Source organism: Pseudomonas sp. LBUM1659, from assembly GCF_059716045.1.
The window spans coordinates 4,793,996-4,907,034 of record NZ_CP166797.1; the positions used below are offsets into that span (position 1 = coordinate 4,793,996).

Consider the following 113,039-nt stretch of genomic DNA (forward strand, 5'->3'; position numbering starts at 1 on the left):
CACCCACGCCCCCGCCGTAGATCATGTTGAACACACCCGCCGGCATTTCGGTGCGCTGGGCGGCGCGGATGATCGCGTCCGCCACCCACTCGGCCGTCGCCATGTGTCCGCTGTGAGCCTTGAACACCACCGGGCAACCGGCGGCCAATGCCGACGCGGTATCGCCACCGGCGGTGGAGAACGCGAGCGGAAAGTTACTCGCGCCGAACACCGCAACTGGCCCTAAAGCGATGCGGTACTGACGCAGATCCGGACGTGGCAATGGCTGGCGATCCGGGAGCGCCCGATCAATCCGTGCACCGTAGAAATCACCGCGCCGCAGGACCTTGGCGAACAAGCGCATCTGCCCACTGGTGCGTGCGCACTCGCCCTGAATTCGCCCGGCCGGCAGCGCGGTTTCGCGGCACACCGTGGCGACGAAATCATCGCCGAGGGCATCAATTTCATCGGCGATGGCATCGAGGAACCGTGCGCGTTTTTCCGCGCTCAGGTTGCGGTAGACCGGGCAAGCGGCAGCCGCCGCTTTGGCGGCGGCATCCACTTCGGCTTCAGACGCCTGAAAGAACGTGCCCGGCAGCGGTTCGCCTGTGGTTGCGTCGAGGCTTTGCAGTTGCAGCGTGCCGTTGGCGCTGCGACGACCGCCGATATAGTTGTGTCCAAGTAACGTGGTCATGAGTGATTCCTTGACCGGCCAACAACGCCGGGAATTGAAGACTTAAAGCGCACGCACCTGGCCGATCGCCAACGGTGGTGTGCTTTCGCCGATACCGTTGACCAATGGCGCACCAAACTCATCGAGGCTGATTTGGAAGCGATCGCCCGGCTGGGTTTTCACGCCGTCGGCAAACGACAGCGTGGCGGTGCCGAAGTAGTGCACATGGACATCGCCGGGGCGCAAAAACTGCGTGTATTTGAAGTGGTGGAATTCGAGGTTGGCGAAGCTGTGGCACATGTTGTCTTCGCCGCTGAGAAATTCCTTTTCCCAGATCGTTTCGCCGTTGCGTTTGATCCGACTGGTGCCGACCAGATGCCTGGGCAATTCACCGACGCGCAACTCTGGACCATACGAGCAATAGCGCAGTTTCGAATGCGCCAGGTACAAGTAATTGCGCCGCTCCATCACATGGTCGGAGAACTCGTTGCCCAAGGCATAACCGACGCGATACGGCAGGCCGTCGTCACCAATGACGTAGAGGCCGGTCAACTCCGGTTCTTCACCGGCGTCTTCGGCAAACGGTGGCACCGGAAAATCCGCGCCGGGGCGCACGACGATGCTGCCGTCGCCTTTGTAGAACCATTCCGGTTGCGCGCCGACCTGACTGGCCGCAGGTTTTCCGCCCTCCAGGCCCCACTTGAAAATGCGCATGGTGTCGGTCATGCCAGCTTCGACTGCGCCGTCATGCTGGTGCATTTTGTCCCGCGCCGCCGCGCTGCCCAGATGGGTCAGGCCGGTACCGCTGATCAGGCAATGGGCCGGGTCTTCGTGATCCAACGGCGGCAGGACTTTGCCCTGCTGCAACAGTTGCGCGTAATCCGGGCCTGCCTCGGTGCCGCGTTGTGCGACTTCTTCTTGCAGGCTACGTTGGGCGCGAATCGCCGCGAGGGCCAGTTCACGGGTGCTGCGGGTGCCTTTGAGCACCTGCACCTGTGCCCCTTCGACGAGGCCGACCTGGCGCTCACCGGCAGTGTTTTCAAATTGAATCAGACGCATGACGGCCTCCAGAAAGTCGGGGATGGCGCCACCCGAAAGCGACGCCTCAAGGTCACTCGATGATGTTGAAGTCGCTCAAATACTCATCGGAGATTTCCAGGCCCAGGCCTGGCGTGTTGTCGTCGAGCTGGATGTAGCCGTTGACTGGCTGCGGCTCGCCCTTGAACACGTAATAGAAGAGTTCGTTGCCGACCTCGACGTCGAACACCGGGAAGAACTCGGCCATCGGCGAGGCGGTGGTGGACATGGTCAGGTGGTAGTTGTGCATCTGCCCGGCGTGAGGGATCACCGGCACCGACCAGGCTTCGGCCATGGCGTTGATCTTGCGGGCGGCGGTGATGCCGCCCACGCGGTTGGTGTCGTACTGGATCACGTCGACGGCGCGGCGTTCCAGCAGGTCTTTGAAGCCGTAGGAGGTGAACTCATGCTCGCCGCCGGAGATCGGCATGATCCCCATTTTTTTCAGTTCGATGTAACCCTCGATGTCATCGGCGATCACCGGTTCTTCCAGCCAGCGCGGCTCGAACTCGGCGAGTTTGGGCAACATGCGCCGCGCATATTCCAGGGTCCAGCCCATGTAGCATTCGAGCATGATGTCGATGTCGGGGCCGGCCAGATTACGCAGCGCGCGCACTTGTTCGATGTTCTTGCGCATACCCGCCGGGCCGTCTTTCGGGCCGTAGCCGAAACGCATTTTCAGCGCGGTGAAACCCTGGTTCAGGTAACCCTGGGCTTCTTCGAGGAACAGATCGAGGTTGTCATTGGCGTAGAGTTTAGAGGCGTAGGTCCAGATCTTTTCCTTGGTCCGCCCGCCGAGCAGTTTGAACACCGGCTTGTTCACCGCTTTGCCCATGATGTCCCAGATGGCGATGTCGATGGCCGAGATCGCCGCCATGCCGATGCCTTTACGGCCCCAGGCGTGACTCTGGCGGTACATCTTCTGCCAGATGTATTCGTTGTCGAACGGGTCTTCGCCTATCGCAATCGGTGCCAGGTAGGTGTCGATGATTTCCTTGGCCACACGCGGCGCCAGAGCGCAGTTACCGATGCCGACCAGACCGGTGTCGGTCTCGACTTCCACCACCAGCCAGCCGTGAAAACGGAACGAGCCCATGGCGTCGCCGCGCTCGAACAGGATGTCGCTGGCGTTGGTGCAGAAGTGTGCTTGAGGCGGAACGACTTTGCCTTTCCACTCAAAAACGCGGGTACGGATTGCTTTGATTTTCATGAATACAGTTCCTTGCGCTGCCGGCTTCTTGTAGTTGTTAAGTCGCTGCGCAGAGCCGCTCGGGCGGCGGGTTCCGGGCATTCGATGGAGCGACTTTAGCCAGCGCTTGGGGGGGGCGGATAATCACTTATGCGTATCCGGCGATAACCTGAGGTGATCGCATCAATGGATTTTTGCCTGGATGGGGTTATCAGGCGCAACACAAACCAAATGTGCGAGCCTGCTCGCGATAAGGCCAATACAGACAACCAGGATGTCAGGATCCGAGACAAATCCCGGATCGAGTAGGAGGCGGATTCACATCCGCCGTCCTCTCACACCACCGTACATACGGTTCCGTATACGGCGGTTCAGGCTATGCGGTTAAGCCGGTTTATCGTATCCAGTATCGAGACCAGCCCGAGTCGATCCCACAGCTTCTTCGGTAGCGCCTGATTCATATGTGGCGCTCCCGAGTTCCACCATGGGCCTCGGCCATTGACTGCCGATTTCCACGCCCGTGCCTCACCGAGTCCCAAACGTATCAAGTTGCGCGCCCTCGTAGAGGGCCGCTTCCATTGACGCCATACGACACAGCGAAGCTTGTGACGCACCCAACCGTCAATTTCCTCAAGCGGCCGCTTGCTCTGACTGAGTTTGAAGTATCCTGCCCAGCCACGCAGTACGGGGTTTATCCGCTCGATGACAGTCGCCATTTTGCAGCCCCGAGCATGACGTAACAGCATTCTCAATCGGTCGCGCAAGCGACCTAGACTCATCGTCGCCACTCTTAGTCTCGGCTGTTGATGCCAGCTCATCCCATAGCCTAAGTAATCACAGGCCCAAGGCCGTGCCACACGGCTCTTTTCCCGGTTCAACGTCAGTTTCAGGCGCTGGCTCAGGAAACGCTCGACGCCGGCCATCACTCGTTCGCCGGCACGGCGACTGCGCACATAAATGTTCGCGTCATCGGCATAACGCACGAAGCGATGGCCCCGTCGTTCCAGCTCACGGTCGAGTTCGTTGAGCAGGATGTTCGACAGCAACGGCGAGAGCGGGCCGCCTTGCGGCGTCCCTTCCTGCCGTCGACTGACGAGTCCACCTGACATCGTTCCCGCTTCGAGGTAACGACGGATCAGCGTGAGTACACGCCTGTCTTCGATTTGACGCGCCACGTAGGCCATCAGGACATCGTGGTTGACCCGATCAAAGAACTTCTCCAGATCAAGTTCCACGCACCAACGGTGACCCGCCGCCACATGGGCGCGGGCTGTTTCGATGGCTTGGTGAGCGCTTCTGCCCGGACGAAAACCGTAGCTGTGGTTCGAGAACAGCGGGTCGAAGATCGGCGTGAGCTGTTGCAGCAGAGCTTGTTGGATCAGGCGATCCACGACACCGGGAATGCCCAACTGCCTTGTGCCACCTTTGGGTTTGGGGATGTCGACGGCGCGCACACCTTGCGGGTGATACTCGCCGGCCAGCAACCGAGCCTTAAGGATCGGCCAATACTGTTTCACGTAACCTGACAAATGCTCGACCGTCATGCCATCGGCACCCGGCGCGCCCTTGTTGCTGACTACGCGTTGATACGCACGCTTGAGGTTGGCGGGTGCAAGCACCCGCGCCATCAGCGTGTCCGGCTCCGCTTTCGTCCACGTCACAGACGCCGTCGATACCTGTGCGCTGTCAGCCGTCATCCTCGGATTCTGTCCGGGACTCGGAGTAACAGTCTTCTCTGGGAGAAATTTCTGCATTTCGGTATTCAACGAGACTTCGACGCCTACTGGCGGCATAACCTGTTCGGCCCTTGGTGGCGTGGTCATTCGCCACTTACTACGGCTTCAGCTGACTTCTGCACGTTCATCCCGTCGCCTCTCGACGCTCGGTAGCACACTGGCAAACGTGCAGATCTCCCAGGGTAATTCGCGCGACCTTCCTGCTTATGCCTGTCGGATCTACGTCACAGCGTTCCGTGCAAGTATTGGGCTTTAACGGTTTGGGCCGTCTTACCCCGCTGCGCCGCCTCTATCCGCTTCCTGTTCGTCAGGCCAGCACTTTGCCTCGGGCTTCCTTCAGATTCGCAGTCACCCACGACACCCTTGCCTCTGGCTAACACTTCCCCTTGCCGGGTGTGTAGAGGACTTTCACCTCCAAGTCACCAGCGTGGCCACCACAGCCAAGCTGATTGCGCTTGCGCGCAACGCGCCATGCCTGGCGCACCCATAAAAAAACCCCTCTTTCGAGGGGCCTTTTAAGGAGCGCTATCAGGCATCAAGCCATCTGAATGATGGTCTGCATGATGGTGCTCTGGGTGGAGATAGTCTTGGCGTTCGCCTGGTAGTTGCTCTGCGCCTTGATCAAATCAACCAGTTCGTTGGTCAGGTTGACGTTGGACTCTTCCAGCGAGTTGGACACAACCGAACCCAGCGTACCGGTTTTCGGTGCATCGACGCCGGCCACGCCCGAGGAGAAGGTTTCTTTCCAGCGTGTACCCCCGATTGGCTGCAAGCCTTGTTCGTTGGCGAAGCTGGCCACGGCTACCTGGCCGATGGCCTTGGTCTGCCCGTTGCTGAAGTTGGCGGTCATGACACCGCTTTCATCGATGGTCAGGCTGGAAATCTGGCCAGTGGCATAGCCGTCCTGGTACTGCGCAGTACGTGCGGTTGGCGAAGCGTACGAAGTGGTTTTACCCATTTCGAACGCAACACCGCCAGCAGCGGCGTCCGAGCCGTTCAGGGCCCAGGTTGGCGGGTTGGTATCAGCGTCAACCAACACACCCGGCTTCCAGTCTGTCATGGTCAGCGTGGTACCGTTCAGCGTCCATCCCGTGGCTGGAGGTGGAGGGGTCGTCAGCGTATTGATGCTGCCATCCGGATTGAAGGTGATGTCAGCTATCATCGGCTCCGGTGGGTTTTCCGTCGGGTCGCTTGGGCTACGGCCGTCCATGTAGGTGTAAACAGTCCAGGAGTTGGCCCCAGGATTTTTTACGTAGTACTGGTCCATCGAGTGCTTGTTACCCTGCGTGTCGAACACAGGGGTGGAAATGGTTTTGTTGTAGCTGTTGGTGTCTTTGACGTTGAACGGCGTCACGGTTGGCAGTGCGTCCGAGGAGTTCAGGTTCATCGTCTGATCGACACGAGTGGTCGCATGCGGTGTCAGGTTCGACGTATCGATTTTCAAGTCGGTCAGCACGCCGTTGATGATCTTGCCGTTGGCGTCTACGCCATAACCCTGCAAACGGTTGCCGTTGTTATCGACCACATAATTTTCGGCGTCAGTGTTGAACGCGCCGGCACGGGTGTAGCTCAGCGAACCGTTGTCGCTGAGGATGAAGAAACCGTTGCCCTGGATACCCATGTCCAACACCTGGCCGGTGTTGGTCACGTCGCCCTGGCCAAACTGCTGGGAAACGTTGGCCAGGCGCACGCCGTTGCCGACGGTCTTGCTGCCGGTGCCCAGGCGGGTGGCCGAGTACACGTCTTCGAACTCTGCACGGGAGGATTTGAAACCGGTGGTCGCGACGTTGGCGATGTTGTTGCCGGTTACGTCCAGTTGTTTGTTGGCAGCATAGAGACCGCTAAGGCCGATATTGAAAGACATATTCCACTCCTTTGTGCCGTGTTAGTCGGCTCTATATACCGATGGTTTGTACTTTGGACAGGGCAATACTGCCCAGGCCGGCCAGGTTCAGCATCAACTCACCGCCGGTCTGGCTGATGGTCACGCTGTTGACGGTTGCCGGCAGGTAAGTCACCAGCGAAGTCGCCTGGCTGTCGTAAGTCGCGGTGGCGGCGAACTTGTACGTTCCGGCCGCGGCCACTTCGCCCGCATCGTTCTTGCCGTCCCAGATGAAACTGGCGTTGCCGGCTGGCTGGCTGCCCAGGTCGATGGTGCGAACGACTTTGCCATCGGCATCGGTGATCTTGACCGTCACCGGGTCCGTCGATGCCGGCACGACCGCCGTACCGTTGAAACTCTTGGAGGTATCAACCACTGCGGTGTCGGTCTGGGCGATAACCGAGCGGCCGACCAGCGAAGAGGCTTGCAACGCTTGCGACGAGTTGTAATTGCCGGCAATGCCGCTGACCGTATCGTTCAGCGTGGTGATGCCTTCCAGACTGCTGAACTGCGCCAACTGAGCCACGAACGCGCCGTTGTCCTGCGGTTCAAGCGGGTTCTGGTTCTTCAGCTGGGTCACCAGCAATTGCAGGAACGCGTCTTTGCCCAACTCTTTTTTACCAGCCACACTGCCGGTCGCTGAAGCCAGACCATCATTGCTGGTCGTGTTGGTCTTGACCGAAGAGTTGGCCAAAACATCCTTGATGCTCACGCCACTGGTGGTATCGGTAACACTCATCTGAGTCGCCCCTTATCACTGACCGAGGGTCAGGACCTTCTGCATCATGGTTTTGGCGGTGTTCATCATTTCGGCGTTGGTCTGGAACGAACGGCTCGCGGAAATCATGTCGGCCATTTCTTCGACGACGTTGACGTTCGGGTAGTAGACGTAACCCTTGGCATCGGCAGCCGGATGGTTCGGCTCGTAGCGCGCTTCAAGGTTGCTCTGGTCTTCGACCACGCCCAGTACTTGCACGCCTTGACCGGCAGCGTCCTGGCTCTGAAACAGCGAATCACTGCCGCCGTTCTGGCCGCCCTGGAACATGGTGGCGAACACCGGGTGACGGGCGCGATAGGTCTGGTCGATGCTCGACGAAACGGTTTCGGCGTTGGCGATGTTCGAGGCCACGGTGTTCAAGCGAGTGGTTTGGGCGCTCATGCCGCTACCGGCAATGTTGAAAACACTGGACAGGGACATGACTTACTCTCCGCGCAGGGCTGATACCAGCCCTTTGAATTTGCTGTTAAGCAGGGTGAAGCTGGCCTGGAAGCCGACGGCGTTTTCCGCGTAATTCGACTGTTCCAGTTGGGCGTCCACGGTGTTCTGGTCGATCGACGGTTGCATCGGCGTGCGATACAGCAGCGACTCGTCGCCATTACCCAGGCCTTCAGCTTCGATATGACGGCTGTTGGTCATGTTCAAGGCAAAAGTACCGCTCTTGGTTTTCTCGTTCTGTGCAGCGAGCACTTTCGAGAAGTCCAGATCCCGAGCCTTGTAGTTCGGGGTGTCGGCGTTGGCGATGTTGTTGGCCAGGACTTCGGCACGCTGAGCGCGGAAGCCCAGAGCTTGTTCGTGGATACCGAGCGCTTTATCGAAGCTGATGCTCATGTCGGGAAACCTTCGGGTGACCTGATTTTTCGTAACAGAGACATAGCAAGCGGCGTGCCAAATAAAAAAAGGCCATAAACCGGGGCTTTGCAGGCTGTGACAAGGGCGGCAATGCCAGAAAAGCGGCAAACGGTTTCCGCTGGATGCCGCTTTTCTGCCGCTTTCCCACAGGCAACACATTGGATAGATGTGATGCCGGAAATATTGCAGGCAAAAAAACGGGAATCCCTGAGGACTCCCGTTTTTTGGTGACGCCAACAAATCACTTCGCCTGGTAAATAATCCCCGGGCTGCACTGGACCATCTGGTAATGATCCGGCAAACCGTTCAGCGCTTCGGACGCGCCGAGGAACAAATAGCCACCTGGCTTGAGCGTGCTGTGAATGCGCAACAGGATGTCTTTTTTCACCTCGGCGGAGAAGTAGATCAGCACGTTGCGGCAGAACACGATGTCGAATTTGCCCAGAGCGGCGTAGCTGTCCAGCAGGTTGAACGAGCGAAACTCCACCCGGCTCTTGATCGGCGCCTTGATCGCCCAGCGCCCCGGCCCTTTCGGGTCGAAGTAACGCTGAAGGCGCTCAGGCGACAGACCACGGCCAATCGCCAGGCTGTCGTACTCGCCGGTCTTGCAGTTGGTCAGCATGGTGCCGGACAGATCGGTGGCCACAATCTGCACGCCCATCTTCAATTGGCCCAGGTTGACGCGTTCGAACTCATCGATGGACATCGACAGCGAATACGGTTCCTGACCCGACGAACAGGCCGCCGACCAGATCCGCAAGCGCTGACCGGGTGCGGCCTTGATGGCTTCCGGCAACACCTTGTTCTTCAACACTTCGAAGGGATAGGTGTCACGAAACCACAACGTTTCGTTGGTGGTCATGGCATCCACCACCATCTCGCGCAAACCGCTGCGTGGCTGGGTCTGAATACGCTGGACCAGCTCACCCAGCGACTTGATGCCCTGCTGTTCCATCAGTTTGTTGAGACGGCTCGAGACCAGGTACTGCTTGTTTTCACCGAGCAAAATGCCACAGGCTTTTTCCAGGAAGACCCGGAACTGTTCGAAATCCAAATTACCCGTAGACAAAGATGCCGCCTCTTAAATCGTGTGAACCACCAGGGGCAGAAGGCCCCTAGCTGATGTCTGCTGCTTTGATCCGGTCGACTACCCGGGATGCCAGGTCATCAGGACGGAACTTGGCAAGGAAGTCATCGGCACCGACTTTCTTGACCATCGCCTGATTGAAAACCCCCGACAACGAAGTATGCAGGATGATATGAAGCTTTTGCATGCGTGGGTCGTTGCGGATCTCGGCCGTCAGCGTGTACCCGTCCATCTCCGGCATCTCGATGTCGGAAATCATCATGAGGAACTCTTCTTCCGGCTTTTTCCCTTCGTCGACCAGCTTGCGCAGGTAATCCAGCGCTTGCTTGCCGTCGTTCAACGCCACCACTTCAACGCCGACAGTTTGCAGGCAACGAGACACTTGCTTGCGCGCCACCGACGAGTCATCGACCGTCAAGACCTTCAAGGACAAGGCCTTGTGCTGGGTTTCGACATCGACCACACCGACCGAAATCGCTTCCGGTGTCGGCGCTACTTCCGCCAGCACTTTTTCGACGTCGATGATTTCGACCAGCTGATTGTCGACCCGCGTCACAGCCGTCAGGTAATGATCGCGCCCCGTGCCCTTGGGTGGCGGATGAATCTCCTCCCAGTTCATGTTGACGATGCGCTCCACCGAGCGCACCAGGAACCCCTGGGTCTTGGTGTTGTACTCCGTGATGATCACGAACGGATTGCTTTGATCTTTCAACGCGCCGGAGCCGGTCGCCATCGCCAGATCAAGAATCGGAATGGTCGCCCCCCGGATACTTGCCACACCGCACACGACAGGACTGGATTTGGGCATCAGCGTGAGTTTGGGGCATTGCAGCACTTCCCGAACCTTGAACACGTTGATCCCATAAAGCTGCTGGCCGTCGAGACGGAACAACAACAGCTCAAGGCGATTCTGCCCTACCAGTTGCGTGCGCTGGTTTACCGCATCCATTACACCAGCCATGCACCGACTCCTACACAACGCTTGAGTGTGTTGCGACGCGCTGTCATCACAAAACGGCACGGCGCTTGCTTTTTAACGCTTATGAACACAGAACCGACATTTTTTCGACGCCTGACATCAATCGCTCGCCAATGGCTTTGCGCGATATCGGCCGTCTGCCTGTTCAACGCTGGCAGCCCTGCCCTTGCTGACGCAGTTACCTTGCCTGACATGCTTATCGGCGTCACTCAGGGCTTTCTTGAGTTCACAGTCGAAGACTATTTGGCGACCAGCCAAACCGAAGGTCGCTATGAGATTCAGGTCAATCAGCTCGATCCGCGTCTGCGCATGCCCTTGTGCGACAAGGAATTGACAGCCACTTTAGAGAGTCCGGCGACCCCGATTGGGCGGGTCACGGTCAAGGTCCGTTGCGACAGCACCGCGCCCTGGACTGTCTTCGTACCCGCTCAAGTCCGCCTGTTTCGCGACGTCGTCACCACCACTCGGCCGCTCAAGCGAGCCGGCTTTATCGAGCCGGGTGACGTGGTGCTGCGCGAACGAGACATCAGCCTGATCAGCCAGGGTTATTTCACCTCCACGGATCAGGCGATCGGACAGAAACTGACCCGACCAACGGTCACCGATCAGGTCCTGACACAGGTCCATCTCGAACAGGCCGAAGTCATCACCAAGGGCGACCAGGTGGTGATTACCGCCCGCAGTGGTACGCTCAGCGTGCGCATGCCGGGCGAAGCCCTGTCGAATGGCGGCTTGCGTGAACAGATTCGGGTGAAAAACCTCAACTCCCAACGGGTCATCAAGGCGCAGGTCATCGCGCCGGGCCAGGTGGAAGTGGCCATGTAGGGATCTCTGCGGGTGAAATATGGCGCTGACCGTGCCTGTTCTCTAAACTGTGCCGCACGCAGGAAATGCGCTGGCTCATGCACGCTCATTGATAAATGGGCCTAAAGTTTTTGCAGGGAGAGCCGAAAACATGGCAAGCGTCCAAATTCCCAGAGGTTTTTTAACATGGTCATCGATTTCAGCCGTTTGAACAGTTCCTCGTCACTGACCGGCAATACGCGTACCAGCGCCAACAAGGACACTGCCGAAGCCGGCAAATCCGCGCCGCTGAATACCCCGGCCGAACAGACCAGTACCGCCAAAAGCGGGGAATCGGTACACCTCAGCAATGAGGCTCAGCAGTTGCAGAAGGTCACTGACAAGCTGCGCGATCAGCCTGCCGTCGACAACGCCCGCGTGGCCGAGTTGAAAGCAGCGATTGCCGATGGCAGCTATAAAGTCGACAGCAACCGTGTAGCCAGCAAACTGCTCAACTTCGAAGCCCAGCGCTAGGCCACGGCCTGCGCCAGGCTTTTGGACGCTTAAAACCCAAGGCCAGCCATGCACGACACTAATTTACTGCAACTGATCATCGACGACTTTGCTCCAGCGCAACACTTGCTGGAATTGCTGCAAACCGAGTCCCTCGCCTTGCATGGTCGCGACATGCCACTGCTCGAAGACATTCTGGCGCGCAAACAGGCAATGATCATTCTGCTCGAACAGCATGGCCGCAAACGCAGCGAAATCCTCGCCAGCCTCAACCTGCCCACCAATCGCCAGGGCCTGGAGCAACTCGCCAGCCAATCAAGCGTCGGTGAGCCGCTGCTGGAACAGAGCGACGCGCTGACAGCCCTGCTGACTCAGTGCCAGACAATCAATGTCAATAATGGTCAGTCGATCCTGATTCAGCAGGCCGCCACGGCCAATCAGCTGAAGATTCTCACCGGCGGCGAACCACCCGCGCTTTACGATGCCCGCGGATCAACCTCCAAGTTAGCAAAGCCACGCCCGCTCAGTCAGGCTTGAACCTGTCGATGAGTTCGCTCTATCTAGGCGCGCCACATGCTGGCAATATACTGGCAATGCGCAAACATATTTTGTCCGGAGAATGATGAACCGTGTCCAATGCCTTAAACGCGGAAGATGCTCCACAGCCACCCAAGGTGCTTTCCACGCCAATGGAGATCGCTGGCAACCTTCGGCAGCTACAAGAGAGTCATGACCCGCTGATCATTACGTTCCATGAGCGCAACCAGCGTTTCCAGAGCTACCTGGTAGACGTTGATCGTGACGCCGACATGATCGCCCTGGACGAAATGGTGCCCCGCGATGGCGAACGCTATCTGCTGGCGGGCGAATCGTTTCGGGTCGAAGGCTTCCATGAGGGCGTGCGCATCGCCTGGGAAAGCAACGGTCCACTGAGCATTGACGAATCCGACAACACGCGCTGCTATCGCGGCAAACTCCCCGACGAAGTGGTTTACCACCAGCGCCGCAACGCCTTCCGGGCGGCATTGAAGCTGGCGCAGTTGGTCGATGTCGAACTGGGCGGTGAAAAGCTCAAATCGCCGATCAGCGGCAAGCTGCTGGATATTTCCGCCACCGGCTGCAAGCTGCGCTTTGACGGTGACATCACTGGCAAACTGCAATTGGGTCAGGTCTACGACCGCTTCGTTGCCTCCCTGCCCTTCGGTAGCATGACCACACCAGCGGAATTGCGTTACCTGCACTTCGAAGAAAAGATCTCCACCACCTTCGCCGGTATCCGCTTTCACAACATGAGCGGGATGGTGCAGCGTCAGGTCGAGCGCTTCGTGTACCAGCTTCAGCGTGAAGCACGGCGCTTCGACAAAGACGACTTCTGATACGACGCGTCAACAAAAAAACGGGCAGTCCCTTGCGGTGACTGCCCGTTTTTTTATGCACCAAAAGTCAGGGTCTGGCTTCAGTAAAACTTTGTTCGCGTCCCGAGTCCGGATCTTCCGGTGGCGTCGGATCTGCTTCCGGATCCGGCTCTGAATCCGACTCCGGATGGGGCGGGCTGTGCATCTGCTCCTGCACGACCTGCTCATCGACACGCGGGTCAAGGCACGCCACCAGCGGCGAACTCGACATGCTGTCCGGCATGGCCACGTGATGCAGCGGCGCATCGTCGACCTGATGCAGATTGGTGACCGCTTTCGGGCGGATCCGCCACACCAGCACCAGCGCGAAGAAACTGAAAAATGCATAGAGCATGTGGCTGCCGAACAGCTTCATCAGCACCCCTGCGACCAGTGGCCCGATGCTGGCGCCGACACCGTAAGTCACCAGCAGCATCGCCGTCAGCGAGACCCGACGATCGCCTTCGACGTGGTCATTGGAGAATGCTACCGCCAACGGATACAGGCAGAACTGCACCAGCGAACACAGGAACCCGGAGATGAACAACACCTCAATCGGCACCGTCTGCAAGATCGCCAGCGGCAACGCGGCCAGCGCCAGGCTGAAGGCAAAACAGCGGATCAATAGTGCCCGGTCATAGCGGTCAGACAGCCACCCTAACGGCCACTGCACCAAAAGGCCGGCAAAAATACAGCTACCCATGAACAGGCCGACCTGTTCGTTGGACAACCCCTGCTGGGACGCATACAACGGCGCCAGACCATAGAACGAACCCACGATCAACCCTGCCCCCAACACCGTACTCAACGACTGCGGCACGCGTTTGATGAAAAAGCGCGGCTCCATTGGGGCCGGGTGCAACGCCGCCGGGTGAATTCGTCGAGTGAGTGCCACCGGCACCAGGCACAGGGCGAAGCACAAGGCGACCAGCATCAGCAGTTCCAGGCCCAGGCCGGGGTGCATGACCAGTATCAGCTGACCCAGTACCAACCCCAGATAAGACGCGATCATGTAGCCGCTAAATACCTTGCCGCGCATGTGGGCATCGGCTTGTTCGTTGAGCCAGCTCTCGATGACCATGTACTGGCACATCATGCCCAGGCCGACAATCACCCGCAGGAACAGCCAGGCCGGCAGCCAGTCAGTCAACCCATGGCCCAATACCGCCGCGCCGACGATCCCGGCACACGCGGCATACGCACGAATATGCCCGACCCTGGCAATCAGTCGGTGACCGATCTTGCCGCCCAGTACCAGGCCGAAATAGTTGGCCGCCATCAACGCACCGACCCACAAGCTGTCGACGTCATCGGCAGCCAGGCGCAGGGCCAGATACGTGCTTAACAGGCCCGAGCCGATCAACATCATCAGCGAGGCGAAATACAGCGCTCGAAAGGATTTCCAGATTTGGCGCATCGGCGTTCCGAGCGGCTCCTTGCAGTGAAGATCAGACTACCGAAACAATAGACTGAAGACGACGAAGCGTCAGGCCTGGGTTGCTAAAACACGCCGCTCCCAGGGAGTAATTTCATCAAAGAAGCTGGTCAGTTCCATGGACTTCGAAGCGACGTAGCCTTCGATGAACTCATTGCCAAACAGTTCCTTCGCCAATTGGCTACGTTTCAGACGCTCAAGAGCCGCATGCAAGGTACACGGCAACGAAAGAATATCCGGCACCTCGAACTCGCCCTGAATCGCCTCACTGGGCTCCAGCTGGTTTTCAATGCCGTACAACCCGGCGGCAAGACTGGCCGCGATGGCCAGGTACGGATTGGCGTCAGCCCCCGGCAAACGGTTCTCGACCCGACGAGCGACCGGTGAACTGGCCGGAATGCGCAACCCGGCGGCACGATTGTCGTGGGACCAGCAGGCATTATTCGGTGACGCATACGGATGGCACAAGCGCTGATAAGAGTTCACGTTCGGTGCGAACAACGCAGTGAGGTCGGCCATGCCGGACTGCTGACCGCCGATGAAGTGACGGAAGATGGCAGTCGGCTGACCGGCTTCGTCGCTGAACACGTTACGCCCGGTGGCGCTGTCGACAATGCTTTGGTGAATATGCATCGAGCTGCCCGGCGTGTGCGCCAGCGGCTTGGCCATGCAGACCACGTTCAAGCCGTGATTGAGCGCGACTTCCTTGAGCAAATGTTTGAACAACAACGTCTGGTCAGCCAACAGCAGCGGATCACCGTGCAGCAGGTTGATCTCGAACTGGCTCACCCCCATTTCGTGCATAAAGGTATCGCGCGGCAAGCCCAGCGCCGCCATGCATGCGTAGACTTCCCTGAAAAACGGCCGCAAGCCGTTATTGGAACTGACACTGAACGCCGACTGACCGACCTCACGACGACCGTCCAGGCCCAGCGGCGGCTGAAATGGTTGAGTCGGATCGGGATTGGGCGCGAACACGAAGAACTCCAGCTCGGTCGCCACCACCGGCGCCAGACCGCGGGCTGCGTAGCGCGCGATCACTGACTTGAGTTGGCCGCGGGTCGACAGACGCGAGCTTTCACCGCTCAATTCGTCCGCATCGCAAATGGCCAACGCCCGAGGCTGCTGGCTCCAGGGCAAGCGATAGAGGTGCGCAGGGTCAGGCACCAACGCCAGGTCGCCATCATCGCTGCCGTAAAAAGGCGCCGGCGGATAGCCGCCCATGATGCATTGCAGCAGCACACCCCGCGCCAACTGCAACCGACGTCCTTCAAGGAAGCCCTCGGCCGTCATGACTTTGCCCCGAGGCACGCCATTCAAGTCCGGCGTGACACATTCAATCTCATCAATGCCCGCCAATCGCTGTGCGAGTGAACGATGGTCATCGGTAGTCATGACGCAATCCTTTGTTGTGCGAGCCGCGAACGGCGACCCGTACAAAATAGGCTCCAGCTGTTCAGAATATCAAGCAGCACCACACAATAAAGAACCGTCAGGGCAGGTAAAGGCTGAACACACCACCACCCAGCGGGCCACCATTGCTGAGCCGGGTACTCCCACCGACACCATTGCGCTGATGCAGCGCGGCGATCCGCCCGGCAAAGTACAGGCCCAGGCCGGTGCTACTGCTGCTGTAATTGATGCCCTGCACATAGTCAGCCTGAAACTCGATCATCTCGGCTGGATAACCGTCGCCATCGTCGTTGATGGTCAGCACCAACTGGCCGCCCTCGTCACTGACGCTGATCAGCAGTGACTCGCGCGCGTAACGAATGGCGTTGTTGATGATGTTGGCCAGCACCGAGGCGACCAGCTCGCGGTCGAAGAAACCCAGCGGGCACAAAGGGTCGACTTCATAGGTCGCGAGAATGCCGCGACTGGCGAACACCTCTTGATGGCTCGCCAGCTGCGCTTCGAGAAAGTCATCCAGATCATGGTAGGCCGGTTGCACCGGCAGCTGATTGACGCCCAGTTTGTACAGGCCCAACAACTGCACCAGCATGCCATTGAGGTGCGCGAACTCATACTCGATGACACCCTGCTCCGGGCTGCGCTGCACCGGATCGGGCAAGCGGGCCAGCCACTGGCTGTGAGCCTGAATCAGCAAGGCCAACGAGTTCTTCATGTCGTGCACGGTGGAGGCAATCACCGTCGAAAAATCCAGTGCCCGGTTGTCTTGGCTCATCCGCCGAACGCCTTGATTTTCAATTTCTGATAGCGCGGATAACGCGCGTCGGTATCGGGCATCAATCCGACCATTTTCAGACAGACCCGACATTCTTCCATTTCGGCCGACGGCACACTGGTATCAGTACCGTGCAGCAGCGACTGCGCCATGTTCAGGGCGATACTGATATTTTTCGGCTGCATCGCCAGCGCTTTGCGGAACACCGCACGGGCTTCCACCAGGTTGCCGGTCTTGTACACCCGCACGCCCTGACGGTTAAGGTCGGCGGCCGCGCTGCTCGAACTGAGGATCGTCGGGTCGTCGGTCAGTTTGGCGATGCCCTTCATCACCACCGGATCGTCACCGTAGATTTCCGCGCAGTTTTTCAACATCGACGCACCAGCGCTCGCCTGACCAAGCATTTGCAACTGCTTGGCCACCAGCAGCGCCGCCTCGGCACTCATGAATTGCTCCATGCCGTCGAGGCGCATCATCGCCTGCTCAGTGAGTTTCTCGGCAGTTTCGGCGTCGTTAAGCAACAGGCTGGTGGCTTTCATCAGACGCGCACGAATCTGCAGGCCAGGGTCGCTCGGATTCTCCTTGGCCACCAGGCTGAGGGTCGTGTTGATTTCCAGGCGGGTGCGGGTATCCAGCCCTTTCTCGCTACCTTTGCAGATCAAGGCGTGGGCCAGCCCCAGATTGCTTTCCGCATCCTTGAAGCGCGACTGAGCGCCTTGGGACACCGCCTGGCGATAAGCCCGGGAGGCGGTGTCGAAATCTTCGTTGGCCATCGCCAGTTTGCCCAGCAGCGCTTGCCGACGCACCGCCAGCGGCGACAGGCGAATGGCCTCTTCCAATACCCTCTGTGCGCCTCGGGTGTCGCCTTCGACCACCAGCACGTCGGCCATGCCGTCATACAGCGCCGGCATCATCGGAAACACTTTCAGGGCTTTTTCGTAGATGCCCTTGGCCTGGCTGACCTGGCCACGCTTGAACAGCAACTGGCCCAACCCGGCAAACGCCCACGGCAACGGCCGATCAGCAATGATGCTGTCGTAGAGGCGCTCCAGCGCTTCGTTCTGATTCAAGTCGCGCAATGCATCCGCGCGATAGCGCAGGCACAGCGGCGAATAACGGATGTCTTTCTTGCACAGCTCGATACAGGCATTGAGCACTTCAAGCGGCTTGCCACGGTCGAGTGCTTGCAGGATCGGCTTGAGTAAATTCTTGCGCTGCTCCAGACGCTCCAGGCGTTGAGCCAGGCCAGAACGGTTGAACGGCTTGGTCAGGTAGGCATCCGGTTCGTGCTCCAGCGCACTGAGCACCATGGCCTGGCTGGTTTCGGCGGTGACCATGACGAAGACACTTTCATGGCTGATCAGCTTCTCGATCATCAAGTCTTCGAGGACCTGTTGACCGTTCTTTTTGCCGTCGCCGAGGTGGAAATCCTGCAGGATGAAATCGTAGGACTTCTGCGAACACATGCGCAGCGCCTGTTCGCCCGTGTCCGCGGTATCCACGTCCTTGACGCCCAGCTCACGCAGCATGGACCTGACGGAACTGCGGAAATCCGAGAAATCATCGACGATCAGAAAACTCTTTTGGTGATACGACAGCATCGAAGATTTCCAGGCAATGTTAAGAAGAAGAGCATGACCGTACGGGTTATCGGCCAACAGTACCGTTACCTTTAGACTGAGAGGGCTCATCTACCGGGTGATCTGGCGGGCCCGACGCCCGCCAAAGACTGTTATCTGACTCTCACTTCATTTAGCGCAGCAAATGCACGGCCAGGCCGACGACCGCACAGGCCATCAGCACCTCAATCACGCCCCGCTTGAAGCGGAACAACGCAATTGCCGCTGCAATCGCGATCAGTGCAGAGGGCCAATCGAGGCTACCGCTAAAACCCTTCGGCCAAAGCACGTGATAGCCGAAGAAACACGCCAGATTGAGAATCACACCCACGACTGCGGCCGTAATGGCAGTGAGAGGCGCGGTGAACTTGAGTTCGTTGTGGGTCGATTCCACCAACGGACCGCCCGCCAGGATGAACAGGAACGAGGGCAAGAAGGTAAACCAGGTCACCAGGGAGGCAGCGACAGCTCCTGCCAGAAAAACGTGATCGCTACCAAACACCTGTGCGACATACGCCCCGACAAAGCTGACGAACGCCACGACCATGATCAACGGCCCGGGTGTTGTTTCACCTAGCGCCAGGCCATCGATCATTTGTGTCGGTGTCAGCCAGCCATAATGGCCGACTGCACCTTGATAGACATAGGGAAGCACGGCATACGCACCGCCAAACGTCAGCAGCGCCGCCTTGGTAAAGAACCAGCCCATCTGGGTCAGGGTGCCTTCCCAGCCATACAATGCGGTCAAAACCCCCATCGGCAATGCCCACAGTGCGGCGCCAATCAGTGCGAGCGATACCAATTTCAACCAGCTGAATCGGGCATGTTCCGGGGACGGGGTGTCGTCATCGATCAAGGCCGGGCCGAAGGACTTTTTGGCGGCGCCATGACCACCGACCCTGAACTTCTCGGGCACCAGGCGGCCGCCGACATAGCCGATCAGCGCGGCGCCCAGAACGATCAACGGGAACGGAAGATTGAACGCGAAGATTGCGGTGAATGACGCGGCCGCTATCGCCCATAGCCAGTTGTTTTTCAATGCCCGAGAGCCGATTCGATGGGCCGCCTGCACGACGATGGCGGTCACGGCAGGCTTTATGCCATAGAAGAGCCCAGCCACCACAGGCACTTCGCCGAAGGCGATGTACATCCACGACAAAGCGATCAGGATGAACAATGAGGGCAGCACAAACAGCACGCCAGCAATCACCCCGCCCCAGGTTCGATGCATCAGCCAGCCGATGTAGGTTGCCAACTGCTGAGCCTCTGGCCCAGGGAGCAACATGCAGTAGTTGAGGGCATGCAGGAATCTACGCTCGGATATCCAGCGCCGCCGCTCCACCAGCTCCTGATGCATGATCGAGATCTGCCCCGCCGGCCCACCGAAACTGATGAAACCGAGCTTCAACCAGAACCAGAACGCCTCACGAAAACTGATCGCTTGCGGCCTGGACAGCTCTTCTTCATCCATGGGTGTCAAAGCCTCTGGAAACGAGTCAGCAGATAGTGTGCGATGCGGGGTACTAACAGAAAGGCATTCTGATTTTTTTGACGGAGCGCAAACCCATTCAGGTTTCAAACGCTGCGTTGCGCAAGGCGCCATGAAATAGATGGTGTCCCAGGGCAGGTTCGAACTGCCAACCTTCCCCTTAGGAGGGGGATGCTCTATCCAATTGAGCTACTGGGACACAAGTCGCCCGCACGAGATGCGGTAGACGGCGAGCATGTTAACGGGCCGCCCTGCGTTTGTCATGTCGTCCGTAGGGCTTTTTAAATGTAGGCAGACGCCCCGTATGACCGTGGCTTTGTTTACCGTGCAAATTGCTTCCCCTCAAAATGCCAGCATTGCAATTTGCAAGACAGCCCCCCTGCCAAAGATAATTTAATTCATTGTTTTTAAGGGAATTAATAGCCGCTAAACTCTTGGCACGCGGAGTGCTTCAACTGTTCTCAAGAACCACTGAGGTGAGCCTCATGAATCGCGCCCTTTTACTCTCGAATGCGATCGCCCTTGCAGTCCTGGCGGGTTTTCATTTTGCCCCCGAGAGCAGCGCGGTACAGGTCGCCCAACGCATTCCACATTACCTGCAACTGCAAAAAGCCCCGCAATTGGCGGCCATGAACGATCAGCGCGGCTTGATTCGCCAGGATGTCAGCCAGGAAGCAGGACCGAAGTCGCAGTCCTCAGAACGCTTGGTATTTTGAATAGCCCCCTATCAGGAGCACAGCATGTCCAAATCAGCCGCAGGATTTTTGATCCTTGCCTTACTGAGCGGCATTCTTCATGTGGCATTGGTGCAGGAGGCAGTTATCACCCTGCCCCTGATTGCCTGCGGCGTTTTTGGCGGGTTGTTTGTGTTGGCGCTGATTGCCGGGCGAAAAATCAAGTTTGATCCGGTTCTGCGTTAAGTTTCAGCAGATTGAGTAGATGGACAACGGTAACGGCGAGCTCGCCGGAGTTATCGAGTCGCTGGATCTGCGTATCTCCAGGAAAATCGCCCGCGGTGAATTGCCCATTGCGGCTCAGTCGCCCTTCAATCTCCGCAAGACTCTCACGGCCCCGCCGCACCAAGCGTTCACGCAACACTTCATCCTTGACGGTCAACAGTACCGGCAAAAGCGCGGGATAGCGTTGTAGGGCCTCGGCAAGATGACCGCGAGAACCGTTGATCAATACAGGTCGGCCGTCCTTGAGCCACTGATCAATCTGAATCGGAATACCATAATCCAGGCCATTGGCGTGCCAGGACAATGCGAATTCACCCTCTTCTTTTCGACGCTGGAAATCTTCGCGGGATACCCCGATGGCGTCCTCGCCCACACTTTCTGCGGAGCGCGTGATGACTCGCCGCACCACTTCCCCGTTCATCGACTGTAAAGGTTTTCGAGCCGCTTCGATGAGGCTGTCCTTACCGGATCCGGAAGGCCCCATCAAATAAATCAGCCTGCCATCCATCTTGAATCATCCCCCACTGCGCGTCCGCCCCTAGTAAATCGGCCATTTGCCACTATCCTGTATCAGACAAGGACCAAAGATCGAATCCGCATAGCATGCACCTTCGGGCGACTTGAGACATCACCTGCAGGGCAGACGGCGCGGTCAGAGATACGGCAATGGACAAACTTTTCCAACCAGTCCTCATTTCTGAATACAGGTGCTGGCATAACGCCGTTACCCGGTTCAATATTTGTCACAGAATTGACGCCAATGATCTGGCTGGTATGAGGCATGATGCGCGCCTCTATCAATTCAGGTTGAACATTTGGCCTGAGCGCTTGTCCTAAGTGACATCCTGCGGCCAATCCCGAGAACCGCTCCCCTGAACTAACCGGTTAAATATATGCGCCCATTGAAACAGGCAATTTATTCCAGCCGTACGGCTGACAAGTTCGTCGTACGTCTGCCAGACGGAATGCGTGAACGCATTGCCGAAGTGGCTCGCAATCATCATCGCAGCATGAACTCCGAAATCATTGCTCGCCTTGAGCAGAGTCTTATTCAGGAAGGCGCTCTGGGCGAAGAGTTGAGCATGCGCCTGGACAGCCCGGAGCTGTCATTGCACGAACGCGAATTGCTGCAACGTTTCCGTCAACTTTCCCACCGTCAGCAAAACGCACTTGTTTCGCTGATCGCCCACGACACTGAATTGGCCGCAGACGCTTCCTGATTCACCCCGAAAGCTCAAGCCAGCATAATCGCTGGCTTTTTTTTGCCTGAAATTCGGATCGAGTAGGAGGCGGATTCACATCCGCCGTCCTCTCACACCACCGTACATACGGTTCCGTATACGGCGGTTCAGGCTATGCGGTTAAGCCGGTTTATCGTATCCAGTATCGAGACCAGCCCGAGTCGATCCCACAGCTTCTTCGGTAGCGCCTGATTCATATGTGGCGCTCCCGAGTTCCACCATGGGCCTCGGCCATTGACTGCCGATTTCCACGCCCGTGCCTCACCGAGTCCCAAACGTATCAAGTTGCGCGCCCTCGTAGAGGGCCGCTTCCATTGACGCCATACGACACAGCGAAGCTTGTGACGCACCCAACCGTCAATTTCCTCAAGCGGCCGCTTGCTCTGACTGAGTTTGAAGTATCCTGCCCAGCCACGCAGTACGGGGTTTATCCGCTCGATGACAGTCGCCATTTTGCAGCCCCGAGCATGACGTAACAGCATTCTCAATCGGTCGCGCAAGCGACCTAGACTCATCGTCGCCACTCTTAGTCTCGGCTGTTGATGCCAGCTCATCCCATAGCCTAAGTAATCACAGGCCCAAGGCCGTGCCACACGGCTCTTTTCCCGGTTCAACGTCAGTTTCAGGCGCTGGCTCAGGAAACGCTCGACGCCGGCCATCACTCGTTCGCCGGCACGGCGACTGCGCACATAAATGTTCGCGTCATCGGCATAACGCACGAAGCGATGGCCCCGTCGTTCCAGCTCACGGTCGAGTTCGTTGAGCAGGATGTTCGACAGCAACGGCGAGAGCGGGCCGCCTTGCGGCGTCCCTTCCTGCCGTCGACTGACGAGTCCACCTGACATCGTTCCCGCTTCGAGGTAACGACGGATCAGCGTGAGTACACGCCTGTCTTCGATTTGACGCGCCACGTAGGCCATCAGGACATCGTGGTTGACCCGATCAAAGAACTTCTCCAGATCAAGTTCCACGCACCAACGGTGACCCGCCGCCACATGGGCGCGGGCTGTTTCGATGGCTTGGTGAGCGCTTCTGCCCGGACGAAAACCGTAGCTGTGGTTCGAGAACAGCGGGTCGAAGATCGGCGTGAGCTGTTGCAGCAGAGCTTGTTGGATCAGGCGATCCACGACACCGGGAATGCCCAACTGCCTTGTGCCACCTTTGGGTTTGGGGATGTCGACGGCGCGCACACCTTGCGGGTGATACTCGCCGGCCAGCAACCGAGCCTTAAGGATCGGCCAATACTGTTTCACGTAACCTGACAAATGCTCGACCGTCATGCCATCGGCACCCGGCGCGCCCTTGTTGCTGACTACGCGTTGATACGCACGCTTGAGGTTGGCGGGTGCAAGCACCCGCGCCATCAGCGTGTCCGGCTCCGCTTTCGTCCACGTCACAGACGCCGTCGATACCTGTGCGCTGTCAGCCGTCATCCTCGGATTCTGTCCGGGACTCGGAGTAACAGTCTTCTCTGGGAGAAATTTCTGCATTTCGGTATTCAACGAGACTTCGACGCCTACTGGCGGCATAACCTGTTCGGCCCTTGGTGGCGTGGTCATTCGCCACTTACTACGGCTTCAGCTGACTTCTGCACGTTCATCCCGTCGCCTCTCGACGCTCGGTAGCACACTGGCAAACGTGCAGATCTCCCAGGGTAATTCGCGCGACCTTCCTGCTTATGCCTGTCGGATCTACGTCACAGCGTTCCGTGCAAGTATTGGGCTTTAACGGTTTGGGCCGTCTTACCCCGCTGCGCCGCCTCTATCCGCTTCCTGTTCGTCAGGCCAGCACTTTGCCTCGGGCTTCCTTCAGATTCGCAGTCACCCACGACACCCTTGCCTCTGGCTAACACTTCCCCTTGCCGGGTGTGTAGAGGACTTTCACCTCCAAGTCACCAGCGTGGCCACCACAGCCAAGCTGATTGCGCTTGCGCGCAACGCGCCATGCCTGGCGCACCCCAAAAAAAACCCGCCGAATGGGCGGGTTTCTTAAAGCAGGTCAAGTCAGAGCAGGAATATCGTCGCCAGCCCGAGGAAGATGAAGAACCCGCCACTGTCGGTCATTGCGGTGATCATCACGCTCGCACCCATCGCAGGGTCGCGTCCAAGCCGCGCCAGGGTCATCGGAATCAAAACCCCCATCAACGCCGCCAGCAACAGATTGAGCGTCATGGCGGCCGTCATGACCACGCCAAGGGACCAACTGCCATAAAGCAGATAGGCCACCACCCCGATCACCCCGCCCCAGACCAGGCCATTGATCAGACCGACCGCCAACTCCTTACGCATCAGTCGCGAGGTATTACCAGTACTAACCTGATCCAGCGCCATGGCCCGAACGATCATGGTGATGGTCTGGTTACCGGAGTTGCCACCGATACCGGCCACGATCGGCATCAACGCCGCCAGTGCGACCAGTTTTTCGATGGAGCCTTCAAACAGGCCGATCACCCGGGATGCAATAAACGCGGTAATCAGGTTGACCGCCAGCCAGGCCCAACGGTTGCGCAGGGATTTCCAGACTGACGCAAAAATATCTTCTTCTTCGCGCAGACCCGCCATGTTGAGAACTTCGTTTTCGCTCTCTTCACGAATCAGGTCGACCATTTCATCGATGGTCAGACGACCGATCAGCTTGCCGTTTTTGTCGACTACGGGCGCCGAAATCAAGTCGTAACGTTCGAACGCCTGAGCAGCGTCGTAGGCGTCCTCGTCCGGGTGAAAACTCACCGGATCACTGGCCATGACCTCCGAAACCTGTTTTTCCGGATCGTTGACCAGCAGACGCTTGATCGGTAGCACGCCCTTGAGCACGCCGTCATAGTCGACCACAAACAATTTGTCGGTATGGCCCGGCAGCTCCTTGAGGCGACGCAGGTAACGCAGAACCACTTCGAGACTGACATCCTCACGGATGGTCACCATCTCGAAGTCCATCAGCGCACCGACCTGCTCCTCGTCATAGGACAACGCGGAGCGAACGCGCTCGCGCTGTTGACCATCGAGGGTTTCCATCAGCTCGTGGACGACGTCTCGCGGCAGCTCGGAAGCCAGGTCAGCCAGTTCGTCAGCATCCATGTCCTTGGCCGCAGCCAGGAGCTCGTGATCGTCCATGTCGGCGATCAGGGTTTCACGGACCGAATCGGATACTTCGAGCAAGATGTCGCCGTCGCGATCCGCCTTGACCAATTGCCAAAGCGTCAGACGATCATGCAGCGGCAGCGCTTCAAGTATGTAGGCGACGTCGGCGGAGTGCAGATCATCGAGCTTGCGTTGCAGCTCGACGAGATTTTGCCGGTGAACCAGGTTCTCGACCCGGTCGTGATGCGGACCTTCCTGGCGATGAGTCAGGTCTTCGATGACCCGCTGACGCTGCAACAGCTCAACAACTTGAGCGAGGCGGTCCTGCAGGCTTTCTTGCGTTTTTTTTACTTCAACTTCAGACATAGGCGAACTCCACTCCCAGCAGCGGGGCACGCCGGAAGGATCAATCAGTCAATTCATGATTGGTAAAACGGGGTACTGAGTAACTACTGGGTAAGTCCATGGAGGTATTCCACAAGCCCCGGCGGGGCTGACGGGCGCAATGATACACCGCCCAACGGTTTTAAACGTTAAAAAATCGTGGCTGAAACAAGCGCTTGCAAGACAAACCTGAGCACCACCTTATCTATCCAATTGCGACGACTCATTCTGAAAAGAAAACACACCGCCCTCGAAAAATGTAGCAGCTACCCTTGATATCGACCGTCATGGAGGACGTCAAATGCCACCGACTGCGTACTATTTTTTGCTGACTGCCCTGCTCTGCCTACCGCCTCGACTGCAGGCAGAGACTGTTCACCGATGTGAAGCCCCCAACGGGCAGGTGACCTTCACCACCTTGAGCTGCACGGCCGGAGAGCGTCTGTCTTTGCAGGATGTGCACACGTTCACACCCGGCAGCACGATTGCGCTCATGCCAAGCGCCGACACAGGCGAAACATCAGGTATGAAAAACCAAAGGAGAGCGCCAACCATCGTGGGTCAGGCCGAGGACAAATGCGGGAATCTGATCAACGCCAAGGAGCGACGCACAGCGATCATCAATCAACGTGTCGTCGCCGGCATGAGCCAGCAGGACGTCGAGAGCGCACTCGGCAAGCCAGACAAGATCAATATCAGGAATTCATCAACGACCTATCGTTACGACACCAAGCGAGGTCGTAGCGCGCACGTCGAGTTCGATGAGAAAGGATGCACGAAGGGAAAAGCCAAACTCCAGACGGCAAAAAGCCCGCGTTAAACGCGGGCTTTTTGTTGTTTGGTGCACTCGACAGGATTCGAACCTGTGACCGCTCGGTTCGTAGCCGAGTACTCTATCCAGCTGAGCTACGAGTGCATTTTGTGTTTTTAAACCAGACCACAACTGGCTGAAGCAAAGTCGCTCGCATTACTGCAAACAACTCTTAAATGGTGCACTCGACAGGATTCGAACCTGTGACCGCTCGGTTCGTAGCCGAGTACTCTATCCAGCTGAGCTACGAGTGCATTTGTTGCCGCGCATTATAGGCCGTCTAATCTCTATGTCAAACACTTTTTCTAGTAATTTCAACAACTTACCGAAGAAGCCAGATTACAACGTACTACGCAAATAATGGCGGAGAACGGGGGATTCGAACCCCCGACACCCTTTTGAGGTGTACTCCCTTAGCAGGGGAGCGCCTTCGGCCACTCGGCCAGCTCTCCGCAACACGGGGCGTATCTTAACCAACCTTTTCCCCGTTTGCAAACATAAAAAACGATAAAAATTAATGGCTTGGTTCTTCGTCCTTCTCTTTCTTAATACGCAGGTAAATTTCTTCACGGTGCACGGCAACCTCTTTCGGGGCGTTGACACCGATACGCACTTGATTTCCTTTGACGCCGAGCACGGTCACGGTGATTTCGCCATCACCAATAATCAGGCTTTCTGCGCACCGCCGGGTCAGAATCAGCATACCTTTCTCCTAACGCATTTCATTTCAGGGACAACAGTCTGCAAAAAAAAGGCACTTGACCCACAACCAGAATGATCGCAGCCCTACATGCCTGAGTATTGACCAGCGCGAGCAAAAGAACAGTCTTGGGTCGCGCTATTCAAAAAAAACGAAGGGCGCGGTCAGACCGCGCCCTTCGGCAAACGCATCACTCGCCCTGTCGGGCCGGCGCGTCCAGTTCGAAAGCCGTATGCAGAGCGCGCACAGCCAATTCCAGGTACTTCTCTTCGATCACGACGGAGACTTTGATTTCCGACGTCGAGATCATCTGGATGTTGATGCTTTCTTTCGCCAGGGATTCGAACATGCGGCTGGCCACGCCTGCGTGAGAGCGCATGCCTACGCCGACAATCGATACCTTGGCAATCTTGATGTCACCTACCACTTCACGGGCACCGATCTCGCGAGCGGTGTTTTCCAGCACGGTTTGTGCGGCCTGGAAGTCGTTGCGGTGCACGGTGAAGGTGAAGTCGGTGGTGTTATCGTGCGCAACGTTCTGCACGATCATGTCGACTTCGATGTTCGCGGCACTGATCGGGCCGAGAATCTTGAACGCCACGCCCGGGGTGTCTGGCACGCCACGGATGGTCAGCTTGGCTTCATCGCGGTTGAAAGCGATGCCGGAAATGATCGGCTGTTCCATGGTTTCCTCTTCATCAATAGTAATGAGGGTGCCCGGACCCTCCTTGAAGCTGTGCAGTACGCGCAGCGGAACGTTGTACTTGCCGGCGAACTCGACCGCGCGGATCTGCAACACCTTGGAACCGAGGCTGGCCATTTCCAGCATCTCTTCGAAGGTAATCTTGTCCAGGCGCTGGGCCACGGACACCACACGCGGATCAGTGGTGTAGACACCATCGACGTCGGTATAGATCTGGCATTCATCAGCCTTCAAGGCTGCGGCCAACGCCACGCCGGTGGTGTCGGAACCGCCACGACCGAGGGTGGTGATGTTGCCGTGCTCGTCGACGCCCTGGAAACCGGCGACAACCACCACGCGACCAGCTTTCAGATCACCACGAATCTTCTGGTCATCAATCTGCAAGATACGCGCTTTATTGTGCGCGCTGTCGGTCAGAATCCGTACCTGATTGCCGGTGTAGGACACCGCTGGCACGCCGCGCTTGATCAGCGCCATGGCCAACAGCGCAATCGTCACCTGTTCACCGGTGGAGACGATCACATCCAGCTCGCGAGGAACCGGCTGGTCGCCGCCACTGATTTGCTTGGCCAGATCGATCAGACGGTTGGTTTCGCCGCTCATTGCAGACAGCACAACCACCAGGTCATCGCCGGCTTCGCGGAATTTCTTAACCTTGTCGGCGACCTGCTCGATTCTCTCGACAGTGCCGACCGAGGTGCCTCCAAATTTCTGTACGATCAAAGCCATTTCAAAGCCGCCTCTGCCCATGAAGGGCGCCCAAATTATCACTCAAACAGCGTTCTGGCCCGCGACTAGACCGCGGGCCGGAAGCACTGCCTTATAAACCCTGCTCTACAAATGGAACGGTCAGGGCCAATGCTGCATCCAGAGCGCCGGCGTCTGTACCGCCGCCCTGCGCCATGTCTGGACGACCACCGCCCTTCCCGCCCACTGCCGCAGCGGCTTGTTTCATCAAATCACCGGCTTTGAGTTGGCCAGTCAGGTCTTTGGTCACGCCAGCAACCAGCACGACCTTTTCCTCATGGACACTGCCGAGCAGGATCACTGCGCGGCCGAGTTTGTTTTTCAGTTGATCGACCAGCGCCAGCAGCGCCTTGCCATCCTGACCGTCCAGACGCACGGACAGCACTTTCACGCCTTTGACGTCCAGCGCAGAGGCCGACAAATCGTCGCCCGCCGCACTGGCAGCCTTGGCTTGCAACTGCTCGAGTTGCTTCTCCAGCAGACGGTTGCGCTCCAGCACAGCCGACAGCTTGTCGATCAGGTTGTCGCGGCTGCCCTTGACCAGGTTGGCCGCTTCCTTGAGTTGTTCTTCGGCAGCGTTCAAGTAGGCCAGCGCTTGCGCACCGGTAACTGCCTCAATACGACGTACGCCCGAAGCCACACCGCCTTCGCTGATGATTTTCAGCAGGCCGATGTCGCCGGTACGGTTGGCGTGGATACCACCACACAGCTCAACCGAGAAATCGCCGCCCATGCTCAGCACACGCACGTTGTCGCCGTACTTCTCGCCGAACAGCGCCATGGCGCCTTTTTTCTTGGCGGTTTCGATGTCGGTTTCTTCGGTTTCAACGGCGGAATTCTTGCGAATCTCGGCGTTGACGATGTCTTCCAGCGCCTTCAACTGATCAGGCTTGATGGCTTCGAAGTGGCTGAAGTCAAAGCGCAGGCGCTGACTGTCGACCAACGAACCTTTCTGCTGAACGTGATCGCCCAGCACCTGACGCAATGCAGCGTGCAGCAAGTGAGTTGCCGAGTGGTTCAGCGAAGTCGCGTGGCGCACGTCGGCTTCGACGTGAGCTTCCACGGATGCGCCGATCAACAAGCTGCCCGAAGCCAGCACGCCGTGGTGCAGGAACGCGCCACCGGTCTTGGTGGTGTCACGCACGTCGAAACGCGAAGCGCCGGCCTGCAAGTAACCGCAGTCACCCACCTGACCGCCCGACTCCGCGTAGAACGGCGTCTGGTTCAGGACGATCACGCCCTCTTCACCTTCGCTCAATACATCGACCGCTTGGCCATCTTTATACAGACCGACAATTTTCGCCGAACCGCTGGTCGCCTCGTAACCGGTAAATTCGGTGGCCACATCAACCTTGACCAGGCTGTTGTAGTCCATGCCAAAGGAGCTGGCGGAACGGGCACGGACGCGCTGGGCTTCCATTTCACGTTCAAAGCCTTCTTCGTCGATGGTCAGGCTACGCTCGCGAGCGATGTCGCCGGTCAGGTCCATCGGGAAGCCGTAGGTGTCATAGAGTTTGAACACGACGTCGCCCGGCACCACGTCGCCTTTGAGGTCGGCCAGATCCTGCTCGAGGATTTTCAGGCCCTGCTCCAGGGTTTTGGCGAACTGCTCTTCTTCGGCTTTCAGAACGCGTTCGATATGCGCCTGCTGGGATTTCAGCTCCGGGAAGGCTTCGCCCATCTCGGCGACCAGGGCCGCAACGATCTGGTAGAAGAAGCTGCCCTTGGCCCCCAGCTTGTTGCCGTGACGGCAAGCGCGACGAATGATTCGGCGCAGTACATAACCGCGACCTTCGTTGGACGGCAGCACACCGTCGGCAATCAGGAAGCCGCAGGAACGGATGTGGTCAGCCACGACTTTCAGGGAAGCCTGAGCGTCGTTGGTGCAACCGATGGCCTTGGCCGAAGCGATCAGCAGGCTCTGGAACAGGTCGATTTCATAGTTCGAGTGAACGTGCTGCAGCACGGCACTGATCCGTTCCAGGCCCATGCCGGTGTCGACCGACGGTGCCGGCAGCGGGTGCAACACGCCATCGGCGGTGCGGTTGAACTGCATGAACACGTTGTTCCAGATTTCGATGTAACGGTCACCGTCTTCCTCCGGCGAACCCGGTGGGCCGCCCCAGATGTCGGCGCCGTGATCGTAGAAAATCTCGGTGCAAGGGCCGCACGGGCCAGTATCGCCCATGGTCCAGAAGTTATCGGACGCGTACGGCGCGCCTTTGTTATCGCCGATACGAACCATGCGCTCGGCCGGGACACCGATTTCCTTGGTCCAGATGTCGTACGCCTCGTCATCGCTGGCGTAGACGGTGACCCAGAGCTTTTCCTTTGGCAGGTTCAACCACTGGTCGGACGTCAGGAAGTTCCAGGCGTAGGTGATGGCGTCACGCTTGAAATAATCACCGAAGCTGAAGTTGCCCAGCATTTCGAAGAAGGTGTGGTGACGGGCGGTATAACCGACGTTTTCCAGGTCGTTGTGCTTGCCGCCGGCGCGCACGCATTTCTGGCTGCTGACCGCGCGGGTGTACGCGCGTTTTTCCTGGCCCAGGAAGCAGTCCTTGAACTGGTTCATCCCCGCGTTAGTGAACAGCAGGGTTGGGTCGTTGCCCGGAATCAAAGAGCTGGAGGCTACACGGGTGTGGCCTTGCTCTTCGAAGAAGCGAAGGAAGGCTTCACGGATTTCTGCGCTTTTCATTAGGTTCTTCCACGGAGGCTGCGGCCAAAGGCCTGTTCGAAACGTCAACAGACGAAGCGACGGCAAAGGGCCGCATTATATCGGCGTTAGTGACTAGGTACAGTGTGTTTGTACGTTACAAGCAGTCAATTGGACGGCTAACGCTATCACTTGCGTGAAAAGTCGACGAATGCCGCGACGACCTGCTCGATTTGCTCACGACTGACGTCCATGTGCGTGACCATACGCAGACGCCCTGCCGCGCTCAACCTGATCCCGCGCTCAGCAGCGAAAGTCTTGATCGCTTCAGCTTTGTCGCCCATCTGCACGTAAACCATGTTGGTCTGCACCGGTTCGACGTCGTAACCCGCTGCACGCAAGCCTTCGGCCAGGAATTGTGCATTGGCATGGTCATCGGCCAGACGCTGGACATTGTTGTTCAGGGCATACAAACCCGCCGCGGCCAGAAGCCCGGCCTGACGCATGCCGCCCCCGACCATTTTGCGCAAGCGGCGCGCCTTGCCGATCAACTCGACCGAGCCGCACAGTACCGAACCGACTGGCGCACCCAGGCCTTTGGACAGGCAGACCGAAACGGAATCGAAGTGCTGAGTGATTTCCTTGGCATCAACACCCAGTTTGACGGCTGCGTTGTAGAGTCGGGCGCCGTCCAGGTGCAGCTGCAACCCATGTTCACGGGTAAAGCTTCGGGCCCGCGCCAGATACTCAAGCGGCAGTACTTTGCCTTGCATGGTGTTTTCCAGCGCCAGCAAACGGGTGCGGGCGAAGTGGAAATCGTCCGGTTTGATCGCGGCGGCCACGTGGGCCAGGTTCAGCGAGCCGTCGGCCTGCACTTCCAGCGGCTGCGGCTGGATCGAACCAAGCACCGCCGCCCCACCGCCTTCGTACTTATAGGTGTGAGCCTGCTGGCCAACAATGTATTCATCACCGCGTTCGCAATGCGCCATCAAACCCAGCAAGTTGCTCATGGTGCCCGTCGGTACGAACAGCGCTGCGGCGAAACCCAGCCGCTGCGCAAGCTCGGCTTCAAGGCCGTTGACCGTCGGATCTTCACCATAAACGTCGTCACCGGTGGCCGCCTTAGCCATCGCGTCGAGCATCCCGACGGAGGGTTGGGTGACGGTGTCGCTGCGAAGATCGATAACGTTCATGAATCTGGCCTCGGTAAGTAGGGGAAATCCCTTCCAGGTCGGAATTACTGCGGGCATGACAACGAATAATCAACCCTTGAGCGGGAAAAGGCCTCTCAAGCCTAGCGAAAAAGTCGATCGCAATCATCGGATAGCAGCGATGCGCGGCTCTGAAATATGTGTTAAAAACGCTGCGCTGCCAGACACTCTGACGGCAAAACGTTCTCAGGGCGGGGTGCAACTCCCCACCGGCGGTAATTGCGCGCAACGCGCATAGCCCGCGAGCGCTTGGCGACAGGCACGGCAAATGGCTGTGTATGACGACAAGGTCAGCAGACCCGGTGTGATCCCGGGGCCGACGGTCATAGTCCGGATGAAGAGAGAACGGGATTGACGCCAAAGGGCCGTCCGCAGGCATTCGTGCAAGCGTGCGCACCCCGAAATCCCATTCGATTCATACGCCCTGTTTTATACATAAACAGGAGTCAGAACATGCAACCCACCGCAATCGATAGCAAAAGCAAAAACCATCAGGGCGAGCGCGTTGCGTTCATCCAGGCCTGCTGGCACAAAGAAATCGTCGATCAAAGCCGCAAAGGCTTCGTGGCCGAAATGATTGCTCAGGGTTATCAGGAATCGGAAATCGATTTCTTCGAAGTCGGCGGCGCCTTTGAAATCCCGCTGCATGCCAAGCTGCTGGCCAAGTCCGGTCGTTACGCCGGTATCGTCGCCGCAGGCCTGGTGGTCGACGGCGGGATCTACCGTCACGAATTCGTGGCGCAATCGGTGATCAGCGGCCTGATGCAGGTCCAGTTGGAAACCGAAGTGCCGGTGTTCTCGGTGGTTTTGACCCCGCACCACTTCCATGCCGGCGAAGAACATCAGAAATTCTTCTTCGAGCATTTTGTGCATAAAGGTCAGGAAGCGGCGAAAACGTGCACGGATACGCTGCACAAGATGCGCGCGTTGCGTCGTAGTGAGCCGCGTGCGGTGGCTGTTTAATCCAAAGTCGTTGGTCCGGGTGAAGTCTGCGCCTTCACCCAAACCTAATGTGGGAGCGGGCTTGCTCGCGATACCGGTTTAACATTCAACGCAGGTGTTGACTGTCAGTCCGCCTTCGCGAGCAAGTCGGATCGCCGCACCGCCGCTCCCACATTTGTTATGCGTTGATCTCAGGCCAGGTTTTCGTCGGTGGCTGGTACGACCAGGATGCCGGCGCGCAAGCCATTCTTCACCTTGGGGTTCGGGAAGATGATCCGGGCGCCCTCTTCTTCGATGATCCAACGGGTATTGGCGATGTCTTCCGCCAGCAGGTAACCCACGTCCAGCTCAGAAAAGTTCTCGATGTCCGCCGGAAGGTTCAAGCGGAAGCTATCGCTGTGCTTGATGATTTCCCGCGCCACGCTGTACAGCTGCAAGCCGTCCAGTGCCGACTCGGTCAGTTCCGGTTCGGTACCTTCGATGATCTGTTTCAGGCGGGCTTCCAGCAGGGAAACATTGACCCCGGCGTTTTGCCCGAACGGCCGTGCCTTGCCCAGTTCAAGGGTGAAGGACTCGGCGCCCAGCTTGTCGTAGGTGTAGGAACTGAAGACGATGGATGGCTTGTTCTGTAACAACACCGCCTCCATGCCGGCAGCACGCAGGCGCGCCAGTTCCTGACGCGAATGCTGGCGACCTTCCTTCCAGGGATACAAGGCGAACTGCTCGATTTTCGAGCCGCGAATCGCGGTGTGCAGGTCATAGTGCAGACGCTGGCGATCCGGCAGGCTGAAGAAAACCGCCGCCAGCCGCTCCAGCTCACAAGCGCGCAAGGCTTCTGAGCCGCTGCTCTGTTCATGACGGCCATTGAACAGCCGATTGACGTCCTGTTCGATGAAGCGCTCACCTTTACGGATCGCGTCGGGGTTACCGAACAGAAACAGAATTCGTGCGCGTGGCTTCAAGTCGCCACGAGCGATGTCATGCAACAGGCGATCAAGCAACTCGATCGGCGCTGTTTCGTTGCCGTGGATACCGGCCGACAGCAGCAGGTCCAGGCCATTGTCACTCGCTTGCGGTGGCCGGACTTCCAGCGCACCTTCGCTCAACCAGCGCATCCGCACGCCTTCGACAGTCAGTTGAGTCTTCTCCGCCGGTTCGCGGCCGGCGAGGGTCAGTTCAAGCAGTTTGCCGAGGGCGAGCATAGAGCGGTTTCCTTAGTGGTCGTGTGCGCAATCCGGGCCGTGCTCGTGGTCTTCGTCACCGACATCAGCCGGTTCCATTTCCAGTTGCAGACTTACCAGATTAGTCGCCAATGGGCGCAGCAGCAGGTTAGCGTATTCAGCATCGCCTTCTTCAACGTCCACACCGATCAGCAGTTGGCCGCGGCCATCGTGCTGGATCCACAGCTCTTTGCCTTGCCACATGACCGCGACGCGGGTGCAGGAGGTTTCCAGTTGCGTGCCGTCGGTGTCTTCAAGGATCAGCTGCAGGGTATCGCTCATGTTTTTACGCTCTCGTTTGAGACTTTCAATTGATCTGGAATGGATAAACCGCGCCCAGTTTAAGGATTTGCGTCAGTTCATCCAGTGCCGTCCGGCACTCAAGCAGCAATTGCGGGTCCGCAAGATCGTTTTCAGTCATGCGGTCGCGGTAGTGCTTGTCGACCCATTCGGTCAACGTGCCGTACAACGGTGCCGTCATGATAACTCCTGGATTGACGGCTGCCAGTTCGGTTTCATTCAGTGCGACGCGCAACCGCAGGCAAGCCGGGCCACCGCCGTTCTGCATGCTCTGCTTCAGATCGAACACTTTCACTTCGCGGATCAGGCCGCCGGAGCTGGTCAAACCTTGCAGGTATTGCCAGACACGCTCGTTGCCACGGCACTCTTCCGGCACGATCAACAGCATCGAGCCGTCAGGACGCGACAGCAGTTGGCTATTGAACAAGTAGGAACGAACGGCGTCTTCCACGGTTACTGCGGAGCGCGGTACGCAGACTGACTGAAATTTCCCACCGACTTTGGCGAGTTTGCTTTGCAGTTCGGCGAGCATCTGTTCGGTGTCGAGGAAGGCGTCCTCGTGATAGAACAACACCTCACCGTTACCCACTGCGATCACGTCGTTGTGGAATACGCCCTGATCGATTACCGACGGGTTTTGCTGCGCGTAGACCACGCCGTCTTCGCTCAGGCCGTGCAGGCGGACGACCGCCTGGGACGCTTCCAGCGTCTGGCGCGCCGGGTATTTCTGCGGTGCCGGGTAACGGGTGTCGAAGGCGCTGCGACCGAAAACGAAGAACTCGACGCCCGCTTCACCGTATTCACGGCAGAAACGGGTGTGGTTGGCGGCGCCTTCGTCACCGAACTGCGCCACGGCCGGCAAGGCGGCGTGGTGAGCAAAGTGCTTCTGATCCGCGAACATGGCGCCCAGCACGCGGCTGGTGGTCGGGTGTTCGATGCTGCGGTGGTATTTGCAGTTGAGGTTGGCAGCGGTGAAATGCACGCGGCCATCCGCCGTGTCGGCACTTGGGCTGACCGTGGCGGCGTTAGCCACCCACATACTCGACGCAGAGCAACTGGCGACCAGCAACGGCATGGCGTCTTTAGCCGCGTGTTCGATCACTTGAGCATCGGTACCGCTGAAACCCAAACGGCGCAGCGCGGCCACGTCCGGGCGTTCTTGCGGAGCCAGTACGCCCTGCTGAAAGCCCATTTCCATCAGCGATTTCATTTTCGCCAGGCCTTGCAGCGCGGCTTCCTTCGGGTTCGAGGACTGCTGGCTGTTGCTCTGGGACGCGACGTTGCCGTAGGACAAACCGCCGTAGTTATGGGTCGGCCCCACTAGACCGTCAAAATTGACTTCATAGGATTTCATCAGCGAGGCTCCACGAGAATCTGTTGTTATAGGCTTCAGTAGCTATTTTTTGAGACCGGGGTGCGGCCATCGCGGGCGAGCCCGGCTCCTACAGGTCGGTCGTGTTCACACATGTTGTGACCGACGCAAATCCTGTGGGAGCCGGGCTTGCCCGCGATTGGGCGTTACGCCATTTTCACGCCAGGCGTCAGGGCCGCCGGCATGGTCAGGCTCGGGGTTTCCAGCGAGGCCACCGGGTACGCGCAGTAATCTGCTGCGTAGTAGGCGCTTGCGCGATGGTTGCCCGAGGCGCCGACACCGCCGAATGGCGCGCTGCTCGCCGCACCGGTCAGTTGCTTGTTCCAGTTGACGATACCCGCACGGCTTTCCAGCCAGAACTGCTGATAACGCGCTTGCGAATCCGACAGCAGACCGGCTGCCAGGCCATAGTCGGTGTCGTTGGCTTCGGCGATCGCCGCTTCAAAATCAGCGTAGCGGATCACTTGCAGCAACGGGCCGAACAGCTCTTCGTCAGGGCGATCAGCCACAGCTGTCACGTCCAGAATACCCGGAGTCAGCAACGCAGCCTGCGCCTGCGGCTGAGTCATTTCCAGCAATGTCACTGCACCATTGGCCAGCAAATGTTCTTGCGCATCCATCAACGCTTTCGCAGCGCCAAGGGAGATGACCGAACCCATGAACGGTGCCGGTTGTTGATCAAATGCACCGACTTCAATCGTCGAACTGACTGCCACCAGACGCGCCAGCAGCGTGTCGCCCCAGGCGCCTTGCGGCACCAACAAACGGCGTGCACAGGTGCAACGCTGACCGGCGGAAATGAAGGCCGACTGGATGATGGTGTAAACGGCGGCATCGAGGTCTGCCACTTCGTCGACCACCAGCGGGTTGTTACCGCCCATTTCCAGCGCAAGGATCTTGTCTGGACGACCAGCGAATTGCTGATGCAAGTGGTTGCCGGTGCGGCTGGAACCGGTGAAGAACAAGCCGTCGATGCCCGGGTTCGCCGCCAGGGCGATACCGGTTTCACGAGCGCCTTGCAGCAAGTTCAATACACCTGCCGGCAGACCGGCTTCGATCCAGCACTTGACCGTCAACTCGGCGACTTTCGGGGTCAGTTCGCTCGGCTTGAACAACACACTATTACCGGCCAGCAGCGCTGGCACGATGTGACCGTTCGGCAAGTGGCCAGGGAAATTGTAAGGACCAAACACCGCCACCACGCCATGTGGCTTGTGACGCAGTACCGCAGTGGCATCGCCCAGAGGGCCGCTCTTCTCGCCGGTACGTTCGCGGTAGCTCTGCACCGAAATCGCGATCTTGTTGACCATGCTGGTCACTTCAGTCGCCGACTCCCACAGCGGTTTGCCGGTTTCCTCACCGATGCAGTGCGCCAGTTCGTCTGCCTTGTTTTTCAGTGCAGCGGCAAAGGCCTCAAGCACGGTAATGCGCTCGTCCAGCGTACGCCGGGCCCAGCCGGGGAATGCCTGACGCGCGGCTTGCACGGCGGATTCAACCTGAGCAGCCGTGGCGCCTTCGCCGGACCACAGCACTTGCTGGGTCACCGGGTTCAGCGACTGGAAGGATTCACCCTGGCCGACCAGCCATTCACCTGCGATGTACAGCGAATTCATTATTTCGACTCCCGAGCAGCGGACAACGGAACGGCGCGCACTTGATCGCCAGCGTTGAGTTGAAGGCGTTTAGCGGTCAGCGGATCAACCACCAGCGTGCCGGCGGCGAGGCGTGCTGGCGCGGCAGTCATCCGGCAGTCTTCGCGCTTGCGGTTGTGAATCAGGAATGGCGTAGCGTCGTCACCTGGCGTGCCGATGGCCAACACCAGCGCCTCGCTGTCACGTACCGCGCGAATCTTGCCGGTTTCGCACTCGACGGCCGGGCCGGCGTCGAAGATGTCGACGTAGCCCTGGTAGCTGAAACCCTCGCTCTTTAGCATGGCCAGCGCCGGCTCGGTGTCCGGGTGCACCTGGCCGATGACGTTGCGCGCGTCGGGCGACAGGAAGCAGGTGTACAGCGGAAACTTCGGCATCAGTTCGGCGATGAACGCCTTGTTACCCACGCCGGTCAGGTAATCGGCCTGGCTGAACTCCATCTTGAAGAAGTGGCGGCCCAGGCTCTCCCAGAACGGCGAGCGCCCGGCTTCGTCGGACACACCGCGCATTTCGGCGATGATCTTGTTGCCGAACAGTTGCGGGAACTCGGCGATAAACAGCATACGCGCCTTGGCCAGCATGCGGCCATTAAGGCCGGTGCGGTAATCGGCGTGCAGGAACAACGAGCACAATTCCGAATTACCGGTCAGGTCATTGGCCAGGAACAGCGTCGGGATCTCGCGGTAGATGTTCAGCTCTTGCGAAGCGCTGACCGTCAGGCCGACCCGGAAGTTGTACCAGGGCTCGCGCAGGCCGACCGCACCGGCGATGGCGGAAATGCCCACCACACGGCCAGTGTCGTCTTCGAGTACGAACAGGTAGTCCGCATCAGCGCGCCCGGCTTCGCCGCGAAAGGTCTTCTCGGCCCAGCCGACCCGATGGGCCAGACGCTCTTCGTTGGCCGGCAAAGTGGTCAGGCCGGTGCCGGTGCTGCGGGCCAGGTCGATCAGAGCGGGTAAATCGCTGCTGCGTACGGGACGAACGATCATGCTATCTCCTCAAACGGGCCGCTTGCGCCACCCGTGAAATTTCGCTGCTTTCCAGGCATTTCTTTCTGGAAATCAAAGCCGGCGTTAAACCGCCACCAAGCGCACGCTGGCACCTTCACCGACGCCCAAGGCTTCGGCCGCTTGCAGATCCAGGGTCACTGGCTTGCCTGGCGCGTAATCGAGCTCAAGCAACACGGCGCGGTAATCCTGCAACTGGGCATTGGCCACCAGGTACTGACGACCGGCACCTTTGACCGGCTCACCGATTTTCACCGGCACAACGCGGCTCTGGGCGATCGAACGGATCCCCGTCACACGTGCGTGCAAGGTCGGGCCGCCGTCGAAAATGTCGATGTAGTGATCGGTTTCAAAACCTTCGCGCATCAGGATGTCGAAGGTGATCTGCGCCCGTGGATGCACCTGGCCCATCGCCTCTTGAGCGGAGTCCGGCAGCAGCGGCACATAGATCGGGTAATGCGGCATCAGTTCGGCCAGGAACGTACGGCTTTTCAGACCGCACAGACGTTCGGCTTCAGCGTAGTTGAGGTCGAAAAAGTTGCGGCCGATGGCATCCCAGAATGGCGAGTCACCGTTTTCATCGCTGTAGCCCACGATCTCGGTCACCACGGAATCGGCAAAGCGTTCCGGATGGCTGGCCACGAACAGCAAGCGACCACGGGAGTTGAGCTCGGCCCAAGGCGAACCCACCAGCTCGCGCTGCACGTAGAAACTGGTCAGCAAGCTGTTGCCGGTCAAGTCGTGGCACTGGGAGAGCACGTGGATCTTGTTATGAATCTTCAGCTCGCGAGAAGCGTGCACAAAGGTTTCATTACGGAAGCTGTAGAACGGCTCGGAATACCCCGCCGAGGCCACGATGGCCGAACAACCGGCCAGCTTGCCGGTGGTCGTGTCTTCGAGGACGAAGAAATAGCTCTCTTCACCATTGAAGCTGACTTCGGCGGCAAACGAGGCTTCGCTTGCGGCGATCTTGTCGCTCAGGCGTTCAACGTCATCCGGCAAGGAAGTGACACCAATCGGGCTATCCGCAGCCAGACGCTGTACCTCGCCCAGATCAGCCATTTGCGCGGGGCGCATCACCAGCATGGTGTCACTCCTTTCTCTAAACTCTTTGAGGAAAATAAACCGGCCCGGCTTTTTGAAGACTTGGGTAGGAGCGAGCCTGCTCGCGATGGTAGATCAGCAACATTGATGTCGACTGACACACCATCGCGAGCAGGCTCACTCCTACAGAAAAGCGGGGCCGGCATAAAATTTGGTTCGACGCCTGAACAATCAGGCGCCGAAGGGTCTATCAGGCTTGAGTCAACTTCGCTACGGCACGTTCGAAGCGGTCCAGACCGGCATCGATATCTGCATCTTCAACCACCAGGCTAGGCGCAAAACGCACCACGTCCGGACCGGCTTGCAGAATCATCAGGCCTTCACGTTCAGCGGCGTTGAAGATGTCTTTGGCCTTGCCTTTCCAGACATCGCTCAACACACAGCCGATCAGCAGGCCCAGGCCACGGACCTCAGTGAAGAGACCGTATTTCTCGCCGATCTGCTCCAGACGCACCTTGAACTTGTCGTGTTTGGCGTTGACGCCGGCCAGCACTTCAGGGGTGTTGATCACGTCGATCACGGCTTCAGCGACAGCACACGCCAGCGGGTTACCGCCGTAAGTGGTGCCGTGAGTGCCGACGACCAGGTGTTTGGCCAGGTCTTCGGTGGTCAGCATGGCTGCGATCGGGAAACCGCCGCCCAGGCTCTTGGCGCTGGTCAGGATGTCCGGCGTCACGCCGTAATGCTGGTAGGCGAACAGCTTGCCGCTGCGGCCCATACCGGTTTGCACTTCGTCGAATACCAGTAGTGCATTGTGCTCGGTGCACAACTCACGAGCGCCTTGCAGGTAAGCCAGTTCAGCCGGCAATACGCCGCCCTCGCCCTGGATCGGTTCCAGAACAACTGCGCAAGTCTTGTCGGAAATGGCAGCTTTCAGTGCAGCCAGATCGTTGTACGGCACGTGAGTGATACCGGTGATTTTCGGACCGAAACCGTCGGAGTACTTCGACTGGCCACCGACGTTCACGGTGAACAGGGTACGGCCGTGGAAGCTGTTCAGCGCGGCGATGATTTCGTACTTCTCGCTACCGTAACGATCGAAGGCGACGCGACGGGCCAGCTTGAATGCGGCCTCGTTGGCTTCGGCGCCAGAGTTACAGAAGAACACACGCTCGGCAAAGGTGGCGTCGATCAGCTTATGTGCCAGGCGCAGGGCCGGCTCATTGGTGAACACGTTGGACACGTGCCACAGCTTGTTCGCCTGCTCGGTCAAGGCACCGACCAGCGCCGGGTGCGCGTGGCCCAATACGTTAACGGCAATCCCGCCGGCGAAGTCGATCAGCTCGCGGCCAGACTGGTCCCAGACGCGGGAACCGGCACCACGCACGGGGATGAAAGCGGCAGGCGCGTAGTTGGGAACCATTACCTGGTCGAAATCGGCGCGTTGTACCGCAGCGTGCTCAACGGACATCGGAGTCTCCTGAAGAGGAACACTCGCCTGAAACTGGCGAGCGATGGGGGGATTGTAAGGACAGTTTTCAGCCCGGCCTTGCCGCCAAGCGACAACTTCTTATAGCGCAAACCCCGGATTCAACCGGGTTTACGGCAATGCGACATATAGCGTCGCAAAGGCGCAGTTTAAACCGCCGACACAGGTTATAGGCTGGCTTGTCGACCGGTGCGGTAAATATGTACCGCACGTAGTGCATCGTCGTCTGTTTTGCTTGGGCTCAAACCAAACGCTAAGGGACTAGCGCATGAACCAAGACGATTTTGAGCTCACCGCTCACCCGGATACGCACTTCCATCACTTTTACCGAAATCTGCCCGCGTGGGTATTAGAGGCATCGGCCGATACGCGCGGCGCCCTCAAGAACGCCAGCCTTGAAGTGCCTCAATGGCATGGCAACGCTTCGCGCCTGCAACATCAGGTACTGAAAAGCTCCAGCCAGGTACATTGGACCCAGCGAAATCGTTTAGGCGCGAATTTGGCAAGGCTGCAAAACGCCCGGGATTTTGCCGAATCACTTCTGGTCCCGGCGCTGAAAACCCGTTTCGACCTGGAAGTAGACGTCAAAACCACCTTCTTGCGCCTGTACATCCCTTTAAGTACGCCCTGGTTTGCGATCAAAACCGGGGCCGCCCGCACCTGGACGGTGTCGCTGCTCGACGCCGCTCTACACAACTTTCAACAATCAGAGACCGAGGCGCAGGCTTACGAACCTGCTTCGACCTTTATTACCGAACCGTCGCCTACAGGACAGTTCGATACCCTGCCGCAGGTCTGCAAAAAAATCACGGTTCAAGGCTTTACCCGGTTGTGCCGGGAGCTGGACATTGGCGGCCAGTACAACGCCTATCTCAAAGACAATCTGGGGTTGACCAACCGGGTGGCCGGGGCCGTTTTGAAACAACAGGTCTTGAGCACGAACAAAGCCGCTCTGCGGTCTGCATTGCACCTGGCCCATGCGCGCCAGGAGATTAATAGCGACGCCTTTAACGCGATCTACCGCGTACTGGAAGGACGCGCGAGCATACTTTGGGACGGTCACCCCCTGCACTGTCACGACCTGACCATGATGTCTTCATCGCTGACCGGCATTGTCATCTTTGGCGCCAAAGCAGGCCGGGCAACCAAGGCAACCCGGATCATCGCCTACATTCCGGACGACCCGGAGCATCCACTCAAGCTATACCCCGACACCGTGGCGTTCATGACCGAGCTGACCCGCAAGCTTCGCTCGCCTGCTTATCAAACCTTCTTCAGCCGCTTCGTCGATCACGCAGAACGGGGGCACTTCTTCGCCGACCTGAACAGCCGCCTGCAAACCGTGACATGGCATCAACACAGCCATGGCGACCCGTTGCCAAGCTGGCGCGAAACGCCCATCAACAAGCCCAACCTGCAGTTTTCGATGACGCCATTCAGAGCAGACCTGTGGAATCATCTGTACCAGCGCCAGCTGAACAAGATCATCAACGATGCCAGTTCGCTCGCCGTCTCCACTGCTCGCGTCGATCAAGCTGCGCGATGGGCGCTGTGGGACGCGCTCAGTAAAGTCGCCTCGACCATCCTTGAGGTGGCGTCTTTCGTTGCCCTGCCCTTTGTGCCGTTTCTGGGCGAGCTGATGCTGGCCTATATGGCCTACCAGCTACTCGACGAGACGTTCGAGGGGGTCATTGACTGGGCCGAAGGGCTGAAAAAAGCGGCGTTTGGACATCTGATCGGCATCGTCGAAACGGCGATTCAAGTAGGGACATTCGCGGTAGGCGGTGCCATCGTCGCCGGTACATTCAGTCGCCTCATTTCTCGCGAAACGGCGGCACTGATCGCACCCCTTAAACCGGTGCCGGCGCCAGAAGGCAAAACCAAGTACTGGAAGCCGGATTTAACGCCGTACGAACAAGCCATCAAACTGCCCGATGAGGGAAAACCCGATCGTCTCGGCCTGTACCAGCATGCGGGCAAGACGCTGCTCCCCCTCGAAGGAAAGCTGTACGCCGTGCAAGCGACTCGCGAAACCGGTCAGTTTCAGATTGAACACCCAAGCCGCGTCGACACCTATAAGCCGTCATTGCGACACAACGGTTATGGCGCCTGGCAAACAGAACTGGAGCAACCACTGCATTGGGACCGGGAAACCGTCATGCGGCGTCTTGGGCACAGTGTCGAATCGTTTTCCAGCGCCGAGCGCGAGCAGATTCTGCGGATCAGTGGTTATCACGACAACGTACTGCGAGAAATCCATGTCGAAAACCATCGCCCGCCATCGCTGCTGACCGACACCATCAAGCGTTTCAGGATCGATCGGGACATTCAGACGTTTATCGAACAGATGGGTAGCGACCAGCCTGAGCAATATCGCAAGGCCGATCCGGTCATACAACGTCAGTTACTGACCCGATTCGACTCATGGCCTGTCGATAACGCCCTGCCGGAACCGGGATCCCAGACACCTGCATTGCGCAAGCAGACCGCGGACACTGCCCGAAACTACCGCAAGTCGCTGTTCGAACTTCGCTATCGCGAACAGGAGAAGACAGAAGATCTACCGACACAGCGAATGCTCGACGACTTTAAGGGATTACCGACCGATATCGCCCAGGAACTGGTGAGTAATGCTTCTGGCGCCGAACTGAGACAAATACACAACGGGGTCATACCTCAACGCCTGAAGGACGTCGCCAGGAAAGCCCTGGAAGCGGTGCGCGCTAGCCGAGCTTATGAAGGCCTTTTTTCTGATGCCCTGACAAGCGCAGACACCCACACGCTAGCCTTGCACAGTCTGGAGTTGCTACCCGAATGGCCCGCCAATGTGCGCATCGAGGTGAGGGACTTTGTCCATGACGGGATCGTGCGCGACAGCATCGGGCCAGTTGACGCATCGATCCGAAAAACGCTGGTGCGCAGCGAAGACGGCGTTTATCAGACGCTTGATGACACCCAAACGCCGACGTTCTCTGGAGATTTTTATCAGGCTATCCTTCACGCGCTGCCGGATGCCGAGCGCACCACACTGGGCTTTTCCCTTGACGAAGGCCAGACGTTCAAACAGCGCATTGCCGCCAAGGCTCTGGACCACCCACAGCTTCGTGCACTGTTTGCGAAAAACCCCCATCGAAAACCCTTCTACGACCCAACAACCATGCGCCTGCCTGGGGGTACGGAAGGTTACCGCCGCACGGCCCCCCCGACACCAACGCTCAACGACCGGGTTCGCGAGGTTTACCCAAGCCTCTCCGAGGAAGAAAACCAGGCCATGGTCCTCATGCTGCAGCGTCATCCCGATGGCGCCCGTATAGAACTTTCACGCCTGGCCAACGAACTGGCCCGGCTGCATCGGGATTTAAGCCACTGGATAAACGATGCACCGACCGTACACCCGCAAACACGCCTTGCACTGAACGATCTGGACCGTGATATCGCGCGCCGCAATCGCACACAGCTCGCTCAGGAAATCCAGCGCAGCTGGCGCCGACAGTCCGAACGGGATTTTGATGCGCCGGATGGGAGCGGGCAGTATGTGCTGAAGTTTGCAGAACCGATCCCCGGCGATTTGCCGACACTGACCGCGGACTTCAGCCATGTATCGCTGCTTTCTCTGGAAGGCGATCATGCAGCGCAGGGAATACCGGAATTCCTGAACCGCTTTAATGGGCTTCGCCGCCTGGAACTGCGCCGCTTTGACCTGATCACCCTCCCCGATGCCATTACCCGAATGCCGAACCTTGATGCACTGGTGCTCAGCGATTGCGGTATCGGGGTAAACGCCGCCACATGGTCGAAGCTGATGTCCCTGGACAAATTGGTCGTGCTGGGTCTGTATAAAAACCCGTTCGAAATCGTACCCCGCATCGACTCGATGAAAGAACTGGTTCACCTTGATCTAAGCAATACCCACCTGACCGACATCCCGACCGGAGCCCTGCAGCACCCAAAACTCGACACCCTCCTGTTGATGAACAACAAGATCAGCGAATTGCCTGCCGAGTTGTTCGAGAGCTCGCTGTACGACAACCGCGGCGTGCACCTCACGCACAACCCGATTTCCAACCGCTCGCGACAGCTCGTCAAGCAACACCATTTCGACACCGCTTACGACATGGGCATCTATGCCCCCGAGGCGGACATTGATCGCGTTCAAAAGCTTTACCCAAGCATGGAGGTCGAGCAAGCCAGCGAATTTGTCTACGAGTTGCCGGGCACGCTGGAGGATGGCCGGGCAGAGCTGACGCGCCTGGAAGCCGAGCTGGCTCGATTGAAAACCGATTTGTCTGCCTGGACCGCAGACCTACCAGCCCGCCACCCGCTGACCGGCGAGCCTTTCGACCCCGCCCAACTCTTTGCCGAACAAGCCAACCGTGACGAGTTCAAGCAGGCGCTGGAGCAATGCTGGCAGCATGAATCCGAACTGGATGACTTCAACGACTCCACAGAGGCCACCTACGAACTGAGGATCCGTACGATCATCAACGGGCAACTACCTGCCCTGAATGCAGACTTCAGCCATGTGTCGACGTTGGAGGTTCAAAGTGCCGGTGGCGTGACGCATATCGGCCGTTTCCTGGAATCGTTTCCCAACCTCAAAAGCCTGAGATTGCGCGACTGCACGCTGGGCAACATTCCAGATGCCGTGTTTAACATGGGCCAATTGCGGTCGCTTTCACTTCCCACTTGCCGCGTCAGACTGACAGAAGAGTCGGCAAACGCACTGGCTGGAATGGTACAGCTCGATTACCTCGACCTGGGCTCCAACCCTCTGGGGCGGACCATTGACCTGAGCCAGATGCCGGACCTGTCGACCCTCCTGCTCGATAACACCGCAATCACCGAATTACCGAACGGCCTGCTTCACTTGGATAATTTGGATTGGGTAGACCTGAGCTCGAATGCAATCACCGAAGTGCCTAGCGATTTGATGGAACTGCCCGCGGAAATTGGAGAAAGCATTTCCTTGAGAGGCAATCCGCTTACGGAGGAAAGCCTGTTACGGCTGATCAGTTATTACGAACGCACGGGAGCGGATTTCGGGGTGGACGAGATCATCAACCGAGGTGAAATGGAAATTTCCACCTCTGCAAGCTCCGAGATCGACGAGTAACTCAGCTGCGCTCGGGCGGCACCGACGACAACTCGAACGGGCTGCTGCTGCGCCGCTGGTTGCGATCTTCCCGCGGCGTAGCACCGAAGAAATTGCGGTAGGCGCTGGAGAAGTGCGGCCCCGAGGAGAAGCCACACGACAGGCCGATCTGGATGATCGACTTGCTGGTTTGCATCAACATCTGCCGCGCCTTGTTAAGGCGCAATTCCAGGTAGTACTGGCTCGGCACACGATTGAGGTATTGCTTGAAGATCCGCTCCAACTGCCGGCGGGACACGCACACATGTTGGGCGATTTCGTCGGTGGTCAGCGGCTCTTCGATGTTGGCTTCCATCAGCAACACGGCTTGAGTGAGCTTCGGATGGCTGGAACCGAGACGGTTTTGCAGCGGGATACGCTGGCGTTCGCCGCCTTCGCGGATGCGTTCGACCACCAGTTCTTCGGACACGGCGCCGGCCAGCTCGGCGCCGTGATCACGGGCCAGTACTGCCAACAGCAAATCGAGTACCGACAGGCCGCCACACGCGGTCAGTCGATCGCGATCCCAATCGAACAAATGACTGGTGGCGATAACTTTCGGAAAGCGTTCGGCGAAATCGTCCTGCCAGCGCCAATGCACGGCAGCGCGATAGCCGTCGAGCAAACCCAATTGCGCCAATGGGTAAACACCGGCCGACAATCCGCCAATCACGCAACCGGCGCGCACCAGTTGTTTCAACGCACTGCTGAGCGCCGGCGCGAGTGTGGCCGGCGGCTCATCGGCAAGCAGAAACAACTTCTGGAAATTTTCGAGCTTGCCGGCCCAAGGTTCACCCGGCAATTGCCAGGCGCCTTCGGTCGGCGGTTCGGCCTGCAAAAACGACAGTTCGTAAACCACATCCGGATGCACACGCTGGGCAACACGCAAGGCCTCCTCAGCCAGCGCAAGCGTCAGTGCTTTAGTGCTGGGCCAAATCAGGAAACCAATTCGATGGGCAGTCATGGCGGGCAATCCGAAACGAGAACAGTGTTAGAAGCCGAAAGCGGCTGCAACCAAATTAGACCATCTGGCGCGCGGTGCGCAGCATGACCTAATTTGGTGCGTAACGGGAGCTATTACTTGAGGCTGCCCGAGAGGAATTGTTGCAAACGTTCAGACTGCGGATTAACCAGCACTTCACGCGGGTTGCCACTTTCTTCGACAACACCTTTGTGCAGGAACACCAACTGGTTCGACACCTCACGAGCAAAGCCCATTTCGTGCGTCACCACCACCATGGTCCGGCCTTCCTGGGCCAGGGCCTGCATGACTTTCAGCACGTCGCCGACCAGTTCCGGGTCGAGTGCCGACGTCGGTTCGTCAAACAGCATGACCTCAGGTTCCATCGCCAGCGCACGGGCAATGGCCACACGCTGCTGTTCGCCGCCGGACATGTGGCCAGGGTATGCGTCTTTGCGGTGAGCCACGCCCACTTTGTTCAGGTAGTGCTCGGCTTTTTCGCGGGCTTCGGCCTTGGACATGCCCAGTACGTGAACCGGCGCTTCCATGATGTTTTCCAGCGCGGTCATGTGCGACCACAGGTTGAAATGCTGGAACACCATCGACAGGCGCGAACGCATGCGTTGCAGCTGTTTCGGGTCGGCCGCCTTCAGCGCGCCGTCCTTGTTGGCGACCAGTTTCAGCTCTTCATTGTTGAGCAGAATCTTGCCCGCGTGCGGCTGCTCCAGCAGGTTGATGCAGCGCAGGAAGGTACTTTTGCCGGAGCCACTGGAGCCGATGATGCTGATCACATCGCCAGCCGCCGCTTTCAGGGACACACCCTTGAGCACTTCGTGACTGCCATAGCGTTTATGCAGGTCTTGGACTTCAAGTTTGTACATGCGGTCGGTTCTCACAAAAACAGTCAGTCAGTCGTTGAGCAAGCGCCCGTGACGCAGCGCTTCGCGCCCCGCCACCTTGGCCAGCCAGAAACCGGGTTGGGCATAACGCAGCCGTTCAATGGCAAACAGCACCCCGGACGTACCAGCACACACCGTGCTGACCCGATCCGACAACGGATCGATCACTTCAAAAATCTCGTCACCGGCTTCGATCCACTCACCGGGTTTACGCAGAAAACTCACCACACCAGGGTGCGGCGCAAACAGCAATTCAGTGCCTTCGAACGGCAGGCCTTCGCACGCTTCTTGCGCAGGCTTGGGCCATTCGCCGCTGATCAGGCCTTGCTCGGCGAGGAACGCCAGAATGCCTTCGGCATGAGCCTCAGACTCAAGACGACCGGTATCGGCCTGACCACCTAATTCAATGGTAGTCGCCAGACACGCCAGCGGAATCTGTGCATCAGGGAACAGGCGCGACAGACGCACCCACGGCAGCGAGCAGGCTTCGTCGAAGGAACTGCCGCCGGAATCTTCCGCGAGCAGACCGACCCGCACGTTCAAGTGCGCGGCCAACGAACGCCACTGCGGCCAGTGTTGCGGCAAGGCATACATGTGCAGCGCCGCTTCCGCGTCGCAGTGCAAATCCAGCACCACGTCAGCGGTGCAGGCGTGGCTGAGCAAGATGCGCTGCATGCCTTGCAACTGACTCGCGGCCGGCGGCAATGCAACAAGCGCATCGCTCATGGTTTGGCGGATCAAACGGATGTTGGCGTGCGGATCATCACCGAGGTGCCCTTCCAGCTCAGCAGCAACTGGCGCGCTCAGCTCGACGAAATCGCGGTTGAAGTTCTTGCCGCTGCCCGCTTCGAAACGCCCTTGGTGATTGCCCTGCAGCAGTTGACCGAGGCCCAGTGGGTTGGCCACCGGCACCAACTCGATCACACCGTTGAGCAAGCCCTGGGATTCGAGTTCGGTCAGGCGCTTTTTCAGCTCCCAGGCCGTGCGCATCCCCGGCAGCTCATCGGCGTGCAGGCTGGCCTGGATGTAAGCCTTGCGCTCGCCACTACCGAAGCGGAACACCGAAATCTGGCGTTCGCTGCCCAGGTGGCTCCACGGCAATGCATGATCGATGCGTTCCATATCAGTGCTTCCGCGGGGCCAGATAGCCCAGCCAGCGGCGCTCGGCCATTTTGAACAGCTTCACCAGAATGAAGGTCAGGCACAGGTAGAACACGCCGGCGGTGATGTACGCCTCGAACGGCAGGTAGAACTGGGCGTTGACCGTGCGCGCGGCACCGGTGATGTCGATCAGGGTCACGATGGACGCCAGACTGGTGGTCTGCAGCATCATGATCACTTCGTTGCTGTACTGTGGCAGCGCCCGGCGCAGGGCCGATGGCAGCAGGATGCGCTTGTACATTTTGTAGCGCGACATGCCCATGGCCTTGGCGGCTTCGATCTCGCCGTTCGGCGTGGCACGCAGGCTGCCGGCGATGATCTCGGCGGTGTAGGCGCTGGTGTTGATCGCAAAGGCCAGGCACGCACAGAACGTTGCGCTGGACAGCCACGGCCAGAGGAAACTTTCACGTACCGCTTCGAATTGCGCCAACCCGTAGTAGATCAAAAACAGCTGCACCAGCATCGGCGTGCCGCGGATCACGTAGGTGTAAAGCCAGGCGCTCATGTTGACGGCCGCGTTCTTCGAGACGCGCATCAAGCCCAGTGGCAAGGCGCACAACAGGCCGAAAAACAGCGACAGCGCGAGCAATTTGAGGGTAGTCACCAAGCCGCCGAGGTACAGCGGCAAGGCCTCCCAAATGACGTTGTAGTCGAAGATCATAGATCAGCCGCCCTTACGCCTACCGAGTAGCGCTTCTCAAGGTGACGCAATGCCAGCAACGAGACACTGGTGATCACCAGGTACATCGCCGCCACTGCGAGGAAGAAGGTGAAAGGCTCGCGGGTGGCATCTGCCGCCTGCTTGGCCTTGAACATCATGTCTTGCAGGCCCACCACCGAAATCAGCGCGGTCGCCTTGGTCAATACCAGCCAGTTGTTGGTGAAACCCGGAATCGCCAGACGAATCATCTGCGGCACCAACACCCGGAAGAACACCTGAAAACTGCTCATGCCATACGCCATGCCGGCTTCTGCCTGCCCCTTCGGGATCGCCATGAAGGCGCCGCGGAAGGTTTCCGACAGGTACGCACCGAAGATGAAACCCAAGGTGCCGATACCGGCGGCCAACGGGTTCAAGTCGATGTAGTCGTTAAAACCGAGCAGCGGTGCGACGCGGTTGAGCAGGTCCTGGCCGCCGTAGAAAATCAGCAGGATCAGCACCAGATCGGGAATACCGCGGATCACCGTGGAATACAGATCGCCCAGCCAGGCCAGCCAGCGAATCGGCGACAGACGCAGCGCAACGCCGATCAGCCCCAGAACGATGGCCAGGACCATGGACGACAAGGCGAGCTGAAGCGTCAGCCATGCGCCATCGAGGATGACAGCCCCGTAGCCTTTCAACATGATTCAGGTCCTCGAAAGTTGGGATGAAAAAATGGCGCAAACCTCAGAGATCCTGTTGCTTGCGCCATTTCGGACTTGTCGCCGCAGCGTTTTACTTGCCGTAGATATCGAAGGCGAAGTACTTGTCCTGGATTTGCTTGTATTTACCGTTATCACGAATGGCAACGATCGCGGTGTTGATCTTGTCTTTCAGCGCGTCGCCCTTGCGAACCGCGATACCTACGCCGTCGCCGAAGTATTTGACGTCGGTGAACGCCGGGCCAACGAAGGCGAAGCCTTTGCCAGCGTCGGTTTTCAGGAAACCGTCATCCAGCAGCGTAGCGTCTGCCACGGTGCCGTCGAGGCGGCCGGCGGCCACGTCGAGGTAAATTTCGTTCTGCGAACCGTAAGGCTTGATCTCGGCACCCAGCGGGGCCAGGACTTCACGGGCGAAACGCTCGTGGATCGAACCACGTTGCACGCCGATGTTCTTGCCCTTCAACTCAGTCAGGCCGTCGGTGACTTGAGTGCCGGCCTTCATGACCAGGCGCGCCGGAGTGTTGTAGTACTTGTTGGTGAAGTCGACAGACTTCTTGCGGTCTTCGGTGATCGACATCGACGACAGGATCGCGTCGATCTTGCGCACTTTAAGTGCCGGGATCAGACCGTCGAACTCTTGCTCGACCCACACGCACTTGACCTGCATCTGCTCGCACAGGGCGTTGCCGATGTCGTAGTCGAAACCCACGATGCTGCCGTCCGGCGCTTTGGAAGCGAACGGAGGGTAAGCCGCTTCGATGCCGATTTTCAGAGGCTTTTCATCGGCGAAGGTTGGCAGGGACAGCACGGACAGTGCCAGGGCGCCAAGCAGCACGAGTTTCTTCATCTTGGGACTCCATCGGTAAAGGGCAAAAACGGCAGAGTGAGCGACAGCCCAATGTGCGAGTGAGTAGAACCACAAAGCGATGCTGCGCTATAGGAATCGCGCGCTTTTTTCAACGCGAACAACAACGAGCGAGTGATCGGCATTCTAACGACAGGCCCGAAGCCGATATTTCTTCAATGCGACAACTAATTACAGAAGCACCGAGAAAGCCGCCTGAGCGCGTTGACAGCCCTGCAAAATCATGCGAGAGCAAAAGACAGTGAACCGATCTACATTGCAAATTGCGGGCCTATTATTGGCAAACCCTTCTAATCCGGCAAGCTTGGCGTTATGTCTTATTTTTCTGGAGGGCTGAGGAGGCCCGGGAATGGGGTTTAGCGTTTCCCAATGCCCCGGATGGGTGTGGGCGGTTACACATTCAGTTACTTGAAGGGGGATGGGTAACAGTGGGAAAGGGCCTACAACTGAAGCCGATAATTATTGGCTGTTGTTTATGCAGCGCCTGACCCGGCCTCTTCGCGAGCAAGCCCGCTCCCACATTTGATCGGGTTACCACGCAGATCCCACATGCACCGCAAATCCCCTGTGGGAGCGGGCTTGCTCGCGAAGGGGCCCGACCTGGCACCACAAAACCCCAGACAATAAAAAACCCCACCAGGCTCACCACCCGGCAGGGCTTCATCACTCCAGACCCGCTACTTAAGCAACATTCATGGTCTTGTGCGTATCAATCAAATGCTGCACCACACCCGGATCCGCCAAGGTCGAAATATCCCCCAACCCATCGTATTCAGCCGTCGCAATCTTGCGCAGAATCCGCCGCATGATCTTGCCCGAACGGGTTTTCGGCAGCCCCGGCGCCCACTGGATTACATCCGGCGAAGCAATCGGACCAATCTCCTTACGCACCCAGTTTTTCAGCTCCAGGCGCAGTTGCTCGCTCGGCTCTTCGCCACCGTTCAGGGTGACGTAGACATAAATGCCCTGCCCCTTGATGTCGTGCGGCACACCGACCACCGCCGCTTCGGCGACTTTCGGGTGAGCGACCATCGCGCTTTCGATCTCGGCAGTACCCATGCGGTGGCCGGACACGTTGAGCACGTCATCCACGCGACCGGTGATCCAGTAGTAACCATCCGCATCGCGACGCGCACCGTCACCCGTGAAATACATGCCGCGGAAGGTCTTGAAGTAGGTATCGACGAAGCGGTCATGGTCGCCGTACAGGGTACGTGCCTGGCCCGGCCACGAATCGAGAATCACCAGGTTGCCCTCGGCAACGCCCTCGATGATGTTACCGAGGTTGTCCACCAATGCTGGCACCACACCGAAGAACGGACGTGCCGCCGAACCCGGCTTGAGCGCGTGAGCACCCGGCAGAGGGCTCATCATGTTGCCGCCGGTTTCAGTCTGCCACCAGGTATCGACGATCGGGCAACGGGACTTGCCGACATTCTTGTAGTACCAATCCCAGGCTTCCGGGTTGATCGGCTCACCGACCGAACCGAGCAGGCGCAGGCTGCTGCCGTCAGCGCCCTCAACCGCCGCAGTGCCCGACGCCATCATCGCGCGGATCGCGGTCGGCGCGGTGTAGAGGATGTTGACCTTGTGCTTGTCGACGATCTTCGCCACTCGGGTAATGTCCGGGTAGTTCGGTACGCCTTCGAACAACAGCGTGGTCGCGCCATTGGCCAGCGGGCCGTAGACGATGTAACTGTGGCCAGTGACCCAGCCGACGTCGGCGGTGCACCAGAAGATTTCGCCAGGACGGTAGTCGAACACACGTTCATGGGTCATGGCTGCATACAACAAGTAGCCGCCGGTAGTGTGTTGCACGCCCTTCGGCTTGCCGGTCGAACCGGAGGTGTAAAGGATGAACAGCGCTTCTTCGGCGCCCATCTCTTTCGGCGCGCAGACGCTGCCCGCCACTTTCATCAAGTCTTCAAACCAGATGTCGCGATGCTGGTTCCACTTGATGTCGCCACCGGTGCGCTTGCACACGATGACTTTCTGGATGCTGCTGGTTTCCGGGTTGGTCAGCGCGTCGTCGACGTTGGTCTTGAGCGGGATCTTCTTGCCGGCACGAATACCTTCGTCAGCCGTGATCACCACTTTGGATTTGCAGTCGATGATGCGACCGGCCAGGGCTTCCGGCGAGAAACCACCGAACACCACCGAGTGAATCGCGCCGATCCGGGTGCAGGCCAGCATGGCGACCACGGCTTCGGGGATCATCGGCATATAGATAGTCACCACGTCGCCGCGGTGCACATCCTGGCCGCGCAAGGCGTTGGCGAACTTGCAGACTTGTTCATGCAGCTCGCGGTAGGTGATGTTGCGGCTTTCGGAAGGATCATCCCCTTCCCAAATGATCGCGACTTGATCGCCGCGCTCGGCCAGATGACGGTCGAGGCAGTTGTAGGAAACGTTCAGCGTGCCGTCGGCGAACCATTTGATGTCGACATGGTGATCGTCGAAAGACGTCTGCTTCACCGTGGTGAAAGGCTTGATCCAGTCGAGGCGCTTGGCTTGCTCGCGCCAGAAGCCGTCCGGGTTGACGACCGACTGCTGGTACATGGCTTTGTAGGTTGCCTCGTCAGTCAGCGTGTTAGCCAGAACCTCGGGACGAACGGGATACAGAGAAGCCGCACTCATCTTTCTTACCTCGGTGGAATAGTTGTTTTTGTATGGCCCCAGTTGTAGCCGGGCCGGGCCTATAGAACCATTCGACGATGGTAGTAACAAGCCCCTACAAAATGTCCTGAAAAGCCCAAAACAAGCCTGGAACACACGTCCCAAATATCACACCCCTCCTGTGGGAGCGAGGCTTGCCCGCGATGAGTTCGACGCGGTCTACCTGAAAAAAACTCCATCACCAAGACCGCCAGCCAAACGCTTCTTACAACGATATTCGAGGATTGTTACGAATTCCGTCAAAGGTGTTTATCAAAACCACGCCTATATGAATGAAAACCCCACGCCTAAAATCTGCCCCGCCAACAAGGCAACCTGATTAACCGAGTTGCAGCCCCCACGAAGGCAGTTAATCAAACACTCCGATACCGAAGCTCCACACGCAACCCCACAAAGGTTGCGTGACCCCATTCGACCTCTAAAAGGTAAATCCGAAATGAAAGCTTTATTAGTTCTGGCCCTCAGCAGCCTGTGCGCAACCGCCATGGCAGACGAGGTCCCGACTGATGTCGCACAGCAACAACCGGCCGTTGAGCAATACACTTACGCCACTCACCTGGACATCGCCAAAGTTGTTTCCATGAGCGAAGTACCGAACGTGTGTGAAGTTGTCCCGATGAAAATGGAATACGAAGACTCCAAGGGCGAACGCCATATTCTGAGCTACAGCGTGATGGGTAACGGCTGCTCTAACGGCTGATCTCGACTGCACCGAATCGGGCCATTTCAGCTGACAACTGAAGGTCGAATCCAGCCCGGCTCCGGTCGGGCTCAGTTGTGTTTGCAGACCGCGAAAACCGCTACGAAACACAACATGTAGTGAAAAGCGGCGTTTTTGACTGTTTTTTGAGCAGAAACAATCCAGCGTCAAAATTTACGAAAAAAAAACTACACCGGCCAAAGCCCTGTATTCCCTCGGTTTGCCCGAAAAACCCGCCCTTCCGGCCGTTCCATGAGCCGATTCGCCGCACCACGCCGGCAAAAATTTCCCTATAATGCCGCCTTAACGGGCCTGCAATATCCCCTTACAGGGATGAAACGCCAGTCTGAAGCCCCGCAGTAGCGTTTAACGCTGGTTGCGCCCATCAGTGGCTCTCGGAACCCCGTACAAAATTCTGTTTTATTGCCTGCCTTGGCTGCAAAAAACGATTCCTTAAGATCCAACGCGGTCAGACCGACCGTGTGAAAAACCATCACACGGGCATCTGGCCCTCACGCAGGAGACGACACGTCATGCTGAGCTGGGACGAATTCGACAAAGAAGACAGCGGCGAAGCCGTGGTAAAAGGCGCTAACGCCGGCCACGCGACCGAAGCCAACATGGACCGACTCGACACCGCAGGTGGTGTCGCCGCTCAAGAAGCTCGCGCCGTTACCGCGAACGACTCTGCCGCAATCGCCCGTGCCAAAGCTGCCCTGGACACCCTCGACGTCGCCGAAGGCCTCGCCGAACTCGAAGGCGCCTCCGCCCGCGTCGCTGTCGACGAAAAGCGCATGATCAACTGCCGCGCCGATCTCAACCAACTCGTACCGTTCAAGTACGACTGGGCCTGGCAGAAGTACCTGGACGGTTGCGCAAATCACTGGATGCCGCAAGAAGTCAACATGACCGCCGACATCGCCCTCTGGAAAGACCCGGAAGGCCTGACCGACGACGAGCGCCGCATCGTCATGCGCAACCTCGGCTTCTTCTCCACCGCCGACTCCCTGGTTGCCAACAACCTGGTCCTGGCCGTGTACCGCCTGATCACCAACCCGGAATGCCGCCAGTACATCCTGCGCCAGGCCTTCGAAGAGGCGATCCACACCCACGCCTACCAGTACTGCATCGAATCGCTGGCCATGGATGAAGGCGAGATCTTCAACATGTACCACGAGATCCCATCGGTCGCGAAAAAAGCCACCTGGGGCCTCAAATACACCCGCTCGATCTCCGATCCGAAGTTCGAAACCGGCACCGTCGAAACCGACAAAGAGCTGCTGCGCAACCTGATCGCCTACTACTGCGTTCTGGAAGGCATCTTCTTCTACTGCGGCTTCACCCAGATCCTCTCCATGGGCCGCCGCAACAAAATGACCGGCGTCGCCGAGCAGTTCCAGTACATCCTGCGCGACGAATCCATGCACCTGAACTTCGGCATCGACGTGATCAACCAGATCAAAATCGAAAACCCGCACTTGTGGGATGCCGAGATGAAGGAAGAGGCTTCGCAGATGATTCTGCAGGGTACTCAGCTGGAGATTGAATACGCGCGTGACACTATGCCTCGCGGGGTATTGGGCATGAATGCGGCGATGATGGAGGATTACCTGAAGTTTATTGCTAACCGTCGTTTGTCGCAGATTGGGTTGAAGGAAGAGTATCCGGGGACTACGAACCCGTTCCCTTGGATGAGCGAGATTATGGACTTGAAGAAAGAGAAGAATTTCTTTGAGACTCGGGTTATTGAGTATCAGACTGGTGGGGCGTTGAGCTGGGATTGATTCCTGAGTGCACAGCCTAAAGTAACGATGTGTTTTTTTGGTCCATCGCACTTTTTTGAATGAGAAATAAGTCAGAGCGGAGCCGCAGTTAGTGGCTCCTGCTCAATCTTTATGGCGAACGACTGTTAACCACTGAGCATCTGGCACAGAAGTAGCCAAGAATAGAGCCTTGACGTCTGCTATCGAGAGATGGCGAGAAGATGAGGGGGCAAAAACAAGAAACCCACAGCAACCGTTAGAGCGGATGCTGTGGGCCTTGACCGTACTGGTGAACAAAGCCCACTCGTACGGGCCGTAATCGGGGGAACCCACAATCACGAAAGCATTTGGGAAATGCGGGGCGTGAGTATGGACGACCTTTGAGCGGTGTCAACGGCTGATCGTCGGAGACTGGGTTTCGCACGAGATCTTGTTTCCAAAGTAAATCGGCAAGCTAGGCATTTTTGCCAATGCACAGACATCCACATTGAGAGGATTGTAATCATGTCCAAGAAAAATCAGCATGTCGTTCCACATGGAGACGACTGGGCCGTCAAAGGCGCGGGCAACTCAAAGGCAACAAAGGTTGTGAACACGCAAGCAGAAGCTATTCAGCTCGCGCGCGAGATCGCAAAAAACCAAGGAAGCGAAATGTTCATACATGGACAGAATGGGCAAATTCGAGAGCGCAACACCTACGGAGATGATCCGTTTCCTCCCAAGGGCTAATCGTATCGGCTCAAGGAAGAGCCAACTCCCTGCTAGCTGAACAGAAAACGCTTCTCGAATTATCCTACCTACCCAGAACTGCGCAGTTCGCGCCCACCATCAGTGTTGGCTCCAGCTCCAACCTTTGAATGCGCCCTGTCTACGCAATCAGCATATTGAATGGCCAGAGGCGATAACGCGCAATTTCTCCGCCAGTCGCTCCAAAGTATCGGGATCATTCTTAAGATGGCATTCCCAAACAATCAAAACATTCCAGCCGGCAGCTTCAAGAGCGTCGATGTTGGCTAAATCTCGAATTACATTCTTCTGAAATTTTTCGCTCCAGAATTCGGGTCGTGTCTTTGGAGTCGTTGAATAGACGCAACCCGGATGGCGATGCCAGAAGCAACCATGGACAAAAATACAGACTTTCAGACCAGGAAGTACAAGATCAGGTTTGCCCGGAAGATCTTTCCTATGGACTCGGTACCGATAGCCTCGAGCATGCAGGAATCTTCTGACCACCATTTCCGGGACAGTATTCTTACCGCGAATGCCGGACATCATCTTGGAGCGAGTTGCCGAGTCAACTATGTCCATTTCAGCTCTACCTGGAAAACCTCATTGCCAACCAAGATTTAGGCTATCCACCTCATCAGATCTGGCTCGTGAAATGGATGCCACCGCCTCGGCTATGGACGAGGAGCGGCCTGAAACTAGCATCCCCACGCTCCCCCGAAGTCTTCAAAGTCGAGGTGCCTCAGCGTAGACTTTTGGTTTCCACAATAAAATCGCTCAAAGTCATAAGCTTGTCACGCACCTCATCCGGGTACTTCGTGTGCAATGGTCTAGGCACCACCAACTTGACGTTCGCGGCCTTCATCTCGGCAAATTGATGAGGAGAAACGCCTTCTTGAAGAGTAAACAGATGGATTCTGTCCACCCTGTTGGCTTCATTTAGAACCTGACGCCAGCGGTCCTTGCAGGTTGTTTTGACAGCCAGCATACGCAAATTTTGATCGGGGAACGCAAGGTCATGATAATCGGCGCATGACGGGAAGATGAAATCAGGCCGCTTGTTGCCCTCTGTTTTGCACTGAGTACTGAACGCCACAAGTCCAAATTGCCGAAAGAGATGCTCAAGATGTATCTCAAGTGACTTTCCCGATCTTGATTTGCGGCGATTGCTGACCGAGTTCGCCATCTGCATGAATTCCTCGACGGAACCAAATCCCTTCTGAACCTGATGCAGAATGTGAAATTCTTCAATCTGACGGAACAGTTTGTATTCGTTGTCACGCCGTTCGAGGACGAGCTCATCAGGCGTTGACTTCACGGAACTAAATACTGCGAGTAGATAGGCAATAATCTCTTCGCCACTAGGGAATGCATCCTCCCAAGCAGGCGGAATCGCAACATTGCTAGACTCTTTATCCGGACTCGGAGCAAAGCCGGCAAACAGCCTGTCACCCCGGTCAAAAAGCGTAGTACCGGGAATTACCTCACCGATCTTGTTCTCAACAAACTCTTCCTCTTCCAAGCTCTTGCAAATCCAGATATCCAAAAACTCTGAGTCTCGACCCAAATGAGGTACATGGAACGCAAAGATCGCTAGTGCCCCCGTATTCTCCGGATCTTGGGCGGGACTGTTTTTAACGTCTGTATTCCATCTCGTCAAACGGTGTTCGTTGCGCGACCCTGGTCCATCGAAATGGCGATTGTTGTAGTAAATACCTCTCAGCGTCTGTTCTGGAAAACCATGTGAGGTGACCTGCGCCGTCAGACTACAGTCAGGATTCATACAAGAAGTGCTCGAAATGGACGGCAACGCTATGCCTACAACTGCTTTGGGCACATAAATACCTACCCCATTTCCACCCGTGAGTCCTGTGTCGTTTGCCGAAAGTCGCTTGATGAATATCCACCATTCATCTTGATTCTTGTCTTCAATCCATTGCGAAAAGCTTGTCATGGGTAAGGTCGCTGAACAATTTAGGGGGCGAAAAGAAGAATGTCAGGCAGGCCCGCAGAATTGCTTCTGCGAGGTGTTCCGACTCAAGAATTCTGTCATGCCGTGAAGGCTTGAGTCACCAATCGAGCCTTCATTCAACGGTCTCTAAATAGAGATGCACGTCTCATCATTCAGGAAGAGCAAACTCCAATTGTGGTTGCTCCTTATCAGCAGTTTTTTCTTTCGCCGCTAATATCCGGTCCCTCATCAACCGAGCCACAGCCTCAAAAACCGGGACGGCAACCGAGTTTCCGAACTGGCGATAAGCCTGGGTATCAGATACAGGGATCACAAATTTGCTCTCCCCCGGCTTGTCGAACCCCATCAGCCGCGAGCATTCGTGCGGAGTCAACCGGCGCGGACGATGGAGCTGATTCAGCTCATGATTGAAGTCCAAGGTTTCCACAAATCCACGGTCAACCAAAATTTCCGAGCCGTCCTTGTGGTATCTCGCCGAGAGCGTACGAGCCACGTCATTTGGACGGGTCAAGCCAAAACCAAATCCATTGCCCTTCTCACGATGCTTCGCGGCGTAACGGTAGAGATAATCCCAAAGCTTCGGTGTGAGGATATATTTGTCATCCACATCCTTATCAAGCAGATCACCAAAGCTAGGTCGCTGCTTTGGTATCAGTTTGCTGATGTCACGCAACGTGAAGCCTTGGTGAACATTCAGGTCACGACGGAAACCTACCAGCACAATTCGCTCACGATGCTGCGGCACGAAATGCTTTGCATCGATGACCTTGGGGTCTGAACCCTTCGGCGCATTTACATCTGCAACCTCATAGCCCAACTCATCCAGTGCTTCACAAATGATTCGGAACGTATTGCCCTTGTCGTGGCTTTTCAGGTTTTTCACGTTTTCAAGCAGGAACGCAGCTGGCCGTTTCGCGGCGATAATCCGGGCCACGTCGAAAAACAGAGTGCCTTGGGTCTCACACTCGAAACCATGCTTACGCCCCAAGGAGTTTTTCTTGGAAACACCTGCAAGGGAGAATGGCTGGCACGGAAAACCTGCCAACAGGACATCGTGATCAGGAATTTCGCGATCAATGTTCTTGTAGGCGTCTTCGTCACTGATTTCAGGCTTGTCTGAAAGCGTGACCGAGCGGATATCGAGATTGAAGCGATGGCGAACCGGATCGCAAAAGTGGTTCGCCTTGTAGGTTTTGACTGCGTATTTGTTCCATTCGGACGTGAACAAGCATTCGCCGCCAATAGATTCAAACCCTTTTCTGATTCCACCAATACCAGCGAAAAGATCGATGAAGGTAAAGGATGGTTTGTGGTTCAAACGCTTAGGCAGCAGCGCTTCCAGGCGCGTGAATTCAATGTGGGAAAGCTTCGGCGATGCCTTGCCTTTGACCCAGCGATTGATCGTTTCACGGCACCAATGGGTTGGGCTGACATCGTTGAGAATTTCGGCGAGCTGGCCTTGATCGTAAATCTCAAGCAGCTTGTGCAACAGCACAAGATCAGTCACAGGATGGGTATCCGGCTCAAAGGAACCCGAAGTCGTTTCGCTCAAGGATTCAAAAGATGGCGTTTCAAAAAGATTCATGAGCCCGAAATTCCTCTGGGTCAAAGCTGTGACGAATGATCACCATTCTAGCCCCGTAAACCTCAAAGTAAATGAAATTTCTTCAGATCCGTGACATAGGCTTACCAACACGGATTCGGGCAAGCGTAGAAATTAACAGCAACCAGACACTGGATATAAACACAGCATAATTTACTCTCAGCCTTTGTCCAGATTTCGTTTTTGTTTCTTTAGAGGTAGGAAAAGTCGCTGGTTGACGATTCCCCCTGATCAACCTAACCTCGCTTCCGAGCCTAAGAAACTCTACAAACCAGAGCGGCCCTCCGCACCCGACAGTCATGCGGCTTTTTTTCGTCTGCGGTTTCCCTACGCCTGCGAGAAAATCCCCGTTATGTCGGGAGTGGGCGAATACAAGACCCGAAAGGGGAATATGTCCGGCCCGTCTCTGGTGGGTTTCTTAGCTCCCGACACCCATAACGAATGCCCTAAGAAAGCAGCTAGAGGTAAAGGAAATGCCTGACTATCCAACCTTCATGATGAAGGTGAATCGCCGTATCCATACGTCCCATCGCGTGCTTCCGCTTCAGGAGGTTCGCCATGTCTGAACCGCTCGCTTCAACCCTTTTCACTCGTCACGACATCTACCTTCACGCACTTCTGGTGGAGAACCAGGCCTGGTTCTGCGCTCATGACCTGGGGCGGTTGATGGGGAAATTCCTCGACGAGCGAATGTCACGCAAACTCGATTCAGACCAGCGACAGATGATGCTGGTGGATGCTCACGGCACAGCAGAAGAACGCCTGATGATCAGCGAGTCCGGCGTCTACGCGTTGCTGGTTTATCACTATTGCCCGGAGTATCGGTTGCTGCGCGAATGGCTGACGCACCAAGTGATTCCGGCGCTGCGTGATGCTCGTCCATCGCGGTCAGTTGAACGCCCAACGTTGAGTGTTCTGGACTGGCCGAAGATGTCGCTTTGCATGTTGCACTGGCAGGATGAGCCGTGGATTCGGTTGCGGGACATGCCTTGTGTATTAACGGATGATCCTTTCAATCAACGCGGATCGTGGTGGCGGAAGGCGTCGCGAGTGTTGCGAGGTTTTTGATCATTCGTTGCCGTGAAGAAAATCCGCTGCTTGAGTTTCAAGTGGCGGATTTTGTTTAAGTGGCGTATTCACTGATGCCATCGCGAGCAGGCTCACTCCCACAGGTTTGGTATGTTGCCGCTGGTGTCGGAGTGTTGAAAACAGTCGCTGTCGTCATTTAAGCGACCAGGAAAAATTAACCGCGTCGCTATGGCTTGGAAAACTTCATCGGCACATGTGCACGAAGACGGCGAGCCGTAAGGATTGCGCTGCCGTCCCGTTAAAAAAAGAAACCGCTTAGAGTCATCCAGGAATCGTCCTACAGCCACGATCAGCCACGTTCGTTAACGTCGCGCAGCCCCTTTTCCCGGGGCTGCCGATGGATGAACGAAAGGAAGATCAGTGGCTGGCAACAAGGACATTCCGCGGATTAAGAATCCCCCCTCCGGTGATGGGCATCACGTCACTTACCGCTACATGACTGCCACCGAATTGGCCGAACGGGATGCCAGGCAAAAAGCCTACGAGGCCATGCTAGCCAGGCAAGACGCCTTCGAGCGCAGCCGTCAGGTCATAGCGAAAAAGCAAAGGCCGGCTCAAGCCGGATGTGTCTTTGCCAAGTCCTGCAACCTGCCGGACGCCATCATCGATTACTCGAATCCTTCGGGTGTTATGCCGACCGACGGTCTCAAGAATTACGGCGAAATTGCCTGGCTCGGCGCTCGTGGTGTAGACGATGCCGGGCTGCTGAATCTCGAAACCATCAGCGGCAGTACCGTCTCGCTCGGCATCGGTCGACTGGCACTTAGAGCCCCGGCTCTCGCTGTACCTTTATTGGCACTTGAGGCTGCCACTGCCACCACATTGGCCGGCGTTGTCGCGTTGTTCTGGACACCGAGCCTGGGCGACAGCGCGCTCTATACCGAAGATCAACTGCGCGCCCTGAAACAGGCCAGAACCCGCGTTCGCTTGCAGGTCGAGCAACAGGCTGATGGCAGTCTCAAGGGATACGGCTTTTACACCGGTAAGAACCGCGATTGGGAAATGGTCGATGTCGTGCAGTTCACACTGCGCGGCAGCCAGCAGGTGGCGGATCTCGGGGAGGGTGTTGAGCTGATCTGGACGCCAGCAGTGGATGGTTCGGATATCCTCGGCATTCCAGCGCTGGAGGCTGCACCGCAGGCGCCGCATATTTGGGTGTATCCGCCGACGTCGGCGGCGGCCAGCATCATCGTGAACCCGGTGTATCCGCCGGAGTACAAGGATTTCATTCTGGTGTTTCCCGTGGAGTCGGGGGTAAGGCCGGTCTATGTCGTTGTCAGTATTTCTCATCATTACTACCCGAAGCCACATACCTTGCCGGCCTTCCCGGATGCAAAATGGGCCCCAGGCAAAACTCGCATGAAGGGCGGGGGCCTACGTCCTCGTTGGAAGGATAAAAAAGGCACAATTTACGAATGGGACTTCCAGCACGGCGCAGTGGAGAAATACAACAAACGCGGAAAACACTTGGGCGAGTTTGATCACGCATCAGGCAATCAGACAAAACCTGCAGACCCAACGAGGACGGTAGAGCCATGAAGCACACGGTGATGGGTATCAATGAGGGAGACGACTTTGCTTCTTATGAGCACGAGCTTCCGATCAAAAGCGAGGAACTCGCGGTATTGATGGGCTGGAAGGATCAAGAGGACTACGTGTATGACTACCAATTGACGAAGGAGCAAATTACAGCCATTGAACAGGCCTGCTCGGTTTCGTTTCCATCCGATCTCATTCTTTTTTTAACCACCAGTCAAAATTGACGTGTGATGGGTTTACGGTGTTTTGAAAACAGGCAGTGCAATTCGCCCCACGTTCTGCTCGCACTAAGGGCCCGAACCCGCCATGAAATTCAGCCCCGCCTACAACCTCAGCATCGACGACAAGTTGTCGATCTATGACGTGTGCGATATGAGTTCCCACTGGCACCGTCTAAGAAAAATGGCAGGCACTTCCTCGAGGTCCATCATGCTAAACATCTGGCGGAAAAAGGTTACGACAGGACGAGAAGTGCCGTAGCACTGTGCCCGAACCGCCATCGACGTTGACCATCTGGGCGAATTCAATCATTAAACGGGAGAACGAAGGGCGCTAAGCCAAGCAGGAAGACCCAGAGTGTCCCTGAAGAGAAAAAGCATGCGCTATCTTTCCATCACCGGCTTTTACCCCGATGAGAAGCAGGACGACTCCCTGCAGTTTGAGCTGAATATCGAAGGAAATAAACTCAATGAGAAAGTTGCCCATCTCATTGAATCCAAGCCACTTAGCGAAGTGGAACCAGGAGAGTTACTTTTAAATGCAAGTCAGGTAATGGAGCTCTCAGACCTTATAGGCGTCAGTTTCCCTGAGGAATTGGAATACTTTATAGGGGCGCGCTCCCAGCAATGAAAAATATTTGTGAAGACGTTATGGGACTGAAAATCAGACTTGAATGGTATGACAAACGGACCGAGATGGGCGAAGGGGAGGAGTTATCGAAAGACTTTGGCGATGATGGTTCTGTTATCAAAGCACTGGGCATCCCCATTGAAAACAACGTAAACAATGGCGGTTTCAACGTATCCCCCGACTGGGTCAGCACTCTTCAACCCCATTTCCACCATGCCATTCAGTTGCTCTCCTATGACTACCAAGTAGCGTTCGTCTATCGAGACAAGTGGCAATCGAAGTGATAGATGGACTGAAAAATTCAACACAAAAAACCCGACCAGTTTCCTGATCGGGTTTTGTTTACTCGTTTCTTCACTTAGTGCGAAACACAACTCGTCAGCTCGTGTTTGCGGGATCCCCGACTGCTTTGAAGACCGACGGGGGCAAGCGGCCTCGCCGCTGCTAGCGGTCGGTTTGGGGAATGTGGTGATGTTACGTATCGCAAGCGGTCTCGCCCACAAGGAAATCTGCGGCAGGATCTGTTCCCGGTGCTGGGTCATCGGCCTGTCACCAGCTGTCGTCAAACCCATCAATGATGTCTTCGGGAGTCTTTGTAAAATCCGCAGACATTCGAATTTTGCCCTTCAATCGTCCAGGTTTACGTGCCTGAGAAATTTCGACATGAGGCAGCAGATTCAGATAAGGCTTGCCGTCCTTGACGATAACAACCGTATCTCCACGCCAGGTACGTTCGCCGAGTTGAGAGAGTTGGGATTGTGCTTCGTGCATGTTTACTTGTAGCCGTTCAGTCATATGGCACCTCCATAGATTTATGCACGCTAGCTGAAGCCTGAGAGTTTCGATAGCCATGGCCAGCCTGCTCTTGGCGGTGTTCCGTTGAAGTGTGTGAACGATAATGCGTCAATCCAGATGTCTGGCGGTGTTCTTGGGTTTTTCGCGAGCAGGCTCGCTCCCACAGGTTTGGTGGGTTGCCGCAGATTTTTAGGTATTTTGAAAACAGTCAGTGCAACCCGCCCCGGCTCCCGCTATTAATACCCTTCCCCACTCAAGGACCCGAGCCCGTCATGAAATTCGACCTCGCCTACTGCCTCAGCCTCGACGACAAGCTGTCGATCTATGACGTGCGCGATCTGAATTTCGACGAGACCATGGCGTTCGATTCAGCCAAAGAACACTTTCAATGCCCCAATGACAATTGCAGGGCGGCATTCGGTGCAGCCAACGTGCTGACAACATTCAACGCAAAAAACGTGAATTACGTCCGCACCCCACACTTCAAGAACACACCCAGCACCCGGCACGTAGCGGATTGCCCCTATGTCAGTCTCAAAGCCTCAGCGTCTGGTGTAGACGTGGACGGTGCGGAAACGGATGACAGCCGCGAGGAGCATTTCCCGTCGGAATTGTTACTGACCCGACGTCAGTATGTGCGTCATCCGTCGAACCCGGCGGGGCCGGCGGATGAGGTTAGAGACATCCCGAAAACCGTTTCGACGGACAGCCACATAGAGCTCCCGAACCGCGAAACGGCTCCGGACAAGACCAGTGTCTTCGCCCACCCGGTGGAGTGTTTTGTCTCGAACTTCGAGGACAAGGAGCTGCTCAAGCGCATGCCGCTGAAGATTGGCGAGCACACAGCGCCTTACGGTTCTTTCTTCAAGAAGATCGAGTATCTGCAGGACAACAAGGGGCTGATTTACTGGGGCAAGATCAAGGAGATCAAGGATTACACCCAGAGCTTTCGCATCGATTTCGAACAGAAGGTCTGGTTCAAGCAGGCGGATGAGGCGAAGAAGAAGCCTTATTCGGTCAATGTTTACTTGAGCAAGAAGCTGATCGACAACTACCGCAAGCGCAAAGCGTTTCTGGAAGAGATCAAGCACGCCATCGAGAGCGGAAAGGAGTTGTATTGCTTCTTTTATGGCGTGACGCCGGAGTTAAAGCAGGTGCCGAGCAAGAAAAACCCCGAGCAGACGTTCGGGGTGTTCAGTGCGAATATTGAGAACCTGGATCACTTCATTGTTCGGGAAGCGCCAGGGTTGGACAGCTAGTTATCGGTCCTGCTGAAGCTGCCTCTCCAGTTCACGAAACTCCTGTCTCACGTCTTTGCGCCGATCACGTGCAGCCTGGATGCCTTGCTCATCAAGCCCACAGTATTGACGTAACCAGTGCGCCATCATCTCCTCGTCAGGGGCGTAATAATCTTTGTAACCCTTGCTGTTTCGAAGGGTGTCGTTCATCTGCGCATCGAAGCGTCCAGCGGCGAACTCATCCGGCGGTAGAGTGCCCCACTCGGCGGCGAAGCCCTGGAAGATCCAGGCGATTTCATCGATGTGTTTTTGCGCACCACGGTGCCTGCGTTTGTACAGCGCGTACTGCCGGCAGTTCTCTTCGTATCGCGCCATCATGGGCTCATCATCGACCCATTGAAGAATATCGTGCTGCCCCGCGTGATGAATCAGGCCGTAGATCCAGCGCTCCGTAAACCGATGGATAAATCCTTCAACATCGGCTTTTTTCGCATCCGCGAAAATCATGCAGTAGCGCGTTTTGATGTGAATGACGAACAGTACGTGCTTGCGCTGAACGGTGATCGCATGGACCAGCCACTGTTCCGCAGAATCCCCCCATTCATCTTCTTCAGGCGTGGGCGATGGCGGTTGGGCCTCTACCGGCGTGATTGTTTTGCCCTTGTATACGCGGCTGAAAAATTTACTGGCCGCTTCGGTGCAGTTAAAGATCAACATCCATGGTTCTCGAGAGTCGTTGCAGTTATTTAAACCATATACCAAGCATCGCCAAAACCAGCAAACCCACATAAACCCGCGCATGCACTCGATCCGGAATCCGCCCGATCCAGGGTGTGGCCAATCGAATCCCCAGCAACGATCCCATCGTCAAAACCGCAAACGCCAGCAAATCCACATAACCGATAAACCACGATCCCAGGTCAAACTCGCTGAACCCCGCCATGGCCATGTAAGTCACCGTCCCGGCCACAGCGACCGGCAAGCTCAACGGATTGGCCATGGACGTCGCCTGACTCATGCTCAACCCACAACGTCGCAACAACGGCACGGTCATGACGCTGCCGCCCACGCCGAGAAACGTCGCGATAGCGCCAATGCCTACGCCACCGCCAGACACTTCCGCCCTGCCCAATCGTCGTGGGATTGCGTTATCGGTGCGCGTAAGAAAACCGCGTCTAACCAGGCAATCCACAATGGTCACGCCCAGGTACGCGATGAACGCATAACGAATCACCTCGCCACTTACCCACATCGCGGCCACCGCTCCAACCACCGCGCCCAAACCAATGAACCCGCCCAACGGCCACAGGTAATGGCGAATGAGATTACCGGCGCGCTGATGTTTGCCGGTGGCGACCAGTGCGTTGACGATCATCACGCAGGTCGACGTCGCCACGGCAATGTGCATCGCCGATTGGCCGATGGGATCGTCGGCGCCATGGCTGGCGGTGAGCAGGCGGTAGAGCAATGGCACGACAACGAAACCGCCGCCGAAGCCGAACAGTACTGCCGTGATGCCGGTCATGCAGCCGAAGAGTGTCAGCAGGAGATAAAACATTGCGGGTCGTCCGTTGGTTGGAAGCGGTCGACGATAGAGCGATGCGCCTTGGCCTGCTTCAGCAAGTCAGCCAATAATGTTCGCGTTTACGCCAACTGCTGGAAGTTGCACGATGCGCAATGTTTCGATTGATTTGCTGGATGACACGCCTCGCCCGGTGGTGGCGATTGGGACGGATTATTCCCACGGCCAATTGTTACCTCGTCATACACACCGGCGGGCGCAGTTGTTGTATGGCGCTACCGGGGTGATGCAGGTCAGCACGCATGACGGCAATTGGGTGGTGCCGCCTCAGCGGGCGGTGTGGATTCCGCCGGGGATGGCGCATGAGGTGCTGATGCTTGGGGTGAGTACGCGCAGTGTGTATATCGCACCGGCTGCGGTTGATCTGGGGGATCGTTGCCAGGTGATCAGTGTGTCGCCGTTGATGCGGCATCTGTTGATGGAGGCGGTGGAGATCCCGCTGGTGTATGACGAGGCTGGGCGTGACGGTGCGCTGATCGACTTGCTGCTACACGAACTGGCGCGCAGCACTCACCTGCCGTTGCACATTCCGCTGCCCGTGGATGCGCGGTTGCTGGGGTTGTGTCAGGCGTTTCTGCGGCAACCGAATGCTCACCAATCGCCGCAGCAATGGGCCGATCAATTGCACATCAGCCTGCGGACGTTTAATCGGTTGTTCCGACAACAGACCGATCTGAGTTTCAGCCAATGGCGGCAGCGCGCCTGCGTGGTGCTGGCCCTGGCGCGGTTGGCGTCGGGGTCCGCGGTAACGCGCATCGCGCTGGATTTCGGATATGACAGCCCGGCGGCGTTCTCGACCATGTTTCGTCGTGTGCTGGGGCAGCCACCGTCCGTCTGGATGGAAGCCTCGAAATAGCACACATCAAAAAATGAGTTTGATCCGGGCGCAAAACAACTGTACAAAAACACAGTATATTTTGAATCAGCACTCTCGAGCCCGGAGAACACCATGGCCTCTCATGCGATGAAAATCACCCTGGAACGTATCGCCCTCTTCCAATTCACCCCGGCCCACTGCGCCCAGGCCCGAGCGATGCTGGGTTGGAGTGTTGATGAACTGGCTCGGGAATCCGCGGTTTCGGTAGAGGCCATTGAGCGGTTTGAGGCCAGACGCGATGTGCTGGACGTTACCCGGTTGGCGTTGGCGTATTGCTTTGAGGCGCAGGGGCTGGTGTTTTTCCCGGGGTTTGCGCCGGGTCGAGGGATGAATGTGAAAGGGTCTACGCCGAACCCGGTCGGGCGGGCGGATTATGCGATGGTTGAGTGAGGGGTCAGTGACGAGAGGGCCGGCCGCTGATTAACGAGCGGCCCGACTGCAGAGTATCAAGCGTTCTGCGCGGTGACCTGATCACGCTCACTGTCCATCCCGAGCCACCACGCACTCCCGCGTTGCGGATAGCTTACGTTGAACGCCTCGCCCATTTGCGGCGTGGTGATCGAGACATTGCGCTCCCAGGCCAACGCCAGAATGCGGTCGAAGGGCTCGAACCAGGCGTGCATCGACAAGTCGAAGGTGCCGTTGTGAATCGGCAGTAACCAGCGTCCTTTGAGGTCGATGTGTGCTTGCAGGGTTTGTTCCGGCTGCATGTGAATGTGCGGCCATTCAACGTTGTAGGCGCCGGTCTCCATCAGCGTCAGGTCGAACGGGCCGTACTGTTCGCCGATGCGTTTGAAGCCATCGAAGTAACCACTGTCGCCGCTGAAGAAGATCCGCGTATCGCCGTCGATCATCACCCACGAGGCCCAGAGTGTGCTGTTGCCGTCGAACAAACCACGGCCGGAAAAGTGTTGCGACGGGGTGGCGATGAACTGGATACCGTCCACCTCGGTGCCCTGCCACCAATCGAACTGGCGCACTTTGCTGGCATCCACGCCCCACTTGATCAGCGTGTCGCCGACGCCCAGCGGGGTGAGGAAGTATTTGGCCTTGTCCGCCAATTTGAGCACCGCGTGATAATCGAGGTGGTCGTAGTGATCGTGGGACAGGATCACCGCTTCAATTGGCGGCAGTTCTTCCAGAGTGATCGGTGGCTGGTGGAAACGCTTTGGACCGGCCCATTGCACGGGTGAAGCGCGCTCGGCGAAGACCGGGTCGGTGATCCAGAATTTGTCCCGCAGTTTCAGCAGGACCGTGGAGTGGCCGAGGCGGTAGACGCTGTGGTTGGGTGCTGCGATCAACGCTGCCTGAGTCAGGGTTTGTACCGGCACCGGCCCCGCCGGGCGGGTGTTGCGTGGTTTGTGGAAGATCATGTTCCACATGATGCGCAGCATTTTGTGAGCACCTTCGCGTTGCACGGGCACATGGTTTTGAAAGCGCCCTTCTGTCTGATGGGAAGCTTCAGGCGTAGGGGCGTTATCCGTAGCGGAAGTAGAAGTGGCCATGACTGAGTGACTCCAGAAAAACCGCAAGATTGCAGTTCTTCTCGGTGGGACGATAAATGGCCAAAGCATGCACGCATTAGCCGGACGATCTATCTTTCGCTGGGCAGGATTAACTCAACATTACACTGCACAGTGTAGTTTCTAGGTTGCATCAAAGCCGATGGCAAGTAAACTACCAAGTGTAATTTTCCTTTGCCTCCTGCCGAAGCGTACTTATGACAGCTCCACAGCGCCTCACCGACCGAAAACGCGCAGCCATTATTCAGGCGGCGATTGTCGAGTTCCGTGCCAACGGTTTCGACATCACCAGCATGGACAAGATTGCCGCCACTGCCGGCGTGTCGAAGCGCACGGTGTACAACCACTTCCCGAGCAAGGAAGAGTTGTTTGCCGAAATCCTCAATCAACTGTGGGCAAGGGTGACGGCAGGACACGAAACGTCCTACCGCCCTGACCTGCCGCTGCGCGAACAGATGCGCGTGATGTTGCAGGCGAAAATGCAGATGCTCGGTGACGACAATTTTCTCGACCTGGCGCGGGTGGCCATCGCCGCCACCATCCATTCGCCCGAGCGTGCGCAGAACATGGTCACCAGAATGGGGGAGCGTGAGGAAGACCTGACCGTCTGGATTCGCACGGCCCAGGCCGATGGTCGATTGAAACCGGTCGACCCCGCCTTTGCTGCCCAACAGATCCAGGGAATGCTCAAATCCTTCGCGTTCTGGCCGCAAATTTCCATGGGGTTGCCGGGGCTGTCAGCGCAGATGCAGACCACCGTGGTGGAGTCGGCGCTGGACATGTTCCTGGCCTGTTATCAGGTCTGCGAAAAATGACACGGTCCCGCCCCTTCCCCTGCATGGCTCGGTGCTAAATCAATCGCGCAATGTGTTTCAGAGTGAAACTGGCGCGAGGGCTATAGTGAGCGTCAGTCCCAGCGCCATGCAGAGAGCATCATGACCACCCCAACCACTGACACAAAACCCGTCGTCGATCATTTACGCTTCCACCGCCCTCACGCCCACCTCGCGCCCACTTTCGGCAACGACAAATTTGCCCTGCGCGCCGAAGCCTTCGCGCGGTTCTTTGGCACGCCGACCTTTCTCGGGGCGCAGACGCTGATCGTGGTGGTGTGGGTGTGCCTCAATATCTTTGGCGTGACCCATTTCGACGTCTACCCGTTCATCCTGCTCAACCTGGCGTTCAGCCTGCAAGCGGCTTACGCCGCCCCATTGATTCTGCTGGCTCAGACCCGTCAGGCGGCGCGGGACAAGGCGCAGTCCGAAGCCGATGCGCAACACCGTGAGGCCATCGCCGTGGCCAACAGCGAACGTCAGGCCGAAGCCGCAAAAAACAACGCGCAATTGTTGGAGTTGCTCGAACAAAACACCCGGCTCACAGAGATGACCAAGACCCTCACCGAACGCATCGAGAACCTGACCTCGGAAATGCATCAGCACTTCGTGCGCAAAGAGCCGCCCAAGGTTTAACACTCGCTCAAGGCAATCGCAGCGCCCGCCCCAACTCATCAAACAGCGTCACCACCGAGCGCAATGCGCGGCAGTCCGGGCGGGTCAGCAACCAGAGCGCGGTGTCGTAACCGTGCAACGGACCGGTCAGCGGGTGCAACGTGTTGCCGATCAAAAAGTCCGGCAATGCCGCAACACCCAACCCGGCTCGCACCAGCTCGGTCACCGACAACATGCTGTTGCAGCGATAGGCCGGTGTGACGCCCGGGAAGTGCTGACGCCGCCAGGCAACGGTGGGATGGTCAGGCAGGAAATCGTCAGGCGCGATCCAGGTCAGAGAAGCCAAATCTTCAGGGTCGACAGACTTCAGGTACCGCTGACTGGCACATACCCGGTAGGAAATATCCGCCAGACGTCGACCGACCAGATGCTCGGGCGGTGTACGAGTAAGGCGCAAGGCGATGTCAGCATCACGACGGCTGAGGTTGGCGAAGTCGTTGGAGGTGCTGAGTTCGATGGTCAATGCCGGGTAGGACGGCATGAACTGCGCCAGCGCCGGCAACAGCAAACCTTGCAGGACCGAGTCCGTGCACGTCAGGCGCACGGTGCCGCTGATCACTTCCCCGCCCTGCTCCACACCGATTCGCGCCGCGTCCAGTGCTTGTTCCGCGCGTTCGGCCTGCTCGGCCAGGGTTTGCGCGAGTGTGGTTGGCAGGTATCCGGCGCGACTCTTTTCGAACAGTTGCTGACCTAATGCCGCTTCCAGTCGGCGGACGGCGCGAAACACCGTTGAAACGTCGACCTTCAACAAGCTCGAGGCCCGGGCCAGAGAGCCGCCGCGCACGAGGGCGAGGATCAGGGCGAGGTCGGGATAGTCCAGCCGATAGTGCGTCGCTGCATTGATCACTTGGGATAACGCCAATATTGAGTGCGTGAACGCCAATCTATAGTGGGTGCCAGGAATCAACAAGCGTCGAGAGCACTCATGGAAACCACAGCAATCCGCATCGCTCTGATGGGTGACTACGACCCTCAAGTCACCGCCCACCAAGCCATTCCCGTCGCCCTCGGCATGGTCGCCGAACAGCTGAAGCTGAACGTGAAATTCCAATGGTTGGCCACCGACCAGATCAATGCCGACACACCATTGCAAGACTTCGACGGTTTCTGGTGCGTGCCGGGCAGCCCTTACCGCGACATGGATGGCGCGCTGCAGTCGATCCGTTTTGCCCGCGAGCAACAGCGTCCGTTCCTCGGCACCTGTGGCGGGTTTCAACATGCCGTTTTGGAGTACGCCCGCCATGTGTTGGGTTGGGAAGATGCCGAACACGGCGAGACACATCCTGATGCCGCGCGGGCGCTCCTGACGCCGCTGACCTGTTCGCTGGTGGAAGCGGTGGACAGCATTCATTTAGTTGAAGGTTCGTTGATCGCCAACGCGTACGAAACGACTGAAATACGCGAAGGCTATCGCTGCCGCTACGGTGTGAACCCTGTGTTCGAACGTGAACTCTTGATCCAGCAGCTACACGCCGTTGGCCATGATTCGCAGGGGGATTTGCGGGCGGTTGAGCTCACGGGGCATCCGTTTTTTGTCGCCACGCTGTTCCAACCGGAACGTGCGGCGCTCACGGGTACGGTTCCGCCGCTGGTCCGTGCTTTCATCAAGGCTTGCGCGAGGCAGAAACCATGACGACGCCTTACTACGCAGTGATTTTTACGTCCGTGCGCACCGAAGGTGATCAAGGATACGCCGAGGCCGCTGAACGCATGATGGAGCTGGCCCGTGAGCAGCCGGGGTTTCTCGGTGTGGAATCGGCTCGGGGCGAGGATGGGCTCGGGATTACGGTTTCGTACTGGGCCAGTGAAGCGGCGATTCTGGCGTGGAAACATCATCCCGAGCACAGTGAGATTCGTGAGCGTGGGCGCTCGACCTGGTATGCGGCGTGTCATACGCGGGTGTGCAGGGTTGAGCGGGATTATCGGTTTCAGCTGTGAAAATTGCGCTGTCCTTAGGCCGCCTTCGCGAGCAAGTCGAAGAGGCCAGTACAGTCACCACAAAATCATCAACCCCGAACAAGACTCCGCACCGCCACAATCTCCGGTACTTCCCGCCGCTGCATATACACCCGCAACGGCTCGGTTATGTTGATCCGGTCATCAATGTTCTGATCCAGCAGCAACTGAATCAGCACACGCTTGAGCGTCATGACCTGATCCGGCCCCGGCGCCCAGACAAACTCGTTCACTGGAATAATGCCGTCATCGGCCACGTCCATGCCGAACGAGTCTTCGCTGAATCGCACAATGTAAAGACCCGTCTTGCGGTTGAGGCCGACAAAGCCGTTGAGTTGGTCGGCGGCCTGGCAGATGAGTTCGGATGTGATGCGCATATAAACCTCACAAAAGGTCGTTACCGACCGGTGATCGATGGTTTACACGCAAGGAAAACGACGCGGGTTTCCCTCTGCCGGGGAAACTGCCGTGGCCAAGAGTACTGCAAAGCAGCGCACACCTGCGCTGAAAAAATGGGCTTTAAACACGTTTATGTCGGTCTGGCGATAGCGCGAGGGGCGCTCAGTTGTTAAAAGAGACGTCTTTGAAAATCTCTCTGCGAAAGGATCTCGACATGCCGGTTACCTTCACCCAAAGCGCCCTGCTGCTGAGTCTGATGCTCGGCCTCGGCCAGGCACAGGCCGCCAGCGAGCCCGCCCCGAACGCTCTGGCAAGCCGCTTGGGCATTCCGCACCCGGCGGTGATTGCCCACCGCGGCGCCTCTTTCGATGCACCGGAATCCACCGCAGCGGCCTACAAACTGGCCCGCGACCTAGGGGCCGATTATCTGGAGATGGACCTGCAACGCAGCAAGGACGGCGTGCTGTTTGCCCTGCACGACAACAACCTGCAACGCACCACCGACGTTGCCACAAGGTTCCCTGATCGCAAGGACCGCCCGGCCAACGAATTCACAATCGCGGAGCTTAAAACCCTCGATGCCGGCAGTTGGTTCAACACGGCTTACCCGGATCGCGCGCGTCCTTCCTACGCGGGCCTGAAAATCCTGACCCTGGACGAAATCATCGACATCGCCCAAGGCAATCCGCTGCACAAGCCAGGCTTGTACATCGAGACCAAAGAGCCGAAGCAATTCCCCGGCATCGAGCGCGACCTCAAGGACAAGTTGCAGGACCGTGGCTGGCTGAGCCCGGCCGGTTCGAAACTGGCGAAGAGTGATCTGGCGGTCGGTCAGGGCAAAGGCAAAGTAGTGTTGCAAACGTTCGAAAAAAGCAGCCTCGAACTGCTGCAACAAGAAATGCCGAAAGTGCCGAAGATCCTGCTGTTGTGGGTTGGCGAAGGCAGCATCGAGCCGAAATCCAAGGTGACATTCGCCGAATCCGGCGACAAGGACAAAGCCACTTACTACGCCAAACAGGAACCGAAAGACAAAGCCGAATTCCAGCAATGGGTCGAATACGCCAAGGCTCAGGGCGCCATCGGCACCGGCCCTTCCGCTGCCCTGACCAAGGGTGGCGACCAGAGCTACTCGGACCTGGTGCAGCCGTGGATGAACCAATTCACCCACGATCAGGGGTTGTTGGTGCACGTGTACACCATTGATGATGCGGTGGATTACCAGAAGGTCATGGATGCCGGGGTGGATGGGATCTTTACTAACCGCGCCAGTGAGTTGTTGAAGTTTTACAAGCGGCCGGCGGCGGGGACGGTTGCGCAGTTGCTGCAGAATAATGGGTATTGATTCAGGACCGAGGTGCGGCTATCGCGGGCAAGCCACGCTCCCACAGGGTTTGTGCAGAACTTGTGGGCGATGGCTGGATTTAAGGATGAATTAAGTTGCCCCGGCTAATCTGGCCCCACTTAAACGGAACAATCCAAGGAAAGAACTTCATGAAAACGTTGACTGCCCTGTTCACCGCCGCAGCCCTGACCCTCACCGCTGGCCTGGCCCAGGCTGACGTTCGCGTCGATCAGATCCCTGAGCTGGTCAAGAGCGGCACGATCAAGCCACTGGAAGAAATGAACCAGGCTGCGCTGAAACTGCATCCGGGCGCGACCATCACCGACACGGATCTGGACAACCATTTCAACGGCTACGAATACGAAGTGGAACTGCGTACCGCCGAAGGCGTGGAATGGGACGTCGATTTCGATGCCGCGACCGGTAAAGTACTGAGCAACAAGCAAGACACTTAATCCCCCTGAAAAGCCGCACGATTTAGCCAAATCGTGCGGCTTTTTCGCATCCGGAATTCAGAGCGCGCCAACACGCCGCCAGCCCGCTAGAATCGGTCCACGGTGTTCACCACGCAGGAATTGATCGATATGGGGCAAACAGCGGCAGCAGACATCGCCACGATCGGTCGGATCAGCGCGGTGCCGGCGATCCTTCAGGTGATCCGCGAGTTGACCGGCCTGCGCTTCTGCGCGGTGGCGCGGGTGACCGAAGACTCCTGGACCGCGTGCGCTGTGCTCGACCAACTGAATTTCGGCTTGCAGGTCGGCGGTGAGCTGGACGTGGTCACGACCTTGTGCCACGAAATTCGTCTGGCCCACCAGTCGGTGGTGATCGACAAGGCCAGTGAAGACCCGCTCTATCACAATCACCACACGCCTCGTATTTACCAGTTCGAAAGCTACATTTCGGTGCCTATTTTCCGCACCGATGGCCGTTTTTTCGGCACTATCTGCGCGCTTGACCCCCACCCTGCGTTGCTCAAATCCAGCACGATCCAGAGCACCATGGAATCTTTCGCCCGGATGCTGGCGCTGCAAATCGAGTCTGAAGAAAATCAGCAGCACACCGAAGCGGCGCTAAAGCAGGAACGTGAAACCTCGCAACTTCGCGAACAGTTCATCGCCGTGCTCGGCCATGACCTGCGCAACCCGTTGTTCGCCATCAGTGCCGGCGCCGAAACGCTCCTGCGCAAACTCCCGGAGCCGGCCAATCAGCAACGGGCCCGACACATCCTCACCAGTGCCCAACGCGCCACCCGACTGGTCGATGACGTGCTGGATTTTGCTCGCGGCTCCTTTGGCCGGGGCATTCCGGTCAACATTGAACCGTGCGCGGATCTGGACGCGGCTTTACGGCATGTGATTTCCGAGGTTCAGAGTGTTCACCCGGACCGCGTCATAAAATCTTCCATCGGCGACTTGCACAACGTCCCGTGCGACCGCGAGCGGGTCGCCCAGTTGCTGTCCAATCTGGTGGCGAACGCGGTAGCCCACGGCGATCCCCAAGGTCCGGTCGAGGTCAATGCGCAGGTCAAGGACGGACACTTCGTACTGAGCGTAAAAAATCACGGGCTGATTGCCGAAGACGCATTGGCGTATCTGTTCCGCCCCTACTCGCGACCGGCCAGCGATACTCCGCAGACCGGCCTCGGGTTGGGCTTGTACATTGCCAGTCAAATTGCGCAGTCCCACGGCGCAAAACTGGACGTAGTGTCGACCGGGCCAAAGGGCACGACGTTTACCTTCAGTCTGCCTGTACAGGCTTAAGCGCTGGTACTGACCAGCGAACCCGACGTGCTCGAATCGGAATCCTGCAACGCCTGCAACAACGCCGCTGTCGCCGTCTGCAACGAACCCGCCGTGGTCGCAATCTGCGACTGAGCGGCCGCCACATCGGCCGCTTTCGCATCGGCGTCTTCCTGTTTCGCCTGGGCCGCTTGCAGTTGCTGCTGTTGTTCCTGCATCTGCTTTTGCAATTCGGCGATTTGCTTGCGCGGGTTCTGGGTATCTCCCTCATCGACACGGTTTGAGCACAATTGAGATCGACTGTGTACCGACTCGGTAAGCGAGCCGGTACACAGCCGTTGGCCTTACTCGCTCAAACGCGCGGTCACTTCATTCAACTGCGACGACAACCCGTGCAGGTTGTGGCTCGCCGCTTCGGTGCGTTGCACGTTGTCCAGATTGGTACTGGCGATGCTGGTGATCTCGGTGAGGTTGCGCGAGATGTCCTCGGCGACCGAGGTCTGCTCTTCGGCAGCCGTGGCGATCTGGCGGTTCATGTCGCGAATCGCTTCGACGGCCTGGGTGATCCGCTCCAGCATGGCGCCGGCCTCGGTCACTTGCTGCACGCTTTCTTCACTGCGTGACTGGCCGCTTTCAATCGCCTGCGCCGCGTCCACTGCACCGGTTTGCACGGTCTGGATGATCTGGTTGATCTCGATGATAGACGCTGCCGTGCGCTGGGCCAGGCTGCGCACTTCATCGGCGACCACCGCAAAACCACGCCCGGCTTCACCGGCACGGGCCGCTTCGATGGCGGCGTTGAGCGCCAGCAGGTTGGTCTGTTCGGCGATGCCGCGAATCACTTCCAGCACCTTGCCGATGCGACCGCTGTCGGTTTCCAGCTGACGAATGACCGTCGCGGTGTTGGCGATTTCGCCGCGCATCTGGGTGATGGTGTGAATGGTGCCCTGCATGACTTTTTCGCCCTGCTGCGCGGACTGGTCAGCGTCGTCGGCAGCGCGTGCGGCGTCGGCGGCGTGGCGGGCAACTTCTTGCGCCGTGGCGGACATTTCGTTCATCGCCGTGGCCACCTGATCGGTGCGGTTGAACTGCTCGTTGGTGCCACCCGCCATCAGGCTGGCGATGGAGTTCAGTTCGCCGCTGGCGCTGTCCAGGTCCTTGGCGCTGCGCTGCAAATGGCTGAAGGTTTCAGCGAGGAAGTCGCGCAGGGTATTGGCGGCGACCGCCAGTTTGCCCAGCTCATCCTGACGGGTGCTGGCCACGCGTTCGGCGAACTTGCCCTGGCTGAGTTGCGCCACGTATTCGATCAGTTTGCGAATCGGTTCGACCAGGTTGCGGTTGACCAGCCACAGGCTCAACAGCCCGATCAGCAAGCCCGAGGCGAGCATCACGATGATCCCCAGCAACACGGTGCGGTCGGCGTCGGCACTGATCAGCTTCGATTGCTCGGTGCCCTGCTTGCGCAACTCGCTGACCAGTTCGCTCATCTGATCGCTGGCCGCGCGGTCCACGCCCTTGACTGCGGTGTCGCCAGCAGTAGGGTCGGCGCCGGCAGCGACGTAGGCATCGCGGCCCTTCTGGTAAGCGGCGCCGAGCAAGCGGTGTTCTTCACGCAGGCGTTCGATGCGGGTCTTGAGTTGCGGCTCGATGCCCTTCTGCCCGGCCAGTTCACCGAGGATGCTTTGCACATCGCGCTGACGGTCTTCGAATTGCTTCCAGTATTTGTCCAGGTCCGCTGGTTGCTTGCCGCGCAGCAGGACGTTTTTCCACTCCTGAACCTGCACCTTGAATTGCAGGTTGGCTTCATCGATCAACTGGGAAGTGTGCAACGGGCCATCGATCAGATTCGCGTAGCTCTGAACACCGCTGGACAGAAAGTGAAAGCAAGCCAAAGCGATCAGCAACATCGCCAGCAGGCTGCCGCTCAACAAGGCGAGGATTTGTGCTCTCAGGGATTTTTGCAGCATCGAGTGATACTCATGACAGGGGTGAGACACGCCGTGACATGGCGTGAAAAGTGTCCGGACATCCCTGTCTGCGACCTTGGCTCGTGGCCAAAGGCGCGCACGTTAACGTAAGCGAGATCGGCGTGCCAGAGCGGTTCTTTAATCAAATCCGACCATCGGTAGAGCCACTATTTAGCCTTCATTGGTCTGTCACAAAAATGTCAAAAATCCTTGCGATGATGCGGCTCAAGTGAACCTGTAAAACCCGCGACAGGCGCCTCCCTTGCGAGCACTCATGAACCACAGCATCGACCAAAGCCATCGCGACCCGGACCTGTTTGGCCTGCTGTATGGATTCGTTTTTCACCCCGGTGAACGTGGTCGAGAGATCGATTCGGCCAAGGCGCTGCAATGCCTGCAACAACCGGACGACAGCGAAGAGTTCCTCTGGCTGCATTTGAACCTGGCCCACGCCGCGTGCGAGCGCTGGATGAAGAGTCACCTGGAGCTGCCGGACGAGTTTTTCGAAGCGTTGCACGAAGGTTCGCGCTCGACACGCATCGAGCATGTGGATTCAGCCTTGCTGGCGGTGGTCAACGATGTGGTGTTCAACCTCAGCAGCATGATCTCCTCGGATGTCTCGACGCTGTGGGTGTGCGCCCGCAGTCGGCTGATCATCAGCGCGCGCCTGCAACCACTGCACTCGGTGGACAAGCTGCGCTCCTCGGTGAAGGCCGGTGAATGTTTTCGCTCGCCACTGGAATTGCTCGTGCATCTGCTGCGCGATCAGGGCGAAGTGCTGACGCAAATCGTGCGCAAGACCAGCCTGAGTGTCGATCAGATCGAAGATGAGTTGTTGTCGTCGCGGCTGTCGACCAACCGTGCCGAACTGGGCGCCAACCGTCGGGTGCTGGTGCGTCTGCAACGCTTGCTGGCGCTGGAGCCGGGTTCGTTGCTGCGCCTGCTTAATCGTCCGCCGCAATGGCTGCAAAAGGAGGACGTCAAGGAACTGCGCAAGTCTACCGAGGAGTTTGCGTTGATCATCAACGACCTCACGGCGCTGGGTGAGCGGATCAAACTGTTGCAGGAAGAAATCGCCGCCAACCTCAATGAACAGAGCAACCGCACCCTGTTCACCCTGACAGTGGTGACGGTGCTGGCGCTGCCGATCAACATCATTGCCGGTTTCTTTGGCATGAATGTCGGCGGGGTGCCGCTGTCGGGTGACCCGGAAGGGTTCTGGATTCTGGTGGCGCTGGTCGCAACGTTTACCGTCATTGCAGGACGTTGGGCGTTTCGTAAGCGCCAGGATTATTGAGCACACTCTTCTCCTGTGGCGAGGGAGCTTGCTCCCGTTCGGCTGCGAAGCAGTCGCAAAATCTGCAAGCACAGTTTGACTGAAAGAATGTCGGGGGCCGCTTCGCTGCCCAGCGGGAGCAAGCTCCCTCCCCACAGGTCGTGCCTGGCCAAAGGATTGGCGGTGAATTCTGATTAACGGATAAGCAAAAAACCCAAACCCTGACTTGGAGCAGTCTCCCTGTAACAAATAGCAACGACCATTACGGTTACACCTCCCTCCTCAGGATTGTCCGGTATGGCTACGCCTTCCTTCTCCGCCACTGCTCAGGCACCCGCCAGCAGCGCCAGGCCACAGTTCGACAAAAAACACAGCGCGTTCACGCTGGTGATTTTTTTCGGCGTGCTGGCCATCGGCTTGCTGTTCACCGCTTATAGCCTGATGCGCGACGTGAAAGAAATCGGCACAGTGGTGACCACCTGGACCCCGTATTTGCTGCTAGGCGTGGCGCTGCTGATCGCCCTCGGCTTTGAGTTCGTCAACGGTTTCCACGACACCGCCAACGCCGTGGCGACGGTGATCTACACCAACTCCATGCCGCCAAATTTCGCGGTGGCCTGGTCCGGGTTCTTCAACTTCCTCGGCGTGCTGCTGTCCAGCGGCGCGGTGGCGTTCGGCATCATTGCCTTGTTGCCGGTGGAACTGATTCTGCAAGTCGGCTCCTCCGCCGGTTTCGCCATGATCTTCGCCCTGTTGATCGCCGCGATCCTGTGGAACCTCGGCACCTGGTGGCTGGGCTTGCCGGCCTCGTCTTCGCACACGCTGATCGGCTCGATCATCGGCGTCGGCGTGGCCAATGCCCTGATGCACGGCCGTGACGGCACCAGCGGTGTGGACTGGGCTCAGGCGACCAAGATCGGTTATGCGTTGCTGCTCTCGCCGCTGGTCGGTTTTGGTTTCGCCGCCTTGCTGTTGCTGGCCCTGCGCGCATTCGTCAAAAATCGCTCGCTGTACAAGGCCCCCGAAGGCAACACCCCGCCTCCGTGGTGGATTCGCGGCATGTTGATTGTGACTTGCACCGGCGTGTCGTTTGCCCATGGCTCCAACGATGGCCAGAAAGGCATGGGCCTGATCATGTTGATTCTGGTCGGCACACTGCCCATGGCCTACGCGCTGAACCGCGCCATGCCGGCCGACCAGGCGCTGCAGTTTGCCGCGGTGGCCGAGGTGACCCAGCAAGCATTGGTCAAGGCTGCGCCGCAACTGGCCCCGGCCGACCCGCGTCCGGTGCTGTCTGACTACGTGCGCAGCAAGGAAGCGACGCCGCAACTGGTGCCGGCGCTCGCCGCCCTCACCGGCAGCATCGGCGCTCAGGTCAAGGGTTACGGCTCGCTGTCCCAAGTGCCAGCCGAGGCTGTGGGTAATGTGCGTAACGACATGTACCTGACCAGCGAAACCATTCGCCTGATGGACAAGAACAAGGTCGGTAACTTCGACGCCGACACCAGTGCCAAGCTGCAATTGTTCAAGCAGCAGATCGATAACTCCACGCGGTTTATTCCGTTGTGGGTCAAGATCGCCGTGGCGATTGCGCTCGGCTTGGGCACCATGGTGGGCTGGAAGCGCATCGTGGTGACGGTCGGCGAGAAGATTGGCAAAACCCACCTGACCTACGCTCAGGGGGCCTCGGCGGAAACCGTGGCCATGTTGACGATTGGCGCGGCGGATATGTTCGGCCTGCCGGTGTCGACCACCCACGTGTTGTCGTCGGGTGTGGCCGGGACCATGGTCGCCAACGGTGGCGGTTTACAGATGACGACCATCCGTAACTTGCTGATGGCCTGGGTGCTGACCTTGCCGGCGGCGATCCTGTTGTCAGGCAGCTTGTACTGGTTATTCACCCAACTGTTTTGATCGGCCTCAATACCGAAAATTGAAAGCTGCGGGCTGATTATCAGCCCGCTCAACACGTTCATCCTTCGCAAACAGTGCGCGTCACCATCCGCTCCCGCACCACGTCGTATACCCAGTGGTAGATGTACGTGTACGGCAGGAAAAACAGCAGCACACCGATGTCGAGCAGGAACGCTTCCCACAGGCCGATCTTCAGCCACCAGGCAATCAGCGGCACACCGACCGCGACCAGACCGCCCTCAAACAGCAACGCATGGACAACCCGGACCCACACGGTGTGAGCCATCTCGTAGCGCTTGAGCACGCGGTCGAACAGACCGTTGAAAACCACGTTCCAGGCCAGGGCCAGGGCCGCGATTGCCATGGTGACGACGCCCATGTCGAGCATCGGTTTGTCCATGATCCAGGCCAGTAATGGGGTACAGATCAGGATGGCCAGCAGTTCGAATCCGACGGCCTGGAAAATACGTTCAGTGGTGGATTTGTTGACGCTCATGGCCAGACTCCTCTGAGTGACGGTGGTTGCCATGATCACTCGCCACACCGATACTTCATAACCAATAACCATCGATCAAGGCGATAGTTCATGGCGTCTCACGAAGTGTTGCTGGCCTTTGTTCAGGCGGCGACCCAAGGCTCGTTTTCCGCAGCGGCGCGCAAACTGGGGCGCAGCCAGTCGACCATCAGCGCGGCGGTGGCCAGTCTGGAAATCGATTTGAACCTGGTGCTCTTCGACCGCAGCAGCCGCAAACCCAGCCTGACCCCGGTCGGGCATGTGATGCTGCAACGGGCCGAAGAGATTCTGGCCGCCACCAGTCGGCTGGAAATCACCGCCAGCCAGCTGTCACAAGGCGTCGAGCCAAAACTGACCGTGGCGATTTCCGACACCTATCAATCCGATCGCTTCGAAGCCGCGCTCGGTGCGTTCGAGCAACGCTACCCGGACCTGGAACTCGAATGCCTGATTGCCGAGTGCGATGACTTGATTGCACTGGTGCAACGGGGTCGGGCGCAGGTGGCTTTCGCTGAAATGCAGGACAGCTATCCGCCGGATCTGGTCAGTTCAACCGTCGACGAACGCACGGACATCGCGCTGTTCGTCTCCCCTGCGCATCCATTGGCGACACTCGATCATATCGATCAGGACGTGCTGCAACAGCACCGTGAACTGCGTCTGGCTACCATCGTCAATCCGTATGAAAGCCGGGCAAAGGGTCGCGTCTGGTCGGCGCCGAGCTATTTGATGTTGCTGGAAATGGCCCAGGGCGGATTCGGCTGGGCGCCCTTGCCACGGTGGCTGGTGGAGCGGTTTGGCAAGGGCTCGTTGCAGGAACTTCAAGTGCGCGGCTGGCCGAAACCGGTGTTTGTCGATGCGCTGTGGTCGCGCCAGCATCCACCGGGGCCGGCGGGGAGCTGGCTGCTGGGCAAGATGCTGGAATGAAGGTCCTTCGGCCCTTATCGCGGGCAAGCCACGCTCCCACAGGTTTAGCGCCAATCCTGTAGGAGCGTGGCTTGCCCGCGAAGAGGCCCTCAAACTCACATCAAAGCCTTCATCCGTGCTTCGAGAAACCGCCGCTCCGGCACTTGCTGCGTCAACTCCAGCGCCCGTTCATACGCCGCCCGCGCCTCTTCCACCCGTCCCAACTGCCGACAAAACTCCGCCCGCGCCGAGTGGGCCAAGTGGTAATCCTGCAATTCGCCCCGATTCAAAATCGCCTCAACCAACGTCAGCCCCGCCAACGGCCCATCCCTTCGGGAGATCGCCGCCGCGCGATTCAACTCGATCACCGGCGAAGGCACTGCCGCCAGCAGCACATCATACAAACCGACGATCTGCTGCCAGTCCGTTTCCGCCGCCGAGGGTGCTTCGGCATGCACGGCCGCAATCGCCGCTTGCAGGCCATACGGTCCGAACCGCCCGGTGGTCAGCGCCGCTTCCACCAGCGCACACCCTTCAGCAATCATCCCTGCATCCCACAACGAACGGTCCTGCTCATCCAGCACGATCAATTCACCGTCAGGCGACGTCCGGGCCAGGCGGCGAGACTCGTGCAGCAGCATCAACGCCAGCAGCCCTATCACCTCCGATTCCGGCAACAAGTCCATCAATAACCGCCCCAGCCGAATCGCCTCGCGCGTCAGATCCTCACGCGTCACTTCAATACCGATGGACGCCGAGTAACCTTCGTTGAACACCAGGTAAATCACCCGCAACACGCTGTCGAGGCGCTCGGGCAATTGCGCCAGTGTCGGCACTTGATAAGGGATTTTCGCATCACGAATTTTCGCCTTCGCCCGCACGATGCGCTGAGCGATGGTGGCGGGCGCCGAGAGAAACGCCCGGGCGATTTCTTCAGTGGTCAGGTCGCAGACTTCGCGCAAGGTCAGTGGCACTTGAGCGTCCGCTGCAAGTGCCGGGTGGCAGCAGGTGAAGATCAGGCGCAGGCGATCGTCTTCCACGTCTTCTTCACTCCAGTCGGCCTGCTCCAGCGCCTCTGCCTGCGCAATCAGCAACGGCCGGGACGCTGCAAATCGCGCGCGCCGGCGCAACACATCAATCGCCTTGAAGCGCCCGGTGGACACCAGCCAGGTGCGCGGATTATCCGGCACGCCGTCACGCTGCCAACGCTCCACTGCCACGAAAAAGGCCTCGTGCAGGGCCTCTTCGGCGAGGTCAAAATCGCCGAGTAAACGAATCAGCGTCGCGAGGATCCGCCGCGAGTCTTCGCGGTAAACCTGCTCGACCCGGGCCTGCACCGAGGCGCCAGGCATCAGTCCGGTATGCCTTCGGTGACCAGTGTTTCCTCGATCAAGCGACTGATGGATAACTGGAGTTTGGCAGTCTTTCTTTCAGCCGATTGCGGACTCATGCAGGCCCCCTTTTTGGTCGTTGTCATTCAAGCATTCAACTGGCGAACGGGACGTACCTCGACACAGCCGACGCGGGCCGCCGGGATGTTGCCGGCGACCTGGAGCGCTTCATTGAGGTCCCTGGCATCGATCAGGTAGAAACCGGCCAATTGCTCCTTGGTTTCGGCGAACGGGCCGTCGGTGATCGACATCTTGCCGTTACGCATGCGCACGGTGGTGGCGGTCTGCACTGACTCCAGCGCCTCGGCCGCGACCATCCGGCCACTCCCCTGAATCGACTCAGCGTAGGCGATGCACTCGGCGTCGTTCGGGCTCTCGGGCAGCGAGTGCAAGGTGTGCTCGTTGCTGTAGACCAGGCATAGGTATTTCATGTGGCTCTCCTGAATCGAACGAATCAACTATGGCTGCAGATTGACGCGTTGGCGAAATTCCCGACGATCAGGGCTCCAGATTGAACAGTGCAGTGCCGCTGACCATGTCGAACGGGGCTGACCAGTGTTCGTGGACGATGCGCCATTGCCCGGCGTCGCGGCGGTAGCAGGCGGTCACGCGCATCCAGCAGGCCTGGGTTTCGCCCTTGTCATTGGCGCCACCGCAATGGGCCAGCCAATGGGCGAAGGCGATGTGCTCGTCTGCCACGATGTTCATATGGTCGAAGTCGAACTTGTGCGGGCCCTGGCACATTTCCATGCACTCCAGCCAATGCGTGCGGTAGGCGGCCTTGCCGCGAAATTGCAAGGCTTTGACCGCGTCGTAAGAGACGATGTCGTCGGCATACAGGGCCATGATTCTGTCGACGTCCTTGGCGATGACTGCCTCACGGTAAGTGTCGATCAGGGTCTGGATTTCGTGTGTAGCGCTCATGGTGGTTCTCCGTGGTTTTTGTTGGGAAGACACCCCTTAGTCGTTCGGCAAAAAGCCAGATCGACAGCCGAAATAAAAATAATCCGTCGGCGCAAACTCGCTAGAATCCGAGGCTCATTCATGTGGGAAAAGGACACTCCAGTGACAACCCGTCTCGTGCCTTACGAAAGCCTGAACGCGCGCCAGCGCCAGCAGGTCGAGGCCATCGAAGTTCACCAGGAACAAATAAAATTCAGCGGCGACATTCATGGTGCGTTGCACACCTTGCTGTCCAAACCCGGCCCCGGCGTCAAAGGATTTGCACTTCTGGTCGATGAGGTTCCGGTGGCTTTCCTGCTGCTCAAGCGTCCGCCCGTATTACCGGCCTGGGCCGATGAACACAGCGCTACTTTGCATGCGTTGCAAGTCGATCAGCGTGCTCAAGGCAAAGGGTATGGCAAGGCTTGCCTGCAAGCGCTGCCCGAGGTGGCGCGTCTGGCGTTTCCGGAGATAAAGGGGCTGGAATTGTCGGTGGATGCGGATAACGAATCGGCCATCGCGCTTTATGCAAAATTTGGCTGGGTCGACAGCGGCGAAGCCTACAAGGGCCGGATTGGGTATGAGCGGCGAATGGGCCTGGTTTTCTGAGGCCCAACTGACTCAACACCAAACCAATGTGGGAGCGGCGGTGCGACGATTCGACTTGCTCGCGAATGCGGTGTGTCAGTCGACTTCACAATTGACTGATACACCGCATTCGCGAGCAAGCCCGCTCCCACAAGGGACTTTCGGTGGATTTATAAATCGAGAACCATCTCATGCCACGCCATCCCGCCATGGTCTGAGGCCGACGGTTTGATGTAGGCAAAACCAAACCCGGCGTACAGCGGGATATGCCGTTCCTTGCACATCAGGTGGATGTTGGTCTTGCCCAGTGCGCGCATCCGCTCAATGAATTCACTCATCAATTGTTTCGCCAGCCCCAGCCCCTGATAGTCCGGGTGCACCACCACCGACATGATCACCACATGCGGGCCGGCCGGGTCATGGCCGATCAGTTCCTTGAACGCTTCGTCCGACATCTCCACCTGAAACGCCGCACCGGAATTGATGAAACCGGCTACCACGCCATCCACTTCGGCCACGATGAAACCCTCGGGCCAAGTGGCGATGCGGGTGGCGATTTTCTCGCGGGTGGCCGCCTCGTCACCTTCGTAGGCAACGGTTTCGATGGCGTAGCAGCGGTCCAGATCAGCGGGAGTGACGTTGCGGATGACGGTGTTCATGGCGGCTCGGAATCAGCGTGGGAAAGGCTGCGAATCATAGATGAATAAGGTGTTCATATCGATCACCGTCGGCGCCGTAAAGCCTGCGTATAGGCGCTTTCATTGCTCGAAGGTTCGGATTATTGATGGACCCGGTCTCAGGACATCAATAGGGGGAACACACCATGAGCAGCGTTCAGATCGGTCTTCTTATGCTGTTGGGCATTAGCACGTTTGGCTTCGTCACCTTGTCGATCGACCTGATGCGGGCGCGCCGAATGAAGCAAGGTAAATGACCCGGCGAGAGGCGGACACGCGGTCCGCCTCTCGCGGTGTTCACGGCTTGATTGGCAGCCAGATTTCCAGCTTGCCGGTGTTGAGCTTCGGGTTGAAGTCTTCGCTGTAGCGTTCGAACTCCGGGGCGTCTGCCGCCTCTTTACCGGACTGTGGCAGCCAGGTTTTCCAGATGTACTGAAAAGTGGCGGGCAACTTGTCCAGTGATCCCTTGTGCTCGAATACTGCGTAACGCTGAGGTTGAACCTCGACCCAGCGGTACTTCTCTGGCAGGTCGTCGAGTTTGTCGATCTCGACGCCGGCGATGTATTCAAATCCGCCTTTGCCATCTGGATTGCAGCAGATGCCGTAGGTTACTTCGCCTTTTTGCCCGGGAATCTTGCCAATCTCAGGAATGAATTTTTCCCAGAGCGCGGGAATGCCTGCGGTGGTCTGTTGGGTAAATTGTCCACCAAGCCCTGCGATCAGCAGGAAGTGTCCGTGTTCGAAGCGTGGTTCCGTTACTTCGGCGCTTGTTTGCTCATCCATGACTCATCTCCTGAGCTTAAAAATGGGTTCGGCTGGGAGTATAGAAGCCAAACCCGATTCGCCCAGTTACAGGGCGTGCAACTGTTCGACGGCCGCCGTACCAACAAACTCGTTATAACCCGACAGGATCACGTAGACCGCGAAATAGCAGAAGATCGCCGCCGATGCCATGTAGGAATAACGCAGCAGTTTGTCACCCAGCAACTTGCCGCCGTGGCTCGCTGCAAAGCATAAACCCGCGCTCCAGAGCAAACCGGCGCAGAGGAATCCGCCGAGAAACAGCGCTGAACTGAGGGCACCACCGCCGCCGGAACGGGCGATCAGCGTACCGCCCACCGCCGCAAACCACAGAATGGCGCTGGGCGAGGACATGGCGAGGAAGATCCCGCGGAAAAATTCTTTGCGATGGGAGTTCTGCCCCACCTCGTCGGCTTGCGCCAATACCGCTTCGTGGTGAATCGCCGAATAGATCATCTTTGCCGCGAAATACACCAGTAACGCTGAACCGCCAATCCACAGGACCCAGCGTACGGTTTCGTATTGCAACAAAACGGTCATGCCCGCCAGCGCCAGCACCGCGTAGATCAGGTCGCCGACACAAGTCCCCAACCCCAGCGCAAAGCCCTGAAAATAGCCGCGTTGCATGGCCAGGGTGATCATCGCGATATTGGCCACGCCGATATCCAGGCACAACGAAAGGCTCAGCAAGAAGCCGCTGCTAAATTCCATCAACCGATTTCCTTCGGAAAAATTTGTTTACACACTCGCTGGACAGTGTGCCACGACTGCCCTTATCTTCCGCAACAGGCCACCGCAGTGGCCAGCGTCGCTCGGACGGTTCCGGGCGCTTACGTTATCCGAGGCAACAATGGCCGAACAAGGTTCGCCGCGCCGCTTTGCGCGCATAGATCGACTCCCCCCTTACGTTTTCAACATCACTGCCGAGCTGAAGATGGCCGCCCGTCGTCGTGGCGAAGACATCATCGACTTGAGCATGGGCAACCCTGACGGCCCGACGCCGCCGCACATCGTCGAAAAACTGGTGACCGTCGCCCAGCGCGAAGACACCCACGGTTACTCGACGTCCAAAGGCATTCCGCGTCTGCGCCGGGCGATTTCCAATTGGTACAAGGATCGCTACGAGGTCGACATCGACCCGGAAACCGAAGCCATTGTCACCATCGGTTCCAAGGAAGGCCTGGCGCACTTGATGCTGGCTACCCTGGATCAGGGCGATACCGTACTGGTACCGAACCCGAGTTATCCGATTCACATCTACGGTGCCGTAATTGCCGGCGCCCAGGTGCGCTCGGTGCCACTGATTCCAGGCGTGGACTTCTTCGCCGAGCTGGAGCGGGCAATTCGCGGCTCGATCCCGAAACCGAAAATGATGATCCTCGGCTTCCCGTCCAACCCCACCGCACAATGCGTGGAACTGGATTTCTTCGAGCGCGTGATCGCCCTCGCCAAGCAGTACGACGTACTGGTGGTGCACGACCTGGCCTACGCCGACATCGTCTACGACGGCTGGAAAGCCCCGTCGATCATGCAAGTGCCGGGCGCCAAGGACATTGCGGTGGAGTTTTTCACCCTGTCCAAGAGCTACAACATGGCGGGTTGGCGAATCGGCTTCATGGTCGGCAACCCGGAACTGGTCAACGCCCTGGCGCGGATCAAGAGTTATCACGACTACGGCACGTTCACCCCGTTGCAAGTCGCAGCGATTGCGGCGTTGGAGGGCGATCAGCAATGCGTCAAAGACATCGCCGAACAGTATCGCCAGCGGCGCAACGTGCTGGCCAAAGGCCTGCACGAACTGGGCTGGATGGTCGAAAACCCGAAAGCGTCGATGTACGTCTGGGCCAAAATTCCCGAGGCTTATGCGCACCTGGGCTCGCTGGAATTCGCCAAGAAACTGCTGGCCGAGGCCAAGGTGTGTGTTTCGCCGGGTGTGGGGTTTGGTGAGTACGGGGATGACCATGTGCGCTTCGCGCTGATCGAAAACCAGGACCGGATTCGTCAGGCTGTGCGCGGGATTCGCGGGATGTTCAGGGCGGATGGGTTAGCCACCAAATCCTGATGCCTGACACGAAGCTTTTGTAGGAGCCAGGCTTGCCCGCGATGCAGACAACTCGGTTTACCGTCAGACCGAGTTGATGCCATCGCGGGCAAGCCCGGCTCCTACAAAGGCCCGCTCCCACATTTGTTTGGTGGCGATCACAAAAGTTGTGTCACCACCTGCGGTGTCGCTTAAACGAACATCGACAGCAGCAAGATAAAGCCCAGCGCAACCACGGACAGGATGGTTTCCATCGCGGTCCAGGTCTTGAAGGTTTCCGCCACGGTCATGTTGAAGTACTGCTTCACCAGCCAGAAACCCGCGTCGTTGACGTGAGACAGGACCAACGAACCGGCACCGGTGGCCAACACCAGCAGCTCACGGTTAACACCCGGAATCATCCCCACCACCGGCACCACAATGCCCGCGCCGGTAATGGTCGCCACAGTGGCCGAACCGGTTGCCACGCGAATCACCGCCGCCACCAGCCACGCCAACAGAATCGGCGAGATCTGTGCATTCACCGCCATGTGGCCGATCACGTCACCCACACCGCTGGTCACCAGCATCTGCTTGAAGCCACCACCGGCACCAATGATCAGAATGATCGCGGCAGTCGGCGCGAGGCTCGCATCGAGCCATTTCAGAATGCGTTTCGAGTCGACGCCCTGACGGTGACCGAAGGTGTACAGCGACAGCAGCAGCGCCAACAGCAACGCCGCGATCGGGTGACCGATCAGGTCCATGAAGGAGCGTGCGAAATTGCCTTCAGGCAGCACCACGTCGGCAAAGGTCTTGAGCAACATCAGGAGCACCGGCAGCAGCACAGTGATCAGCGTGATACTGAAGCTTGGCAGGTTTGCCGTTTCAGGCTCGTGCGCCAGTTGATCCACCAGTTCCTGATTCGGATGACCAGGGATGTACTTGGCAATGAACGTACCGAAGATCGGGCCGGCAATGATGGCCGTTGGCAGCGCGACGATCAGACCGTACAGAATGGTTTTACCGATGTCGGCACCGAACACGCCGATGGCCAGCAACGGACCCGGGTGCGGCGGAACCAGACCGTGCACGGCGGACAGACCGGCCAGCAGCGGGATACCGATCTTGATGATCGACACGCCAGTGCGGCGCGCGACGATGAACACCAGCGGAATCAGCAGCACAAAACCGATTTCGAAGAACAGCGGAATACCGACCAGGAAGGCCGCGAACATCATCGCCCACTGCACTTTGTCCTTGCCGAACGCGCGAATCAGGGTCTGGGCAATCTGATCCGCCCCGCCCGACTCGGCCATCATTTTGCCGAGCATGGTGCCCAGCGCCAGGATGATCCCGACAAAACCGAGCACCCCACCGAAGCCGTCCTGGAACGCCTTGATGATGGTACCGACTGGCATGCCGGAGGTCAGCCCGAGAAAGGCTGCTGCAATGATCAGGGCAATAAACGGGTGGAACTTGAACTTGGTGATCAGGACGATAAGCCCGATCACCGTGACCACTGCATCGAGCAGCAGGAACGTCTCGTGGGACATGCCAAACATTAGGGGTGTCTCCTGGTTGTTGTTGTTATTAAAGCGGGTAATTCGAAAGCCATCAGGACAGCGCTATCTTTTTCGGCAACACTCATACGGCGTGTTTCAGGCCGTGAGCCTGCCACCAGATATGCGCCTGCGATGCCAGTTGCTCGACGCTGAAGGTCGATGCATCCAGCGCCAGGGTCAACGGCTCGCCAACGGGGGATTCGAGGGTGGCGAACTGGCTGTCGATCAGGGTCGATGGCATGAAGTGGCCCGGCCGATGCGACACACGCTCGGCGGCGACTTCGGGGGTCAACTCCAGGAATACGAAGCCCAGGCCCGGCAAGGCGCTGCGCAACACTTCGCGGTAACTGTGCTTGAGGGCCGAGCAGGTCAGCACCGGACGTTCGCCCTTGGCGTCGACGCGGCGCAGTTCATCACACAGGCTGTCGAGCCAGCCGGCGCGGTCTTGGTCGTTCAGGGGGATACCCGCGCTCATCTTTTCGATATTGGCGGCAGGGTGGAAAGTATCGCCTTCAATGGCAGTGGCGCCGCTGAGCTGGCACAAGGCCTCGCTGACGCATGTCTTGCCGCAACCGGCAACGCCCATGATGACCAGGGCGGTGATGGAATGATTCATGTAACACCTCAGCGCGCAGACAGCGCTACCTTTGCCAGTTATGACACTAGACCAAAAGTAGAAGATGCCGACGCCTTCTTGTCATTTTTGTGGGTTGCAGCATGTTCGTTCCCAATGCCGAAAAGCGAGGTTCAGGCAAAACTCGCTTACGCATTTGCAGCTGCTTCGGGACAGCGCTACCTTAGTGCCTTGAATTTTGTTTGGCAAGCCGCCCGATGACCTCTTCTAAAAACGATAAAAATACACGCACCACTGGCCGTCCCACGTTGAGCGAAGTTGCTCGCCTTGCCGGTGTCAGCCCGATCACCGCCTCTCGCGCCCTGCGCGGTGTCAGCACTGTGGCCACGGAACTGGTAGAAAAAGTCCAGAAAGCCGCGCTTGAACTCAACTACGTGGTCAACCCCGCCGCCCGCGCCTTGGCCTCGGCGCAGAGCCATTCCGTAGTGGTTTTGGTGCCGTCGCTGTCCAACTTGTTGTTCATCGATACGCTGGAAGCCATTCATCAGGTGCTTCGCCCCAAGGGCTTCGAGGTGCTGATCGGCAACTTCCACTACTCGCGCGATGAAGAAGAAAACCTGCTGCGCAATTACATGGCGTACCAGCCTCGCGGTTTGCTGCTGACCGGTTTCGACCGCACGGAAAGCTCGCGGCGGATGATCGAGGCGAGCAACATCCCGTGTGTCTACATGATGGAACTGGACAGTGCGGCAGGCGTGAATTGCGTGGGCTTCTCGCAATTGGCCGCCGGCGAAACAGCGGCTGAACATTTACTGTCACGCGGCCGCAAGCGCCTGGCCTACATCGGCGCGCAGCTGGACCAGCGCACTTTGCTGCGCGGCGAAGGGTTCCGCAAAACCCTGCAAAAAGCCGGTTTGTACGACCCGGATCTGGAAGTGCTGACCCCGCGCGCCTCCTCCGTTGGATTAGGCGGCGAGCTGTTTCTGCAACTGCTGGCCAGTCATCCCGATGTCGATGCGATCTTCTTTGGCAACGACGACCTGGCCCAGGGCGCACTGCTTGAAGCCATGCGCTGCGGGATCAGGATCCCGGAACAAGTCGCCATCCTCGGCTTCAACGACCTGCCGGCCTCGGCGTACATGGTGCCGCGCCTGAGCAGCATCAACACCCCGCGCGAGGCGATTGGCCGGCGTTCGGCGGAGTTGATGTTAACGTTGCTGGCGGGGAATGCGGTGGCTAAACCAGTGCAGGACATGGGGTTTGAACTGAAAATCCGGGAAAGCACCTGAGTATATGTTTCCCCCTGTGGCGAGGGAGCTTGCTCCCGCGGGCCGGTCCGCGCTCGGGCGAAGCGGCCCCAAAGCCAGACGCAGACGCTCCGTCAGGCACACTGCATTCAACGCTTTGCGGCTGCTGCGCACCCGAGCGGGAGCAAGCGCCCTCGCCACAGGTCATTCAGCCGTTCGATATCGTCACCCGCGCCGTCAAGCAGCGCATCGCCCATGCCGTGGGTTTTCAACTAACCTTGATAGTGTTCCTCATCCCGTTGATCGCTTGGTGATGCCTGAAGCGTCGAATCGCTAACGGAGTAGCTCAATGACACATGCACTGAAAATTCTCGGCAAAGCGTCCTCCATCAACGTCAGAAAGGTCCTGTGGACCTGTGAGGAACTGGACGTGCCCTACGAACGCGAGGACTGGGGCAGCGGTTATGCGTCAACTCATGCGCCGGAGTTTCTCAGGCTCAACCCCAATGCGCAGGTGCCGGTAATCATCGATGACGCCGGCGTGTTGTGGGAGTCCAATACCATCTGCCGCTACTTGGCCGGCAAACACCAAAACACTGATCTGCTGCCTCACGACCCGGCAGCGCGTGCACGGGTGGAACAGTGGATGGACTGGCAAGCCACCGAGCTCAATCCCGCCTGGAGCTACGCGTTTACCGCATTGGTGCGCAAGGATCCAGAGTTTCAGGACCCGCACCGGATTGCGGTCGGCTTGCGCGGCTGGAACCAGAAAATGGCCATCCTCGAACATCAACTCGCGACCACCAAAGCCTATGTCGCCGGGCCTCACTTTACGCTGGCCGACATTGTCGTCGGGCTGTCCGTCAACCGCTGGCTGATGACCCCGATGGAACGGCCCGACTTCCCCGCCATCGACGAATATTTCCAACGCCTGGCACAACGCCAGGGCTTCCTCAAACACGGCTGTAACGGCCTGGCATGACTGCGCGGCGATGGAACAGGCGCCGCGACAAATTACAAGCTTGCACTCACCTTGGTAGCCACCTCCCCCGGCACCCAAACCTTCCACACCTGCGGCTGCTCCCGTAAAAACGCCTGAGCCACCTCACGCGGATGCAGACGTTTTTCGCTCATCTGCCCCAGCGTCTGGTTCAGCAGATCGATCGGCAAATCGACTTTTTCAAAGAACGCCACCAGGTCCGGGTACTGCGCCTTGAACGGCGCTGACACGCCAATGGCCAGGCTGGCCGGCATCGAGCGCGTGCCCTTGGGGCTCGAGTTGTTCGCATCGGCCAGGGTTTTCCAGGCTTCAGCGTCGAACGGCGGCTCTTCAAGTTTCACCAGTTTGAAACGTCCCAGCAGTGGCGTCGGCGACCAGTAGTAGAACAGCACCGGTTTGCCACGGCGGATCGATGAAGCGACCTCGGCATCCAGTGCCGCACCGGAGCCGGTGCGGAAGTTGACGTAGCTGGCGGTCAGATCGTAAGCCTTGAGTTTCTGGCTGTTGACGATCTCCGAGGTCCAACCGGTGGGGCTGTTGAGGAAGCGGCCGCGACTCGGGTCTTCCGGGTCGCGAAACACATCCTTGTACTTCGCCAGATCAGCGACAGACTTCAATTCCGGAGCCAGCGGCTTGATACCACGTTCCGGGTCGCCCTTGATCACGTATTCCGGCACCCACCACCCTTCGGTGGCGCCTTTGACCGTGTCGCCCAACCCAAACACCTTGCCCTCGGCAGACGCCTTGACCCACGCCGGACTGCGCCCGGCCCACTCTTCGCCGATCACCTGAATGTCGTTCTTGGCCAGCGCTGCTTCGAGGCTAACGGTGCTGCCCGGCAACGTGTCGGTCGGGTAGCCATACCCTTTCTCGACAATCAGCCGCAGGATTTCGGTGATCAGGCTACCGCTCTCCCAGGTGATGTCGCCGAAGTGGATGGGCGCAGCTTTTTGCGCCGCAGGAACATGGCTAGCCACCAGGCTCAGCGCCAGTAGCGAACTGCCGAGCAGGGTTTTGATTGATCTCATGCGGACCTCTGGGTCAAGGGTTGGTTGGCGCTGTGCTGGGCGCACAGTGCCTGGGAGCGGGTCATGTAAACGCTGACCGATCGCAGGGAAATGCCCAGCTCGGCGGCGATTTGCGGATAGGTGAAGCCGTCGACGCGCGACAGCAGGAAGGTCGCCCTGACCTTGCCCGGAAGTCGCTCGAGGGTACGGTCCAGACTGTTCAGGGTTTGCGACAGCTGAAGTAAATCTTCAGGCGATGGCCCATGAACAAGGTCTGTTTGCGGTAGCCGTTCGAGGTGCTGACGCTCCAGATCGCGGCGGCGCCAGAGCTCATAAACCCGTCTGCGGGCGATCGTGGTGAGCAAGGCGCGCGGCTCACGAATAGGCGTCAGGCTGGGGGATTCGAGCAATTGCATGAAGGTGTCGGCGGCAATGTCTTCGACACTGGCGCCGCTTCCCAAATACTGGCGCAAGCGTACGCACAGCCAAGGGTAATGAGCGCGGAACAATCCGCCCACATGATTACGATGGGAGTCGTCGGTGCCGGACATAGAGGCTCCAAGGGTTAGGTTCGCTGAATGTCCGGTGATCCGGTGGCGCGATCCTAACAAGGAGCCTTATTCTTTAATAATACTTAAAATGCATTTTTATATTCTTTTCTGTAATTTCAGCGCAAACGACTGTAGCCGAGATTTTCCGCTTCTCGCTCATAGTCGAGGACGATCTGATAATCGATTTCGCTGGCAGGCAGCACTTCCTTTAACCCGAGGATTTCGACCACGTCGGGCAGTTCGCTCAAGGTCTGATTCATCACGCTCAGCAGGTGCTCAGCCTGTTCATCGCTCATCCCGGTGGCCGAGATATACGGCAAGGTCGGACTGAACGCGCTGCGGGCAACGACGTGCAGGCCGGCGACTTCTTCGCGGGCATGTTGCGCCAGATAAGCAAAGGTCACGCTGTCGATGGCCGCCAGATCCGCTTGATCTTCACGCAGCCAGCGCAGGCTTTCGCGGTGACTGCCGCTGATGGCGACACTGGCAAAGAACTGTCCGTCGCGGTGCAGCGGCGCCAGTCGATGGCGCAACAGGTTCATGCCGCTGTTGGAGTCTTCGCCATTGATAACGCCACGACTGTTGCGAAAGTCAGGCAAGGTGCGCCGAGGATCATCGGCGCGCCTCAACAGCAGGCTGCAATGGCTGCCACCGCTGCTGTCCGGCAGTTCATAACGAGGCCGCCCGATCACCCGGACCTGACCGCGCAACGCTGTCATCAGCGGGTAGCCGCAGGTTTGGGTCAGCAGCAGATGCGGGGAGAGCCAGAGGTCCGTCAGTGACAGGTCTTTGCCATCAAGACGATCGCTACCGAGCCGTTCGAGAATGCGCGTCAGCCAGCGTTCGCTGGCCTGGCGGATCGGCTCTGGGGCGACATACATCAGCAATTCGGCAATGTGTTGTGTCATCAAAATTTTCCAGACAACAGGGGTTAGTGTTGATCCAAAAAAAATCAGTGGAACGGATGCTGTGGGCTGTCGATGGCTTTGATCCCATGGTCGCGCCACAACGGGCCATACCCCCGCACCAGAAATCCGCCACTGCGCGCAATCCATAGCTCGCGACGCGCCTGGTAAGCACGCGGCAAGTCGTACCAGGCCAACCCCGGCAAATCATGATGCACGAGGTGAAAGTTGAGGTTCAGGAACAGCCAGCGCCATGGCCAGGCCGCTTCGTTGATCACAGTACGTTGCTCAGGAGAAGCGTGGGGACGATGTTCATAGTAGGAGCGAATCATCGCAATCGACAGCGCGGGCACGCTGATCAGCAACAGGTAATGCCACACCGGCAGCACGCTATAACGGGCGATGAACGCAAGCATCAGCAAGGTCAGTGCGCCATGGGTCAGCCACATCAACCATGCCTGTCGCTGGCCAGCTTTCAATCGCTGCCCTTCTTCCCGGGCCAGCGCCAGCAACGCCAGCGGTGCGCCGAGAACAAAACGACCGAGGACGGTTTTGTTCAGCCAGTGCAGGCCCTGCTCGAACAGCGAACTGCCCTGCCACTGCTCGGCGCTCAGGTACCGGCTTTCAGGATCGCGCCCCGGAAGGGTCAGGTCTTCGTCACGGTGATGCAACAGATGGCTGTCGCGATACAGGGTGTAGGGAAACCAGACGGCGAACGGCGCGTAGCCGAGGATTTTGTTCAGCGATGTCCAGCGGGTCGGGTGACCGTGCAACAATTCGTGCTGTACCGACAACCACAGCACCAGCAGTGGAATCAGCAATACACTGCTCCACCACAGCCCCAGTCGGTCACTCGCCAGAACAAGGCTGAACCAGCCGCCGTACACGCTGATCAACAACAGCCAGGTCGGCCATTCGGTTCGGGCAGTCAGGCGTTGACTCAGGGTTTCGATTTCTTCTCGGTGGGCGCTATCAAAGTAATGGGGCATGGCGTTGCTCAGATCGGGAACCAGTTCCCTTCTGTGCAACAGCCCTGGGAAATCTTGCAGATTATTTGCTTATATCGTTAGACGTGCAGCAGGAGCCCGATTGCCGGGCTCCCTTGACGCGGGATCAATGACCGAACACATCCACCTTCTTGGCCTTCTTGTCCGCGCGCTTTTCGATGGCGGTTTTCGCCGGCTTTTTCTTCGCTGCTTTCTTCGAATCCATACCTTTGGACATGATGCGTACTCCACTCATACGGGATGTGAGATCAGGTATACACCTATCCCTGCGCGCGTGTTCTTTTATAATCGCCTGCTTTGCACACCGACAGTCCAGCCCCATGCCCGACACCCAGTACACCTTACTCGACGAGCCGTTATGGCCGTTAATGAACAAGTTCTATCGCGCCCACCAATCGTCGATGAAAGCCGTGCGCGATGCTCAATTGTGGGTCGCACGGCGCAAAGAAATCGTCGGTGCATTGTGCTTGCGGCCGGTAGCGGGCGGGCATTGGCTGACGGGCTTGTTTGTTGATCCGGCCTGTCGCGAACAAGGGGTTGCGGGCGCGTTGATCGCCACGGCGGTCAAGGACCTTGAACTGCCGGTGTGGCTGTTTTGCCATCCGGATTTGCGTGATTTTTATGAACGTCGCGGCTTTGCCTTCGATCCGCAGATGCCCTATGCCATGGTTGAACGGTTGAACCGCTATGCGCGTAGCAAGCCGATGATTGCCATGGGGCTGGAACCGCACACAACCTGAATACACAGAGATCCCTGTGGGAGCCGGCGGTGCGACGATTCGACTTGCCCGCGATAGCAATCTGTCTGACAACATCCATGTTGAATGTGCCGACCTCATCGCGGGGAAGCCCGGCTCCTACAGGGGTTGGCGGTGGATGCTTAGTCGTCGGCGTTCGGATCCAGGTCCGGGAACATCACTTCAGTAAACCCGAACTTGCTGAAGTCGGTAATCCGCGACGGGTACAAACGGCCGATCAGGTGATCGCATTCATGCTGCACCACACGCGCATGGAACCCTGAAGCGATGCGCACGATGGGCTGGCCCTTGGGGTCGACACCTTCGTAGCGAATCTGCTGGTAGCGCTCCACGGCGCCGCGCAGGCCCGGCACGGACAGGCAACCTTCAAAACCCTCCTCCAGCGTAGGACTCAACGGCGTGATCAGCGGATTGATCAGAATGGTTTGCGGCACGGCTTCGGCATCCGGGTACCGTTCACTGTGTTCGAAACCGAAGATCACCAGTTGCAGGTCGACACCAATCTGCGGCGCAGCCAGGCCGACGCCACCGACGCTTTCCATGGTCTGGAACATGTCGTCGATCAACTGCCACAACTCGGGGCTGTCGAACATCTCGGCCGGAACCGGCGGGGCAACGCGCAGCAGGCGCTCATCGCCCATTTTCAGAATTTCACGGATCATTTGATGACTTCGTCAGTGGAGGGATGGACCGAGTGATCGCGCCCCAGTCCCGAAACGTGGTGTTTTTGATGGTCATGGCCGTGCTCGCCTGGGACCTTCTCGCCGGGGTCCTTGCCCTCGCTCGACATGTGCTCGATCACCGCATTCATCTCCGCGCCGAGCAACAGCACCGCGGCGGAAATGTAGAAGTACAGCAACAGCACGATGATCGCGCCGATACTGCCATACATGGCGTTGTAGTTGGCGAACTCCTTGACGTACAAACCGAAGCCCACGGACGCGCAAATCCACACCACCACCGCCAGCACCGACCCTGGGGTGATAAAGCGAAACTCCTGTTTGACGTCGGGCATGACGTAATAAATCAGCGCCACCGCGACCATCAGCAGAATCACCACCACCGGCCACCGCACGATCGTCCAGAGGGTCACGATGAAGTCTTCGAGACCGACTTGCGCGGCGATCCAGCCCATCAACTGCGGACCGAGCACCATCAGCGCGGCGGCGATCAGCAGCATCCCGGCGATGCCAACGGTGTAGATGATCGACAACGGAAAACGCTTCCACGCCGGCCGGCCTTCGACCACATCGTAGGCCGCGTTCATGGCGCTCATCATCAGCCGCACACCGGCAGAGGCGGTATACAGCGCAATAACGATACCCACCGAGAGCAAGCCCCCCTTGGATTGCTGGAGCTGGTCAATCACCGGGTTGACCTGTTCCAGCGCCTGGGGCGGCAAGACCAGTTCCGATTGCAGGCGCAGCCAGGAGAAAAAATCCGGCAGGTGCAGGAAACCGATCAGCGCAATCAGAAACAGGATGAAGGGGAACAACGAGAACAACATCTGATAGGCCAGCGCCGAGGCATAGGTCGACATTTCATCGTCGATGAACTCGGTGACCGTGCGCATCATCACACGGTGCAGGGGCAGACCTTTCATGTCCGGGAAAATCATTAGCGTCTCCTTTCGCCGCAAGATCGGGAGTAAGTCATGGCGACTCAGGGGCCGTTTTCTACATCAAAGTAGCCTACTTGGCGACTTTGAAACAATTTCCGTGTTCAAGTTCAGGCTGACACAAAAACGGCCATCCGTGGATGGCCGCTCCTGATCTTCGTCAAAGGCCGAATCAAGCCTCGTCGACACCTTTCTTGATGGCGTCTTTGGCTTTGCCCACGGCTTGCTGAGCTTCGCCTTTCCTTTCCTGCACTTTGCCTTCGGTTTGCAGCCGGGTGTTGTCAGTAGCCTTGCCGACACCTTGCTTAACGTTGCCGACCGCTTCATTCGCCATGCCTTTTACTTTATCGCCAGTGCTGCTCATGGTGTTTCTCCTGTGAACAATTCAATGAGAAATGTCGTTACACAAGGATTGACCGGAGGCGTTTGCGCGGAGTTTCATTTATTTTGTACCGCACATTTCGTCGATCTCAGCAGGTTGGGCTTTATGTTTAGCGACCAACCCCCGAGAATGCGCAACGTATTCAGGCCATGGCGCTGAAGATCCAATCCCGTAGGAATGTTATGAAACTCGATAAAAAGCAGGCCATTGCCCGCAGAAACCAGGAACTTGGCGGTGCCGTGCTTGGCGTCAACAACTGCCATTTCACCGAATTGAACCGCAATCGCAACATCTGGTGGTTCGATATCCCGGTCGCGCGCCTGGCCGTTGGTCAGTACGAATGGGTTCACTTGCTGATGCACACGCCGGACACCGACGAACTGCTGCACCTGAAAGTGCCGACCGTGTTCCTGCGTGAAAAGCTTGAAGGTCTGGTGGTGCGTAATGAAGGCAAGCGTAAAGCCGCCTTGAGCCTGGAACTGAGTGCCGACAAAGACTCGTACCTGCAGGACATGCGCCCGGCGGGCACCAACGTCAACTTCGCGCCGTTCCGCCTCTAAAACAAAAGCTAAAAGCTTCGCGAGCAAGCCCGCTCCCACATTAAACCGCGTTCTTCCAGAAGGAATGCGATCAAATGTGGGAGCGGGCTTGCTCGCGAAGGCGGCCTGACAGACAAAGTAGATCTGGCAGGCGAAAAAAAGCCCCGCATTTGCGGGGCTTTTTGTGTGTTACGCGCCGACCTTTTTCGCGGCGATTTTCTTCAGTTCTTCGTCGCGCAGCTCTCGGCGCAGAATTTTGCCGACGTTGGTGGTCGGCAGCGCATCGCGGAACTCGACGGCACGCGGCACCTTGTAGCCGGTGACGTTCGCACGCATGTGCTCCATCACTTGCTCTTTGGTCAGCGTCACGCCGGGTTTGGCAACGATGAAGATTTTGATCGCCTCGCCCGATTTCTCGTCCGGCACGCCAATGGCCGCGCATTGCAGCACGCCCGGCAGGGTCGCGAGCACGTCTTCCAGTTCGTTCGGGTACACGTTGAAACCAGAGACCAGGATCATGTCTTTCTTGCGATCGACAATGCGCAGGTAGCCATCCGGCTGGATCAGCGCGATGTCACCAGTCTTCAACCAGCCTTCGCTGTCGAGCATTTCATCGGTGGCGTCCTGGCGCTGCCAGTAACCCTTCATGACCTGTGGGCCTTTCACGCACAGTTCGCCGATTTCGCCCAGCGGCTGCTCCACGCCGGCATCGTCTATGACTTTGCAGCGAGTCGATGGAACCGGGATACCGATGGTGCCGATCTGGATGTTCTGGATCGGGTTGACAGTGGCAACAGGGCTGGTTTCGGTCATGCCGTAACCTTCGCAAATGGCGCAACCGGTGACCGCTTTCCAGCGTTCGGCGGCGGCCAGTTGCAGGGCCATGCCACCGGACAGGGTGACTTTCAGCGCCGAGAAGTCCAGTTTGCGGAAGCCTTCGTTATTGCACAGGGCCACAAACAAGGTATTAAGGCCGACGAAACCGCTGAACTTCCACTTCGACAGTTCCTTGACCATCGCCGGCAAGTCGCGCGGGTTGCTGATCAGGATGTTGTGGTTGCCGATCAGCATCATCGCCATGCAATGAAAGGTGAACGCATAGATGTGGTACAGCGGCAGCGGCGTGATCAGGATCTCGCAACCTTCATGAAGGTTGGAGCCCATCAACGCCTTGCATTGCAGCATGTTCGCCACGAGGTTGCGGTGGGTCAGCATCGCCCCTTTCGCCACGCCGGTGGTGCCGCCAGTGTATTGCAGCACGGCAACATCACTGCTGGCCGGGTTGGCTTCAGCCACTGGCTGGCCATGGCCCTTGCTCAGCACGTCGTTGAACTTGATGGCTTTGGGCAAGTGATACGCCGGGACCATCTTCTTCACGTACTTGATGACGCTGTTGACCAACAGACGCTTGAGTGGCGGCAACAGGTCGGCCACTTCAGTGATGATCACGTGCTTGACGCCGGTTTTCGGCACGACGATCTCAGCCAGATGGGCCATGTTGGCCAGGCAGACCAGGGCTTTGGCACCGGAATCGTTGAACTGGTGTTCCATTTCCCGCGCGGTGTACAGCGGGTTGGTGTTGACCACGATCAGACCGGCGCGGATGGCGCCAAAGACGGCAACCGGGTACTGCAGCACGTTAGGCAATTGCACGGCGATTCGATCGCCTGGCTGCAAGTCGGTATGCTGTTGCAGGTAAGCGGCAAACGCACCGGACAACTCGTACAGTTCACCGTAGGTGATTGTCTTGCCCAGGTTGCTGAATGCCGGCTTGTTAGCGAAGCGTTGGCAGGATTGCTTCAACACTGCCTGAATATTCGGGTACTCGTCTGGGTTGATCTCGGCAGAAATCCCAGCTGGGTACTTATCCTTCCAAAAGTCTTCAATCATGGAAGCCCACTCCTCAGCAACGCGAATTCAGTACCGCATTTGATGCGATTATTATTGGTGTGTGTTTCTATCTGTGAGTCTGGTTTTTCATAGGCCAGAGGTCACAAAGCGCGCCGAGAGTAGCAGCTTTGCCTGGGGGCGACCAGAGCCAAAAACGGCCTCTACGGTCACAATTGTGACTCAAGAATTTCCAGCGGTCATTTTAGAGCAAAAAACCTATAAAGCCTTGAAAGCCCCGAAAACAGGGGCTTTCCAGATCCTCAAAAGCATCGCGGGCAAGCCATGCTCCTACAGGTTCTGCGTCGTACACATGCTTTGTGCACAACACCCAACCTGTGGGAGCGTGGCTTGCCCGCGATCCGCGCGAAGCGCGGCCATTCAACGATCAAGCGATATCGCGTAACTCCCGCCGCAGAATCTTCCCGACCGGCGTCATCGGCAACGACTCACGCAACACGATGTGCTTGGGCACTTTGTAAGCCGTGAAGTTTTCCTTGCAGTAAGCCTTCAACTCTTCAAGGCTGACCCCGGCTTCACGGGCCACCACAAACAACTTCACCGCCTCCCCTGAACGCTCGTCCGGCACACCGATGACCGCGCAGTTGGCGACGTTCGGGTGCGCCATAACCACGTCTTCGATCTCGTTCGGGTACACGTTGAAACCCGAGACGATAATCATGTCTTTCTTGCGATCGACGATGCGCACAAAACCGTCTGGGTCTATTACCGCGATGTCGCCGGACTTGAACCAGCCCTCGGCATCCAGCACTTCAGCGGTGGCCTCGGGTTTCTGCCAATAGCCCTTCATGATCTGCGGGCCCTTGATGCACAGTTCGCCGCGCTCGCCCAACGGCTGCTCGACGCCTTCATCGTTGATCACTTTCAGCGTGGTGCCTGGCACCGGCAGGCCGACCGTACCGATCCGCGATTGGTCGCCGTAAGGGTTGGTGCATGCCACGGGCGACGTTTCGGTCAGGCCGTAACCTTCGGTGATGCGGCAACCGGTCATCTGCTGCCAGCGCTCGGCGGTGGCCTTGACCAACGCCGTGCCGCCGGAGTTGGTCAGCTTGAGGCTGGAGAAATCCAGGGTCTTGAAGTCCGGATGGTCCATCAGCGCGACGAACAGCGTGTTGAGCCCCAGCAACGCCGAGAACCGCCAGTTCTTCAGCTCCTTGATGAAACCGCCGATGTCCCGTGGATTGGTGATCAGTACGTTATGGTTGCCGGTGACCATCATGCACATGCAGTTCGCGGTGAAGGCATAGATGTGGTACAGCGGCAGCGGCGCGATCATCACCTCCTGCCCTTCACGCAGCAATGACTGACCGTCAGCGCCGAACTGCCCAAGACACGCCCGCGCCTGCTGCATGTTCGCCACCAGATTGCCGTGGGTCAGCATGGCGCCCTTGGCCAGACCGGTGGTGCCGCCGGTGTATTGCAACACGGCGATGTCGTCGAGGCCGACTTTCAGCGACTTGATGCCCAGGCCACGCCCCATGCGCAGCGCGTTCTTGAACGAAATGGCCTGCGGCAACGAATACGCCGGGACCATCTTCTTGACCTTGCTGACCATGGTATTGACCAGCCAGCCCTTGGCGGCCGGCATCAGGTCGCCCATTTTCGCTTCGATCAGGTACTGGATGTCGGTGTCGGGCAGCACTTCCTGGACTTTCTGCCCGAACATGTTCAGGTACACCAGCGCCCGGGCGCCGCAATCCTTGAACTGATGACGCATCTCCCGCGCCGTGTACAACGGGTTGGTGTTGACCACGATCAGCCCGGCACGCAAGGCACCGAATACGGCAATCGGGTAATGCAGGACGTTGGGCATCTGCACCGCGATCCGATCCCCCGGCACCAGGTCGGTGTGGGCTTGCAGGTAAGCGGCGAATGCCAGGCTCTGGCGTTCCAGTTCGGCGTAGGTCAGGGTCACGCCCATGTTGCTGAAGGCCGGGCGGTCAGCAAATTTCTTGCAGGAACGCTCGAACACCTCAATCACCGACTTATAGGCCCCAAGGTCTATGATCAGGGGCACGCCGGCCGGGCGTTTGTCATTCCAGAATTCAGGTTGCATTATTCTTGTCCTCTTTACCTGAGCCTATCCGGGTCGCTTTTCTGTCACTTCTGAAAAAAGCGGGCTTCACGGACACTAGCAGTTATGGTGATTCAGGCAAATACAGCCAACGCCGTCATTGACCGTGTGAATCTTCCTGCCGTTGCATGGCCTGATCAGACGGCGAGCACGGGATGCGCTATACAATGCAACCACGCCCATGCCATATGCAGCCCCATGCAAAGGAATCGCCATGATCCACACCACGTTCTGGCTGACCGCGATGGACCACAGCCGCCTTTTCGTCAATCAGTGGCTACCCGCCTCGCCCTTAAAAGCCGTGATCCTGCTGGCCCATGGCATGGCCGAGCACAGCGCTCGTTACGCCCGATTGGCTGAAAAATTCTGCGAGCAGGGTTACGGCGTGTACGCACCGGATTTGCGTGGACATGGCAAAACTGCCGAAAACGGGACGCTGGGCCATTTCGCGGATGACGATGGCTGGTGCAAAGTCGTCGGCGACCTCGCCTGCCTCAACCAACACATTGGCCAACAGCATCCTGGCGTGCCGATCGTGTTGCTCGGTCACAGCATGGGCAGTTACATCGCGCAGGCCTATTTGCTGCATCACAGCGCCAGCCTGCACGGCGCGGTACTTAGCGGTTCGAACTTTCAACCGGTAACGCTCTATCGCGCGGCGCGGCAGATCGCCCGCGTCGAAAAGTTGCGCCAGGGCCCCAAGGGGCGCAGTGCGCTGATCGAATGGCTGTCCTTCGGTTCGTTCAACAAACAGTTCAAACCGGCGCGTACCCGGTTCGACTGGCTCAGTCGCGACCCGGTGGAAGTGGATTTGTACGCCAACGACCCGCTCTGCGGCTTTCGTTGCACCAACCAGATGTGGATCGATTTGCTGGGCGGGTTGCAGCAAATCAGCAAAGCGTCCAATCTCGCCCAGATCGATCCGGGCCTGCCGCTGCTGGTGATTGGTGGCGAATGTGATCCGGTGAGCGAAGGCAAACGTCTGAAAGATCTGGCCAAAGCCTTACGCGCGGCCGGTAGCCAGAACCTGCACCTGACGATTTACCCCCAGGCGCGGCATGAACTCTTCAACGAGAGCAACCGCGATGAAGTGGTCAACGACGTGTTGCAGTGGATCGCCGAGGCACTCAGCCACCGCCGGCCACCCCGGTCGGAATAGTTTTTTTGTGAATTTATTTATTCGTGACAGGAATTGAAACAGATGACCCAGGTTACCAACACCCCTTACGATGCCCTCGAAGTCGGCCAGACCGCCAGCTATAGCAAAACGGTCGAAGAGCGCGATATTCAGTTGTTCGCCGCCATGTCCGGCGACCACAACCCGGTACACCTGGACGCCGAATTCGCGGCAGGCACCATGTTCAAGGAACGCATCGCGCATGGCATGTTCAGTGGCGCACTGATCAGTGCCGCCGTTGCCTGTGAGCTGCCTGGGCCGGGGACTATTTATATTGGCCAGCAGATGAGCTTTCAGAAGCCGGTGAAGATTGGCGACACCTTGACCGTGCGTCTGGAAATCCTCGAGAAAATGCCGAAGTTTCGTGTGCGCATAGCCACGCGCGTGTTTAACCAGAACGATGAGTTGGTAGTGGACGGCGAAGCCGAGATCCTGGCGCCGCGCAAGCAGCAGACCGTGACGTTGCCGACATTGCCGGCGATCAGCATTGGCTGATTGATCAGGCACAAAAAACGCCAGACTGGCTGGCGTTTTTTGGTAGCGAACGCTGATTACGAGCGTGCGCGAGCCTGGTTGCGCAGGGCTTTTACCTGATCATGATTGCGTTGCACGCCGTGGTATTGGCGTTCAACCAGATCACGAATACCCACCAGGTTGTGTTTGTTGATTTTTTCCATGGCTTCTCGGTAAGCCTTCAGCGCATGGTCTTCACCGCGTTCGGCTTCATTCAGCACAGCCTCTTCGTCCTTGCCGGTGAACATCGATTTAACGTCAACCCAACGACGGTGCAAGTCGCCGCTGACACTGGTGGACGTTTCCGGATCACCACCCATCGAACGTACGGCGGTTTGCAGCTCGGAAGCGGCAGAGGCGCAGTCGGCAGCACGCTGAACGAACAGCGTTTTGAGTTCAGGGTGTTTGATGTCTTCAGCGCAAGTCTTGAACCCTTCCTGACCGTCTTTGCTGGTTTCAATCAGGTCGTTGAGTACAGAGATCGCTTCTTTATTCATGTCGGTCATTTTTCAATTCCTCGCGGGTTGATGAAAGATGTAATGACTCTTGCACCCTGCATGCCAGCTTCGAACTGATAATTTATTCGTTATATTTCATATAGTTAACTAAAACAGCAAAATCTGTATCCGTTTTATTTGCATGATCTGTCAATTGGCCTGCATGCAGAATGCCTGTATTTTCCGGACCGATGAATCAAGACGGACGACTGATGAACCCTGAAAAACTCGAACTGCTGATCACCCGCGAAATGCCCTTTGGCAAATACAAAGGCCGGATCATTGCCGACCTGCCCGGCCAGTACCTGAACTGGTTCGCCCGGGAAGGATTTCCTCATGGCGAACTGGGTGGCTTGTTGGCCCTGATGCAGGAAATCGATCACAACGGCTTGTCGGAATTGCTTGAACCCCTTCGCGCCAAACATGGCAAACCTGCCCCCCGCCATTGATCCTGACCGAGTACCCCATGCCCGATAACACCCGCCGCGCCCGTGATGAAACGTTCTGGCAGACCTTTGCCGACCGCTACGCTGTCGAACCCGGCCCGATCAACCTGGAGAACGGTTACTTCGGGCGCATGTCGCGAACGGTGGTTGAGGAATACCAACGCCACATCGAGTTCATCAACCGCAGTAACTCGGTGTATGTGCGCCAGCGGTTCGAACAGGGCGAAACGCTAAAGATCACCGCGCAATTGGCCGAACTGGTGGGCGTACCTGCCAACTCTGTGGCTCTGACGCGCAATGCATCGGACGGCTTGCAATCGTTGATCCGCAACTACAACCGTCTTCAGCCGGGCGATCAGGTGCTGATTTGCGATCTCGAATACGACACCGTCAAAGGGGCGATGCGTTGGCTTGCGCGCAATCGCGGCGTCGAGCTGATCGAAATCGACCATGCGCACCCCGCCACTTTCGACAGTTTGCTGGCCAGCTATCGCGAAGCGTTTGTGCGTTACCCCAAGCTCAAACTGATGGCCCTGACTCACGTCACCCACCGCACCGGTCTGGTCATGCCGGTGCAGGCGATTGCAGCCGCGGCCAAAGAACACGGGATCGATGTAATCCTCGACGGCGCCCATGCGCTGGGGCAGATCGAATTCAATCTCGATGAACTGGGTGTCTCCTTCGCTGGCTACAACCTGCACAAATGGATCGGTGCACCGCTGACGCTGGGGTTCATCTACATTGCCCCCGAGCGCCTGGCCGACATCGACCCGGACATGGGCGAGACAAGTTTCCCGGTCACCGACATTCGCGCGCGCACGCCGCACAGCACACCCAATATCCCGGCGCTGCTGACCTTGCCGCTGGTATTCGAGGAACATCGCGTCATGGGCGGATCCGCCGCCAAGGGTGCCCGACTCAACTACTTGCGCAATCTGTGGGTAAGCGCGGTGCGCGAACTCCCGGAGATCGAAGTCATGACACCGGATGATCCTCGCCTGTATTGCGGCATCACATCGATGCGTTTCACGCGACAGGCCGATCAACAGCCCATGGTCGAGCGGCTGCTCAGCGACTACAACCTGTTTACCGTGATGCGCAGCGGCGCCGCGAGTGGCCCGTGCATTCGTATCACACCGGGCCTGACCACCACCGCCGCACACATGGAACTGCTGGCCCGGGCGCTGACCGAACTGCGCTGAGGTCACACGGTGTACTTGTCGAAGTCCTCGGGCTTGAGGTGCGATGACACCGCGCAGGTGTCGATGCCGATGGTGGTGAAACCGAAAAAACCATCATCACTCGAGTCCCGACCGAGGCTGTGAACGCTTAAGGTCGAAGCTTCGCCGCCGTGCTGCTTGTAGTAAACGTCTTCATCGTTGGTCAGCGCCAAAGCCTTTCGCCCGCTGTATTCACGGCTGTTCAGCACTGATCGCGAAGCCACCTGCGGAAAGTAAAGCTGACCGACCCAGGCAACATGCCGTTCTTCCTGGTAATTGTTTCCGGCCGTGATGCGCACAGCGACGTGAATGTGCAGCGCGCGACCGGCGTAGAACCCCGGATAGATCGTGGTAAACCGCACGACACCGTTCTTGTCCGTGAATTGCCCGCCGCGCAGGTAAGTGTCGTCGTCGGTGCGTGGGATCGAGCCGATTTCATCGACATCGACTTCCTTGTCCGGATCGATCTTGCTCCAACCCGAATAGGCGCCACGCGCGTTGCAATGCCAGATATCGACCAGCGCGCAGGTAACAGGCTGCCCAGTCATGGCATCGACGATTGCCAGGCGCAACACCAAGGGAAGGCCATCGGCGCCTTCGCTGATGTTGCGCCTGATCAGTTTCGGGTTACGGAAATACGGGCCGGCGATCTGTTCGGGAGACAGCAGGCAAACCGGTTGTGAGGGTGCAACTGAGGTGTTGTCGTCCATGATGTTCTCTCTTCCATAAGATGAACGCAGGTTAACGTCGGGCGAGCGGTGAGATGCGGTAATTATGTATCGCATGTGGGAGCGTGCCTTGGCCGCGATTCAGGCACTGCGGTTCAACAGATGCACGGCGTTATCGTTTATCGCGGGCAAGCCATGCTCCTACAGAGTTTTTTTGCGGGCAAAAAAAAACGGTGCACCGACCAAGTGCACCGTAAAGCCGTAGAACACACAACGAGGTGTCAGGTAAAGCTGATCAGTCCAGCAGCGCCAATGCCTCGGCGGTGCATTCCTGAATGCGGGCCCAGTCGCCGTTCTTGATCCACTCGGGATCAAGCATCCAGCTACCGCCCACGCACATCACGTTTTTCAACGCCATGTAGCTCTTGATGTTGGCTGGACCGACGCCGCCCGTCGGGCAGAATTTCACTTCGCCGAACGGACCACCCAGGGCCTTGATAGCGGCGACGCCGCCGCTCACTTCCGCCGGGAACAGCTTGAAGCGGCGATAGCCCAGGCCATAGCCTTCCATGATGCCGGAGGCATTGCTGATCCCCGGCAACAGCGGGATCGGGCTGTTGACGCTGGCTTCGAGCAGATCACGGGTGATGCCCGGCGTGACGATGAACTGCGAGCCGGCCGCTTCGGCAGCAGCGAGCATGTGGCGATCCAGCACGGTGCCGGCACCGGTCATCAGTTCCGGGCGCTGTTCGCGCAGGATCTGGATGGCCTTGAGGCCGAACTGCGAACGCAGGGTCACTTCCAGGGCGGTCAGGCCACCGGCGGCCAGGGCGTCAGCCAGCGGCAGCACGTCCTGTTCGCGAGCGATGGTGATCACCGGCAGAATCCGCGCCTTGGCGCAGAAGCTGTCGATCAGGGCAACTTTGTCCGCCATGGAAACGGTCGAGGATGGGGTTGTCATAGCGGCTGTTCCTTGGCTCATGGGCACCAGTAAATCTCTAACGTAGGTTGCAAAAACGCGCGAATCGGCATGGCGGCGACATCGTCACTGGCCAATGCGGCACTCAGGGTGGTCAGCTTGGACTGACCGCAAATCGATAGAACTTTGTGTTTGGCCGAAGCCAACAGCGCACGGCTCATGGTCAAGCGCTGATGCGGCACGGTAGGCGCCAGCATCGGATAGCAACGACGTGTGCCGTCGACTTTCAAGGCGTCGGCCAGGTTCGGGCTGTTCGGAAACAACGACGCGGTATGGCCGTCGTCGCCCATGCCCAACACCAGCACGTCGATCACCGGCAGTTCGGACAGCAAACGGTCGGCCTGCTCGGCAGCCTGTTCAAGGTTGGTGCTGGCGCTGTACAAACTCAGGAACTGCGCCTTGGCCGCCGGGCCTTGCAACAGATAACGCTTGAGCAAACCGGCATTGCTGTCGGCGTGTTCTACCGGCACCCAACGCTCGTCGGCCAGGCTGACCACCACGTTCGACCAGTCCAGCGCCTGTTTGGCCAGATGCTGAAAAAACGCCACCGGACTGCGACCACCCGACACCACCAGCGTGGCGGTGCCTTGGGTATCGATCGCTTCGCTCAGTTGCTTGGCGACCGTCAGTGCCAAAGCTTCAGCCAGCAGCACCGGGCTCTTGAACCCATGGGCGCTGACGCCCTGAGGCAGTTTCAATTCAAATATCGCCATACCACGACCTCCCATCCCGCGTGATCAGAGCAATGGAGCTCATCGGTCCCCAGGACCCGGCCGCGTACGGCTTGGGCGCATCACCGGATTTTTTCCACCCGGCGATCAACTGGTCACACCACTTCCACGCGGCTTCGATTTCATCTTTACGGACAAACAGGTTCTGATTGCCACGCATCACTTCCAGCAATAACCGCTCGTAGGCATCGGGAATCCGCGCGCTGCGATAGGTGTCGGAAAAGTTCAGCTGCAACGGACCGCTGCGCAGCTGCATGCCCTTGTCCAGGCCTTGTTCTTTGGTCATCACGCGCAAGGAAATGCCTTCGTCCGGTTGCAGGCGGATAATCAGCTTGTTGCTGATTTGCAGGCGCTGCTCAGGGGCGAAGATGTAATGCGACGGTTCCTTGAAGTGGATGACGATCTGCGACAGTTTCTGCGGCATGCGCTTGCCGGTCCGCAGGTAAAACGGTACACCGGCCCAACGCCAGTTGCGGATATCGGCACGCAAGGCGACGAAGGTTTCGGTGTCACTCTGGGTGTTCGAATTCGGCTCTTCCAGGTAACCCGGGACCGACTTGCCTTCGCTGTAGCCGGCAATGTACTGACCGCGCACTACCTGAGTGGTCAGGCCTTCGGGGCTGATCGGCGCCAGCGCCTTGAGGACTTTGACTTTCTCGTCGCGGATGCTGTCGGCGGACAGGTCGGCCGGCGGGTCCATGGCGATCAGGCAAAGCAGTTGCAGCAGGTGATTCTGGATCATGTCCCGCAGCTGCCCGGCCTTGTCGAAGTAACCCCAACGACCTTCGATCCCGACCTTCTCGGCCACAGTGATTTCCACGTGGGAGATGTAGTTCTGGTTCCACTGGGTTTCGAACAGGCTATTGGCGAAACGCAGCGCGATGAGGTTTTGAACCGTCTCTTTGCCCAGGTAATGGTCGATACGGTAGGTGCGGTTTTCCGGGAAGAACTGCGCCACGGCGTCGTTGACCTTGCGCGAGGACTCCAGGTCCGAGCCGATGGGTTTTTCCAGCACCACGCGGGTGTTTTCAGTCAGACCGACCTTGGCCAGGTTCTCGCAAATCGCGCCGTAAACGGCAGCCGGTGTCGCAAAGTAGGCAATCACACGCTGAGCGCTGCCGGCCATTTCCGCCAAGGCGATGTAATCGTCGGCGTTGAGAAAGTCGACATGCAAGTAGCTCAGTCGAGCCAGAAAGCGCTCGGCCACCGCTTCGTCCAGCTCTTTGGCACCCACATAACGACGCAACTCCG

General features: G+C 58.0%; 110 protein-coding genes, 4 tRNA genes, 2 pseudogenes and 1 riboswitch (2 of these 117 running past the window's edge). Of the genes and pseudogenes, 42 read left to right on the plus strand and 74 right to left on the minus strand.

All coding sequences use genetic code 11. From position 1 onward, the window contains the following. The 10 genes from ACA048_RS21705 to ACA048_RS21750 form a co-directional block, all read right to left on the minus strand. Positions 1-673, minus strand: partial view of an aldehyde dehydrogenase (NADP(+)) gene (locus tag ACA048_RS21705; RefSeq protein WP_497626219.1) — the start only. The gene continues 908 nt to the left of window position 1, outside the view; the window shows 673 of its 1,581 coding nt (coding positions 1-673); it begins with the start codon at positions 671-673; its stop codon lies beyond the left edge, outside the window. Positions 674-715: 42 nt separating this feature from the next. Further along, entirely contained in the window at positions 716-1,711 is a 996-nt protein-coding gene (araD1, locus tag ACA048_RS21710) for an AraD1 family protein (RefSeq protein ID WP_497626220.1), read from the minus strand. 52 nt (positions 1,712-1,763) lie between these two features. Then, positions 1,764-2,939: an L-rhamnonate dehydratase gene (locus tag ACA048_RS21715; RefSeq protein WP_007943924.1), complete on the minus strand. Its 1,176-nt coding sequence runs from the start codon at positions 2,937-2,939 to the stop codon at positions 1,764-1,766. A 350-nt stretch (positions 2,940-3,289) separates the two neighbouring features. After that, positions 3,290-4,711 (minus strand): group II intron reverse transcriptase/maturase, encoded by a 1,422-nt coding sequence (gene ltrA, locus ACA048_RS21720; RefSeq protein WP_497626221.1) that lies wholly within the window; start codon positions 4,709-4,711, stop codon positions 3,290-3,292. Between the two features lie 478 nt (positions 4,712-5,189). Continuing rightward, positions 5,190-6,518 carry a flagellar hook protein FlgE gene (flgE, locus tag ACA048_RS21725; protein WP_497626222.1) on the minus strand — a complete coding sequence of 443 codons (1,329 nt, stop codon included), beginning with the start codon at positions 6,516-6,518 and terminating at the stop codon, positions 5,190-5,192. Between the two features lie 31 nt (positions 6,519-6,549). Beyond that, on the minus strand, positions 6,550-7,275 hold the full coding sequence (gene flgD, locus ACA048_RS21730) for a flagellar hook assembly protein FlgD (RefSeq protein WP_497626223.1): 726 nt from the start codon (positions 7,273-7,275) through the stop codon (positions 6,550-6,552). 15 nt (positions 7,276-7,290) lie between these two features. Next, on the minus strand, positions 7,291-7,734 hold the full coding sequence (flgC, locus tag ACA048_RS21735; RefSeq protein WP_123432836.1) for a flagellar basal body rod protein FlgC: 444 nt from the start codon (positions 7,732-7,734) through the stop codon (positions 7,291-7,293). A 3-nt stretch (positions 7,735-7,737) separates the two neighbouring features. Continuing rightward, on the minus strand, positions 7,738-8,145 hold the full coding sequence (flgB, locus tag ACA048_RS21740; RefSeq protein ID WP_223516188.1) for a flagellar basal body rod protein FlgB: 408 nt from the start codon (positions 8,143-8,145) through the stop codon (positions 7,738-7,740). Between the two features lie 262 nt (positions 8,146-8,407). Further along, positions 8,408-9,235, minus strand: a complete 828-nt coding sequence (gene cheR / locus ACA048_RS21745) for a protein-glutamate O-methyltransferase CheR (RefSeq protein ID WP_045061805.1) — start codon at positions 9,233-9,235, stop codon at positions 8,408-8,410. Between the two features lie 46 nt (positions 9,236-9,281). Further along, positions 9,282-10,214, minus strand: coding sequence for a chemotaxis protein CheV (locus ACA048_RS21750; RefSeq protein WP_497626224.1), 933 nt, complete (start codon positions 10,212-10,214; stop codon positions 9,282-9,284). 81 nt (positions 10,215-10,295) lie between these two features. On the opposite strand from ACA048_RS21750, the gene flgA reads away from it, so the two are divergent. From flgA to ACA048_RS21770, 4 genes are all read left to right on the plus strand, one after another. Then, entirely contained in the window at positions 10,296-11,057 is a 762-nt protein-coding gene (flgA, locus tag ACA048_RS21755; RefSeq protein WP_497626225.1) for a flagellar basal body P-ring formation chaperone FlgA, read from the plus strand. Positions 11,058-11,222: 165 nt separating this feature from the next. After that, the gene (gene flgM / locus ACA048_RS21760; protein WP_497626226.1) at positions 11,223-11,549 is read left to right on the plus strand and encodes a flagellar biosynthesis anti-sigma factor FlgM; all 327 of its coding nucleotides are present in this window, start codon (positions 11,223-11,225) and stop codon (positions 11,547-11,549) included. A 48-nt stretch (positions 11,550-11,597) separates the two neighbouring features. Then, on the plus strand, positions 11,598-12,065 hold the full coding sequence (locus ACA048_RS21765; RefSeq protein WP_497626227.1) for a flagella synthesis protein FlgN: 468 nt from the start codon (positions 11,598-11,600) through the stop codon (positions 12,063-12,065). A gap of 92 nt (positions 12,066-12,157) precedes the next feature. Further along, positions 12,158-12,904: a flagellar brake protein gene (locus ACA048_RS21770; protein WP_497626228.1), complete on the plus strand. Its 747-nt coding sequence runs from the start codon at positions 12,158-12,160 to the stop codon at positions 12,902-12,904. Between the two features lie 67 nt (positions 12,905-12,971). Here the strand turns inward: ACA048_RS21770 and ACA048_RS21775 are convergent, their stop codons facing one another. From ACA048_RS21775 to ACA048_RS21800, 6 genes are all read right to left on the minus strand, one after another. Further along, the gene (locus tag ACA048_RS21775; RefSeq protein WP_497626229.1) at positions 12,972-14,339 is read right to left on the minus strand and encodes an MFS transporter; all 1,368 of its coding nucleotides are present in this window, start codon (positions 14,337-14,339) and stop codon (positions 12,972-12,974) included. A gap of 69 nt (positions 14,340-14,408) precedes the next feature. Then, positions 14,409-15,650: a glutamine synthetase family protein gene (locus ACA048_RS21780; protein WP_497629913.1), complete on the minus strand. Its 1,242-nt coding sequence runs from the start codon at positions 15,648-15,650 to the stop codon at positions 14,409-14,411. A gap of 199 nt (positions 15,651-15,849) precedes the next feature. Beyond that, positions 15,850-16,542, minus strand: a complete 693-nt coding sequence (locus tag ACA048_RS21785) for a sensor histidine kinase (RefSeq protein WP_497626230.1) — start codon at positions 16,540-16,542, stop codon at positions 15,850-15,852. Next, complete coding sequence (locus ACA048_RS21790; protein ID WP_497626231.1) at positions 16,539-18,143, minus strand: response regulator; 1,605 nt, start codon at positions 18,141-18,143, stop codon at positions 16,539-16,541. Before ACA048_RS21790 ends, ACA048_RS21785 begins: the two co-directional genes overlap by 4 nt. Before the next feature lie 151 nt (positions 18,144-18,294). Next, entirely contained in the window at positions 18,295-19,632 is a 1,338-nt protein-coding gene (gene chrA, locus ACA048_RS21795; protein ID WP_497626232.1) for a chromate efflux transporter, read from the minus strand. 140 nt (positions 19,633-19,772) lie between these two features. Beyond that, a tRNA-Arg gene (locus tag ACA048_RS21800) sits at positions 19,773-19,849 on the minus strand. A gap of 286 nt (positions 19,850-20,135) precedes the next feature. On the opposite strand from ACA048_RS21800, the gene ACA048_RS21805 reads away from it, so the two are divergent. Then, entirely contained in the window at positions 20,136-20,366 is a 231-nt protein-coding gene (locus tag ACA048_RS21805; RefSeq protein ID WP_497626233.1) for a hypothetical protein, read from the plus strand. A gap of 24 nt (positions 20,367-20,390) precedes the next feature. Further along, positions 20,391-20,570, plus strand: coding sequence for a PA3371 family protein (locus ACA048_RS21810; RefSeq protein WP_452627808.1), 180 nt, complete (start codon positions 20,391-20,393; stop codon positions 20,568-20,570). On the opposite strand, the gene phnN is transcribed toward ACA048_RS21810, so the two are convergent. Then, positions 20,545-21,117, minus strand: coding sequence for a phosphonate metabolism protein/1,5-bisphosphokinase (PRPP-forming) PhnN (gene phnN, locus ACA048_RS21815; protein WP_497626234.1), 573 nt, complete (start codon positions 21,115-21,117; stop codon positions 20,545-20,547). The two genes, ACA048_RS21810 and phnN, sit on opposite strands and share 26 nt — an antisense overlap. A gap of 385 nt (positions 21,118-21,502) precedes the next feature. Between phnN and ACA048_RS21820 the strand changes: the two genes are divergently transcribed. Then, positions 21,503-21,829, plus strand: a complete 327-nt coding sequence (locus ACA048_RS21820) for an Arc family DNA-binding protein (protein WP_497626235.1) — start codon at positions 21,503-21,505, stop codon at positions 21,827-21,829. 128 nt (positions 21,830-21,957) lie between these two features. Here the strand turns inward: ACA048_RS21820 and ltrA (ACA048_RS21825) are convergent, their stop codons facing one another. Together ltrA (ACA048_RS21825) and mgtE are read right to left on the minus strand one after the other, a co-directional pair. Next, the gene (ltrA, locus tag ACA048_RS21825) at positions 21,958-23,379 is read right to left on the minus strand and encodes a group II intron reverse transcriptase/maturase (RefSeq protein WP_497626221.1); all 1,422 of its coding nucleotides are present in this window, start codon (positions 23,377-23,379) and stop codon (positions 21,958-21,960) included. Positions 23,380-23,853: 474 nt separating this feature from the next. Further along, positions 23,854-25,296 carry a magnesium transporter gene (gene mgtE, locus ACA048_RS21830; protein WP_497626236.1) on the minus strand — a complete coding sequence of 481 codons (1,443 nt, stop codon included), beginning with the start codon at positions 25,294-25,296 and terminating at the stop codon, positions 23,854-23,856. Positions 25,297-25,615: 319 nt separating this feature from the next. Here mgtE and ACA048_RS21835 point away from each other — a divergent pair, with 319 nt between their 5' ends. Beyond that, on the plus strand, positions 25,616-26,134 hold the full coding sequence (locus ACA048_RS21835) for a cell envelope protein SmpA (protein ID WP_497626237.1): 519 nt from the start codon (positions 25,616-25,618) through the stop codon (positions 26,132-26,134). Positions 26,135-26,153: 19 nt separating this feature from the next. Here ACA048_RS21835 and ACA048_RS21840 read toward each other — a convergent pair. The 7 genes from ACA048_RS21840 to ltaE all read right to left on the minus strand — a co-directional run bounded on the left by ACA048_RS21840 (position 26,154) and on the right by ltaE (position 32,124). Next, positions 26,154-26,230, minus strand: a tRNA-Arg gene (locus ACA048_RS21840). Between the two features lie 72 nt (positions 26,231-26,302). Next, a tRNA-Arg gene (locus ACA048_RS21845) sits at positions 26,303-26,379 on the minus strand. A 107-nt stretch (positions 26,380-26,486) separates the two neighbouring features. Then, positions 26,487-26,577 (minus strand) — tRNA-Ser (locus ACA048_RS21850). 62 nt (positions 26,578-26,639) lie between these two features. After that, positions 26,640-26,828 carry a carbon storage regulator CsrA gene (csrA, locus tag ACA048_RS21855; protein ID WP_002554426.1) on the minus strand — a complete coding sequence of 63 codons (189 nt, stop codon included), beginning with the start codon at positions 26,826-26,828 and terminating at the stop codon, positions 26,640-26,642. Between the two features lie 187 nt (positions 26,829-27,015). Then, positions 27,016-28,257 (minus strand): aspartate kinase, encoded by a 1,242-nt coding sequence (locus ACA048_RS21860; protein ID WP_497626238.1) that lies wholly within the window; start codon positions 28,255-28,257, stop codon positions 27,016-27,018. 91 nt (positions 28,258-28,348) lie between these two features. Further along, complete coding sequence (gene alaS, locus ACA048_RS21865) at positions 28,349-30,973, minus strand: alanine--tRNA ligase (protein WP_497626239.1); 2,625 nt, start codon at positions 30,971-30,973, stop codon at positions 28,349-28,351. A gap of 146 nt (positions 30,974-31,119) precedes the next feature. Then, entirely contained in the window at positions 31,120-32,124 is a 1,005-nt protein-coding gene (ltaE, locus tag ACA048_RS21870; protein WP_497626240.1) for a low-specificity L-threonine aldolase, read from the minus strand. A 196-nt stretch (positions 32,125-32,320) separates the two neighbouring features. Further along, positions 32,321-32,493: riboswitch (FMN riboswitch) on the plus strand. Positions 32,494-32,595: 102 nt separating this feature from the next. Between ltaE and ACA048_RS21875 the strand changes: the two genes are divergently transcribed. Continuing rightward, positions 32,596-33,105: a 6,7-dimethyl-8-ribityllumazine synthase gene (locus tag ACA048_RS21875; protein WP_497626241.1), complete on the plus strand. Its 510-nt coding sequence runs from the start codon at positions 32,596-32,598 to the stop codon at positions 33,103-33,105. A 170-nt stretch (positions 33,106-33,275) separates the two neighbouring features. Here the strand turns inward: ACA048_RS21875 and astE are convergent, their stop codons facing one another. From astE to ACA048_RS21910, 7 genes are all read right to left on the minus strand, one after another. Then, a complete protein-coding gene (astE, locus tag ACA048_RS21880) occupies positions 33,276-34,286 on the minus strand; it encodes a succinylglutamate desuccinylase (RefSeq protein WP_497626242.1) in 1,011 nt (336 codons plus the stop codon). Between the two features lie 12 nt (positions 34,287-34,298). Then, entirely contained in the window at positions 34,299-34,586 is a 288-nt protein-coding gene (locus ACA048_RS21885) for a topoisomerase II (protein ID WP_497626243.1), read from the minus strand. Positions 34,587-34,611: 25 nt separating this feature from the next. Continuing rightward, entirely contained in the window at positions 34,612-35,958 is a 1,347-nt protein-coding gene (gene astB / locus ACA048_RS21890) for an N-succinylarginine dihydrolase (protein WP_497626244.1), read from the minus strand. Between the two features lie 164 nt (positions 35,959-36,122). Beyond that, positions 36,123-37,592: a succinylglutamate-semialdehyde dehydrogenase gene (gene astD, locus ACA048_RS21895; protein ID WP_497629914.1), complete on the minus strand. Its 1,470-nt coding sequence runs from the start codon at positions 37,590-37,592 to the stop codon at positions 36,123-36,125. Further along, positions 37,589-38,614 carry an arginine N-succinyltransferase gene (astA, locus tag ACA048_RS21900; protein WP_497626245.1) on the minus strand — a complete coding sequence of 342 codons (1,026 nt, stop codon included), beginning with the start codon at positions 38,612-38,614 and terminating at the stop codon, positions 37,589-37,591. The genes astD and astA overlap by 4 nt, the downstream gene beginning before the upstream one ends. An 84-nt stretch (positions 38,615-38,698) precedes the next feature. After that, the gene (gene aruF, locus ACA048_RS21905) at positions 38,699-39,718 is read right to left on the minus strand and encodes an arginine/ornithine succinyltransferase subunit alpha (RefSeq protein ID WP_497626246.1); all 1,020 of its coding nucleotides are present in this window, start codon (positions 39,716-39,718) and stop codon (positions 38,699-38,701) included. Between the two features lie 208 nt (positions 39,719-39,926). After that, positions 39,927-41,147 carry an aspartate aminotransferase family protein gene (locus ACA048_RS21910; RefSeq protein ID WP_497626247.1) on the minus strand — a complete coding sequence of 407 codons (1,221 nt, stop codon included), beginning with the start codon at positions 41,145-41,147 and terminating at the stop codon, positions 39,927-39,929. 286 nt (positions 41,148-41,433) lie between these two features. Between ACA048_RS21910 and ACA048_RS21915 the strand changes: the two genes are divergently transcribed. Then, entirely contained in the window at positions 41,434-46,278 is a 4,845-nt protein-coding gene (locus ACA048_RS21915; RefSeq protein ID WP_497626248.1) for a dermonecrotic toxin domain-containing protein, read from the plus strand. A 1-nt stretch (position 46,279) separates the two neighbouring features. Here ACA048_RS21915 and argR read toward each other — a convergent pair whose 3' ends face one another. The 7 genes from argR to acs all read right to left on the minus strand — a co-directional run bounded on the left by argR (position 46,280) and on the right by acs (position 54,184). Continuing rightward, a complete protein-coding gene (gene argR / locus ACA048_RS21920) occupies positions 46,280-47,260 on the minus strand; it encodes a transcriptional regulator ArgR (RefSeq protein WP_497626249.1) in 981 nt (326 codons plus the stop codon). Positions 47,261-47,373: 113 nt separating this feature from the next. Next, the gene (locus ACA048_RS21925) at positions 47,374-48,138 is read right to left on the minus strand and encodes an ABC transporter ATP-binding protein (protein ID WP_046042317.1); all 765 of its coding nucleotides are present in this window, start codon (positions 48,136-48,138) and stop codon (positions 47,374-47,376) included. Between the two features lie 27 nt (positions 48,139-48,165). Continuing rightward, positions 48,166-49,278 carry a M14 family metallopeptidase gene (locus ACA048_RS21930; protein ID WP_497626250.1) on the minus strand — a complete coding sequence of 371 codons (1,113 nt, stop codon included), beginning with the start codon at positions 49,276-49,278 and terminating at the stop codon, positions 48,166-48,168. Position 49,279: 1 nt separating this feature from the next. Continuing rightward, a complete protein-coding gene (locus ACA048_RS21935) occupies positions 49,280-49,978 on the minus strand; it encodes an ABC transporter permease (RefSeq protein WP_497626251.1) in 699 nt (232 codons plus the stop codon). Continuing rightward, complete coding sequence (locus tag ACA048_RS21940; protein WP_027923922.1) at positions 49,975-50,664, minus strand: ABC transporter permease; 690 nt, start codon at positions 50,662-50,664, stop codon at positions 49,975-49,977. Before ACA048_RS21940 ends, ACA048_RS21935 begins: the two co-directional genes overlap by 4 nt. A 91-nt stretch (positions 50,665-50,755) precedes the next feature. Continuing rightward, the gene (locus ACA048_RS21945) at positions 50,756-51,529 is read right to left on the minus strand and encodes an ABC transporter substrate-binding protein (protein WP_497626252.1); all 774 of its coding nucleotides are present in this window, start codon (positions 51,527-51,529) and stop codon (positions 50,756-50,758) included. A gap of 699 nt (positions 51,530-52,228) precedes the next feature. Next, positions 52,229-54,184, minus strand: coding sequence for an acetate--CoA ligase (acs, locus tag ACA048_RS21950; RefSeq protein WP_497626253.1), 1,956 nt, complete (start codon positions 54,182-54,184; stop codon positions 52,229-52,231). Between the two features lie 475 nt (positions 54,185-54,659). On the opposite strand from acs, the gene ACA048_RS21955 reads away from it, so the two are divergent. From ACA048_RS21955 to ACA048_RS21965, 3 genes are all read left to right on the plus strand, one after another. After that, positions 54,660-54,923 carry a DUF2790 domain-containing protein gene (locus tag ACA048_RS21955; protein ID WP_497626254.1) on the plus strand — a complete coding sequence of 88 codons (264 nt, stop codon included), beginning with the start codon at positions 54,660-54,662 and terminating at the stop codon, positions 54,921-54,923. A 533-nt stretch (positions 54,924-55,456) separates the two neighbouring features. Then, complete coding sequence (locus ACA048_RS21960; RefSeq protein WP_007943877.1) at positions 55,457-56,707, plus strand: ribonucleotide-diphosphate reductase subunit beta; 1,251 nt, start codon at positions 55,457-55,459, stop codon at positions 56,705-56,707. A 483-nt stretch (positions 56,708-57,190) separates the two neighbouring features. Then, positions 57,191-57,415, plus strand: a complete 225-nt coding sequence (locus tag ACA048_RS21965; RefSeq protein ID WP_038369622.1) for a DUF2188 domain-containing protein — start codon at positions 57,191-57,193, stop codon at positions 57,413-57,415. A gap of 147 nt (positions 57,416-57,562) precedes the next feature. Here the strand turns inward: ACA048_RS21965 and ACA048_RS21970 are convergent, their stop codons facing one another. The 3 genes from ACA048_RS21970 to dcm form a co-directional block, all read right to left on the minus strand. Then, complete coding sequence (locus ACA048_RS21970) at positions 57,563-57,994, minus strand: very short patch repair endonuclease (protein ID WP_497626255.1); 432 nt, start codon at positions 57,992-57,994, stop codon at positions 57,563-57,565. Between the two features lie 160 nt (positions 57,995-58,154). After that, positions 58,155-59,366, minus strand: a complete 1,212-nt coding sequence (locus tag ACA048_RS21975) for a type II restriction endonuclease (RefSeq protein WP_497626256.1) — start codon at positions 59,364-59,366, stop codon at positions 58,155-58,157. Positions 59,367-59,532: 166 nt separating this feature from the next. Continuing rightward, the gene (gene dcm / locus ACA048_RS21980; RefSeq protein ID WP_497626257.1) at positions 59,533-60,969 is read right to left on the minus strand and encodes a DNA (cytosine-5-)-methyltransferase; all 1,437 of its coding nucleotides are present in this window, start codon (positions 60,967-60,969) and stop codon (positions 59,533-59,535) included. Positions 60,970-61,545: 576 nt separating this feature from the next. Between dcm and ACA048_RS21985 the strand changes: the two genes are divergently transcribed. The 5 genes from ACA048_RS21985 to ACA048_RS22005 all read left to right on the plus strand — a co-directional run bounded on the left by ACA048_RS21985 (position 61,546) and on the right by ACA048_RS22005 (position 64,748). Continuing rightward, on the plus strand, positions 61,546-62,055 hold the full coding sequence (locus ACA048_RS21985) for a BRO-N domain-containing protein (RefSeq protein WP_497626258.1): 510 nt from the start codon (positions 61,546-61,548) through the stop codon (positions 62,053-62,055). 381 nt (positions 62,056-62,436) lie between these two features. Next, entirely contained in the window at positions 62,437-63,615 is a 1,179-nt protein-coding gene (locus tag ACA048_RS21990) for a colicin E3/pyocin S6 family cytotoxin (protein ID WP_497626259.1), read from the plus strand. Beyond that, complete coding sequence (locus ACA048_RS21995; RefSeq protein ID WP_497626260.1) at positions 63,612-63,839, plus strand: DUF7683 domain-containing protein; 228 nt, start codon at positions 63,612-63,614, stop codon at positions 63,837-63,839. Before ACA048_RS21990 ends, ACA048_RS21995 begins: the two co-directional genes overlap by 4 nt. Positions 63,840-64,212: 373 nt before the next feature. Further along, complete coding sequence (locus ACA048_RS22000) at positions 64,213-64,464, plus strand: pyocin S6 family toxin immunity protein (RefSeq protein WP_497626261.1); 252 nt, start codon at positions 64,213-64,215, stop codon at positions 64,462-64,464. Between the two features lie 20 nt (positions 64,465-64,484). Further along, complete coding sequence (locus ACA048_RS22005) at positions 64,485-64,748, plus strand: colicin E3-like toxin immunity protein (protein WP_497629915.1); 264 nt, start codon at positions 64,485-64,487, stop codon at positions 64,746-64,748. A gap of 265 nt (positions 64,749-65,013) precedes the next feature. Here the strand turns inward: ACA048_RS22005 and ACA048_RS22010 are convergent, their stop codons facing one another. Next, positions 65,014-65,259, minus strand: a complete 246-nt coding sequence (locus ACA048_RS22010) for a type II toxin-antitoxin system Phd/YefM family antitoxin (protein WP_497626262.1) — start codon at positions 65,257-65,259, stop codon at positions 65,014-65,016. A gap of 272 nt (positions 65,260-65,531) precedes the next feature. Between ACA048_RS22010 and ACA048_RS22015 the strand changes: the two genes are divergently transcribed. Beyond that, positions 65,532-66,518, plus strand: a complete 987-nt coding sequence (locus ACA048_RS22015; protein WP_497626263.1) for a hypothetical protein — start codon at positions 65,532-65,534, stop codon at positions 66,516-66,518. Here the strand turns inward: ACA048_RS22015 and ACA048_RS22020 are convergent, their stop codons facing one another. Together ACA048_RS22020 and ACA048_RS22025 are read right to left on the minus strand one after the other, a co-directional pair. Then, positions 66,519-67,214 (minus strand): DUF6933 domain-containing protein, encoded by a 696-nt coding sequence (locus tag ACA048_RS22020; RefSeq protein WP_497626264.1) that lies wholly within the window; start codon positions 67,212-67,214, stop codon positions 66,519-66,521. It abuts the gene before it with no gap. A gap of 25 nt (positions 67,215-67,239) precedes the next feature. Next, positions 67,240-68,055: a sulfite exporter TauE/SafE family protein gene (locus ACA048_RS22025; protein WP_497626265.1), complete on the minus strand. Its 816-nt coding sequence runs from the start codon at positions 68,053-68,055 to the stop codon at positions 67,240-67,242. A 112-nt stretch (positions 68,056-68,167) separates the two neighbouring features. On the opposite strand from ACA048_RS22025, the gene ACA048_RS22030 reads away from it, so the two are divergent. Together ACA048_RS22030 and ACA048_RS22035 are read left to right on the plus strand one after the other, a co-directional pair. Further along, complete coding sequence (locus tag ACA048_RS22030) at positions 68,168-68,935, plus strand: AraC family transcriptional regulator (RefSeq protein WP_497626266.1); 768 nt, start codon at positions 68,168-68,170, stop codon at positions 68,933-68,935. Between the two features lie 93 nt (positions 68,936-69,028). Next, positions 69,029-69,346: a helix-turn-helix domain-containing protein gene (locus ACA048_RS22035; protein WP_077431414.1), complete on the plus strand. Its 318-nt coding sequence runs from the start codon at positions 69,029-69,031 to the stop codon at positions 69,344-69,346. Positions 69,347-69,402: 56 nt separating this feature from the next. Here the strand turns inward: ACA048_RS22035 and ACA048_RS22040 are convergent, their stop codons facing one another. Next, complete coding sequence (locus ACA048_RS22040; protein WP_497626267.1) at positions 69,403-70,461, minus strand: MBL fold metallo-hydrolase; 1,059 nt, start codon at positions 70,459-70,461, stop codon at positions 69,403-69,405. A 215-nt stretch (positions 70,462-70,676) separates the two neighbouring features. Here ACA048_RS22040 and ACA048_RS22045 point away from each other — a divergent pair, with 215 nt between their 5' ends. Together ACA048_RS22045 and ACA048_RS22050 are read left to right on the plus strand one after the other, a co-directional pair. Then, a complete protein-coding gene (locus ACA048_RS22045; protein ID WP_497626268.1) occupies positions 70,677-71,294 on the plus strand; it encodes a TetR/AcrR family transcriptional regulator in 618 nt (205 codons plus the stop codon). Positions 71,295-71,414: 120 nt separating this feature from the next. Then, on the plus strand, positions 71,415-71,948 hold the full coding sequence (locus ACA048_RS22050; protein ID WP_497626269.1) for a DUF1003 domain-containing protein: 534 nt from the start codon (positions 71,415-71,417) through the stop codon (positions 71,946-71,948). Positions 71,949-71,955: 7 nt separating this feature from the next. On the opposite strand, the gene ACA048_RS22055 is transcribed toward ACA048_RS22050, so the two are convergent. Next, complete coding sequence (locus ACA048_RS22055) at positions 71,956-72,897, minus strand: LysR family transcriptional regulator (protein WP_497626270.1); 942 nt, start codon at positions 72,895-72,897, stop codon at positions 71,956-71,958. Positions 72,898-72,912: 15 nt separating this feature from the next. Between ACA048_RS22055 and ACA048_RS22060 the strand changes: the two genes are divergently transcribed. Both ACA048_RS22060 and ACA048_RS22065 read left to right on the plus strand, forming a co-directional pair. After that, the gene (locus ACA048_RS22060; RefSeq protein WP_497626271.1) at positions 72,913-73,620 is read left to right on the plus strand and encodes a CTP synthase C-terminal region-related (seleno)protein; all 708 of its coding nucleotides are present in this window, start codon (positions 72,913-72,915) and stop codon (positions 73,618-73,620) included. Then, positions 73,617-73,925: an antibiotic biosynthesis monooxygenase family protein gene (locus ACA048_RS22065; protein WP_497626272.1), complete on the plus strand. Its 309-nt coding sequence runs from the start codon at positions 73,617-73,619 to the stop codon at positions 73,923-73,925. Before ACA048_RS22060 ends, ACA048_RS22065 begins: the two co-directional genes overlap by 4 nt. Positions 73,926-73,993: 68 nt before the next feature. Here ACA048_RS22065 and ACA048_RS22070 read toward each other — a convergent pair whose 3' ends face one another. Beyond that, positions 73,994-74,320, minus strand: a complete 327-nt coding sequence (locus ACA048_RS22070; RefSeq protein ID WP_497626273.1) for a DUF2025 family protein — start codon at positions 74,318-74,320, stop codon at positions 73,994-73,996. A 236-nt stretch (positions 74,321-74,556) separates the two neighbouring features. Here ACA048_RS22070 and ACA048_RS22075 point away from each other — a divergent pair, with 236 nt between their 5' ends. The 3 genes from ACA048_RS22075 to ACA048_RS22085 all read left to right on the plus strand — a co-directional run bounded on the left by ACA048_RS22075 (position 74,557) and on the right by ACA048_RS22085 (position 77,447). Next, the gene (locus ACA048_RS22075; protein WP_497626274.1) at positions 74,557-75,684 is read left to right on the plus strand and encodes a glycerophosphodiester phosphodiesterase; all 1,128 of its coding nucleotides are present in this window, start codon (positions 74,557-74,559) and stop codon (positions 75,682-75,684) included. A 149-nt stretch (positions 75,685-75,833) separates the two neighbouring features. Next, on the plus strand, positions 75,834-76,139 hold the full coding sequence (locus tag ACA048_RS22080; protein ID WP_497626275.1) for a PepSY domain-containing protein: 306 nt from the start codon (positions 75,834-75,836) through the stop codon (positions 76,137-76,139). Between the two features lie 129 nt (positions 76,140-76,268). Continuing rightward, a complete protein-coding gene (locus tag ACA048_RS22085; RefSeq protein WP_497626276.1) occupies positions 76,269-77,447 on the plus strand; it encodes a GAF domain-containing sensor histidine kinase in 1,179 nt (392 codons plus the stop codon). On the opposite strand, the pseudogene ACA048_RS22090 reads toward ACA048_RS22085, so the two are convergent. Both ACA048_RS22090 and ACA048_RS22095 read right to left on the minus strand, forming a co-directional pair. After that, positions 77,444-77,674 (minus strand): annotated as a pseudogene (locus tag ACA048_RS22090) (hypothetical protein); the annotation flags it as partial. The gene ACA048_RS22085 and the pseudogene ACA048_RS22090 sit on opposite strands and share 4 nt — an antisense overlap. Before the next feature lie 96 nt (positions 77,675-77,770). Further along, positions 77,771-79,393 carry a methyl-accepting chemotaxis protein gene (locus ACA048_RS22095; protein WP_497626277.1) on the minus strand — a complete coding sequence of 541 codons (1,623 nt, stop codon included), beginning with the start codon at positions 79,391-79,393 and terminating at the stop codon, positions 77,771-77,773. Positions 79,394-79,667: 274 nt separating this feature from the next. On the opposite strand from ACA048_RS22095, the gene ACA048_RS22100 reads away from it, so the two are divergent. Both ACA048_RS22100 and ACA048_RS22105 read left to right on the plus strand, forming a co-directional pair. Next, positions 79,668-80,690 (plus strand): transporter, encoded by a 1,023-nt coding sequence (locus tag ACA048_RS22100; RefSeq protein WP_497626278.1) that lies wholly within the window; start codon positions 79,668-79,670, stop codon positions 80,688-80,690. Positions 80,691-81,110: 420 nt separating this feature from the next. Then, the gene (locus ACA048_RS22105) at positions 81,111-82,583 is read left to right on the plus strand and encodes an inorganic phosphate transporter (RefSeq protein ID WP_497629916.1); all 1,473 of its coding nucleotides are present in this window, start codon (positions 81,111-81,113) and stop codon (positions 82,581-82,583) included. Between the two features lie 58 nt (positions 82,584-82,641). On the opposite strand, the gene ACA048_RS22110 is transcribed toward ACA048_RS22105, so the two are convergent. After that, positions 82,642-83,079 (minus strand): multidrug/biocide efflux PACE transporter, encoded by a 438-nt coding sequence (locus ACA048_RS22110; RefSeq protein WP_497626279.1) that lies wholly within the window; start codon positions 83,077-83,079, stop codon positions 82,642-82,644. Positions 83,080-83,169: 90 nt separating this feature from the next. Here ACA048_RS22110 and ACA048_RS22115 point away from each other — a divergent pair, with 90 nt between their 5' ends. Then, positions 83,170-84,024, plus strand: a complete 855-nt coding sequence (locus ACA048_RS22115; RefSeq protein WP_497626280.1) for a LysR family transcriptional regulator — start codon at positions 83,170-83,172, stop codon at positions 84,022-84,024. Between the two features lie 95 nt (positions 84,025-84,119). Here ACA048_RS22115 and ACA048_RS22120 read toward each other — a convergent pair whose 3' ends face one another. The 3 genes from ACA048_RS22120 to ACA048_RS22130 form a co-directional block, all read right to left on the minus strand. Next, positions 84,120-85,355 (minus strand): RNA polymerase sigma factor, encoded by a 1,236-nt coding sequence (locus ACA048_RS22120; protein ID WP_497626281.1) that lies wholly within the window; start codon positions 85,353-85,355, stop codon positions 84,120-84,122. 125 nt (positions 85,356-85,480) lie between these two features. Beyond that, positions 85,481-85,825, minus strand: a complete 345-nt coding sequence (locus tag ACA048_RS22125; RefSeq protein WP_497626282.1) for a YciI family protein — start codon at positions 85,823-85,825, stop codon at positions 85,481-85,483. 67 nt (positions 85,826-85,892) lie between these two features. Beyond that, positions 85,893-86,318 carry a YybH family protein gene (locus ACA048_RS22130; RefSeq protein WP_497626283.1) on the minus strand — a complete coding sequence of 142 codons (426 nt, stop codon included), beginning with the start codon at positions 86,316-86,318 and terminating at the stop codon, positions 85,893-85,895. Positions 86,319-86,459: 141 nt separating this feature from the next. Here ACA048_RS22130 and ACA048_RS22135 point away from each other — a divergent pair, with 141 nt between their 5' ends. Continuing rightward, a complete protein-coding gene (locus ACA048_RS22135) occupies positions 86,460-86,945 on the plus strand; it encodes a GNAT family N-acetyltransferase (protein WP_497626284.1) in 486 nt (161 codons plus the stop codon). Positions 86,946-87,094: 149 nt separating this feature from the next. Here the strand turns inward: ACA048_RS22135 and ACA048_RS22140 are convergent, their stop codons facing one another. The 3 genes from ACA048_RS22140 to ACA048_RS22150 all read right to left on the minus strand — a co-directional run bounded on the left by ACA048_RS22140 (position 87,095) and on the right by ACA048_RS22150 (position 89,113). Beyond that, positions 87,095-87,583, minus strand: coding sequence for a GNAT family N-acetyltransferase (locus ACA048_RS22140; RefSeq protein ID WP_497626285.1), 489 nt, complete (start codon positions 87,581-87,583; stop codon positions 87,095-87,097). 315 nt (positions 87,584-87,898) lie between these two features. Further along, complete coding sequence (locus ACA048_RS22145; protein WP_497626286.1) at positions 87,899-88,384, minus strand: GyrI-like domain-containing protein; 486 nt, start codon at positions 88,382-88,384, stop codon at positions 87,899-87,901. 66 nt (positions 88,385-88,450) lie between these two features. Next, positions 88,451-89,113, minus strand: a complete 663-nt coding sequence (locus ACA048_RS22150; protein ID WP_497626287.1) for a LysE family translocator — start codon at positions 89,111-89,113, stop codon at positions 88,451-88,453. 139 nt (positions 89,114-89,252) lie between these two features. Here ACA048_RS22150 and alaC point away from each other — a divergent pair, with 139 nt between their 5' ends. Further along, entirely contained in the window at positions 89,253-90,464 is a 1,212-nt protein-coding gene (gene alaC, locus ACA048_RS22155; protein ID WP_497626288.1) for an alanine transaminase, read from the plus strand. Positions 90,465-90,634: 170 nt separating this feature from the next. Here the strand turns inward: alaC and ACA048_RS22160 are convergent, their stop codons facing one another. Together ACA048_RS22160 and ACA048_RS22165 are read right to left on the minus strand one after the other, a co-directional pair. After that, positions 90,635-91,987, minus strand: a complete 1,353-nt coding sequence (locus ACA048_RS22160) for a GntP family permease (RefSeq protein ID WP_497626289.1) — start codon at positions 91,985-91,987, stop codon at positions 90,635-90,637. Positions 91,988-92,069: 82 nt separating this feature from the next. After that, complete coding sequence (locus tag ACA048_RS22165; protein WP_497626290.1) at positions 92,070-92,603, minus strand: gluconokinase; 534 nt, start codon at positions 92,601-92,603, stop codon at positions 92,070-92,072. A gap of 215 nt (positions 92,604-92,818) precedes the next feature. Here ACA048_RS22165 and gntR point away from each other — a divergent pair, with 215 nt between their 5' ends. The 3 genes and pseudogenes from gntR to ACA048_RS22180 all read left to right on the plus strand — a co-directional run bounded on the left by gntR (position 92,819) and on the right by ACA048_RS22180 (position 94,790). Next, a complete protein-coding gene (gntR, locus tag ACA048_RS22170) occupies positions 92,819-93,850 on the plus strand; it encodes an HTH-type transcriptional regulator GntR (RefSeq protein ID WP_497626291.1) in 1,032 nt (343 codons plus the stop codon). A 188-nt stretch (positions 93,851-94,038) separates the two neighbouring features. After that, positions 94,039-94,119, plus strand: a pseudogene (locus tag ACA048_RS22175) (chlorhexidine efflux transporter); the annotation flags it as partial. A 38-nt stretch (positions 94,120-94,157) separates the two neighbouring features. Then, positions 94,158-94,790 (plus strand): glutathione S-transferase family protein, encoded by a 633-nt coding sequence (locus ACA048_RS22180; protein ID WP_497626292.1) that lies wholly within the window; start codon positions 94,158-94,160, stop codon positions 94,788-94,790. Positions 94,791-94,822: 32 nt separating this feature from the next. Here the strand turns inward: ACA048_RS22180 and ACA048_RS22185 are convergent, their stop codons facing one another. The 4 genes from ACA048_RS22185 to ACA048_RS22200 all read right to left on the minus strand — a co-directional run bounded on the left by ACA048_RS22185 (position 94,823) and on the right by ACA048_RS22200 (position 98,260). Next, positions 94,823-95,836, minus strand: a complete 1,014-nt coding sequence (locus ACA048_RS22185; RefSeq protein WP_497626293.1) for an ABC transporter substrate-binding protein — start codon at positions 95,834-95,836, stop codon at positions 94,823-94,825. After that, entirely contained in the window at positions 95,833-96,366 is a 534-nt protein-coding gene (locus ACA048_RS22190; protein ID WP_497626294.1) for a sigma-70 family RNA polymerase sigma factor, read from the minus strand. The genes ACA048_RS22185 and ACA048_RS22190 overlap by 4 nt, the downstream gene beginning before the upstream one ends. 116 nt (positions 96,367-96,482) lie before the next feature. Further along, positions 96,483-97,274 (minus strand): phosphate/phosphite/phosphonate ABC transporter substrate-binding protein, encoded by a 792-nt coding sequence (locus tag ACA048_RS22195; RefSeq protein WP_497626295.1) that lies wholly within the window; start codon positions 97,272-97,274, stop codon positions 96,483-96,485. Positions 97,275-97,318: 44 nt separating this feature from the next. After that, entirely contained in the window at positions 97,319-98,260 is a 942-nt protein-coding gene (locus tag ACA048_RS22200; protein WP_497626296.1) for a fatty acid desaturase, read from the minus strand. 338 nt (positions 98,261-98,598) lie between these two features. Here ACA048_RS22200 and ACA048_RS22205 point away from each other — a divergent pair, with 338 nt between their 5' ends. Then, positions 98,599-99,018 carry a GNAT family N-acetyltransferase gene (locus ACA048_RS22205; RefSeq protein ID WP_497626297.1) on the plus strand — a complete coding sequence of 140 codons (420 nt, stop codon included), beginning with the start codon at positions 98,599-98,601 and terminating at the stop codon, positions 99,016-99,018. Positions 99,019-99,158: 140 nt separating this feature from the next. Here the strand turns inward: ACA048_RS22205 and def are convergent, their stop codons facing one another. The 3 genes from def to ACA048_RS22220 form a co-directional block, all read right to left on the minus strand. Further along, on the minus strand, positions 99,159-99,698 hold the full coding sequence (gene def, locus ACA048_RS22210) for a peptide deformylase (RefSeq protein ID WP_497626298.1): 540 nt from the start codon (positions 99,696-99,698) through the stop codon (positions 99,159-99,161). Beyond that, positions 99,695-100,654 carry a YihY/virulence factor BrkB family protein gene (locus tag ACA048_RS22215; protein WP_497626299.1) on the minus strand — a complete coding sequence of 320 codons (960 nt, stop codon included), beginning with the start codon at positions 100,652-100,654 and terminating at the stop codon, positions 99,695-99,697. Before ACA048_RS22215 ends, def begins: the two co-directional genes overlap by 4 nt. Positions 100,655-100,826: 172 nt before the next feature. Further along, positions 100,827-101,018: a CsbD family protein gene (locus tag ACA048_RS22220; RefSeq protein ID WP_497626300.1), complete on the minus strand. Its 192-nt coding sequence runs from the start codon at positions 101,016-101,018 to the stop codon at positions 100,827-100,829. Positions 101,019-101,218: 200 nt separating this feature from the next. Here ACA048_RS22220 and ACA048_RS22225 point away from each other — a divergent pair, with 200 nt between their 5' ends. Next, complete coding sequence (locus tag ACA048_RS22225; protein ID WP_046032015.1) at positions 101,219-101,596, plus strand: hypothetical protein; 378 nt, start codon at positions 101,219-101,221, stop codon at positions 101,594-101,596. Between the two features lie 168 nt (positions 101,597-101,764). On the opposite strand, the gene fadD1 is transcribed toward ACA048_RS22225, so the two are convergent. Then, a complete protein-coding gene (fadD1, locus tag ACA048_RS22230) occupies positions 101,765-103,465 on the minus strand; it encodes a long-chain-fatty-acid--CoA ligase FadD1 (protein ID WP_497626301.1) in 1,701 nt (566 codons plus the stop codon). A gap of 385 nt (positions 103,466-103,850) precedes the next feature. After that, the gene (gene fadD2 / locus ACA048_RS22235) at positions 103,851-105,539 is read right to left on the minus strand and encodes a long-chain-fatty-acid--CoA ligase FadD2 (protein WP_497626302.1); all 1,689 of its coding nucleotides are present in this window, start codon (positions 105,537-105,539) and stop codon (positions 103,851-103,853) included. Between the two features lie 232 nt (positions 105,540-105,771). On the opposite strand from fadD2, the gene ACA048_RS22240 reads away from it, so the two are divergent. Both ACA048_RS22240 and ACA048_RS22245 read left to right on the plus strand, forming a co-directional pair. After that, positions 105,772-106,716, plus strand: coding sequence for an alpha/beta hydrolase (locus tag ACA048_RS22240; RefSeq protein ID WP_497626303.1), 945 nt, complete (start codon positions 105,772-105,774; stop codon positions 106,714-106,716). A gap of 42 nt (positions 106,717-106,758) precedes the next feature. After that, complete coding sequence (locus ACA048_RS22245) at positions 106,759-107,229, plus strand: MaoC family dehydratase (RefSeq protein ID WP_497626304.1); 471 nt, start codon at positions 106,759-106,761, stop codon at positions 107,227-107,229. 56 nt (positions 107,230-107,285) lie between these two features. On the opposite strand, the gene ACA048_RS22250 is transcribed toward ACA048_RS22245, so the two are convergent. After that, the gene (locus ACA048_RS22250) at positions 107,286-107,753 is read right to left on the minus strand and encodes a ferritin-like domain-containing protein (protein ID WP_497626305.1); all 468 of its coding nucleotides are present in this window, start codon (positions 107,751-107,753) and stop codon (positions 107,286-107,288) included. A 203-nt stretch (positions 107,754-107,956) separates the two neighbouring features. Here ACA048_RS22250 and ACA048_RS22255 point away from each other — a divergent pair, with 203 nt between their 5' ends. Next, entirely contained in the window at positions 107,957-108,193 is a 237-nt protein-coding gene (locus tag ACA048_RS22255) for a DUF3820 family protein (RefSeq protein ID WP_007949456.1), read from the plus strand. Between the two features lie 17 nt (positions 108,194-108,210). Continuing rightward, positions 108,211-109,392, plus strand: a complete 1,182-nt coding sequence (locus ACA048_RS22260) for an aminotransferase class V-fold PLP-dependent enzyme (protein WP_497626306.1) — start codon at positions 108,211-108,213, stop codon at positions 109,390-109,392. A gap of 2 nt (positions 109,393-109,394) precedes the next feature. On the opposite strand, the gene ACA048_RS22265 is transcribed toward ACA048_RS22260, so the two are convergent. The 4 genes from ACA048_RS22265 to zwf form a co-directional block, all read right to left on the minus strand. Next, positions 109,395-110,120 carry an intradiol ring-cleavage dioxygenase gene (locus ACA048_RS22265; RefSeq protein ID WP_497626307.1) on the minus strand — a complete coding sequence of 242 codons (726 nt, stop codon included), beginning with the start codon at positions 110,118-110,120 and terminating at the stop codon, positions 109,395-109,397. Between the two features lie 253 nt (positions 110,121-110,373). Further along, a complete protein-coding gene (locus tag ACA048_RS22270; protein ID WP_497626308.1) occupies positions 110,374-111,039 on the minus strand; it encodes a bifunctional 4-hydroxy-2-oxoglutarate aldolase/2-dehydro-3-deoxy-phosphogluconate aldolase in 666 nt (221 codons plus the stop codon). Between the two features lie 17 nt (positions 111,040-111,056). Next, the gene (gene pgl, locus ACA048_RS22275) at positions 111,057-111,770 is read right to left on the minus strand and encodes a 6-phosphogluconolactonase (RefSeq protein WP_497626309.1); all 714 of its coding nucleotides are present in this window, start codon (positions 111,768-111,770) and stop codon (positions 111,057-111,059) included. Then, positions 111,757-113,039, minus strand: the 3' portion of a protein-coding gene (gene zwf, locus ACA048_RS22280) for a glucose-6-phosphate dehydrogenase (RefSeq protein WP_497626310.1). 187 nt of this gene lie beyond the right edge of the window; the window shows 1,283 of its 1,470 coding nt (coding positions 188-1,470); its start codon lies off the right edge, out of view; its stop codon occupies positions 111,757-111,759. Before zwf ends, pgl begins: the two co-directional genes overlap by 14 nt.

Coding starts and splice junctions, on each gene's coding strand:
- araD1 (WP_497626220.1), bottom strand. CDS start 1,711: ATGCGTCTGATTCAATTTGAAAACACTGCCGGTGAGCGCCAGGTCGGC.
- ACA048_RS21715 (WP_007943924.1), bottom strand. CDS start 2,939: ATGAAAATCAAAGCAATCCGTACCCGCGTTTTTGAGTGGAAAGGCAAA.
- ltrA (WP_497626221.1), bottom strand. CDS start 4,711: ATGCCGCCAGTAGGCGTCGAAGTCTCGTTGAATACCGAAATGCAGAAA.
- flgE (WP_497626222.1), bottom strand. CDS start 6,518: ATGTCTTTCAATATCGGCCTTAGCGGTCTCTATGCTGCCAACAAACAA.
- flgD (WP_497626223.1), bottom strand. CDS start 7,275: ATGAGTGTTACCGATACCACCAGTGGCGTGAGCATCAAGGATGTTTTG.
- flgC (WP_123432836.1), bottom strand. CDS start 7,734: ATGTCCCTGTCCAGTGTTTTCAACATTGCCGGTAGCGGCATGAGCGCC.
- flgB (WP_223516188.1), bottom strand. CDS start 8,145: ATGAGCATCAGCTTCGATAAAGCGCTCGGTATCCACGAACAAGCTCTG.
- ACA048_RS21750 (WP_497626224.1), bottom strand. CDS start 10,214: ATGGCTGGTGTAATGGATGCGGTAAACCAGCGCACGCAACTGGTAGGG.
- flgA (WP_497626225.1), top strand. CDS start 10,296: ATGAACACAGAACCGACATTTTTTCGACGCCTGACATCAATCGCTCGC.
- flgM (WP_497626226.1), top strand. CDS start 11,223: ATGGTCATCGATTTCAGCCGTTTGAACAGTTCCTCGTCACTGACCGGC.
- ACA048_RS21765 (WP_497626227.1), top strand. CDS start 11,598: ATGCACGACACTAATTTACTGCAACTGATCATCGACGACTTTGCTCCA.
- ACA048_RS21775 (WP_497626229.1), bottom strand. CDS start 14,339: ATGCGCCAAATCTGGAAATCCTTTCGAGCGCTGTATTTCGCCTCGCTG.
- ACA048_RS21780 (WP_497629913.1), bottom strand. CDS start 15,650: ATGACGGCCGAGGGCTTCCTTGAAGGACGTCGGTTGCAGTTGGCGCGG.
- ACA048_RS21785 (WP_497626230.1), bottom strand. CDS start 16,542: ATGAGCCAAGACAACCGGGCACTGGATTTTTCGACGGTGATTGCCTCC.
- ACA048_RS21790 (WP_497626231.1), bottom strand. CDS start 18,143: ATGCTGTCGTATCACCAAAAGAGTTTTCTGATCGTCGATGATTTCTCG.
- chrA (WP_497626232.1), bottom strand. CDS start 19,632: ATGGATGAAGAAGAGCTGTCCAGGCCGCAAGCGATCAGTTTTCGTGAG.
- ACA048_RS21805 (WP_497626233.1), top strand. CDS start 20,136: ATGAATCGCGCCCTTTTACTCTCGAATGCGATCGCCCTTGCAGTCCTG.
- ACA048_RS21810 (WP_452627808.1), top strand. CDS start 20,391: ATGTCCAAATCAGCCGCAGGATTTTTGATCCTTGCCTTACTGAGCGGC.
- phnN (WP_497626234.1), bottom strand. CDS start 21,117: ATGGATGGCAGGCTGATTTATTTGATGGGGCCTTCCGGATCCGGTAAG.
- ACA048_RS21820 (WP_497626235.1), top strand. CDS start 21,503: ATGCGCCCATTGAAACAGGCAATTTATTCCAGCCGTACGGCTGACAAG.
- ltrA (WP_497626221.1), bottom strand. CDS start 23,379: ATGCCGCCAGTAGGCGTCGAAGTCTCGTTGAATACCGAAATGCAGAAA.
- mgtE (WP_497626236.1), bottom strand. CDS start 25,296: ATGTCTGAAGTTGAAGTAAAAAAAACGCAAGAAAGCCTGCAGGACCGC.
- ACA048_RS21835 (WP_497626237.1), top strand. CDS start 25,616: ATGCCACCGACTGCGTACTATTTTTTGCTGACTGCCCTGCTCTGCCTA.
- csrA (WP_002554426.1), bottom strand. CDS start 26,828: ATGCTGATTCTGACCCGGCGGTGCGCAGAAAGCCTGATTATTGGTGAT.
- ACA048_RS21860 (WP_497626238.1), bottom strand. CDS start 28,257: ATGGCTTTGATCGTACAGAAATTTGGAGGCACCTCGGTCGGCACTGTC.
- alaS (WP_497626239.1), bottom strand. CDS start 30,973: ATGAAAAGCGCAGAAATCCGTGAAGCCTTCCTTCGCTTCTTCGAAGAG.
- ltaE (WP_497626240.1), bottom strand. CDS start 32,124: ATGAACGTTATCGATCTTCGCAGCGACACCGTCACCCAACCCTCCGTC.
- ACA048_RS21875 (WP_497626241.1), top strand. CDS start 32,596: ATGCAACCCACCGCAATCGATAGCAAAAGCAAAAACCATCAGGGCGAG.
- astE (WP_497626242.1), bottom strand. CDS start 34,286: ATGCTCGCCCTCGGCAAACTGCTTGAACTGACCCTCGCCGGCCGCGAA.
- ACA048_RS21885 (WP_497626243.1), bottom strand. CDS start 34,586: ATGAGCGATACCCTGCAGCTGATCCTTGAAGACACCGACGGCACGCAA.
- astB (WP_497626244.1), bottom strand. CDS start 35,958: ATGAAATCCTATGAAGTCAATTTTGACGGTCTAGTGGGGCCGACCCAT.
- astA (WP_497626245.1), bottom strand. CDS start 38,614: ATGATCGTTCGTCCCGTACGCAGCAGCGATTTACCCGCTCTGATCGAC.
- aruF (WP_497626246.1), bottom strand. CDS start 39,718: ATGCTGGTGATGCGCCCCGCGCAAATGGCTGATCTGGGCGAGGTACAG.
- ACA048_RS21910 (WP_497626247.1), bottom strand. CDS start 41,147: ATGTCCGTTGAGCACGCTGCGGTACAACGCGCCGATTTCGACCAGGTA.
- ACA048_RS21915 (WP_497626248.1), top strand. CDS start 41,434: ATGAACCAAGACGATTTTGAGCTCACCGCTCACCCGGATACGCACTTC.
- argR (WP_497626249.1), bottom strand. CDS start 47,260: ATGACTGCCCATCGAATTGGTTTCCTGATTTGGCCCAGCACTAAAGCA.
- ACA048_RS21925 (WP_046042317.1), bottom strand. CDS start 48,138: ATGTACAAACTTGAAGTCCAAGACCTGCATAAACGCTATGGCAGTCAC.
- ACA048_RS21930 (WP_497626250.1), bottom strand. CDS start 49,278: ATGGAACGCATCGATCATGCATTGCCGTGGAGCCACCTGGGCAGCGAA.
- ACA048_RS21935 (WP_497626251.1), bottom strand. CDS start 49,978: ATGATCTTCGACTACAACGTCATTTGGGAGGCCTTGCCGCTGTACCTC.
- ACA048_RS21940 (WP_027923922.1), bottom strand. CDS start 50,664: ATGTTGAAAGGCTACGGGGCTGTCATCCTCGATGGCGCATGGCTGACG.
- ACA048_RS21945 (WP_497626252.1), bottom strand. CDS start 51,529: ATGAAGAAACTCGTGCTGCTTGGCGCCCTGGCACTGTCCGTGCTGTCC.
- acs (WP_497626253.1), bottom strand. CDS start 54,184: ATGAGTGCGGCTTCTCTGTATCCCGTTCGTCCCGAGGTTCTGGCTAAC.
- ACA048_RS21955 (WP_497626254.1), top strand. CDS start 54,660: ATGAAAGCTTTATTAGTTCTGGCCCTCAGCAGCCTGTGCGCAACCGCC.
- ACA048_RS21960 (WP_007943877.1), top strand. CDS start 55,457: ATGCTGAGCTGGGACGAATTCGACAAAGAAGACAGCGGCGAAGCCGTG.
- ACA048_RS21965 (WP_038369622.1), top strand. CDS start 57,191: ATGTCCAAGAAAAATCAGCATGTCGTTCCACATGGAGACGACTGGGCC.
- ACA048_RS21970 (WP_497626255.1), bottom strand. CDS start 57,994: ATGGACATAGTTGACTCGGCAACTCGCTCCAAGATGATGTCCGGCATT.
- ACA048_RS21975 (WP_497626256.1), bottom strand. CDS start 59,366: ATGACAAGCTTTTCGCAATGGATTGAAGACAAGAATCAAGATGAATGG.
- dcm (WP_497626257.1), bottom strand. CDS start 60,969: ATGAATCTTTTTGAAACGCCATCTTTTGAATCCTTGAGCGAAACGACT.
- ACA048_RS21985 (WP_497626258.1), top strand. CDS start 61,546: ATGTCTGAACCGCTCGCTTCAACCCTTTTCACTCGTCACGACATCTAC.
- ACA048_RS21995 (WP_497626260.1), top strand. CDS start 63,612: ATGAAGCACACGGTGATGGGTATCAATGAGGGAGACGACTTTGCTTCT.
- ACA048_RS22000 (WP_497626261.1), top strand. CDS start 64,213: ATGCGCTATCTTTCCATCACCGGCTTTTACCCCGATGAGAAGCAGGAC.
- ACA048_RS22005 (WP_497629915.1), top strand. CDS start 64,485: ATGGGACTGAAAATCAGACTTGAATGGTATGACAAACGGACCGAGATG.
- ACA048_RS22010 (WP_497626262.1), bottom strand. CDS start 65,259: ATGACTGAACGGCTACAAGTAAACATGCACGAAGCACAATCCCAACTC.
- ACA048_RS22015 (WP_497626263.1), top strand. CDS start 65,532: ATGAAATTCGACCTCGCCTACTGCCTCAGCCTCGACGACAAGCTGTCG.
- ACA048_RS22020 (WP_497626264.1), bottom strand. CDS start 67,214: ATGTTGATCTTTAACTGCACCGAAGCGGCCAGTAAATTTTTCAGCCGC.
- ACA048_RS22025 (WP_497626265.1), bottom strand. CDS start 68,055: ATGTTTTATCTCCTGCTGACACTCTTCGGCTGCATGACCGGCATCACG.
- ACA048_RS22030 (WP_497626266.1), top strand. CDS start 68,168: ATGCGCAATGTTTCGATTGATTTGCTGGATGACACGCCTCGCCCGGTG.
- ACA048_RS22035 (WP_077431414.1), top strand. CDS start 69,029: ATGGCCTCTCATGCGATGAAAATCACCCTGGAACGTATCGCCCTCTTC.
- ACA048_RS22040 (WP_497626267.1), bottom strand. CDS start 70,461: ATGGCCACTTCTACTTCCGCTACGGATAACGCCCCTACGCCTGAAGCT.
- ACA048_RS22045 (WP_497626268.1), top strand. CDS start 70,677: ATGACAGCTCCACAGCGCCTCACCGACCGAAAACGCGCAGCCATTATT.
- ACA048_RS22050 (WP_497626269.1), top strand. CDS start 71,415: ATGACCACCCCAACCACTGACACAAAACCCGTCGTCGATCATTTACGC.
- ACA048_RS22060 (WP_497626271.1), top strand. CDS start 72,913: ATGGAAACCACAGCAATCCGCATCGCTCTGATGGGTGACTACGACCCT.
- ACA048_RS22065 (WP_497626272.1), top strand. CDS start 73,617: ATGACGACGCCTTACTACGCAGTGATTTTTACGTCCGTGCGCACCGAA.
- ACA048_RS22070 (WP_497626273.1), bottom strand. CDS start 74,320: ATGCGCATCACATCCGAACTCATCTGCCAGGCCGCCGACCAACTCAAC.
- ACA048_RS22075 (WP_497626274.1), top strand. CDS start 74,557: ATGCCGGTTACCTTCACCCAAAGCGCCCTGCTGCTGAGTCTGATGCTC.
- ACA048_RS22080 (WP_497626275.1), top strand. CDS start 75,834: ATGAAAACGTTGACTGCCCTGTTCACCGCCGCAGCCCTGACCCTCACC.
- ACA048_RS22085 (WP_497626276.1), top strand. CDS start 76,269: ATGGGGCAAACAGCGGCAGCAGACATCGCCACGATCGGTCGGATCAGC.
- ACA048_RS22095 (WP_497626277.1), bottom strand. CDS start 79,393: ATGCTGCAAAAATCCCTGAGAGCACAAATCCTCGCCTTGTTGAGCGGC.
- ACA048_RS22100 (WP_497626278.1), top strand. CDS start 79,668: ATGAACCACAGCATCGACCAAAGCCATCGCGACCCGGACCTGTTTGGC.
- ACA048_RS22105 (WP_497629916.1), top strand. CDS start 81,111: ATGCGCGACGTGAAAGAAATCGGCACAGTGGTGACCACCTGGACCCCG.
- ACA048_RS22110 (WP_497626279.1), bottom strand. CDS start 83,079: ATGAGCGTCAACAAATCCACCACTGAACGTATTTTCCAGGCCGTCGGA.
- ACA048_RS22115 (WP_497626280.1), top strand. CDS start 83,170: ATGGCGTCTCACGAAGTGTTGCTGGCCTTTGTTCAGGCGGCGACCCAA.
- ACA048_RS22120 (WP_497626281.1), bottom strand. CDS start 85,355: ATGCCTGGCGCCTCGGTGCAGGCCCGGGTCGAGCAGGTTTACCGCGAA.
- ACA048_RS22125 (WP_497626282.1), bottom strand. CDS start 85,825: ATGAAATACCTATGCCTGGTCTACAGCAACGAGCACACCTTGCACTCG.
- ACA048_RS22130 (WP_497626283.1), bottom strand. CDS start 86,318: ATGAGCGCTACACACGAAATCCAGACCCTGATCGACACTTACCGTGAG.
- ACA048_RS22140 (WP_497626285.1), bottom strand. CDS start 87,583: ATGAACACCGTCATCCGCAACGTCACTCCCGCTGATCTGGACCGCTGC.
- ACA048_RS22145 (WP_497626286.1), bottom strand. CDS start 88,384: ATGGATGAGCAAACAAGCGCCGAAGTAACGGAACCACGCTTCGAACAC.
- ACA048_RS22150 (WP_497626287.1), bottom strand. CDS start 89,113: ATGGAATTTAGCAGCGGCTTCTTGCTGAGCCTTTCGTTGTGCCTGGAT.
- alaC (WP_497626288.1), top strand. CDS start 89,253: ATGGCCGAACAAGGTTCGCCGCGCCGCTTTGCGCGCATAGATCGACTC.
- ACA048_RS22160 (WP_497626289.1), bottom strand. CDS start 91,987: ATGTTTGGCATGTCCCACGAGACGTTCCTGCTGCTCGATGCAGTGGTC.
- ACA048_RS22165 (WP_497626290.1), bottom strand. CDS start 92,603: ATGAATCATTCCATCACCGCCCTGGTCATCATGGGCGTTGCCGGTTGC.
- gntR (WP_497626291.1), top strand. CDS start 92,819: ATGACCTCTTCTAAAAACGATAAAAATACACGCACCACTGGCCGTCCC.
- ACA048_RS22180 (WP_497626292.1), top strand. CDS start 94,158: ATGACACATGCACTGAAAATTCTCGGCAAAGCGTCCTCCATCAACGTC.
- ACA048_RS22185 (WP_497626293.1), bottom strand. CDS start 95,836: ATGAGATCAATCAAAACCCTGCTCGGCAGTTCGCTACTGGCGCTGAGC.
- ACA048_RS22190 (WP_497626294.1), bottom strand. CDS start 96,366: ATGTCCGGCACCGACGACTCCCATCGTAATCATGTGGGCGGATTGTTC.
- ACA048_RS22195 (WP_497626295.1), bottom strand. CDS start 97,274: ATGACACAACACATTGCCGAATTGCTGATGTATGTCGCCCCAGAGCCG.
- ACA048_RS22200 (WP_497626296.1), bottom strand. CDS start 98,260: ATGCCCCATTACTTTGATAGCGCCCACCGAGAAGAAATCGAAACCCTG.
- ACA048_RS22205 (WP_497626297.1), top strand. CDS start 98,599: ATGCCCGACACCCAGTACACCTTACTCGACGAGCCGTTATGGCCGTTA.
- def (WP_497626298.1), bottom strand. CDS start 99,698: ATGATCCGTGAAATTCTGAAAATGGGCGATGAGCGCCTGCTGCGCGTT.
- ACA048_RS22215 (WP_497626299.1), bottom strand. CDS start 100,654: ATGATTTTCCCGGACATGAAAGGTCTGCCCCTGCACCGTGTGATGATG.
- ACA048_RS22220 (WP_497626300.1), bottom strand. CDS start 101,018: ATGAGCAGCACTGGCGATAAAGTAAAAGGCATGGCGAATGAAGCGGTC.
- ACA048_RS22225 (WP_046032015.1), top strand. CDS start 101,219: ATGAAACTCGATAAAAAGCAGGCCATTGCCCGCAGAAACCAGGAACTT.
- fadD1 (WP_497626301.1), bottom strand. CDS start 103,465: ATGATTGAAGACTTTTGGAAGGATAAGTACCCAGCTGGGATTTCTGCC.
- fadD2 (WP_497626302.1), bottom strand. CDS start 105,539: ATGCAACCTGAATTCTGGAATGACAAACGCCCGGCCGGCGTGCCCCTG.
- ACA048_RS22240 (WP_497626303.1), top strand. CDS start 105,772: ATGATCCACACCACGTTCTGGCTGACCGCGATGGACCACAGCCGCCTT.
- ACA048_RS22245 (WP_497626304.1), top strand. CDS start 106,759: ATGACCCAGGTTACCAACACCCCTTACGATGCCCTCGAAGTCGGCCAG.
- ACA048_RS22250 (WP_497626305.1), bottom strand. CDS start 107,753: ATGACCGACATGAATAAAGAAGCGATCTCTGTACTCAACGACCTGATT.
- ACA048_RS22255 (WP_007949456.1), top strand. CDS start 107,957: ATGAACCCTGAAAAACTCGAACTGCTGATCACCCGCGAAATGCCCTTT.
- ACA048_RS22260 (WP_497626306.1), top strand. CDS start 108,211: ATGCCCGATAACACCCGCCGCGCCCGTGATGAAACGTTCTGGCAGACC.
- ACA048_RS22265 (WP_497626307.1), bottom strand. CDS start 110,120: ATGGACGACAACACCTCAGTTGCACCCTCACAACCGGTTTGCCTGCTG.
- ACA048_RS22270 (WP_497626308.1), bottom strand. CDS start 111,039: ATGACAACCCCATCCTCGACCGTTTCCATGGCGGACAAAGTTGCCCTG.
- pgl (WP_497626309.1), bottom strand. CDS start 111,770: ATGGCGATATTTGAATTGAAACTGCCTCAGGGCGTCAGCGCCCATGGG.